At 59.2% G+C, this 109,379-nt stretch carries 101 protein-coding genes, 3 tRNA genes, 2 pseudogenes and 1 riboswitch; of the genes and pseudogenes, 49 read left to right on the forward strand and 57 right to left on the reverse strand.

Translation table 11 applies throughout. The features are described from left to right. Positions 1 to 101: 101 nt before the first annotated feature. The 3 genes from relA to cysM all read right to left on the reverse strand — a co-directional run bounded on the left by relA (position 102) and on the right by cysM (position 4,722). Positions 102 to 2,348 (reverse strand): GTP diphosphokinase, encoded by a 2,247-nt coding sequence (relA, locus tag N005_RS09845; protein ID WP_047701042.1) that lies wholly within the window; start codon positions 2,346 to 2,348, stop codon positions 102 to 104. 101 nt (positions 2,349 to 2,449) lie between these two features. Next, positions 2,450 to 3,820 carry a 23S rRNA (uracil(1939)-C(5))-methyltransferase RlmD gene (gene rlmD / locus N005_RS09850; RefSeq protein WP_047701043.1) on the reverse strand — a complete coding sequence of 457 codons (1,371 nt, stop codon included), beginning with the start codon at positions 3,818 to 3,820 and terminating at the stop codon, positions 2,450 to 2,452. Then, positions 3,820 to 4,722, reverse strand: coding sequence for a cysteine synthase CysM (gene cysM, locus N005_RS09855; RefSeq protein ID WP_047701044.1), 903 nt, complete (start codon positions 4,720 to 4,722; stop codon positions 3,820 to 3,822). Before cysM ends, rlmD begins: the two co-directional genes overlap by 1 nt. Positions 4,723 to 5,054: 332 nt before the next feature. On the opposite strand from cysM, the gene N005_RS28900 reads away from it, so the two are divergent. Further along, complete coding sequence (locus N005_RS28900; RefSeq protein WP_144402658.1) at positions 5,055 to 5,345, forward strand: helix-turn-helix domain-containing protein; 291 nt, start codon at positions 5,055 to 5,057, stop codon at positions 5,343 to 5,345. A gap of 957 nt (positions 5,346 to 6,302) precedes the next feature. After that, positions 6,303 to 6,503, forward strand: coding sequence for a response regulator transcription factor (locus N005_RS28155; protein WP_144402659.1), 201 nt, complete (start codon positions 6,303 to 6,305; stop codon positions 6,501 to 6,503). Positions 6,504 to 7,012: 509 nt separating this feature from the next. On the opposite strand, the gene N005_RS27785 is transcribed toward N005_RS28155, so the two are convergent. Next, positions 7,013 to 8,722, reverse strand: a complete 1,710-nt coding sequence (locus N005_RS27785; protein ID WP_144402660.1) for a hypothetical protein — start codon at positions 8,720 to 8,722, stop codon at positions 7,013 to 7,015. 233 nt (positions 8,723 to 8,955) lie between these two features. On the opposite strand from N005_RS27785, the gene N005_RS29965 reads away from it, so the two are divergent. After that, the gene (locus N005_RS29965) at positions 8,956 to 9,456 is read left to right on the forward strand and encodes a toxin-activating lysine-acyltransferase (protein WP_162843598.1); all 501 of its coding nucleotides are present in this window, start codon (positions 8,956 to 8,958) and stop codon (positions 9,454 to 9,456) included. A gap of 16 nt (positions 9,457 to 9,472) precedes the next feature. Here N005_RS29965 and N005_RS09865 read toward each other — a convergent pair whose 3' ends face one another. Beyond that, the gene (locus N005_RS09865; protein ID WP_047701045.1) at positions 9,473 to 9,940 is read right to left on the reverse strand and encodes a hypothetical protein; all 468 of its coding nucleotides are present in this window, start codon (positions 9,938 to 9,940) and stop codon (positions 9,473 to 9,475) included. A 768-nt stretch (positions 9,941 to 10,708) separates the two neighbouring features. Between N005_RS09865 and N005_RS09870 the strand changes: the two genes are divergently transcribed. The 3 genes and pseudogenes from N005_RS09870 (at position 10,709) to N005_RS28165 (ending at position 15,549) form a co-directional block, all read left to right on the forward strand. Further along, the gene (locus tag N005_RS09870; RefSeq protein WP_047701046.1) at positions 10,709 to 11,992 is read left to right on the forward strand and encodes an HlyD family secretion protein; all 1,284 of its coding nucleotides are present in this window, start codon (positions 10,709 to 10,711) and stop codon (positions 11,990 to 11,992) included. 11 nt (positions 11,993 to 12,003) lie between these two features. Continuing rightward, positions 12,004 to 14,140: pseudogene (locus tag N005_RS09875) on the forward strand (peptidase domain-containing ABC transporter). Further along, positions 14,137 to 15,549 (forward strand): TolC family protein, encoded by a 1,413-nt coding sequence (locus N005_RS28165; RefSeq protein ID WP_081993247.1) that lies wholly within the window; start codon positions 14,137 to 14,139, stop codon positions 15,547 to 15,549. The pseudogene N005_RS09875 and the gene N005_RS28165 overlap by 4 nt, the downstream one beginning before the upstream one ends. Before the next feature lie 113 nt (positions 15,550 to 15,662). On the opposite strand, the gene N005_RS09885 is transcribed toward N005_RS28165, so the two are convergent. Beyond that, positions 15,663 to 17,114: a sensor histidine kinase gene (locus N005_RS09885; RefSeq protein WP_052126378.1), complete on the reverse strand. Its 1,452-nt coding sequence runs from the start codon at positions 17,112 to 17,114 to the stop codon at positions 15,663 to 15,665. Continuing rightward, entirely contained in the window at positions 17,101 to 17,823 is a 723-nt protein-coding gene (locus N005_RS09890) for a response regulator transcription factor (protein ID WP_047701437.1), read from the reverse strand. Before N005_RS09890 ends, N005_RS09885 begins: the two co-directional genes overlap by 14 nt. Before the next feature lie 211 nt (positions 17,824 to 18,034). Between N005_RS09890 and N005_RS09895 the strand changes: the two genes are divergently transcribed. From N005_RS09895 to N005_RS09910, 4 genes are all read left to right on the forward strand, one after another. Continuing rightward, positions 18,035 to 20,785, forward strand: coding sequence for a response regulator (locus N005_RS09895; RefSeq protein ID WP_047701047.1), 2,751 nt, complete (start codon positions 18,035 to 18,037; stop codon positions 20,783 to 20,785). A 67-nt stretch (positions 20,786 to 20,852) separates the two neighbouring features. Then, a complete protein-coding gene (locus tag N005_RS09900; protein WP_047701048.1) occupies positions 20,853 to 21,842 on the forward strand; it encodes a 2-hydroxyacid dehydrogenase in 990 nt (329 codons plus the stop codon). A gap of 279 nt (positions 21,843 to 22,121) precedes the next feature. Beyond that, positions 22,122 to 22,556 carry a hypothetical protein gene (locus N005_RS09905; RefSeq protein WP_047701049.1) on the forward strand — a complete coding sequence of 145 codons (435 nt, stop codon included), beginning with the start codon at positions 22,122 to 22,124 and terminating at the stop codon, positions 22,554 to 22,556. Further along, positions 22,556 to 22,960 (forward strand): META domain-containing protein, encoded by a 405-nt coding sequence (locus tag N005_RS09910; RefSeq protein ID WP_047701050.1) that lies wholly within the window; start codon positions 22,556 to 22,558, stop codon positions 22,958 to 22,960. The genes N005_RS09905 and N005_RS09910 overlap by 1 nt, the downstream gene beginning before the upstream one ends. A 207-nt stretch (positions 22,961 to 23,167) precedes the next feature. Here N005_RS09910 and N005_RS09915 read toward each other — a convergent pair whose 3' ends face one another. Then, the gene (locus N005_RS09915) at positions 23,168 to 23,635 is read right to left on the reverse strand and encodes a TlpA family protein disulfide reductase (protein ID WP_047701051.1); all 468 of its coding nucleotides are present in this window, start codon (positions 23,633 to 23,635) and stop codon (positions 23,168 to 23,170) included. 89 nt (positions 23,636 to 23,724) lie between these two features. Between N005_RS09915 and arsC the strand changes: the two genes are divergently transcribed. Genes arsC through N005_RS09930 form a run of 3 tightly spaced genes read left to right on the forward strand, consistent with a single transcriptional unit; the run spans position 23,725 to position 25,098 of the window. Next, positions 23,725 to 24,078: an arsenate reductase (glutaredoxin) gene (gene arsC / locus N005_RS09920; RefSeq protein ID WP_047701052.1), complete on the forward strand. Its 354-nt coding sequence runs from the start codon at positions 23,725 to 23,727 to the stop codon at positions 24,076 to 24,078. Next, positions 24,075 to 24,680: an NAD(P)H:quinone oxidoreductase gene (gene wrbA / locus N005_RS09925; RefSeq protein ID WP_041020225.1), complete on the forward strand. Its 606-nt coding sequence runs from the start codon at positions 24,075 to 24,077 to the stop codon at positions 24,678 to 24,680. The genes arsC and wrbA overlap by 4 nt, the downstream gene beginning before the upstream one ends. Continuing rightward, on the forward strand, positions 24,673 to 25,098 hold the full coding sequence (locus N005_RS09930; RefSeq protein WP_047701053.1) for a DUF2069 domain-containing protein: 426 nt from the start codon (positions 24,673 to 24,675) through the stop codon (positions 25,096 to 25,098). The genes wrbA and N005_RS09930 overlap by 8 nt, the downstream gene beginning before the upstream one ends. A 99-nt stretch (positions 25,099 to 25,197) precedes the next feature. On the opposite strand, the gene N005_RS09935 is transcribed toward N005_RS09930, so the two are convergent. Together N005_RS09935 and ttcA are read right to left on the reverse strand one after the other, a co-directional pair. Beyond that, positions 25,198 to 25,872, reverse strand: coding sequence for a DNA-3-methyladenine glycosylase I (locus N005_RS09935; RefSeq protein WP_047701054.1), 675 nt, complete (start codon positions 25,870 to 25,872; stop codon positions 25,198 to 25,200). Positions 25,873 to 25,891: 19 nt separating this feature from the next. Next, positions 25,892 to 26,716: a tRNA 2-thiocytidine(32) synthetase TtcA gene (gene ttcA / locus N005_RS09940; protein ID WP_047701055.1), complete on the reverse strand. Its 825-nt coding sequence runs from the start codon at positions 26,714 to 26,716 to the stop codon at positions 25,892 to 25,894. 333 nt (positions 26,717 to 27,049) lie between these two features. Between ttcA and N005_RS09945 the strand changes: the two genes are divergently transcribed. After that, positions 27,050 to 27,652: a Yip1 family protein gene (locus N005_RS09945; RefSeq protein ID WP_024779754.1), complete on the forward strand. Its 603-nt coding sequence runs from the start codon at positions 27,050 to 27,052 to the stop codon at positions 27,650 to 27,652. Positions 27,653 to 27,808: 156 nt separating this feature from the next. Then, a complete protein-coding gene (locus tag N005_RS09950) occupies positions 27,809 to 28,303 on the forward strand; it encodes a SprT family zinc-dependent metalloprotease (RefSeq protein ID WP_047701056.1) in 495 nt (164 codons plus the stop codon). A gap of 118 nt (positions 28,304 to 28,421) precedes the next feature. Here N005_RS09950 and N005_RS09955 read toward each other — a convergent pair whose 3' ends face one another. Together N005_RS09955 and N005_RS09960 are read right to left on the reverse strand one after the other, a co-directional pair. Then, on the reverse strand, positions 28,422 to 29,603 hold the full coding sequence (locus tag N005_RS09955; protein ID WP_047701057.1) for a CaiB/BaiF CoA transferase family protein: 1,182 nt from the start codon (positions 29,601 to 29,603) through the stop codon (positions 28,422 to 28,424). A gap of 296 nt (positions 29,604 to 29,899) precedes the next feature. After that, a complete protein-coding gene (locus N005_RS09960) occupies positions 29,900 to 31,252 on the reverse strand; it encodes a dicarboxylate/amino acid:cation symporter (RefSeq protein ID WP_047701058.1) in 1,353 nt (450 codons plus the stop codon). A 334-nt stretch (positions 31,253 to 31,586) separates the two neighbouring features. On the opposite strand from N005_RS09960, the gene N005_RS09965 reads away from it, so the two are divergent. Then, entirely contained in the window at positions 31,587 to 32,585 is a 999-nt protein-coding gene (locus tag N005_RS09965; RefSeq protein ID WP_047701059.1) for an AraC family transcriptional regulator, read from the forward strand. A gap of 135 nt (positions 32,586 to 32,720) precedes the next feature. Here the strand turns inward: N005_RS09965 and N005_RS09970 are convergent, their stop codons facing one another. From N005_RS09970 to N005_RS09980, 3 genes are all read right to left on the reverse strand, one after another. Beyond that, positions 32,721 to 34,067 carry an ATP-binding protein gene (locus tag N005_RS09970; RefSeq protein ID WP_047701060.1) on the reverse strand — a complete coding sequence of 449 codons (1,347 nt, stop codon included), beginning with the start codon at positions 34,065 to 34,067 and terminating at the stop codon, positions 32,721 to 32,723. Beyond that, positions 34,064 to 34,741, reverse strand: coding sequence for a response regulator (locus tag N005_RS09975; protein WP_047701061.1), 678 nt, complete (start codon positions 34,739 to 34,741; stop codon positions 34,064 to 34,066). Before N005_RS09975 ends, N005_RS09970 begins: the two co-directional genes overlap by 4 nt. Positions 34,742 to 34,845: 104 nt before the next feature. Continuing rightward, on the reverse strand, positions 34,846 to 35,445 hold the full coding sequence (locus tag N005_RS09980) for an outer membrane beta-barrel protein (RefSeq protein ID WP_047701062.1): 600 nt from the start codon (positions 35,443 to 35,445) through the stop codon (positions 34,846 to 34,848). Positions 35,446 to 35,601: 156 nt separating this feature from the next. On the opposite strand from N005_RS09980, the gene N005_RS09985 reads away from it, so the two are divergent. Continuing rightward, on the forward strand, positions 35,602 to 36,393 hold the full coding sequence (locus N005_RS09985; protein ID WP_047701063.1) for a dienelactone hydrolase family protein: 792 nt from the start codon (positions 35,602 to 35,604) through the stop codon (positions 36,391 to 36,393). A 111-nt stretch (positions 36,394 to 36,504) separates the two neighbouring features. Then, positions 36,505 to 37,230 carry a 4'-phosphopantetheinyl transferase family protein gene (locus tag N005_RS09990; RefSeq protein ID WP_197678634.1) on the forward strand — a complete coding sequence of 242 codons (726 nt, stop codon included), beginning with the start codon at positions 36,505 to 36,507 and terminating at the stop codon, positions 37,228 to 37,230. A 117-nt stretch (positions 37,231 to 37,347) separates the two neighbouring features. Here the strand turns inward: N005_RS09990 and N005_RS09995 are convergent, their stop codons facing one another. Both N005_RS09995 and N005_RS10000 read right to left on the reverse strand, forming a co-directional pair. After that, a complete protein-coding gene (locus N005_RS09995) occupies positions 37,348 to 38,958 on the reverse strand; it encodes an ATP-binding protein (RefSeq protein WP_047701065.1) in 1,611 nt (536 codons plus the stop codon). After that, on the reverse strand, positions 38,955 to 39,677 hold the full coding sequence (locus N005_RS10000; protein WP_047701066.1) for a response regulator: 723 nt from the start codon (positions 39,675 to 39,677) through the stop codon (positions 38,955 to 38,957). Before N005_RS10000 ends, N005_RS09995 begins: the two co-directional genes overlap by 4 nt. Positions 39,678 to 40,567: 890 nt before the next feature. On the opposite strand from N005_RS10000, the gene N005_RS10005 reads away from it, so the two are divergent. Beyond that, on the forward strand, positions 40,568 to 43,459 hold the full coding sequence (locus N005_RS10005; protein WP_047701067.1) for a ribonucleoside-diphosphate reductase subunit alpha: 2,892 nt from the start codon (positions 40,568 to 40,570) through the stop codon (positions 43,457 to 43,459). A 266-nt stretch (positions 43,460 to 43,725) separates the two neighbouring features. Here the strand turns inward: N005_RS10005 and flgE are convergent, their stop codons facing one another. The 6 genes from flgE to N005_RS10035 form a co-directional block, all read right to left on the reverse strand. After that, positions 43,726 to 45,027, reverse strand: coding sequence for a flagellar hook protein FlgE (gene flgE / locus N005_RS10010; RefSeq protein WP_047701068.1), 1,302 nt, complete (start codon positions 45,025 to 45,027; stop codon positions 43,726 to 43,728). A gap of 29 nt (positions 45,028 to 45,056) precedes the next feature. Next, positions 45,057 to 45,779 (reverse strand): flagellar hook assembly protein FlgD, encoded by a 723-nt coding sequence (flgD, locus tag N005_RS10015; RefSeq protein WP_047701069.1) that lies wholly within the window; start codon positions 45,777 to 45,779, stop codon positions 45,057 to 45,059. Positions 45,780 to 45,794: 15 nt separating this feature from the next. Further along, positions 45,795 to 46,238, reverse strand: a complete 444-nt coding sequence (flgC, locus tag N005_RS10020; RefSeq protein WP_047701070.1) for a flagellar basal body rod protein FlgC — start codon at positions 46,236 to 46,238, stop codon at positions 45,795 to 45,797. A 3-nt stretch (positions 46,239 to 46,241) separates the two neighbouring features. Next, complete coding sequence (gene flgB, locus N005_RS10025; protein ID WP_024779770.1) at positions 46,242 to 46,649, reverse strand: flagellar basal body rod protein FlgB; 408 nt, start codon at positions 46,647 to 46,649, stop codon at positions 46,242 to 46,244. Positions 46,650 to 47,008: 359 nt separating this feature from the next. Continuing rightward, positions 47,009 to 47,836: a protein-glutamate O-methyltransferase CheR gene (cheR, locus tag N005_RS10030; RefSeq protein WP_024779771.1), complete on the reverse strand. Its 828-nt coding sequence runs from the start codon at positions 47,834 to 47,836 to the stop codon at positions 47,009 to 47,011. 54 nt (positions 47,837 to 47,890) lie between these two features. Continuing rightward, a complete protein-coding gene (locus tag N005_RS10035; RefSeq protein WP_047701071.1) occupies positions 47,891 to 48,817 on the reverse strand; it encodes a chemotaxis protein CheV in 927 nt (308 codons plus the stop codon). A 78-nt stretch (positions 48,818 to 48,895) separates the two neighbouring features. Between N005_RS10035 and flgA the strand changes: the two genes are divergently transcribed. The 4 genes from flgA (at position 48,896) to N005_RS10055 (ending at position 51,491) form a co-directional block, all read left to right on the forward strand. After that, complete coding sequence (gene flgA / locus N005_RS10040) at positions 48,896 to 49,660, forward strand: flagellar basal body P-ring formation chaperone FlgA (protein ID WP_047701072.1); 765 nt, start codon at positions 48,896 to 48,898, stop codon at positions 49,658 to 49,660. A 172-nt stretch (positions 49,661 to 49,832) separates the two neighbouring features. Continuing rightward, positions 49,833 to 50,138, forward strand: a complete 306-nt coding sequence (gene flgM, locus N005_RS10045) for a flagellar biosynthesis anti-sigma factor FlgM (RefSeq protein ID WP_024779774.1) — start codon at positions 49,833 to 49,835, stop codon at positions 50,136 to 50,138. A gap of 46 nt (positions 50,139 to 50,184) precedes the next feature. Beyond that, positions 50,185 to 50,652 carry a flagella synthesis protein FlgN gene (locus N005_RS10050; protein ID WP_047701073.1) on the forward strand — a complete coding sequence of 156 codons (468 nt, stop codon included), beginning with the start codon at positions 50,185 to 50,187 and terminating at the stop codon, positions 50,650 to 50,652. A gap of 92 nt (positions 50,653 to 50,744) precedes the next feature. Continuing rightward, positions 50,745 to 51,491, forward strand: a complete 747-nt coding sequence (locus N005_RS10055; protein WP_047701074.1) for a flagellar brake protein — start codon at positions 50,745 to 50,747, stop codon at positions 51,489 to 51,491. Between the two features lie 125 nt (positions 51,492 to 51,616). On the opposite strand, the gene N005_RS10060 is transcribed toward N005_RS10055, so the two are convergent. The 5 genes from N005_RS10060 to N005_RS10080 all read right to left on the reverse strand — a co-directional run bounded on the left by N005_RS10060 (position 51,617) and on the right by N005_RS10080 (position 58,118). Continuing rightward, a complete protein-coding gene (locus N005_RS10060) occupies positions 51,617 to 52,954 on the reverse strand; it encodes an MFS transporter (RefSeq protein ID WP_047701075.1) in 1,338 nt (445 codons plus the stop codon). Between the two features lie 69 nt (positions 52,955 to 53,023). Beyond that, complete coding sequence (locus N005_RS10065) at positions 53,024 to 54,265, reverse strand: glutamine synthetase family protein (protein WP_174245348.1); 1,242 nt, start codon at positions 54,263 to 54,265, stop codon at positions 53,024 to 53,026. Positions 54,266 to 54,607: 342 nt separating this feature from the next. Further along, entirely contained in the window at positions 54,608 to 55,300 is a 693-nt protein-coding gene (locus N005_RS10070; protein ID WP_047701077.1) for a sensor histidine kinase, read from the reverse strand. Next, positions 55,293 to 56,900 (reverse strand): tetratricopeptide repeat-containing response regulator, encoded by a 1,608-nt coding sequence (locus tag N005_RS10075; RefSeq protein ID WP_047701078.1) that lies wholly within the window; start codon positions 56,898 to 56,900, stop codon positions 55,293 to 55,295. The genes N005_RS10070 and N005_RS10075 overlap by 8 nt, the downstream gene beginning before the upstream one ends. Before the next feature lie 291 nt (positions 56,901 to 57,191). Continuing rightward, on the reverse strand, positions 57,192 to 58,118 hold the full coding sequence (locus tag N005_RS10080) for a transcriptional regulator GcvA (protein WP_047701079.1): 927 nt from the start codon (positions 58,116 to 58,118) through the stop codon (positions 57,192 to 57,194). A gap of 140 nt (positions 58,119 to 58,258) precedes the next feature. On the opposite strand from N005_RS10080, the gene N005_RS10085 reads away from it, so the two are divergent. The 6 genes from N005_RS10085 (at position 58,259) to N005_RS10110 (ending at position 64,049) form a co-directional block, all read left to right on the forward strand. Further along, positions 58,259 to 59,554 (forward strand): aminotransferase class I/II-fold pyridoxal phosphate-dependent enzyme, encoded by a 1,296-nt coding sequence (locus tag N005_RS10085; protein WP_081993248.1) that lies wholly within the window; start codon positions 58,259 to 58,261, stop codon positions 59,552 to 59,554. Between the two features lie 26 nt (positions 59,555 to 59,580). Beyond that, entirely contained in the window at positions 59,581 to 60,453 is an 873-nt protein-coding gene (locus N005_RS10090) for a TauD/TfdA dioxygenase family protein (protein WP_047701080.1), read from the forward strand. Further along, positions 60,450 to 61,484: a hydroxyacid dehydrogenase gene (locus N005_RS10095; protein WP_081993249.1), complete on the forward strand. Its 1,035-nt coding sequence runs from the start codon at positions 60,450 to 60,452 to the stop codon at positions 61,482 to 61,484. Before N005_RS10090 ends, N005_RS10095 begins: the two co-directional genes overlap by 4 nt. 15 nt (positions 61,485 to 61,499) lie before the next feature. After that, complete coding sequence (locus N005_RS10100) at positions 61,500 to 61,922, forward strand: DoxX family protein (RefSeq protein WP_047701081.1); 423 nt, start codon at positions 61,500 to 61,502, stop codon at positions 61,920 to 61,922. A 65-nt stretch (positions 61,923 to 61,987) separates the two neighbouring features. After that, positions 61,988 to 63,490 carry a UbiD family decarboxylase gene (locus N005_RS10105; RefSeq protein ID WP_052126379.1) on the forward strand — a complete coding sequence of 501 codons (1,503 nt, stop codon included), beginning with the start codon at positions 61,988 to 61,990 and terminating at the stop codon, positions 63,488 to 63,490. Continuing rightward, on the forward strand, positions 63,483 to 64,049 hold the full coding sequence (locus N005_RS10110; protein WP_047701082.1) for a UbiX family flavin prenyltransferase: 567 nt from the start codon (positions 63,483 to 63,485) through the stop codon (positions 64,047 to 64,049). The genes N005_RS10105 and N005_RS10110 overlap by 8 nt, the downstream gene beginning before the upstream one ends. Positions 64,050 to 64,219: 170 nt before the next feature. On the opposite strand, the gene N005_RS10115 is transcribed toward N005_RS10110, so the two are convergent. Further along, positions 64,220 to 65,566, reverse strand: coding sequence for an MFS transporter (locus N005_RS10115; protein WP_047701083.1), 1,347 nt, complete (start codon positions 65,564 to 65,566; stop codon positions 64,220 to 64,222). A gap of 127 nt (positions 65,567 to 65,693) precedes the next feature. Between N005_RS10115 and N005_RS10120 the strand changes: the two genes are divergently transcribed. The 4 genes from N005_RS10120 to N005_RS10135 all read left to right on the forward strand — a co-directional run bounded on the left by N005_RS10120 (position 65,694) and on the right by N005_RS10135 (position 68,216). Beyond that, on the forward strand, positions 65,694 to 66,620 hold the full coding sequence (locus N005_RS10120; RefSeq protein ID WP_174245319.1) for a LysR family transcriptional regulator: 927 nt from the start codon (positions 65,694 to 65,696) through the stop codon (positions 66,618 to 66,620). A gap of 155 nt (positions 66,621 to 66,775) precedes the next feature. Then, positions 66,776 to 67,387 (forward strand): glutathione transferase GstA, encoded by a 612-nt coding sequence (gene gstA, locus N005_RS10125; RefSeq protein WP_047701084.1) that lies wholly within the window; start codon positions 66,776 to 66,778, stop codon positions 67,385 to 67,387. A 63-nt stretch (positions 67,388 to 67,450) separates the two neighbouring features. Then, a complete protein-coding gene (locus N005_RS10130) occupies positions 67,451 to 67,822 on the forward strand; it encodes a Rid family hydrolase (protein ID WP_047701085.1) in 372 nt (123 codons plus the stop codon). Further along, positions 67,812 to 68,216: a nuclear transport factor 2 family protein gene (locus tag N005_RS10135; protein WP_047701086.1), complete on the forward strand. Its 405-nt coding sequence runs from the start codon at positions 67,812 to 67,814 to the stop codon at positions 68,214 to 68,216. The genes N005_RS10130 and N005_RS10135 overlap by 11 nt, the downstream gene beginning before the upstream one ends. 144 nt (positions 68,217 to 68,360) lie before the next feature. On the opposite strand, the gene N005_RS10140 is transcribed toward N005_RS10135, so the two are convergent. After that, positions 68,361 to 68,437: transfer RNA gene (locus tag N005_RS10140), tRNA-Arg, on the reverse strand. 530 nt (positions 68,438 to 68,967) lie between these two features. Here N005_RS10140 and N005_RS10145 point away from each other — a divergent pair. Then, positions 68,968 to 69,294 carry an Arc family DNA-binding protein gene (locus tag N005_RS10145; RefSeq protein WP_047701087.1) on the forward strand — a complete coding sequence of 109 codons (327 nt, stop codon included), beginning with the start codon at positions 68,968 to 68,970 and terminating at the stop codon, positions 69,292 to 69,294. Positions 69,295 to 69,599: 305 nt separating this feature from the next. Here N005_RS10145 and mgtE read toward each other — a convergent pair whose 3' ends face one another. Next, positions 69,600 to 71,042: a magnesium transporter gene (mgtE, locus tag N005_RS10150; RefSeq protein WP_047701088.1), complete on the reverse strand. Its 1,443-nt coding sequence runs from the start codon at positions 71,040 to 71,042 to the stop codon at positions 69,600 to 69,602. Positions 71,043 to 71,407: 365 nt separating this feature from the next. Here mgtE and N005_RS10155 point away from each other — a divergent pair, with 365 nt between their 5' ends. Further along, positions 71,408 to 71,932 carry a hypothetical protein gene (locus N005_RS10155; protein ID WP_047701089.1) on the forward strand — a complete coding sequence of 175 codons (525 nt, stop codon included), beginning with the start codon at positions 71,408 to 71,410 and terminating at the stop codon, positions 71,930 to 71,932. 19 nt (positions 71,933 to 71,951) lie between these two features. On the opposite strand, the gene N005_RS10160 is transcribed toward N005_RS10155, so the two are convergent. From N005_RS10160 to ltaE, 6 genes are all read right to left on the reverse strand, one after another. Next, positions 71,952 to 72,028: transfer RNA gene (locus tag N005_RS10160), tRNA-Arg, on the reverse strand. A gap of 108 nt (positions 72,029 to 72,136) precedes the next feature. After that, positions 72,137 to 72,227, reverse strand: a tRNA-Ser gene (locus tag N005_RS10165). 62 nt (positions 72,228 to 72,289) lie between these two features. Then, the gene (gene csrA / locus N005_RS10170; RefSeq protein WP_003178872.1) at positions 72,290 to 72,478 is read right to left on the reverse strand and encodes a carbon storage regulator CsrA; all 189 of its coding nucleotides are present in this window, start codon (positions 72,476 to 72,478) and stop codon (positions 72,290 to 72,292) included. 186 nt (positions 72,479 to 72,664) lie between these two features. Further along, a complete protein-coding gene (locus N005_RS10175; protein ID WP_047701090.1) occupies positions 72,665 to 73,906 on the reverse strand; it encodes an aspartate kinase in 1,242 nt (413 codons plus the stop codon). A gap of 87 nt (positions 73,907 to 73,993) precedes the next feature. Next, positions 73,994 to 76,615, reverse strand: a complete 2,622-nt coding sequence (gene alaS, locus N005_RS10180; protein ID WP_047701091.1) for an alanine--tRNA ligase — start codon at positions 76,613 to 76,615, stop codon at positions 73,994 to 73,996. Between the two features lie 145 nt (positions 76,616 to 76,760). Continuing rightward, the gene (ltaE, locus tag N005_RS10185; protein WP_047701092.1) at positions 76,761 to 77,765 is read right to left on the reverse strand and encodes a low-specificity L-threonine aldolase; all 1,005 of its coding nucleotides are present in this window, start codon (positions 77,763 to 77,765) and stop codon (positions 76,761 to 76,763) included. Positions 77,766 to 78,005: 240 nt separating this feature from the next. Further along, a riboswitch (FMN riboswitch) is annotated at positions 78,006 to 78,174 on the forward strand. 100 nt (positions 78,175 to 78,274) lie between these two features. Between ltaE and N005_RS10190 the strand changes: the two genes are divergently transcribed. After that, a complete protein-coding gene (locus N005_RS10190) occupies positions 78,275 to 78,781 on the forward strand; it encodes a 6,7-dimethyl-8-ribityllumazine synthase (RefSeq protein ID WP_047701093.1) in 507 nt (168 codons plus the stop codon). 120 nt (positions 78,782 to 78,901) lie between these two features. Here the strand turns inward: N005_RS10190 and astE are convergent, their stop codons facing one another. From astE to acs, 13 genes are all read right to left on the reverse strand, one after another. Continuing rightward, positions 78,902 to 79,909, reverse strand: coding sequence for a succinylglutamate desuccinylase (astE, locus tag N005_RS10195; RefSeq protein WP_047701094.1), 1,008 nt, complete (start codon positions 79,907 to 79,909; stop codon positions 78,902 to 78,904). Between the two features lie 12 nt (positions 79,910 to 79,921). Continuing rightward, complete coding sequence (locus N005_RS10200; protein ID WP_024776525.1) at positions 79,922 to 80,209, reverse strand: hypothetical protein; 288 nt, start codon at positions 80,207 to 80,209, stop codon at positions 79,922 to 79,924. 69 nt (positions 80,210 to 80,278) lie between these two features. After that, positions 80,279 to 81,625 carry an N-succinylarginine dihydrolase gene (astB, locus tag N005_RS10205; protein WP_047701095.1) on the reverse strand — a complete coding sequence of 449 codons (1,347 nt, stop codon included), beginning with the start codon at positions 81,623 to 81,625 and terminating at the stop codon, positions 80,279 to 80,281. Between the two features lie 130 nt (positions 81,626 to 81,755). Next, on the reverse strand, positions 81,756 to 83,225 hold the full coding sequence (astD, locus tag N005_RS10210; RefSeq protein WP_162843597.1) for a succinylglutamate-semialdehyde dehydrogenase: 1,470 nt from the start codon (positions 83,223 to 83,225) through the stop codon (positions 81,756 to 81,758). After that, a complete protein-coding gene (gene astA / locus N005_RS10215) occupies positions 83,222 to 84,244 on the reverse strand; it encodes an arginine N-succinyltransferase (protein WP_047701097.1) in 1,023 nt (340 codons plus the stop codon). The genes astD and astA overlap by 4 nt, the downstream gene beginning before the upstream one ends. Positions 84,245 to 84,290: 46 nt before the next feature. Then, positions 84,291 to 85,310: an arginine/ornithine succinyltransferase subunit alpha gene (gene aruF / locus N005_RS10220; protein WP_041023506.1), complete on the reverse strand. Its 1,020-nt coding sequence runs from the start codon at positions 85,308 to 85,310 to the stop codon at positions 84,291 to 84,293. A 199-nt stretch (positions 85,311 to 85,509) separates the two neighbouring features. Further along, positions 85,510 to 86,730, reverse strand: a complete 1,221-nt coding sequence (locus N005_RS10225) for an aspartate aminotransferase family protein (protein ID WP_047701098.1) — start codon at positions 86,728 to 86,730, stop codon at positions 85,510 to 85,512. Positions 86,731 to 87,106: 376 nt separating this feature from the next. Next, the gene (gene argR, locus N005_RS10230) at positions 87,107 to 88,087 is read right to left on the reverse strand and encodes a transcriptional regulator ArgR (RefSeq protein WP_047701099.1); all 981 of its coding nucleotides are present in this window, start codon (positions 88,085 to 88,087) and stop codon (positions 87,107 to 87,109) included. Between the two features lie 113 nt (positions 88,088 to 88,200). Continuing rightward, entirely contained in the window at positions 88,201 to 88,965 is a 765-nt protein-coding gene (locus tag N005_RS10235; protein WP_047701100.1) for an ABC transporter ATP-binding protein, read from the reverse strand. A 55-nt stretch (positions 88,966 to 89,020) separates the two neighbouring features. Beyond that, positions 89,021 to 89,719 carry an ABC transporter permease gene (locus N005_RS10240; RefSeq protein WP_041023510.1) on the reverse strand — a complete coding sequence of 233 codons (699 nt, stop codon included), beginning with the start codon at positions 89,717 to 89,719 and terminating at the stop codon, positions 89,021 to 89,023. Then, positions 89,716 to 90,405: an ABC transporter permease gene (locus N005_RS10245; RefSeq protein WP_025215109.1), complete on the reverse strand. Its 690-nt coding sequence runs from the start codon at positions 90,403 to 90,405 to the stop codon at positions 89,716 to 89,718. The genes N005_RS10240 and N005_RS10245 overlap by 4 nt, the downstream gene beginning before the upstream one ends. Positions 90,406 to 90,494: 89 nt before the next feature. Next, entirely contained in the window at positions 90,495 to 91,268 is a 774-nt protein-coding gene (locus N005_RS10250) for an ABC transporter substrate-binding protein (protein ID WP_047701101.1), read from the reverse strand. Positions 91,269 to 91,991: 723 nt separating this feature from the next. Continuing rightward, a complete protein-coding gene (acs, locus tag N005_RS10255; RefSeq protein WP_047701102.1) occupies positions 91,992 to 93,947 on the reverse strand; it encodes an acetate--CoA ligase in 1,956 nt (651 codons plus the stop codon). 429 nt (positions 93,948 to 94,376) lie between these two features. On the opposite strand from acs, the gene N005_RS10260 reads away from it, so the two are divergent. The 3 genes from N005_RS10260 to N005_RS10270 all read left to right on the forward strand — a co-directional run bounded on the left by N005_RS10260 (position 94,377) and on the right by N005_RS10270 (position 97,559). Continuing rightward, a complete protein-coding gene (locus N005_RS10260; RefSeq protein WP_047701103.1) occupies positions 94,377 to 94,640 on the forward strand; it encodes a DUF2790 domain-containing protein in 264 nt (87 codons plus the stop codon). Between the two features lie 485 nt (positions 94,641 to 95,125). Continuing rightward, the gene (locus N005_RS10265) at positions 95,126 to 96,373 is read left to right on the forward strand and encodes a ribonucleotide-diphosphate reductase subunit beta (RefSeq protein ID WP_024776511.1); all 1,248 of its coding nucleotides are present in this window, start codon (positions 95,126 to 95,128) and stop codon (positions 96,371 to 96,373) included. Between the two features lie 196 nt (positions 96,374 to 96,569). Next, positions 96,570 to 97,559, forward strand: coding sequence for a hypothetical protein (locus tag N005_RS10270; RefSeq protein ID WP_047701104.1), 990 nt, complete (start codon positions 96,570 to 96,572; stop codon positions 97,557 to 97,559). 48 nt (positions 97,560 to 97,607) lie between these two features. Here the strand turns inward: N005_RS10270 and N005_RS10275 are convergent. Together N005_RS10275 and N005_RS10280 are read right to left on the reverse strand one after the other, a co-directional pair. Next, positions 97,608 to 97,922: pseudogene (locus N005_RS10275) on the reverse strand (DUF6933 domain-containing protein); the annotation flags it as partial. Between the two features lie 109 nt (positions 97,923 to 98,031). Further along, positions 98,032 to 98,382 carry a hypothetical protein gene (locus N005_RS10280; RefSeq protein WP_047701105.1) on the reverse strand — a complete coding sequence of 117 codons (351 nt, stop codon included), beginning with the start codon at positions 98,380 to 98,382 and terminating at the stop codon, positions 98,032 to 98,034. A gap of 147 nt (positions 98,383 to 98,529) precedes the next feature. Between N005_RS10280 and N005_RS10285 the strand changes: the two genes are divergently transcribed. Further along, positions 98,530 to 98,847, forward strand: a complete 318-nt coding sequence (locus N005_RS10285; RefSeq protein ID WP_024779566.1) for a helix-turn-helix domain-containing protein — start codon at positions 98,530 to 98,532, stop codon at positions 98,845 to 98,847. 22 nt (positions 98,848 to 98,869) lie between these two features. Here N005_RS10285 and N005_RS10290 read toward each other — a convergent pair whose 3' ends face one another. Then, positions 98,870 to 99,928, reverse strand: a complete 1,059-nt coding sequence (locus N005_RS10290) for an MBL fold metallo-hydrolase (RefSeq protein WP_047701106.1) — start codon at positions 99,926 to 99,928, stop codon at positions 98,870 to 98,872. Between the two features lie 186 nt (positions 99,929 to 100,114). Here N005_RS10290 and N005_RS10295 point away from each other — a divergent pair, with 186 nt between their 5' ends. Further along, complete coding sequence (locus N005_RS10295) at positions 100,115 to 100,723, forward strand: TetR/AcrR family transcriptional regulator (protein WP_047701107.1); 609 nt, start codon at positions 100,115 to 100,117, stop codon at positions 100,721 to 100,723. Between the two features lie 31 nt (positions 100,724 to 100,754). On the opposite strand, the gene N005_RS10300 is transcribed toward N005_RS10295, so the two are convergent. Both N005_RS10300 and N005_RS10305 read right to left on the reverse strand, forming a co-directional pair. Next, a complete protein-coding gene (locus N005_RS10300) occupies positions 100,755 to 101,288 on the reverse strand; it encodes a DUF1003 domain-containing protein (RefSeq protein WP_047701108.1) in 534 nt (177 codons plus the stop codon). 86 nt (positions 101,289 to 101,374) lie between these two features. Next, positions 101,375 to 102,322 carry a LysR family transcriptional regulator gene (locus N005_RS10305; protein ID WP_081993250.1) on the reverse strand — a complete coding sequence of 316 codons (948 nt, stop codon included), beginning with the start codon at positions 102,320 to 102,322 and terminating at the stop codon, positions 101,375 to 101,377. Positions 102,323 to 102,336: 14 nt separating this feature from the next. Between N005_RS10305 and N005_RS10310 the strand changes: the two genes are divergently transcribed. Together N005_RS10310 and N005_RS10315 are read left to right on the forward strand one after the other, a co-directional pair. Next, positions 102,337 to 103,047, forward strand: coding sequence for a CTP synthase C-terminal region-related (seleno)protein (locus tag N005_RS10310; RefSeq protein WP_047701110.1), 711 nt, complete (start codon positions 102,337 to 102,339; stop codon positions 103,045 to 103,047). Then, on the forward strand, positions 103,044 to 103,358 hold the full coding sequence (locus N005_RS10315) for an antibiotic biosynthesis monooxygenase family protein (protein WP_047701111.1): 315 nt from the start codon (positions 103,044 to 103,046) through the stop codon (positions 103,356 to 103,358). The genes N005_RS10310 and N005_RS10315 overlap by 4 nt, the downstream gene beginning before the upstream one ends. Before the next feature lie 124 nt (positions 103,359 to 103,482). On the opposite strand, the gene N005_RS10320 is transcribed toward N005_RS10315, so the two are convergent. Beyond that, a complete protein-coding gene (locus tag N005_RS10320) occupies positions 103,483 to 103,812 on the reverse strand; it encodes a DUF2025 family protein (RefSeq protein ID WP_047701112.1) in 330 nt (109 codons plus the stop codon). A gap of 241 nt (positions 103,813 to 104,053) precedes the next feature. On the opposite strand from N005_RS10320, the gene N005_RS10325 reads away from it, so the two are divergent. From N005_RS10325 to N005_RS10345, 6 genes are all read left to right on the forward strand, one after another. Then, a complete protein-coding gene (locus N005_RS10325) occupies positions 104,054 to 105,181 on the forward strand; it encodes a glycerophosphodiester phosphodiesterase (RefSeq protein WP_047701113.1) in 1,128 nt (375 codons plus the stop codon). A gap of 226 nt (positions 105,182 to 105,407) precedes the next feature. Further along, positions 105,408 to 105,719, forward strand: coding sequence for a PepSY domain-containing protein (locus N005_RS10330; RefSeq protein WP_047701114.1), 312 nt, complete (start codon positions 105,408 to 105,410; stop codon positions 105,717 to 105,719). 160 nt (positions 105,720 to 105,879) lie between these two features. Next, positions 105,880 to 106,902, forward strand: coding sequence for a transporter (locus tag N005_RS10335; RefSeq protein ID WP_047701115.1), 1,023 nt, complete (start codon positions 105,880 to 105,882; stop codon positions 106,900 to 106,902). Positions 106,903 to 107,044: 142 nt separating this feature from the next. Continuing rightward, on the forward strand, positions 107,045 to 107,188 hold the full coding sequence (locus N005_RS29410) for a hypothetical protein (RefSeq protein WP_162843596.1): 144 nt from the start codon (positions 107,045 to 107,047) through the stop codon (positions 107,186 to 107,188). Positions 107,189 to 107,404: 216 nt separating this feature from the next. Beyond that, entirely contained in the window at positions 107,405 to 107,599 is a 195-nt protein-coding gene (locus N005_RS10340) for a hypothetical protein (RefSeq protein ID WP_047701116.1), read from the forward strand. 93 nt (positions 107,600 to 107,692) lie between these two features. Next, positions 107,693 to 108,892, forward strand: a complete 1,200-nt coding sequence (locus N005_RS10345) for an MFS transporter (protein WP_047701117.1) — start codon at positions 107,693 to 107,695, stop codon at positions 108,890 to 108,892. Here the strand turns inward: N005_RS10345 and arfB are convergent. Continuing rightward, positions 108,889 to 109,302: an alternative ribosome rescue aminoacyl-tRNA hydrolase ArfB gene (gene arfB, locus N005_RS10350; protein ID WP_041020761.1), complete on the reverse strand. Its 414-nt coding sequence runs from the start codon at positions 109,300 to 109,302 to the stop codon at positions 108,889 to 108,891. The two genes, N005_RS10345 and arfB, sit on opposite strands and share 4 nt — an antisense overlap. Positions 109,303 to 109,379: the final 77 nt, after the last annotated feature.

The raw sequence follows: 109,379 nt of genomic DNA on the forward strand, positions 1-109,379 counted from the left end.
CTGCTCGCGATGGCGGCGTGCCAGTCAACATCAACGTGACTGATTCGACGCCATCGCGAGCAGGCTCGCTCCCACATTGGACCGCGCTTAACCGTGACTCATCAACCCGGCGTCCGGTTACGCCGGGTCTCGATGATGTTCGGCAGCTGGGAAATCCGCCCAAGCAACCGCCCCAGCGCATCCAGCCCCGGAATCTCGATGGTCAGGGACATCAGCGCGGTGTTGTCTTCCTTGTTCGAGCGGGTATTGACCGCCAGCACGTTGATGCGCTCGTTCAGCAGCACCTGGGACACGTCACGCAGCAGCCCGGAACGGTCGTAGGCGCGGATGACGATGTCCACCGGGTAGGTGAGCACCGGCACCGGCCCCCAACTGACCTGGATGATCCGCTCGGGTTCGCGACCGGCCAGTTGCAACACCGAGGCGCAGTCCTGGCGGTGAATGCTCACGCCACGGCCTTGGGTGATGTAGCCGACGATCGCATCGCCTGGCAACGGCTGGCAGCAGCCGGCCATCTGGGTCATCAGGTTGCCCACGCCCTGGATCTGGATATCGCCGCGCTTGCCCGGCTTGTAGCCGGTGGCCTTGCGCGGGATCAGTTCCAGTTGTTCGTTGCCACGTTCCGGCTCCACCAGTTGCTGGGCCAGGTTGACCAGTTGCGCCAGGCGCAGATCCCCGGCCCCGAGGGCGGCGAACATGTCCTCGGCGGTTTTCATGTTGGCTTTTTCGGCCAGCTTGTCGAAATCCACCTGCGGCAGGCCCAGGCGACTGAGCTCGCGCTCGATCAGGGTCTTGCCGGCGGCGACGTTCTGGTCGCGGGCCTGCAATTTGAACCAATGGACGATTTTCGCCCGCGCCCGGGAGGTGGTGATGTAGCCCAGGTTCGGGTTCAGCCAGTCGCGGCTCGGCGTGCCGTGCTTGCTGGTGATGATCTCGACCTGTTCACCGGTTTGCAGGCTGTAGTTGAGCGGCACGATCCGCCCGTTGATCTTGGCGCCCCGGCAGTTGTGGCCGATCTCGGTGTGGACCCGGTAGGCGAAGTCCAGCGGCGTCGCGCCCTTGGGCAGGTCGATGGCGTGGCCGTCGGGGGTGAAGATGTAGACCCGGTCCGGCTCGATATCCACCCGCAGCTGTTCCGCCAGGCCACCGATGTCGCCCAGTTCCTCGTGCCATTCGAGCACTTGGCGCAGCCAGGAGATTTTCTCTTCGTAATGGTTGGACCCGGACTTGACGTCGGTGCCCTTGTATTTCCAGTGGGCACAGACGCCCAACTCGGCTTCCTCGTGCATGGCGTGGGTGCGGATCTGCACTTCCAGCACCTTGCCTTCCGGGCCGATCACGGCGGTGTGCAGCGAGCGATAGCCGTTTTCCTTGGGGTTGGCGATGTAGTCGTCGAACTCCTTCGGAATGTGCCGCCACAACGTATGGACGATCCCCAGCGCGGTGTAGCAGTCGCGCATTTCCGGGACCAGCACGCGCACGGCGCGCACGTCATAGATCTGGCTGAACTCCAGGCCCTTGCGCTGCATTTTGCGCCAGATCGAATAGATGTGCTTGGCCCGGCCGCTGATGTCGGCCTCCACGCCCGTGGCCTGCAGTTCTTCGCGCAGCTGGGTCATCACGTCGGTGATGAAGCGCTCGCGGTCCAGACGCCGCTCATGCAGCAACTTGGCGATCTGCTTGTACTGGTCGGGTTCCAGGTAACGGAAGGACAGGTCCTCCAGCTCCCATTTGATGTGACCGATGCCGAGACGGTGGGCCAGGGGCGCATAGATGTCGAACACTTCCCGGGCGACACGATTGCGTTTTTCGTCGTCGGCAGCTTTTACCGCGCGAATTGCGCAAGTCCGCTCGGCCAGTTTGATCAGCGCGACGCGCACGTCGTCGACCATGGCCACGAGCATCTTGCGCAGGTTCTCCACCTGGCCCTGGGTACCCAGGACCATGGAATGACGCGGGCTGAGGCTGGCACTGATGGCCGCCATGCGCAGCACGCCGTCGATCAGCTTGGCGACCACCGCGCCGAAGCGCTGGCTGACCACCGACAACTGGATCTGGCCTTCGCGCACGCCGCGGTACAGCACCGCGGCGACCAGCGAATCCTGGTCGAGCTTGAGGTCGGCGAGAATCTCGGCGATCTCCAGGCCCGTCTGGAAACTCGACGTGCCTTCGGACCAGAGGTTCTTCGCCGCGTTGTGTTGCTGTTCCGCCTCACGAGCGAACTCGCAGGCTTCTTTCAAGGCTTCGCGATCCAGTGCCATGTCGATACTGACCGCGTGATCGAGCCAAGCCTCGAGATTGATACTGCCGTCGGTGTTGATCGGCTGGTGTGCTCTCACCTGTACCATCTTTACTTACCTTCCCTACGACGCAGATTCAATGCGTCAACATCGCTGACCTTCGTTGCCCGTGTTTCCGCCCAGGGCTGTAGCGGATTTACACGAACGGATCAGTCGGACAAGCCATCCTGGCTCGCTTCAAATAACGCCATGGCCTCGACATGCGCCGTCTGAGGAAACATATCGAGAATCCCGGCACGTTTTAACCGGTAGCCCTGCTTGATCAATTCGACCGTGTCCCGGGCCAAAGTTGCCGGGTTGCACGATACATAAACCAACCGTTTGGCGCCCAGGGACGCCAGCTTGCGCACCACCTCGAAAGCACCGTCACGGGGTGGGTCCAAGAGTACCGCAGAAAAGCCTTCGCCGATCCATTCGGCACCCGCCAGTGGCTGGGATAAATCGGCCTGAAAAAAGGCAGTGTTATGCAAATTGTTGCTGAGGGCATTGGCCGCCGCGCGGTCCACCATGGTCTGCACGCCCTCCACGGCCACTACCTCGCGCACGCACCGGGCCAACGGCAAGGCAAAGTTGCCCAGGCCGCAGAACAGATCCAGCACCCGCTCCTCGGATCGCGGCGCCAGCCACTGCAGCGCCTGGGCGATCATCGCCTCGTTGACCCCGGCGTTCACCTGGATAAAATCCCCCGGCCGATAAGCCAGGTCCAGGTCCCAGCTGTCCAGGCGATAACCCAGGGTCAACTCAGCGTGGACCGGTTGCGGCTCACCTTCGCCGTACAGCCACAGTTGGGCGCCATGGAATGCGCAGAAATCCTTGAGAATCGTCAGGTCGGCTTCCGACAGCGGCGCCATGTGCCGCAACAATACCGCCAGGGACGAGCCAGCGAACAATTCCACATGGCCCAGCGCCTGGGGTTTGCTCAAGCGGCGGAGCATGTCCGGCAAGCGATTCATGATCGGTTGCAAAGGCTGTACCAGCACCGGGCAATCGCCGATGGCGACAATGTCCTGGCTGCCGACGGCGCGGAATCCGACCTCAAGTTTCTTCGCTTTCTGGTCCCAGCGCACCGCCACGCGGGCCCGGCGTCGGTAAGCGAACTCCGGCCCGCTTAGTGGTGCGGCCCATTCCTCCGGCACCACACCGGCAACCCGCGACAGTTGCTCGGCGAGCATGCGCTGTTTCAGGGCGAGCTGTTCGTCGTGGGGCAGATGTTGAACGCTGCAACCGCCACACCGGCCGGCATGGATGCACGGAGCGGCACGGCGCAGTTCGCTGGCCTGGAACACCCGCTCGGTGCGCGCCTCGACCACCTTGCCATGGGCACCCAGTACCCGCGCCTCGACCTCTTCGCCGGCCAGGGCGCCGATGACGAACCAGGTACGCCCGTCTACAAACGCGATGCCCCGGCCATCGTTGGCCAGGCGCTCGATGACCAGGCGCTGTTTCTTGCCGGTCGGCACTTGTGGGGCCCGGCTTCCGCCGCTGGGCTGGAAGCGCAAGCCTCTTTCATGCTTGGCCATCAGTTGGGCGCGTCGAAAATGCCGGTGGACAGGTAGCGGTCGCCGCGGTCGCAGATGATCGCGACGATCACTGCGTTTTCAACTTCCTTCGACAAACGCAGCATGCCCGCCACGGCACCGCCGGACGATACGCCGCAGAAAATGCCTTCTTCGCGGGCCAGGCGACGGGTCACGTCCTCGGCTTCGCTCTGGGCCATGTCGATGATGCGGTCCACACGGTCGGCCTGGTAGATCTTCGGCAGATACTCCTCGGGCCAGCGGCGGATGCCAGGGATCGACGCGCCTTCCATCGGTTGCAGGCCGACGATCTGTACGTTCGGGTTCTGTTCCTTCAGGTAGCGCGAAGTGCCCATGATGGTGCCGGTGGTGCCCATCGAGCTGACGAAATGGGTGATGGTGCCGTCGGTCTGGCGCCAGATCTCGGGACCGGTGGTGGTGTAGTGGGCCTCGGGGTTGTCGCCGTTGGCGAATTGGTCGAGCACCTTGCCGCGACCTTCGGCCTGCATTCGCTCGGCCAGGTCACGGGCGCCTTCCATGCCCTCGTCCTTGGTGACGAGGATCAACTCGGCACCGTAGGCGGTCATCGCCGCCTTGCGCTCGGCGCTGGAATTGTCGGGCATGATCAGGATCATCTTGTAGCCCTTGATCGCCGCCGCCATCGCCAGGGCAATCCCGGTGTTGCCGGAGGTCGCCTCGATCAGCGTGTCGCCGGGCTGGATCTGCCCGCGCAACTCGCCACGGGTGATCATCGACAGCGCCGGCCGGTCCTTGACCGAACCCGCCGGGTTGTTCCCTTCGAGCTTGAGCAAAAGCGTATTGCTGGTCGCGCCGGGCAGGCGCTGCAAACGGACCAGCGGGGTGTTGCCGACGCAATCGGCGATGGTGGGGTATTGCACAGTCATGGCGTATTCGCAATCCGGGCTGCGGGGGCGCCTATCATACCGGCAAACCCTGCCCGGCCATATCACGCAAAGTGCGGAGGTTATGGCTTAAAGGAATAAGCGAGGCATAAGCCGAGGGCACTGCTTTTGAAGTAATCCCTTTCCTACACAGCCGAGAGTTCAGATCATGCATGCATATCCGATGTAAGCACCGTCTGTCAGCATTCCTTCCGCCTGCTTGTGGGTTCGTTATTTTTTACATGGAGAGCAAGCATCCAAGGCTATCTAGCTTTGGATCGTGTTTCTTTACAGTTGTAGCGCTAAACGTACGAGCAGGATGCAAGGAAATAACGATGGTCAACGTTTGGTCGAAACAAAGAGATCTGCAGCCCAGCGCCCGGCTGGCCTGCGGGCAACGCTTGCGCAACCTATTGGAAGAGTACGACATCACCCCCTCGGCTTTTGCTGAGGTGCTGCGTATCAGTCCTCAATCCCTGACGAATTGGAGAAGGCGGGGTGTACCACGATTGCGGATGGCGCAATTGGCACGTTTGCTGAGTGTCAGTGAAGTGTGGCTGGCAACTGGAAGGGGCGAACGGACACGTGACGTACATCGGGAAGTAGAACAGGATCAAACAGGTTAGCGGATTAAGAGTGAAGCGTAGCTTCGACGAAAGTACCCTCTCAACTTGCGTCGCCTATTGGAACGCGAGTTGGCTACAGGCACCTCCGAGCTGCAATCATTTTTCTAGTTAGGGTACTCCTGCGCCAAGGCATGTGAGATCAACACTTAAAACCTTCGAAATTGTTTCGTAAGCACTTCATGAATTCTGTGCGCTCCCGACACCTTCCTGGAGCCCATTTGACATGATTTGCCCCCAACACCAAAGTCGAACAAGTCCATCTCTCCCTCCAAACCGATCGACGTTCGAAAATCCATTGACGGCGCGGGTGGGCCGGTCGAACTGAGTGTAGGTCGCCGCAGTTGATCGGAAGAAGAATTTGAATGTTCAGCGATATACCTGAAGGCTTCACGGTGAGTGCCCAGCCCATAGATGATCGAGAAACGGCCTGGAGCCTTCTGCGCGCCCATATCAAGCACTGGCGCGGGGCCACGAGCGTCAAACTACGAAATCCCGTCAATCTGGAGCTGCATATCTCAGTGTATAAATAAATGCTCTCTCTACGCTTTGACTGGGAGGAGTCGTGAAACGCCTGGTTTTTGGGACCGTTTCGCGCCCCGGCGAGAGCAAGCTCCCCTGCAATAGGGGTCCACGCTTGATGATCTACGGAGCGTTACCTGTCCCAAAGCAGCGGCAAGACGACAGGAGCGTATCCGAACGGGACGAGTTATGGACGTAGCCTGCCTGCAACCTCCTTCATATTCGCTCCATCTAACTATTACCCCCGTAACCTTCTGTAGTACTTCTTACCCTGCAAGGAACGTCATTTCCTCGCTCCATATAAAAATCTGTAGGAATACAATTTTTTATCGGATATTTCCGGCGATTAATCGAGACATCCATGAACTAGCAAATTTTCAAACACACCGATAACATCACCACCCAACAACAAAAAAAATCCAAATAAGGAACAACCAATTGAATAAGAACACTAAAGACTTAACAAAACGAGAGCATGAAGTCCTACAACTACTTTTACTAGGTGAAACAAACAAAAAAATAGCCTTAATGCTCGGCATTAGCGATTTCACAGTGCGAGAATACGTTTCTTCAATTTTACGAAAAAAAGGGGTAAAATCCAGAGTGAAGCTATTTGCAGAGAAATTTAAAAAACATTAAAGTCGTCACATATTCTTCAAACTCGCGTATCGCCCCAACGACATGGACAACACTCCTGCTTCCAAACCAATACCAAATAACCCTCAACAAAAGAGCTAGGCACCCATGAACGAACATTTAAAACATGTTTATTTTTTCAATAAAAAAATCTTCCACTCCAAACCAAACTTCCAAGCCACCCATTAAGTATAAATCATGACAAAGAACCGCTCTCGCATCCAGCGCAATCAAATAACCTCAGCCAATTTAAATATGCAGTTTTACAAGCCAACTTCAGCGAACGCCTGATCAAATGACATCACTCTAATTTATGGCTAAAGCAAGCATCTTCTCTACCCAACCAAAGTGATCCACACCTCTTAGAACATGCCAACAAGACAGAACTAAATCACAACCAGAGTCCAGCCAACTCAAAAGCTAAACGTAAAACTAAAAGATAGGAAATAAATATACCCACAATAAAAGCGTCTAAAAAAATGCAACAAAGAAGCTCACGAAAAACACATAAATTAAACCTCCTCCCAGCCGACTACATCCCATACCCCAGAATAAAAATCAATAGCTTTAAGCACTTCCGGATTTTGCGCGGCCAACCTCAGCAAACACTTCTCTGAATACAAATCCTGACCAGCTTGCCTTAGGATATAAAAACCACTTTCAAAATCGAACCAAATCTCTAATGACCGGCTTATCCAACATGGAATTCGAGCATCATCCTCATTGTAAAATTGAAGACACGCCGCACCTACAACGTCCTCAACCAAACGACCAACATCATTATTTAAGTCCTTACCGCCGCCAACAACATCATCAATTTTATCTTCAAGTCCAGCCAAAGCAGCATCTATATGATTAACCCTGACTACATTTATTGCCATGCCAGCAACCCAATTTCGAAAACTCACTCCAACCGAATCAGCTTTACAATGTAAAAAATCAAAAAAACGATCATAAGCTATAATCAGCTTTTTTAGTAGCGCCGGATTTATCTTCAAGATTAGAAGATCTGACTCTATGCCAAGCACCTTTTTTCTCAATAGAGCGATATATAATCGAAATCCCCAACACTCATACCCTTCCCACCCAGCGTCATTTGCAACAAATCTAGTTGAAAAATCATCAAAAGCCAGCAACTCTTTGACAATATCGGTAAACTCAAAAAAAACATCACTTCCAACTATATGTTTCAGCAAAATAACCGGAAACCCCATACGCATCGCACAATGCAATCTGCTTTGACAATCATACTCCTGCATAAACGCATTTAGCGCACCTTCCGCAATTTCATTTGCATCATCCAAACCAACAATCTTATGCTTGCTTAAGTAATAGCATATATTTCTAATGCTTTCGATAGCTAAAATATGCTCCCCAACAAATTGTTCATAGTCGACTCTATCAATTGGAATTAAATCAGAAAAAATTCGCACACTACTAAAGTCTATCCACGCCCCACTCAAGGTTAAGTTTGATGGAGTTACATTATAATGGATTATTTGTTTCGCTCTCGCAGCAGCAAACTGTTTTGCATAACGTCTTGCAAGTTCACAAAGACCTAAATTCAGTCGTTCATGCAACGATCCTGACAAGCACCCCTCTCGATCCAAGGGTAAGAATTCAACGAGCTTTTTTATTACAACACGAACACGCTTAGCGTCATTACTCAGCGCACCGATATGTCTCTCTCTAAAATATACCGCACTAATAAAATGCGCCGGACGTACCGCAGGCATCCTAACCAACAACCCACGAAGATACGATTTATTATTAAACTCAAACCTCAACCCCGTATCTATTACAGCGACAGACCTTACCGCTCCGTAGGGAAGCGCTATATTTATAATTTCCGACCAGAGAGTTTCGTAGATGGCAGAGTTAAGGCTCATCAAGCCATTTCCATCAGCAAAATCAGCATCTTTCGCCACTAATTGGTTTGGCCCGATTCCTTTCAGTTGAAAATCACCATCAAATCCACAGCGACCACCTCCCCCATTTCTTAAAATTCCATCACCACCGTATCTTTCGGCAAAAAAAATTTTGCCGCGCTGCTGCTTTTGCTCGCCTCCACCGCCTCCCACAACATAACTGTACCTAGAAAGAACGCCCTCTTCGTCTAGGTCAATTTTCAGGCCTTTATTAAAGAATGCGATGGAAGTACTTTCAATTCTCTCTGCCTTGAAACTCACAAAAACCTCATGCAGATCTGATAACTTTTTCATAGGTCGCTCACCAATCACTGTTCCGAACAGTACATATACCTCAACAATAAGGAGCAAAACTGATATTTTGTACCCTACACATGTAGGGGTGACCTCGACGAACATCCATGTAAACCTTCAACACCGCAGTGACGGTAGCTGAAAATCCATACCGTTCTTGCGACCTAGAGGAGACCTTGGACAGAAAGTACCAACAGCCATATATAATTCATAATGAAAGCGGAGGAAATATTGTGAAAATTCCAGCCAAACTACATACCTATTGCCGGTGTGATTACTCATCAAACAGGGCGAAACTAATAGGTTTTGCCTGCATAATCATTTGCACGAACAGTAACTATTCACTTTTTGAAATCATGAATCTGCGGCTTTGGATAGCTCCGGCTATAGACCACAAACAAATTTTATTCTTTTTCGATAAAAATGATTCACCCGTTGGGTACGTCACTTGGGCGAATTTAGCCCCAGACAGCGAAGCTAGGCTACTGAAAGATCCAAATTTTTTACTTCATGCATCTGAATGGAACGAAGGAGGTAAAACTTGGATTATTGACTTCTGCTTCCCCTCAGGGCATACAGCGGAAGCAATCAAATCTCTAAAAAAGCATTTTCAATCGCTTGGGATAGACAGGGTGTTTTGGGGTCGGCGGAACAGCGATAACTCAATCAGAAGGGTAGGAAACTTTGTTATCCCCCATCGGGAATACGCAACGCATTCGATAAATCTTAAGTAAGATGCGAACCTCTAACTCACGAATGCTGATTGCATATAGATGCCAATGTTAACAATTTGTCATAGGGTCCAATAAAGATTACCAACCCGCTTTGCGGGGTATATGTTATAGCTTCCGACTTGCAATAAAAAAAGAAGCTAAAGATTTTTTTGGACCAATACACATTAACTTTTTTCTCTGAATAACCGATGGATAGCATCGCGCATCGCAATACATCTCGCTCCACCTCAACATCCATTCTTAGCTCAGAAAGCGCTTCATCATAGTACATTTTCTTTATAACAATCGCTAAATACCCTATCAGTCCGCTTAGCACCTCCCAACCCAAAGGCCCATTCATTAGAGACATTCGACTCATAAAAATAAATACCAGCAAAATTAAAATAGAAGCTACTATAGTCCTTTCAATCAAAGCAAAAATTTTTAAAAGATCATTCGACAACTGATCTTTAAGCCTCAACCTTCTTAATATAATTTTGGTCATACTTCAATTTCTTACCCTTTCTTTTTCAACCCACTAGATATGCCTGCACTTATTCACAGTATATCTAGCATCCTGTTCCGGAAATAAGCTGTTCACTTTTGGCGGCGTCTTGGGCGCCCGGCCGGCGTTGCCATACCTCGCCATAGCCCAGCAATGACTCGTCGCGACGCCTTGACCGGACACCCAAGCCACTCGCCAAAAGAGAACGTATTTCTGAAAACAGGACACCAGTAGACAATCTAATAGTTAACCTCCCCTATTTCCGGGTACTTGGGGGAAAAAAGAGGTTCCATGAAAAGCACTTGGATTCCAAGAGTTAGCTGCGTCCTTCACAGCATTGTAAGCCGCGTCCCCTCCCAAGGCTCCCAGCCCACTCCCAACGGCCGCACCTGGCGTGCCAAGCCCGAATCGTCCCCCTATTGCTGCGCCCGCTGCCGCGCCCAAAGTGGCTCCAGCATTTCCGAAAAACGTAGAGCCCGAGTCGCCTGAGCCAGCGCCAGACACTAATAATATTTCTATACGTGACAACTTTCTCATGGAAACTTTTCCTTTCTCTAAAAATAAAAAACTAAAGCGGCATAGTGGTTACTTTCTTACTTCCTTCGAATCATTAAAAGGTGACAAAGCGCAATCCACGATAGCGATCAAATTCGATGATTTGTACCCTACACATGTAGGGGTGACCCAAACGGGCATACATGGGAATCTTTACTGCCTCGCCGCGATGCGGCCTCCTTTCAAGAGATTCCAATTTATTGTCAGCAAGGAATGCTCCCATTGATCCAAGACACGTCGCTATTCAGAGCAGAGGCTTTGGAAGCTCAGCATACGCACTGGTTGGGCAGCATCATCCTGATTCGTCCAGTCTCGTTCACCTTTCTCACAGTCTTCGCTACGACCCTTGCATCAATTGTAATTATTTTTTTCATATGGGGAAGTTACACCAAGCGAAGCACCGTAGTTGGACAGCTACTGCCCTCATCAGGACAAATTAAAATTTACGCTCCACAACAAGGGCGGGTACTTGAAAGCTTTATTCATGAGGGGCAGCACGTTAGGACTGGCACTCATCTTCTCACGTTGTCCAGTGAACACTATGGCGAAAATGCCAATCCGATCCAGGAAAGTATCAGCAACAGCCTCAAACAGAGAAAATTGTCTCTACTTGATGAACAGAAAAAAATAAAAATACTACAGATCGATGAAAGAAAAAGTCTCACAACCCACTTAAGCAGCTTAAAAAATGAATTGGAGATGTTAAACAGACAAATTTTCAGTCAACAACAGCTGATTGCCTTGGCTTCCAATGCCACCAGTCGCTATTCGGGATTAATGGAAAAGGGATATATCGCCATGGATCAGCTACAGCAGCGCCAGGCAGAGTTACTCAATCATCAGCAGAAATTAAATACCCTTGAGCGTGACCGCTCCGCGATGCGACAGCAGGTAACCGAGCGCCATAACGAACTTTCTGGCTTATCCGCTCGACATGAAAATCAACTTGCCATTGTTCATAGAGCACTATCGGAAATTGACCAAGAGCTCATTGAGAGTGAGGCGCGACGCATACTGGTTATCAAGGCTCCTCAAGAAGGTGTGGTGACTGCAATTTTCGCGGAACCCGGACAAACTACAGGTACAGCCAGATCTCTTTTAAGTATTATTCCAAATAACTCCTCATTGCAGGCCGAGCTTTATGCTCCAAGCAAATCCATTGGTTTCATCCGGGTTGGCGACAAAGTGCGCATTCGCTATCAACCCTATCCCTATCAGAAATTCGGGCAACATAACGGTACAGTTAAATCCATCTCCAAGACCTCGGTTTCTGCCGTAGAGCTTGCAAACGCGTCCGGAGAAATACCCGGGATTGGCCTGGATGGCGAACGCTATTACCGAATACGCGTCGGTCTGGACCAGCAACATGTCCTAGCCTATGGCGAATTAAGGCCGTTGCAAACCGGTATGTTAATTGAAGCGGACATAACACAAGAAACTCGCCATCTTTACGAATGGGTACTTGAGCCTCTTTATAGTTTGACGGGCAAGCTTTAGGAGAAATACCGTTGAATTATACGAATGCAATTTCACTCCATTGGAGGCGCGAGCTTCCGCTATTATTGCAAACCGAAACCGCTGAATGCGGCCTGGCATGTTTAGCCATGATACTCGGTTATCATGGCCATAATTCAAGTCTGCATGAACTCCGAAACAAATTCCAAACCACATTAAAAGGCATGACATTAAAGCATATCATTCAAATAGCCGATCAATTGAAGCTAGGAACACGCGCCGTCAGGCTCGACATGAAAGATCTTCTACAACTTAGACTACCCTGCATTCTTCACTGGAATTTTAATCACTTTGTAGTTTTGAAGTCCATACATCAAGGTCACCTTATCCTTCATGATCCAGCACGAGGCATTCGCCACATATCACTTACCGAAAGCAGTGATTTCTTTACTGGAATAGCCCTAGAGTTATGGCCAGAATTTGACTTTGAAGAAAAGAAAAAGAAGGCAAGCATCAAGCTTTCCAAAATGCTTGGAAAAGCGTCAGGTCTGTATCGATCGCTATTACAAGTACTTCTACTGGCGCTCGCGCTGGAAATATTTTCTCTCGTCAGCCCGTTTCTTCTCCAGTGGACGATCGACAATGTCCTTCTCAGCGAGGATAGCGAATTACTAAAAACCCTTATATTAGGTTTTGGGTTACTATTGCTAATGCAGCAGGGAATAACAGCCATTCGTACATGGGTGTTGATTCACATGAATACGATGATTAGTGTGCAATGGCGCACCAATGTGTTCACTCATTTATTGAGATTACCTATTCACTTTTTTGAAAGGCGACATCTAGCGGATATCGTGTCGCGTTTTAGCGCAGTGGACCATATTCAACGAACACTTACCGCCGCTTTTTTTTCCAGTATTCTTGACGGCCTGATGAGCATCGCTACATTAGCGCTGATGTTTATGTACAGTCCCACTCTAGCCTTAATTTCTCTCATCGCCATGGTGCTTTATATACTAGGCCGCTGCGTCTGGCACTCCCCTTTCCGCAGGGCAACGGAAGAACAGATAATCCACGCGGCGCGTCAGGAGGGCCACTTTTTAGAGACCGTCAGAGGTATTCGGGCGATCAAACTATTCAGACGATCCCACGAACGACGTTCCGTTTGGTTAGGCCTGTTGATCGAGCAAATTAATGCAGATATTCGTTCTCAAAAGATGCAACTTTTTTATACACAACTGAACGGTTTGCTTTTCGGCATCGAAAATCTGCTTGCGGTGTGGTTTGGCGCCAGCTTGGTCATGAGTGGGCATTTTAGTGTTGGCGTATTAATAGCCTTCACCGCTTATAAGACACAATTCGTCAGTAGGACATCAAACTTGGTAGACCTTTTTTTTGAATTGCGTGTGCTCCAACTCCATGGTGAGCGCTTAGCCGATATTGTTCTTCATCCACCGGAAGATAATCACGGAAAAATCAACTTAGTTACCCCCCCACACATGTAGCATAAATATTGAAATAAAAAATTTGAGGTACCGCTATTCCGATCAAGAGTCTTACATTATTGACAAACTGAATCTATCTATAGCAGAGGGCGAATCGATAGCCATCACGGGAGCGTCTGGCGCTGGAAAAAGTACATTACTGAATTTGATATTAGGGATTCTCCCTCCTAGCGAAGGGCAAATCAAAATTGCTGGAATAGAAGTAAGAGACATGGGCGTTAACACCCTCCGAGACATGGTCGGCACGGTGATGCAGGATGATGTCTTGTTTGCCGGCTCACTGGCGGAAAACATTTCTTTTTTCGACCAGAATGCTGATACATCCTGGATAATCCAATGCGCACAAATGGCAACGATACATAATAGTATCCAATCAATGCCTATGGGATACAACACATTGGTTGGGGATATGGGGACGGTGCTCTCAGGCGGGCAGAAACAACGCATACTCTTGGCCCGTGCACTTTATAAAAGAGCTAGAATTTTATTCCTTGATGAAGCCACCAGCCATCTTGACCTGCAATGTGAGCAGTTAGTCAACGACGCCATACGTTCACTAAAAATAACCCGCATAATTGTCGCACATCGGCCTGAGACTATCGCGTCGGCGGATCGGGTTTTCAGACTGGAATCTGGGAAACTAGAACCATGTCCCATCCAAGCGAATATGGATGCGATTAAATGACGGGCTATTCCGCCTGTACGCTGTCCATACTTGCTGCGGGCATAACATTATCAGCTATAGGTGCTGAGTTTGTTGCACCTAACCACGTTACATTCGCCTCCTCAAAGACAAGTTCCTATACGGGTCAGCCGTGCATCTTTGGAAGTACTCCAACAACATTGTCCCTACAGGAGAGCATAGAGCGAATACTTTGTAATGACCCAAAAACACGCTCGGCTTGGGTGCACGCAAAGGCGCAGGCCGCTCAAATCGGAGTCAGTCGATCCCCGTATTTTCCGAAGGTCACCGGCAGCATCGGCATGACTACGGGACGAACCGTTACTGATTATGAGCAGCGCAGTGAACTTTCCGGCGAGGGAAGCCGACGGCAGATATCCAATAGATTGCATTTCACCTGGGTATTGTTCGATTTTGGACAGAGGGAAGCCGAGCTACGAAGATCCATGCAACTCTTAGTGGCTGCTAACGCCAATCAAGATGTCGTACTGCAAAAATCTTTCGCTTCCGCAGCAGAGCTTTACTATCGAGCTCTTGCCGCTCAGCGAAGCTTGATCATCTCAACAAAAGTTACATCGTTTGCAGCAGAAAACCTTGATGCCGCAGAAGCCAGGTATCATTCCGGAGCCGCGGCACTTTCTGATTTGTTGCAAGCGAAAACCGCCTTTTCTCAAGCCAGTCTGAATCAGATTCGCGATACGGGGGCACTTCGCAATACCGTAGGGATGCTTGCACTGCGTATGGGACTCTCTCCTGAGACGCCATTCGAATTGGAGGGCAATCTTATGTCGTTACCCGATGCGCAACTCATCAAGACAATTGCCGAGCTATTTCAACAAGCCCAACAAAATCACCCTGCCTTAGTAGCTGTTAGAGCGCGGATCAAAGCCGCTGAGGCAAAAATTGATGTGAGTCGCGCCGCTGGGAAACCAACCCTTTCATTGACGGCCGATATTTCCCATACCCGAATTGATCAATCCCATATGCTTAACGGCGACAGACGCGACCGAAATAGAGCCATTGGCCTGCAATTAAACATCCCTTTGTTTGATGGTTTCAGCCAAAAATATCAGATACGTAGTGATCTCGCGCATCTTGAGATAAGCAAGGAGGAGCTTCTGGAAGAAGAGTTGAAGTTGTCGCTTGAGCTTTGGGAAAATTACCAAACCCTTAGCAGTGAGCTTCAGCGACTTAGCCATACAAACAAATTAATCACTCAATCACAGCAATCCCTTGAGGTGGTGCAAGGTCGCTATCGATCCGGGGTGGGTAGCATGGTTGAATTGTTGAGCGCTTTAAATGCCTACGCAGGTGCTGAAGATCAATATATTAATACCTTGACTACCTGGCATATCACACGGCTACGCTTTTCTGAAAATTTGGGACTGCTTGGTTTTTGGAACTCGTATTAAACAATAATTTATTGTATAGGACCAGCATACAAACGCCTTGAGCAACTGGCGGGTAACGCTGTCAAAAATTGGTGCACATTTGGGCCGCTTTGACTTCTGGAAAACAGACTGATTCAGGTTTGAGGGCTGCTGCGCAGCCCAGCGGGAGCAAGCTCCCTCGCCACAACAAGCTCCCTCGCCACAAGCATCTCGTTCGACTGGCCCTTGTCGGCGCTCTCGCCGGCTATCAACCACAGACTCAACCGCAGCCCTCTCCCCGTATTTTCCGCCCACATCCGCCCGCCCTGGCGCTGCACCGCGTTGCGCGCGATGCTCAGGCCCAGGCCGAAACCGCCATCGCCGGGACGGGAGCCATCGAGGCGGGTGAAAGGATCGAAGATGCGCCGCAGATCCTGCTCCGCCACCCCGCCGCCTTCGTCCTCCAGCCACAGATGCCAGAACGCGCCTTCGCGTCGGCCATCCAGGCGCACGATGCCATCGGGCGGTGAATGGCGGATGGCGTTGCGCAGGATATTTTCCAAGGCCTGGGCCAGGGTATTGAGGTTGCCCTGCACCCAACAGTCGGCCGCTACGGCGCAATGCAGTTGGCTGGCCGGCCAGCCGCTTTCGTAGCAGGCATTTTCCGTGAGCATTTCCCACAGTGCCTGGATCTGGATGGGTTCCCCAGGCAACGGCGCACGGTCGGTGTCGAGCCAGGCCAGTTGCAAGGTGTCTTCCACCAGCCGCTGCATGCCCTCGACCTCCCGGGCGACCCGCTCACGCAAGGGTTCGAGGGCTTGCTCGCTTTCACTGGCGACTTGCAAACGACTCAGGGGTGTGCGCAGTTCGTGGGACAGGTCGCGCAGCAGTTGCTGTTGCAGGATGACGGTCGATTGCAACCGTTCGGCCATGTGATCGAACGCACGCCCCAGTTCACCCAGTTCATCGCTCCGGTCGGTCGTACGTCGGGGCAAGCGCACGTTCAACTGATCGACGCGCCAGGCATTGGCCTGCTCGCGCAGTTGATTGAGCGGCACCACCAGCAAGCGATACAGGCCGACGCACAGCAACAAGGTGAACAGACCGGGAATCACGCCATTGGTAATCACCCGCCAGAACACCCGGTATCGCCCCGGCAGGAAACGCTCGGGCAATTCGATGACCAGGCTGCCGGCGGATGGATCATCGGGAAACGGCACCCGCAGCCACGGCCGGCCTTTACGGTGGATGGGCCAGTCGAGCCCTCGCAGAAATGTCAGGCGCTCGATTTCCTTGTCCGTCAGCGGATGCTCGCTCAGGGACTGCAAGTCCGCACCAATGACGCCGACCCAGCTGGCTTCCCGCTGCTGCATGCCCTGCAACCACCGATCGACACCGGTCTGACTGCCCCCGAGCCAGGCCTGCTCGGCCTCGGCGGCATAACGCGTGAGGGTGCCGCGGGCTTCGTCCGAGAGGAACTGGTTGCGCTGTTCCATGTAGCGTCCCCAGGACCAGCTCAGCCAGATCATCAGCAGACAGAACGCCACCAGCAGGCAAGCGAGTTTCCAGAACAACGAATGCCGCGGGGGCAGATCAGACCATTTCATCGATGGCACTCAAGACATATCCCTTGCCCCATACCGTGCGCACTTCCCGCGCGATGTAGCCGATGGCCTTGAGCTTGCGACGGATCTGGCTGACGTGCATGTCCAGGCTGCGGTCGTGGGGCGCGTAGCCACGCTGCAGGACGTGCTGATAAAGGAAGGCCTTGCTCAGCACTTCGTCGCCACTGCGATGCAGGACATCCAGCAGACGGTACTCGCTGCGGGTCAGCCCGGCCGGCTGCCCGGCAACTTGCACGTCGCAGCGTTCTTCATCGAAATCCAGCCCCTGAGCCTGATGCACCGGCAACATCGGCGTCGGACGCCGATCCAGCGCCACCCGGCGCAGGATGGCTTCGATACGCACGTGCAGCTCAGCCATGCTGAAGGGCTTGGGCAGGTAATCGTCGGCACCGAGGCGAAAACCACTGATGCGGTCGGCTTCGGCCCCCAGGGCAGACATCAGTACCACCGGGGTCGAATGGCTCTGGCGCAAACGGGTCAGCACCGCGAGGCCATCCATACCGGGCAGCAGGATATCCATGAGCACCACGTCGAAAGCCTGGCGGCAGGCAATCTCCAACCCTTCCCGGCCGTTCTGGCACCAGGTCACGTCAAACCCGCTACGACCCAGTTGTTCGTGGACGTAGGCACCCAGTACGGGATCGTCTTCAATGGAGAGGATGCGGGGATGACAAACAGAAGTGGGATTCATGAATATCTGCAAATAATTCTCAGTTTGCAGATTATTCAAGATCGCCAATCGAGAGGCAACCGCCGCGCATCGCTATCACTGCAGCCGGCAGCAGGATGCACGGCGACATGAATTTTACGGAGATTGCCCGCCTGCAAATCGCTACACTGCGCAGGTATTGCGTGCCGGATGCGCGCGAAGTCGATCGAACCGCTGGATGCAGGAGACAAGTGTGCTGAAGAAACTGGGGATCAAAGGCCGCGTGCTGTTGCTGACCTTGTTGCCGACCAGCCTGATGGCGCTGGTCCTGGGCGGCTATTTCACCTGGATGCAGCAAGCGGACCTGCATGCCCAGTTGCTGCAGCGTGGCGAGATGATCGCCGAACAGCTTGCACCGCTGGTCGCCCCGGCCATGAGTCGCCAGGACAGCGATCTGCTGGAGCGCATCGCCACCCAGTCCCTTGAACAGGCGGACGTGCGCGCCGTGACCTTCCTCGCCCCCGACCGCACGCCACTGGCCCATGCCGGCCCGACCATGCTCAACCGTGCACCGGAGGGCAACAGTGCCCAACTGCTGCAACGCACCGGCAACGATGCCACGCGCTACCTGCTGCCGGTATTCGGCAAGCATCGCAACCTCGCCGGCGAACTGATCCCCGAAGAAGCCGACCGCCTGCTGGGCTGGGTCGAGCTGGAGTTGTCCCACAGCGGCATGTTGCTGCGAGGTTACCGCAGCCTGTTTGCCAGCCTGTTGCTGATTACCGCCGGCCTCGGCCTGACCGGATTGCTGGCCCTGCGCATGGGCCGCACGATCAATCGACCGCTGAGCCAGATCAAGCTGGCCGTGGCGCAACTCAAGGATGGTCACCTGGAAACGCGCCTGCCCCCGTTGGGCAGCCAGGAGCTGGATGAGCTGGCGTCAGGCATCAACCGCATGGCCGGCACCTTGCAGAACGCCCAGGAAGAATTGCAGCACAGCATCGACCAGGCCACCGAAGACGTGCGCCAGAACCTGGAAACCATCGAGATCCAGAACATCGAGCTGGACCTGGCCCGCAAGGAGGCCCTGGAGGCCAGCCGGATCAAGTCCGAATTCCTGGCGAACATGAGCCATGAAATCCGTACGCCCCTCAATGGCATCCTCGGCTTCACGCACCTGCTGCAGAAGAGCGAACTGACCCCGCGCCAGCTCGATTACCTGGGCACCATCGAAAAGTCCGCCGACAGCCTGCTGGGCATCATCAACGAGATCCTCGATTTTTCGAAGATCGAGGCCGGCAAGCTGGTGCTCGACAGTATCCCTTTCAACCTGCGGGACCTGTTGCAGGACACCCTGACCATCCTCGCCCCAGCCGCCCATGCCAAACAGTTGGAGCTGGTGAGCCTGGTCTACCGCGACACACCGTTGTCGCTGGTGGGCGATCCGCTGCGACTCAAGCAGATCCTTACCAATCTGGTGAGCAACGCCATCAAGTTCACCCGCGAAGGCACCATCGTCGCCCGGGCCATGCTCGAAGACGAACACGAAGACAGCGTGCAATTGCGCATCAGCATCCAGGACACCGGGATCGGCCTGTCGAACCAGGACGTGCGGGCATTGTTCCAGGCCTTCAGCCAGGCCGACAATTCGCTGTCGCGGCAACCGGGCGGCACCGGCTTGGGCCTGGTGATTTCCAAGCGCCTGGTGGAACAGATGGGCGGCGAGATCGGGGTCGACAGCACACCGGGCGAAGGCTCGGAATTCTGGATCAGCCTGCGCCTGCCCAAGACCCGTGACGACGCCGAGGACCTGCCCGGCCCACCGTTGCTGGGTCGTCATGTGGCCCTGTTGGAAAACCACGACCTGGCCCGCCAGGCCTTGCAGCATCAGCTCGAAGACTGCGGCTTGCAGGTGACGCCGTTCAATACCCTGGAAAACCTGACCAATGGCGTGACCATCGCCCACCAGACCGACCAGGCCATCGACCTGGCCGTGCTGGGCATCACCAGCAACGACATGCCGCCGGAACGCCTCAACCAGCACATCTGGGACCTGGAGCACCTGGGTTGCAAGGTCCTGGTGCTGTGCCCGACCACCGAGCAGACCCTGTACCACCTCTCGGTGCCCAACCCCCACAGCCAGTTACAGGCCAAGCCGGCCTGTACCCGCAAGTTGCGCCGCTCGCTGTCCGACCTGGTCAACCCCCGTCCACCGCGCAACGAACCCAACGAACCGGTGGCCAGCCGCGCGCCCAAGGTCCTGTGCGTGGACGACAACCCGGCCAACCTGCTGCTGGTGCAAACCCTGCTCGAAGACATGGGCGCCAAGGTGCTGGCAGTGGAAAGCGGCTATGCCGCGGTCCAGGCCGTGCAGAAGGAAACCTTCGACCTGGTCCTGATGGACGTGCAGATGCCCGGCATGGATGGCCGCCAAAGCACCGAGGCCATCCGCCAGTGGGAAAGCGAGCGGCATTGCACGCCGCTGCCGATCGTCGCCCTCACCGCTCATGCCATGGCCAACGAAAAGCGCGCCCTACTGCAAAGCGGCATGGACGACTACCTGACCAAACCTATCAGCGAGCGGCAACTGGCCCAGGTGGTGCTCAAATGGACCGGGCTGGCCCTGCGCAATCAATCCCCGGAGCGAGGCTTCGACGCCCAGGGCGGCAGTGAGTTGCTGGTGCTCGATCCAGAAGAAGGCCTGCGCCTGGCCGCCGGCAAGGCCGACCTGGCGGCGGACATGCTGGCGATGCTGCTGGCCTCCCTGGAAGCCGACCGCGAAGCGATTCGCCAGGCCAGCGAGGCCAACGATCACAATGCCCTGATCGAGCGGGTTCATCGCCTGCACGGCGCCACACGCTACTGCGGCGTTCCGCAATTACGAGCCGCCTGCCAGCGCAGCGAAACCCTGCTCAAGCAACAGGATCCCAAGGCCGCGGCCGCCCTGGAAGACCTGGATCGCGCCATCGATCGCCTGGCCAGCGAGGCACGCATCAGCGCGTGATCCAGGACAACAGGCACACAAGCGATGGCGGCTAGACTGACACCCTTCAAAGTGCCAGGAGGCCGCCATGCGCGTGATTCTTTTCAACAGCCAGACCTACGATCGAGACAGTTTCACCAAGGCCCCGCGGCCCGCCGACGTTGAACTGCAATTCCAGCCCGCCCGCTTGAACCTGGACACCGTGGCCCTGGCCGAGCGGCACGATGTGGTGTGTGCCTTCATCAACGATGACCTGAGCGCCCCGGTGCTGGAACGGCTGGCGAACGGCGGAACCCGGTTGATCGCCCTGCGCTCGGCCGGCTACAACCATGTCGACCTGCCCGCCGCCAGGCGCCTGGGATTGAATATCGTCCGGGTGCCGGCCTACTCGCCCCATGCCGTGGCCGAACATGCGGTGGCATTGATCATGGCGCTCAACCGCTGCCTGCACCGCGCCTACAACCGCACCCGCGACGGCAATTTCAGCCTCCATGGCCTGACCGGATTCGACCTGGTGGGCAAGACGGTCGGGGTGATCGGCACCGGACAGATCGGCGCGACATTCGCGCGGATCATGGCCGGCTTCGGCTGCCACCTGCTGGCTTACGACCCCTATCCCAACCCTCAGGTCGAAACCCTCGGAGCCCGCTACTTGCCCCTGGCCGATCTGCTGGCGCAAGCGCAGATCATCAGCCTGCACTGCCCGCTGAACGAGCAGAGCCGGCACCTGATCAACGCCGACTCGCTGGCGACCATGCAACCCGGCGCCATGCTGATCAACACCGGGCGCGGCGGCCTGGTGGATACACCGGCCCTGATCGAGGCCTTGAAAAGCGGCCAATTGGGCTACCTGGGGTTGGACGTCTATGAGGAAGAGGCCCAGCTGTTTTTCAAGGACCGCTCCGACCAGCCCTTGCAGGACGACGTGCTGGCACGGCTGCTGACCTTCCCCAACGTGGTTGTCACCGCACACCAGGCATTCCTGACCCATGAAGCGCTGGACGCAATCGCCACGACCACCCTCGACAACATCGCGGCCTGGGCGAACGGCACGCCGCAAAACCTGGTGGACGACTAAGCCAACCGAACACAATCCCCTGTGGGAGCGAGCCTGCTCGCGATAGCGCCAGATCAGCCGGCATCGATGTCAACTGACAGACCGCTATCGCGAGCAGGCTCGCTCCCACAAGAAGAGGGGGGTGTTCGTCGCNAGGCCGTGTCAGTCGACATCTCTATCAACTGACAGACCGCTATCGCGAGCAGGCTCGCTCCCACAAGAAGAGGGGGGTGTTCGTCGCATCCGGGCCATCGCCACCCATGCCGCGTGCTAGCATGTCGCGCCTATTTTGGAGGACCCATGGCCGAGCACGATTTCCGCTACACCCTGATGAACCCGCAGCACACCCTGACCGAAGTCCGCGCATTGGCGCCGGGCCGCTATCAGGTCACCGGCAACGGCGGTTCGATCCAGGCCAACGACGTACTGCTGGTCACGCTGAAGGGCAGCAAGGATTTGTCCATGCGCCTGACCGTGGACACCGTTCGCCACCTGCTCAAGCCCATGGGTCAATGGACCGCCATGACCACCGGCCCGGTGTTCGGCGAATTGGCGATCCACACCTGGAAGGTCAATTGCGACAGTTGCGCCAAGGAACTGAGCTTCGAATTTGCCGTTGATGCCAAGCTCGGCGTCAAGGCGCAGAAGCCGGCCGCCAACGCACGCATCGCCGAGCTGGGCTGGTCCACCATGGGTGAAAAGCACCTGTGCCCGACATGCAGGGACGCCGCCTGATGAAACGTCTGGCCCTGTCCGCGTTGATCGGCATGAGCCTGCTGGGCTGTGCCGCCGAACCTGTACAGTTGCAACAGAACCGCAGCTACATCCTGGAATGGATCGGCGAACGACCATTGATGGATTACAGCCACTTGACCATCACCCTCGGTGAGGACGGCCGCGCCTACGGCAATGCCGGCTGCAATCACTGGTTCGCCCCCTATACCCTGGAAGGCCATCGCTTGAGCTTCGGCAAGATCGGCAGCACCCGCAAACGCTGCGGGCCGGCCGTGATGGAACAGGAGTCGCGATTCTTGCAGGCGCTGGAAAAGGTCGAACGCTGGGACATCTCGCCCATCGAGCAGATACGTTTCTGGCCGGCCCAGGGCAAGCCGCTGCGGTGGTGGCTGGAGGAAGGCTGATCCTCCAAACGGAATCTTGAGCCTGGCTGGGGCCTGTGGCGAGGGGATTTATCCCCGCTGGGCTGCGTAGCAGCCCCCTGCGTCTCGTCTGACACGCCACGGTGATAGCTGCATTTTTGGGGCTGCTTCGCAGCCCAGCGGGGCGGTGCGACGTTTCGCTAAATCCCCTCGCCACAACAGCCCTCACAACCTCTCCATCACAAATTGCTATTTAAGCGCCTGCAACGCCTCAAGCTTCGCCATCACCCCCGCCGCCGTCTGCTCACCCAGCAATTGCTCGCGCACCTTGCCTTCGTTGTCGATGATGTAGGTCACCGGCAACCCCTCACTGCGCGGCAGGTCGAAGATCTCGGCCGGGTCCCGGGCCAGCACGGTGAACCGGATACCCATCTTGTCGCTGGCGCTCTTGAGCTCCTCGCCCTGCACCTGATCGAAATTGACCCCGAACACACCGACGTTGCGTCCCTTGAGCTGTTCGACCAAGGCATTGAACTCCGGGATCTCGGTGCGGCACGGTGCGCACCATTCGGCCCAGTAGTTGATGACCAGCCACTGTTTGTCCAGCCGTTGCGAGGCGATCGCCTGGCCGTTCTGGTCGACGCCGTAGTCGTTTCCGCAACCGGCGAGCAACAGGATCCCCATGAATACCAATGCCGCCGTCAATCGCCTTGCCATGTGCCAATCCTTGTCTGAATGTGAACGCTGCCACGACCCATCGTGGCACAGTAGAATAGCCGCCACCTTACGCAAGATGCGACCCGCTCATGACCGATCTGACGCTTTATCACAACCCGCGCTGCTCAAAATCCCGCGGTGCGCTGGAACTGTTGGAGGCCCGGGGCCTGGCGCCCACCGTGGTCCGCTACCTGGAAACCCCGCTCGATGCAGCGCAGCTTGAACGGCTGCTGGGCAAACTCGGGATCACGGCCCGGCAACTGCTGCGCACCGGCGAGGACGAATACACCCGCCTGAACCTGGCCGACGAAAGCCTGAGCCAGGCGCAATTGATCGCCGCCATTGCCGCCCACCCGAAACTGATGGAACGGCCGATTCTCGAAACCGCCGACAAAGCCGTGATCGGCCGTCCACCGGAGAAGATCCTGGAGATCCTGCCGTGAGCACACCGTACATCCTGGTGTTGTATTACAGCCGCAGTGGCTCCACCAACGAAATGGCCCGGCAGATCGCCCGTGGCATCGAACAGGCCGGGCTGGAAGCCAGGTTGCGCACGGTGCCGGCGATTTCCACCGAATGCGAAGCGGTGGCCCCGGACATTCCCGAGCAAGGTCCGCTGTACGCCACCCTCGATGATCTGAAGAATTGCGCCGGCCTGGCCCTGGGCAGCCCGACCCGTTTCGGCAACATGGCCGCGCCGCTCAAGTACTTTCTCGACGGCACCAGCAACCTGTGGCTGACCGGTGCCCTGGTGGGCAAGCCGGCTGGGGTGTTCACCTCCACCGCGAGCCTGCATGGCGGCCAGGAAACCACCCTGTTGTCGATGATGCTGCCGCTGTTGCACCACGGCATGCTGATCACCGGCCTGCCCTACAGCGAGTCGGCCCTGATCGATACCGAGGGCGGTGGTACGCCCTACGGGCCGAGCCACCATGCCGGAAGTGACGGTAAAAGCGGCTTGAACGAACATGAAGTCGCCCTGTGCCGGGCGTTGGGTTCGCGCCTGGCGAAAACCGCACAATTGCTGGAGAGCGGCCGTGGCTAAAAAGCCGAAGATCCTTCCCTCCATCCAGTGGCTAGAGCCGCGCGTGCGTATTGCCCGCATTCTCAGCCTGCTGTGTTTTTTTGGCCTGGTGGGGGTGCTCAGCGTGTATTACCTGCTGATCGCCGACCTGCACGGCGCGCGTCCCTGGGTGATCCTGCTGATCGAATTGGTACCGCTGTTGATCCTGGCGCCCGGCATGCTCACCGGCAGCGCTCGCGGCCATTCATGGATGTGCTTCGTGGTGAACCTGTATTTCATCAAGGGCGCATTGGCGGCCTATGACCCGAACCGGCAGCTGTTCGGCGTGCTGGAAATGCTCGCGAGCGTGGCGGTGTTCTGCTCGGCGTTGGTGTATGTGCGCTGGCGGTTCCAGTTGAACCGGCGGTTGGCTGGCGAGGGCGACATCTCCGTCGCCTGACAGGCCGTCATCGCGAGCAGGCTCGCTCCCACAGGGGATTTTCGGCGTTCACAAATCCAGTGTGGGAGCGAGCCTGCTCGCGATAGGTGCGACTCGGTCTCAATGATTCACGGTATAAGCCAGCATCCTCGAAATCTGGCTCATCGGCCGGCCGCCACTCTCTTCATGCCACTGGTTGAAGGCATTCTGCACCGTCGCCAGGTCCCGCAGGCTGGTGGGGACTTTGTCGATGATGTCCTGGGCGTTGAGCGCCGCCACAACGTCGTTGCTGGTCACGAAGGTGTCCTTGCCCATCATCCGTAAAAAGTACGGAGCCGACAGGCCGCCCAGTTGATGGCCATGTTTTCTCAGGTAGGTCCACAGGCCAACGATGTCGTCCACCGGCCAGTCGGCGATCAGCGCGCCGAAGCTGCCTTTTTCATGGGCCGCGTCCAGTACCAGTTGCGCGTTGCGGGGCACGCTCTTGAGCTTGCCCAGGTGCCGGATGATCCGCGCATCCTGCATCAACCGCTCCAGGTGCTCGGCACTTATCAAGACGACTTTTTCCGGATCGAACTTGAAGAACACTTCTTCGAACGCCGGCCACTTGGCGTCTACCAGGCTGTGCTTGAGCCCGGCGCGAAAGATCCGCAGCGACATGGTCGAGAGGTAGCGGTCGTCGCCGATCTTGCGCAATTGCGCCGGGGTCTTGGGAACAGGCAGATGGGCTTCCAGTTCAGCCGCCGAACCGAAGCGGTTCAGACAGTACTCATGCAGCCACTTGTAATCGCGCATTCCCGCTCCTGGGGTCCGGTCAGAGGTTCACGACATTGACGAAGCGCGAAGCAGCGCTTTCATCGATACGCAGGTTGGTGAAATCGAACAGGTTGCGATCCGCCAGTTGCGACGGAACGACGTTCTGCAAACCGCGGAAGATGCTCTCGGTGCGGCCTGGCGTCTTGCGCTCCCACTCCTGGAGCATCTCCTTGACCACCTGGCGCTGCAGGTTCTCCTGGGAACCGCACAGGTTGCAGGGGATGATCGGGAATTGCTTGAGATCCGAATAGGCCTGGATGTCCTTCTCGCTGCAATAGGCCAGCGGACGGATCACCACGTTGCGCCCGTCATCGGCGCGCAGCTTGGGCGGCATGGCCTTGAGCGAACCGTTGAAGAACATGTTCAGGAAGAACGTCTCGACGATGTCGTCGCGGTGATGCCCCAGGGCCATCTTGGTCGCGCCGATCTCGTCGGCGAAGGTGTAGAGCGTACCGCGACGCAGGCGTGAACACAGCGAACAGGTGGTCTTGCCTTCGGGAATCAGCTCCTTGACCACCGAATAGGTGTCTTTCTCGACGATGTGGTATTCCACGCCCAATGATTCGAGGTACGCCGGCAGCACATGTTCGGGAAACCCCGGCTGCTTCTGGTCCATGTTCACCGCGACGATGTCGAACTTGATCGGCGCAACCTTCTGCAGGTGCATCAGCACATCGAGCATGGTGTAGCTGTCCTTGCCACCGGACAGGCAGACCATGACCTTGTCACCGTCTTCAATCATGTTGAAATCGGCAACCGCCTCACCGGCCAGGCGGCGCAGGCGCTTTTGCAGTTTGTTCTGGTTGACCGTGAGAGTGCCCATGACGCGAAATCCGTGAGGTGTGACGAAGGGGCGGCATTTTACGCAAAAATCCGAGGCGTGGCACCGTCTCCTGTGGCGAGGGGATTGGGATAAATCCCCATCCCCTCGCCACAGAGTTATTCGCTGGCTTCAGGACCGTACACACAGACCTATCCGCGATTAACCCGCCACCCTACAGCGCGATTTGCTCTAAGCCCCCCATCCCCCTGGGGATAACTCCTTTCTATACTGCGTCATAAGGTCGCACACATATTCAGACCTTTACTTACTTGGCCATTTGGCCCGTAGGCGCTCCGTTGGGGGGCGATGGCAATAACAAAGGAGTGACTGACTATGATCCATCATGTCGTGGGGCTCTTTACCCACCCTGATCAAGAATGGAAAGACATCCGTGGCGATCAGGAGGAAAGCATCAGCCACATGTACCTCACCCACACGCTGATCCTGGCGGCGATTCCCGCTGTGTCGGCGTTTATCGGCACGACGCAGGTAGGTTGGGTCATCGGCAATCGTGCTCCCGTGATGCTCACCCAGGAAAGCGCGCTGTGGATGACCATCATGTCCTACCTGGCCATGCTGGGCGGGGTCGCGGTCATGGGCGCATTTATCCACTGGATGGCCCGTACCTATGATGCCAACCCGAGCCTGGCCCGTTGCGTGGCGTTTGCCACCTACACCGCCACTCCCCTGTTCATTGGTGGGCTGGCAGCGCTCTATCCACACATGTGGCTGGGAATGATCGTGGGCACGGCAGCGATCTGCTACACGGTTTACCTGCTCTACGTGGGCTTGCCGACCTTCATGAATATTCCCCAGGACGAAGGCTTCCTGTTTTCCAGTTCGGTACTCGCCGTCGGCCTGGTGGTGCTGGTTGCCATCATGGCGTTCACAGTGATTGTCTGGGGGTTGGGCGTCGGCCCGGTCTATACCAACTGAAAAACCAAGGCTCTCCTATAAAAACAGGATCTGCCGACACAGGCCGCCGCAAGGCGGCCTTCCTGTAGCTGACTGAGGAAACGACCGCTGGGCACCTGAGCGATTCGCAACGGCCGATGCTTGCGGCATACTCGGGTTTCTGGAGACCCGTAAAGCATGCTCGAGCAACTCAATACCCGCGTCGAAGAGTGTTACCAACAAGCCGAATCCTTTTTCAAACGTCCTTTCAAACGCCCGGTGGTCAGCTTCAAATTGCGTGGCCAGAAAGCCGGTGTGGCGCATTTGCATGAAAACCTGCTGCGCTTCAATCCGCAGCTATACCGGGAAAATGCCGAAGACTTCCTCAAGCAGACCGTCGCCCACGAAGTCGCGCACCTGATCGCCCACCAGTTGTTTGGCGAACGCATCCAGCCCCATGGCGAAGAGTGGCAACTGATCATGCGCGGCGTGTACGAACTGCCGCCCAACCGCTGCCACACCTACGAAATCAAACGCCGCAGCGTCACCCGCTACATCTACAAATGCCCCTGCGAAGGCAGCGATTTCCCATTCTCGGCCCAACGCCATAGACTGGTGCGCCAGGGGCGGCGCTACCTGTGCCGCAGTTGTCGCGGGACGTTGGTGTTCAGCGGGGAGACGCGGATGGAGTAGCGGGATTTGTGCTGCCTGGGCCGGCCTCATCGCGAGCAGGCTCGCTCCCACATTGGATCTGTGAGCGCTACAAAACCCTGTGGGAGCGAGCCTGCTCGCGATGAGGCCCGCAAAAACACTACACAACCACCCCGGCATTCCGCAGTTGGGCAATCCGCTCAGCACTGAACCCCAACTCCCCCAATACCTGATCCGTATGCGCCCCCAACCCCGCGCCAACATGCCGAGGTTCGGGCAACCCTTCGGAGAACTTCAACGGACACGCCATCTGCGCCTGACTCGAACCATCGCCGCGGGGCACGTGGGTGACGACTTTCCTGGCCTGCAACTGCGGATGCCCGAGGGCTTCTTCCAGGTTCAACACCGGCTCGACGCAGGCATCGATATCGGCAAACAACCGGCAAAGTTCGCTGAAATCATGCTTCTCGAACTCGACTTGCAGCGCCTGCTTGAGCATCTGCTGTCGCTCGGGCTCGGGTGACAGGCCATGCACGGCCAGTTCCGGCCGGCCCAGGGCCTCACACAACGCTTGCATGAAAGCCGGCTCCAGGCTGCCCACCGACATCCAGCGACCATCCCGGGTGCGGTAATGGTCATAGAAGCTGCCGCCATTGAGCAGATGTCTTTCCCAGCCGGGTTCGACCCCACTGGCCAGGTAACCGGCGCCCGCCAGGGCGTTCAGGCTGAACACGCAATCGGCCATGCTCACATCCAGGTATTGGCCCTGCCCGCTCTGCTGGCGGGCAATCACCGCCGCCAGCAATCCGATTACGCCGTGCAGCGACCCGCCGGCGATGTCCGCCGCCTGGATGCCCAGCGGCAGCGGGCCGCTGTCGGCACGGCCGGTATGGCTGGCCAGCCCTGTCAGGGCCAGGTAGTTGATATCGTGTCCGGCGCGGTCCCGGTAGGGGCCGGTCTGGCCGTAGCCGGTGATCGACACGTAGATGAGCCGGGGATTGATCGCCTTCAACGTCTCATACCCAAGCCCCAGTCGCTCCATCACTCCGGGACGGAACTGTTCCAGCAAAATGTCGTAGTCAGCCAGCAACCGCTTGATCACCTCCAGCGCTTCCGGTTGCTTGAGGTCCAGGGCCAGGCTGCGCTTGTTGCGATTGAGGTAGGCATGGCTGGCGGAAACACCCCGGTCGTGGGGCGGCAGGACGCGTAGCAGATCCGGACGGGTCGGGGATTCGATACGCAGCACCTCGGCCCCCATGTCCGCCAGCAGCAGCGAGGCGAACGGGCCGGGTAGCAGGGTCGAGAAATCCAGAACCTTGAGCGATGCCAATGGACCTTGCATGGAGGGTCTCCGCTGGATGATGAGCAAAGACTAGGCAGGCGCTGGCGGCAAGGCAATTACCGCAGGTGTGGTTTGGGATGACCGATACGCTCACGCGTTCATCCGTGGCGAGGGAGCTTGCTCCCGCTGGACTGCGCAGCAGGCCCTCCTCGTCCTACCTGACATACCACAGTGGCGGGCGCATTGTCGGGGGCTGCTTCGCAACCCAGCGGGAGCAAGCTCCCTCGCCACAAAGGCAGTTGCGAGCTGGCATGAAAAAACCCGCCGAAGCGGGTTTTTTCATGCCAGCCTGAAGATTACTTCACAGCACCGGGAGCAGAGGTTTCAGCCGCCGCGATCTGCGCCGCCGCGATCTGCTCGTCGTCTTCACGGACGTCGGAGATGCCGCGGCCGCCGGAAGCCAGTTCGGTCTGCAACTGGTCTTCATCCAGCTCCTTGACCCACTTGGCAACCACGATGGTGGCGACAGCGTTGCCCACCAGGTTGGTCAGGGCGCGGGCTTCGGACATGAAGCGGTCGATACCCAGGATCAGTGCCAGGCCGGCCACCGGCAAGGTGCCCACGGCCGACAGGGTGGCCGCCAGTACGATGAAGCCGCTACCGGTCACGCCGGCAGCACCTTTGGACGACAGCAGCAGCACCAGCAGCAGGGTGATCTGGTGAGTGATGTCCATCGGGGTGTCGGTAGCCTGGGCGATGAACACCGCGGCCATGGTCAGGTAGATCGAAGTACCGTCGAGGTTGAACGAGTAGCCTGTCGGAATGACCAGGCCCACGACCGACTTCTTGGCACCCAGGCGTTCCATCTTGATCAGCATGCGTGGCAGGGCCGACTCCGACGAGGAAGTACCCAGCACGATCAGCAGCTCTTCACGGATGTAGCGCACCAGCTTGATGACGCTGAAACCGTGGGCACGGCAGATGGCGCCCAGCACCACCAGCACGAACACGATGCAGGTGATGTAGAAGCAGATCATCAGTTGACCCAGTTGCACCAGCGAACCGACACCATAGGCGCCGATGGTGAACGCCATGGCGCCGAAGGCACCGATGGGGGCCAGCTTCATGATCATGTTGATGATGATGAACATCACGTGGGCGAAGCGGTCGATGAAATCCAGCACCGGCTTGCCGTAGGCACCCAGGCGATGCAGGGCGAAGCCGAAGAGCACCGAGAACATCAGCACTTGCAGGATGTCGCCGTTGGCGAACGCGCCGACGATGGTGTTCGGGATCACGTTGAGGATGAAGGCGATGATGCTCTGGTCTTTACCAGCCGAAATGAAACCGGCGATCTTGCTGGTGTCCAGGGTCGACACGTCGATGTGCATGCCGTTGCCCGGTTGCACGACGTTGACCACGACCAGGCCGATCAGCAGGGCGATGGTGGAGACGATTTCAAAGTACAGCAGCGCGTAGCCGCCTGTCTTGCCGACCGATTTCATGTTCTGCATGCCGGCGATACCGCTGACCACGGTGCAGAAGATGATGGGGGCGATGACCATTTTGATCAGTTTGATGAACCCGTCACCGAACGGCTTGAGAGCCACACCGGTCTGCGGATAGAAGTGGCCGAGCAAAATACCGATGGCAATGGCAACGATCACCTGGAAATACAGGGATTTGTACAAGGGCTGACGAGTCGTCATGGCAAACCTTCCTCAAGCGTCCCGTGTGACAACATCCACCTGTCGTCCACGACACCTCAACTTTGCGAACCCTCCTGCACTGGAGGGATTTGTTTTGTCGGCTGCACAGGGGCAGACCTACGTAATGCATCGCAAAGCCCGTGCCATTTTCCAGAAAAGCCCTACAGCCGCCATGACAGACAGGTTTTGTGATTAATCACCGATTAAACGATAGCGTATAGGATGGCGGATTTCCGCCAACGGATGGGTTGCAGTTCCGGGATTTGGCGGATATCCGCCTTGTCGCGATGGGCCGCCCTGCTACCATCGCTCGCTTATCAAACGGATTGATGCCATGCGCCAACGCACGATCGCCAGTCACTTTGCCCGCGCCGCCCTGGGCGGCGCACGTCGCCAGGGGTTCGACTACCTTCCCCTGCTGCAACAGCTGGGCATCAGCCCTGAGCTGTTGGACGAGCCGCGCGCGCGCATCGCGCCGGAGCAGTTTGCCCGCCTGTTGCAATCATTGTGGCTGGCGCTGGGTGATGAATACCTTGGATTTGGCAGAGCCCCGAGCAAACCCGGGACGTTCGCCATGATGTGCCATACGCTGATCCATTGCCGGACCCTGGGCAAGGCGCTCCAACGTGGCCTGTTGTTCTATCGCCTGTTCCCCGGCGCCCCGGACCTGACGCTGGTGGCCGAAGGTGAACGGGTGCATCTGGTGCTGAACGATTCGGCCCTGTGGGACCCGGATCATTTCCTCGCCGAGAGCCTGCTGGTGGTATGGCATCGCCTCGCCAGTTGGCTGATCGGTCAGCGAATCACCCTGGAGCAGGCAAGCTTCAGCTATGCCAGGCCCGCCCATGGCGCCGAGTACGATTTGCTGTTCCCCTGTCCGCTGACGTTCGAGGCGCAACACAGCGGCCTGTTGTTCCACAGCCGCTACCTGGACATGCCGTTGCTTCAGGACGAACGAACCCTCAAGCGGTTTCTCGAACACTCCCCCGCCGATCTGCTCTCGCGCCCGGACGATGGTCACAGTCTGAGCAGCCAACTGCGTCGGTTGCTCGGCCGCGATACCGCACGCTGGCCGGATCTGGAGGCTGCCGCCGATCATCTGCACCTCAGTCCCCAGACCCTGCGCCGTCATCTGCGGGAGGAAGGCACCAGCTTCCAGGAACTCAAGGATCACCTGCGGCGGGATATCGCCATCTACCACCTGGGACGCGCGGAACTGTCGTTGCAGCAGATCGCCGAGCAGTTGGGATTCTCGGAGCCGTCGGCGTTTCACCGGGCGTTCAAGAAGTGGACGGGGCTGACGCCGGGGGCTTACAGGGAGCAGGAGAACTAAGGCTGGGGGTTTGCGGTGTACTGACTGCCGCCATCGCGAGCAGGCTCGCTCCCACAGGGCTTTGTGATCGGCACACATCCCATGTGGGAGCGAGCCTGCTCGCGATGGCGTCGGCGGCCCCACCACCCACCCCGGTCAAACCACCGGGAAAAGCACCCGGAACGCCGCGCCGCCCAGCTCCGAGTCGCCCAAGGTCAAGCGCGCACCGTAGCTTTCGATGATGTCCTTGACCACCGCCAGCCCAATCCCCTGACCCGGATGCTGGCGGTCCAGCCGCTCGCCGCGCTGGAGAATCCGCGCACGCTGGTCCGGCGGTACGCCCGGCCCGTCATCCTCGACACACAGCTCGGTCCCGCCGAGGGTCTGGTGCACGCTGACGCGCACTTCGCCCAGGCACAGCCGATAGGCATTCTCCAGCAGGTTACCGAGCATCTCCAGCAAGGCCCCCTGCTCGATCGGTACCTGGCAGTGCTCCGGCAGGTCGAAGCGGACGTTGACCCGCTTGTCGCGATAGACCTTGTCCAGGGTGTCGCACAGGCTTTGCAGCACCGGCCGCAAGCGCACCTGGTGGCGCACCAGCCCGCTCTTGCGCAGGCTGGCGCGCTGCAATTGGTAGCCGATCTGCTGGCTCATGCGCTCGATCTGGGTTTGCAGCACCCAGGCCTGCCCACGGTCTTCGGGGCGCCGGGCCATGTCTTCGCTGACCCCCTGCAACACCGCCAACGGCGTCTTCAGGCTGTGGGCCAGGTCGTCGAGGGAGTCGCGATAACGGCTGCGCTGTTCCCGCTCGCTGTACAACAGTCGGTTGAGGGAGCCGGTCAGGCGCAGCAGTTCCCGGGGATGCTCGGTACTGAGGCTCTCCCGGGTGCCGCCTTCGATTTCATCCAGTTCCTGGCTCAGCCGGCGCAACGCCCGCAGCCCCCAGGTCAGACCGATCCACAACAGCGCCAGCAACACCGCCAGCGCCGCTCCGAACCCCAGGTAGAGTTTGTCCCGCAGGCCCTGCAGGGTGACTTCGTAATCGCGCACCGGTTGCAAGGTAACGACACTGAACGCCGCATCCTGGCCGGCGAGCAACTTGATCTCGACGTCATAGACAAAGAATTCCTCGCCGCTCTGCTCGCGGATGCGGGCAAACTCGTTGCCCTGGCCGTCATAGCGAGGTGTGTAGTTGATGTTTTCTTCACGGGTCGCTTTCGACCGCCAGACCAGCCGCCCGTCGCGATCATAGATGTAGCCCAGCAGGCGAGCGTCGGCGAGATTGAAGCGCTCGTCGGGCAACTGTGCAGGCATCTTCAGGCGATTGTTTTCCACCCGGGCGGCGGAAATCAGCGTGGTCACATCCGAGGCCAGGCGTTGCTGGATGGATTCCTGCAACGCCAGGCTGAACGCGCCCTGCATGGCGGGCAGCAGCGCCAGCATGAACAACACAGCCAGGATCGTGGCCGCCAACATCAACCGCAGCCGCAGGGAACGAATCACTGGCAGCGCTCGTTGAACAGGTAACCCAGGCCACGCACGGTGTCGATCGGCTTGAAGCCGGAGGGGCCTTCGAGTTTACGGCGCAGGCGCCCGACCAGGACTTCGATGACATTGGGGTCGCGCTCGTCGTCATCGGGATACAGCTGCTCCATCAACCGGTCCTTGGCCACCACCTGCTGGTGATGGCGCATGAGGTATTCGAGGATGCGGTATTCGTAGGCCGTCAGCGCCAGGGGTTCCTCGTCGAGGGAAGCTTGCTTGCGGTTGAGGTCCAACAGCAACGGGCCGGCGACGATGGTCGACTGGGTAAACCCGCTGGAGCGGCGCAACAGGGCATTCAGCCTGGCCTCCAGTTCCTCAAGCTGGAACGGCTTGACCACGTAGTCATCGGCCCCGGCGGCCAGGCCTTCGACCTTGTCCTGCCAATTGCCGCGGGCAGTGAGGATCAGGATCGGAAAGGTCTTGTCCTGGGCACGCAGCCGGCGGATCAGCTCAAGGCCGCTGATCCCGGGCAGGCCAAGGTCGATCACCGCCAGGTCATGGTTGAATTCCGTAACCTGGTACAGCGCCTCCTCGGCATTGGCGACGGCCTGGACCACATGACCGCTGTCGGTGAGACGGGTTTGCAGGTGATGGCGCAACAGCGCTTCGTCTTCGACGACCAGTAACTTCATGGAGCCCTTCTCCAGGCAAATCAGATAATCCAGTGCTGTGCAGTGCAACGAAAGCCGCCGGATCGGCCCTGTGTGGGAGCGAGCCTGCTCCCACAAGGAACCGCTTAGAACGTGTAGTTGGCGGACAGGTAGGTCTGGGCGCTGCTGGTCAGGTCCAGCGAGCCCACCTTGTCGCCGCCGTGGGGGCTCATTTCGGTGCTGGCGTTGCTGCGCAGGTAACGGTAACCCAGTTCCACCGAGGTGTTCTGCGAAATTTGTTGCAGCACGCCGCCCTGCAGGCCTGCCGTGAAACCGATGTCGCTGTCGCGACTGAAACCTGGGGAATCCTGGGTCACCTTGGTCAGGCCCGCCGTCGCACCGCCGAACAGCTTGGTGCTGCCAGTGACCGGGTAGAACAGGTCGTAGCTGCCCAGCAGGTTTTCCTGGCGCAACTTGATGCCGTTATGGGTTCCCGAAACGTTGTCGTAGGTCGCGTAGTAGCGACCCTGGTCGTTCTGCTTGCCCAGGCGTAGGCCATAGGTGGTGTCCTTGCCAATCACGCCATCGGCGTTCGGATTGTTCAGCGCCTGGTCCAGGGCACTGGATTTCTTGACCTTGTCGCTGGTCTGGCCGAGGGTCAGGCTGGCGAAGTTGTCATCGGCGTGGGCCATGGCGCTGGCACCCAGCACAGTGAAAGCCAGCAGCAGTTTCTTCATGTGTGTCATGTTCAGGTTCCTTTGAAACGTGGGTGGTGTGTGAGGTCGTGATCACGTTAACCAGCGGTCCCTGAACACCCCTTGAACGTTCTCTGAACCTGCGCTGAACGAATCGGCTAGAGTGTCCTGTCTCGTGCGAACCATTTCTTTCAAGGAGATTTCCCCATGCGCAGGTTGCTCGCTGTTGTACTTCTGGCCTTGAGCGGCGCGGGCCACGCCGCCGTCCAGACCCAGGAGATGCCCTACACCAGTGCCGACGGCACGAAGCTGATCGGCTATTACGCCTACGACGATGCGATCAAGGGCCCGCGCCCGGGTGTGGTGGTGGTGCATGAATGGTGGGGGCTGAACGACTACGCCAAGCGCCGCGCCCGCGACCTCGCCGGCCTGGGCTACAGCGCCCTGGCCATCGACATGTACGGCGATGGCAAGAACACCGAGCATCCCAAGGACGCCATGGCGTTCATGCAAGCGGCGCTCAAGGACGGCAAGGCCGCCAGCGCGCGATTCCAGGCCGGGCTCGACCTGTTGAAGAAACAGCCCCAGACCGATCCCGACAAACTCGCCGCCATCGGCTACTGCTTCGGCGGCAAAGTAGTGCTGGATGCCGCTCGCCAGGGCGTTCCGCTGGCCGGCGTGGTGAGCTTCCACGGCGCCCTGGTGACCAACACCCCGGCCACCCCCGGCAGCGTCAAGGCGAAGATACTGGTCGAGCACGGCGCGCTGGACAGCATGGTCACCGAGGATAACGTCACCGCGTTCAAGGGCGAGATGGACAAGGCCGGCGCCGACTACAAGTTCGTCAGCCTGGAAGGCGCCAAGCACGGCTTCAGCAACCCCGATGCCGACCGCCTGAGCCATGGCGAACATGGCGGGCCGGACATCGGCTACAACAAGGCGGCCGATGAGCAGTCGTGGACGGATATGCAGAAGTTCTTCAAGAAGATCTTTGGTTGATCACTGAAGCTATCTGTGGCGAGGGGATTCATGCCCTCGCCACAACAATGTTCACAACTCCCCGGCATCACCCACTACCCAGCATCAAACCAACCCGGCAAAATGCCCGGCATGAACCGACTCCCTGCCCTGCCCGCCTGCTGCTCGCCTCTGGATGAAGATTGGCTGCTGCCTGACGCCCTGCCCGATACAATCCTGCTGAGCACCGGCTTCGATCCGCTGTTGTTTGTCGGCGAAGACTTCCCGAACAGTGCCATCGAGCCGCCCGCCAGCATCCAGCGTTCGGTGGCCAAGCGTCAGGCCGAATTCCTTGCCGGACGGATCTGCGCCCGCGCAGCCCTTTATCAGTTGAACGGCCAGCATTGCGTCCCGGCGATCGGCGACGACCGTGCCCCCATCTGGCCGGCCCATGTCAGCGGGTCGATCACCCACAGCACCGGTCGGGCGGCGGCCATCGTCGCTCGCAAGGACCGTTGGCAAGGGCTGGGGATGGACCTGGAGAACCTGCTCGACCCGGAGCGCGCCGAGCGGCTGGCGAGTGAAATCCTCACCCCGCCGGAACTGCAACGCATGGCCACCACCCGGCGAGATGACCGGGCCTTGCTGGTGACGTTGACCTTTTCGGTGAAAGAAAGCCTGTTCAAGGCGCTGTACCCGATCGTCGGGCAACGCTTCTATTTCGAGCATGCCGAGATGCTGGAATGGACCCACGACGGCCAGGTGCGACTGCGCTTGCTGACGGACCTGTCGGCCGAATGGCGCCATGGCAGTGAATTGCAGGCGCGGTTCGGGGTGAAGGATGGGCAGTTGTTGAGTCTGGTGGGCGTCAAGGCCTGAGGCTTTTGTATCGCTTTTGAAGGCCCCATCGCGAGCAGGCTCGCTCCCACAGGAGGAATGCGTTCCCATGTGGGAGCGAGCCTGCTCGCGATGAGAACAATCCAGTCGCTACATCCCTCAACCCCTGTCCTGATGCCTCGGCCAACTCAAGCTGAAACACGCCCCACCCAGGCTCTTGCTCTTTGCGATCAACGCCCGGCCGCCATGCCAGTAAATGATCCGTCGCACGATCGACAACCCCAGCCCATGGCCGCCCGAAGCACGGGCACGGCTGTCGTCCAGGCGCAGGAAGGGTTTGAACACCCGCTCCCAGGCCGCCTCCGGCACGCCAGGCCCGTCATCCTCGACGTCCACCCGGCAACGCAGTTGCCCCACCTGGTAGCTGAGGGTCACCCGGGACCTGGCATGGCGCATGGCATTGCTCACCAGGTTCTGCAAGGCGCGATGCAGGAAGCGTGGCTCGGCCTCGACCCAGGCACCGTCGCAATCGGCGGCAGACAGGCACAGGCCGCGTTCGACCGTGACCCCGACGCGCAACGGGCCCAACTCGTCGATCACCTGATTGACCAGCGCATCCAGGTCCACCCGCTGGAAATTCAGCGCCGGTGAGCCTTGCTCCAGTCGTGCATAGGTCAGCATCTCGTCTACCAACCGATCCAGGTCTTCGATGTCATGGTCCATGCCCGCCAGGTATTTTTCCCGGGCCTGGGGGGTGGCAGCGCTGCCAAGCATTTCCAGGCCGAAGCGCAGGCGCGCCACCGGGGTACGCAATTCGTGGGAAACCGCCCGCACCAGCTCACGCTGGATCGCCAACAGTTGTTGCAAGTGCTCGGCCATGCCGTTGAACGCGGCGGCCAACCGCCCGACCGAATCGGCACCGCGGGCCGGCACGCGGGTTTCCAGGCTGCCCTGGGCGATCTGGGTAGCGGCGGCCTCCAGGCCACTCAGGCGCCGTTCCAACTGACGCACCAACAGGTAGACGATCAACCCGATCAGGCTCAAGCCCAACGCCGCGATCAGTACCAGCCATTCGGGCGGGTAAGGGTTCATCTGGTACAGCGGGCCGATTTCCAAGACCCATGGCGTGCCCACCATCCCGGCGAACACCCGGATCGAATCGCCGCCCTTGCCCAGGGCCATCACCGTATCGCCCTCGGACACGCGACGGCGCTGGTCTTCGTCCATGTCCGCCTGCTCGGCGGTCATCAACCGCAGATCGAAACCGAAACCTTTTTCTTCCATGATCTGCGCAAGCCGCCGGGGTTGCTCGCCCACCGGGTAGCGAACCAACTCATCCGCCAGCAGGTAGATAGTCGCCCGGGCCAATTGCTCGCTGATCTGCTGGACTTCCCCTACCAACATCAATTGCTCGCCATCGCTGACCAGTCGATAGACCTTCGCCGCATGGGGCCCGGTCTGTTCGACCAGCGCCTGGCCACGCAGCACGCGGGTGCGCTGTCCCAGGTCCAGGTCGGTCTGGGCGAAGGTCTGCAACCCCAGGGGAATGCCCAGCAGCCGCTCCCACAGCAGCAACGCCCGGTGACGCTCGGTGTCGTTCATCGGCCGCAGGTTCTCGGCCATCAGGGAAAATGTGCCGTGGGCCAGGCGCTCGCGGTACTGCTCGCTGCGGGTCTGGTTGAGCAGGTGCAGGGCCAGCACTCCGAGCACCGCCACCAGCACCAGCGCCGCGCACATGCCGCCATAGATGCGCAGGAAAATCGAGTTCACGGTGCCGGGTCTACACAGGCTTCAGGCACGAACAGGTAGCCTTTGCTGCGGATGGTCTTGATCAGCCGTGGATGGTCCGGGTCATCGCCGATCTTGGGCCGTATGCGCGAGATGCGCACGTCGATGGAACGGTCCTGGCCGTCATAACCGATGCCGCGCAAGGCGGTGAAGATTTCCTCCCGGGACAGGATGCGCCCGGCGTTGGACACCAGCAGCCACAGGAGGTCGAATTCGGCGCTGGTGAGCTCGATGCCGTTGCCCTGCAACCAGGCCTCGCGCAAGGCGTCGTCCACCACCAGCGGGCCGAATTGCAGGCGCCGCGGCTTCTGGGGGGTCGGCTCCACCGGCTCGCTGCGCCGCAACAGGGCCTGGATGCGCGCCAGCAGTACCCGCGGGCGCACCGGCTTGCAGACGTAGTCGTCGGCGCCCAGGTCCAGGCCCTGGATCTGGTCGGCGTCGTCGGTGCGGGCCGTGAGCATCAGGATCGGCCCATCGTACTGTGCGCGGACCTTGCGGCAGATGCTCAGGCCATCTTCGCCGGGCAGCATCAGGTCGAGGATCACCAGGTCCGGCTGCTCGGCGATGATCCGCTGCACCGCTGCCGCGCCATCTCCTTCGATGGCGACACGCAGCCCGTTGCTTTCCAGGTAGTCACGGGTCAGCTCGGCCAGACGCTGGTCATCCTCGACAATCAGTAGCTGCCAGGCTTCTTGTTCCACTTGGGGCCTCGTGTTGCTGTGAATATAGAAAGAAGGAACGCCGCACTCACCCTGTGGCGAGGGGATTTATCCCCGCGGGGCTGCGAAGCAGCCCCAAATCAGTCACTTAGCTGTATCAGGCGGAACACAGGGGGCCGCTTCGCGACCCAACGGGGATAAATCCCCTCGCCACAGGGCATGCAGGTTCGCCCATCGATGCAGATGTCCTTCTTTTTGTCATGTCAAAAGAGGATAACCCTGTCCCACACACCGGCCGATTGTATAAACGGCGGCCCGGCAGAAAACAAGCGGACAAATGCGTTCGGTCGGGCGGGATTTGTGTGGTAACGTCCGCGCCCGCAAAAACCGGCAGGCTGTTTTCGACGCCTCGAAAACGATGAAAAAACGCCCGCTCCAGCAAGGTCGCGGCCTACAGCGCAGTTCGTTGTTTCGCACACAAATTACGCACAGGTTTATCCACAGGTAGTACGTTGCATTCATCCCCCAAAACGCATTATCTTGTAGCCCGCTGCGAAAAAACCCCTACATGTAGGGGTTGAAGCCAAAAACCAAACACAAGTCGGACCGAGAATTCAAGCGCTTTTTCGTGCCTCTTTCCACTTGAACAGCGTGTTTTCCCAAGACCAGACCGCCCCTGCGGATGGCCACTGTTTCAAGGGTCGAAAACGACCGAAACGGTACGGGTGTTGCAGTCCATTGCTGCTACCCCTGCAACCCGGTTTCGAGCCCAGGCTCGCAAACCATGAACTTCGGATGGAAGCAGCCCCACGGGCCTGCTTCCTACTGTCCCGAAGTTGTTATACCCGGCGCCAGTCGGTTGTAGTGCTTCAGGACGGAACGGTGGGCACCGTGATGGTGCCCAAACAAACATAGAGAACGTGGAGACACCCATGCACACCGACACAACTCGCGAGAACCCGCAGGGCACCGCGCCGCTGGCCGCCGATTCGACCCCGGATCTGGCCGCCACCGCGCCTGGTCAACTGCGCGTGATCAAGCGTAACGGCACTGTCGTTCCTTACACCGATGACAAGATCACCGTCGCCATCACCAAAGCGTTCCTCGCAGTTGAAGGTGGCACCGCAGCCGCTTCGTCGCGCATCCACGACACCGTGGCCCGCCTGACCGAACAGGTCACCGCGACCTTCAAGCGTCGCATGCCGTCGGGCGGCACCATCCACATCGAAGAAATCCAGGACCAGGTCGAACTGGCCCTGATGCGTGCCGGCGAGCAAAAGGTCGCGCGTGACTACGTGATCTACCGCGACTCCCGTGCCAAGGAACGCGCCACCCGTAGCCCGGCCGACGCACCGGTCCAGGCCCACCCGTCGATCCGCATCGCCCGCGCCGATGGCAGCCTGGCGCCGCTGGACATGGGCCGCCTGAGCACCATCGTCACCGAGGCCTGCGAAGGCCTGGAAGAGGTCGATGGCGACCTGATCCAGCGCGAAACCCTGAAGAACCTCTACGACGGCGTCGCGCTCAAGGACGTCAACACCGCCCTGGTGATGACCGCGCGGACCCTGGTGGAACGCGAGCCGAACTACTCCTTCGTGACCGCCCGCCTGCTGATGGACACCCTGCGTGCCGAAGGCCTGGGCTTCCTGGAAGTCGCCGAGAGCGCGACTCACCACGAAATGGCCGACCTGTACGCCAAGGCTCTGCCGGCCTACATCGCCAAGGGTATCGAATTCGAATTGCTGAACCCGGTCCTGGCTTCCTTCGACCTGGAAAAACTCGGCAAGGCAATCAACCACGAGCGCGACCAGCAGTTCACCTACTTGGGCCTGCAAACCCTGTACGACCGTTACTTCATCCACAAGGACGGCATCCGCTTCGAACTGCCGCAGATCTTCTTCATGCGCGTGGCCATGGGCCTGGCCATCGAAGAGAAGCAGAAAGAAGAGCGTGCCATCGAGTTCTACAACCTGCTGTCGTCCTTCGACTACATGGCGTCGACCCCGACCCTGTTCAACGCCGGTACCCTGCGTCCACAGTTGTCGAGCTGCTACCTGACCACCGTGCCGGACGACCTGTCGGGCATCTACGGCGCGATCCACGACAACGCCATGCTGTCGAAATTCGCCGGCGGCCTGGGCAACGACTGGACGCCGGTTCGTGCGCTGGGCTCGTACATCAAGGGCACCAACGGTAAATCCCAGGGCGTCGTGCCGTTCCTCAAGGTGGTCAACGACACCGCTGTCGCGGTCAACCAGGGCGGCAAGCGCAAAGGCGCGGTCTGTGCCTACCTGGAAACCTGGCACATGGACATTGAAGAGTTCATCGAGCTGCGCAAGAACACCGGTGACGATCGTCGTCGTACCCACGACATGAACACCGCCAACTGGATCCCCGACCTGTTCATGAAGCGTGTCTTCGACGACGGCAAGTGGACCCTGTTCTCGCCATCCGAAGTGCCGGACCTGCATGACCTGACCGGCAAGGCCTTCGAAGAGCGCTACGAGTACTACGAAGCCCTGACCGAGTACAACAAGATCAAGCTGTTCAAGGTCGTCCAGGCCAAGGACCTGTGGCGCAAGATGCTCTCGATGCTGTTCGAGACCGGCCACCCATGGCTGACCTTCAAGGACCCGTGCAACCTGCGCAGCCCGCAGCAGCACGTCGGCGTGGTCCACAGCTCGAACCTGTGCACCGAGATCACCCTGAACACCAACAAGGACGAGATCGCCGTCTGCAACCTGGGCTCGATCAACCTGCCGAACCACATCGTCGACGGCAAGCTGGACACCGCCAAGCTGCAACGCACCGTGAACACCGCCGTGCGCATGCTCGACAACGTGATCGACATCAACTACTACTCGGTGCCACAGGCGAAGAACTCCAACTTCAAGCACCGTCCGGTCGGCCTCGGCATCATGGGCTTCCAGGACGCGCTGTACCTGCAGCACATCCCGTACGGTTCCGACGCCGCGGTCGAGTTCGCCGACAAGTCCATGGAAGCGGTCAGCTACTACGCGATCCAGGCCTCCTGCGACCTGGCCGACGAGCGTGGCGCCTATGAGACGTTCCAGGGCTCGCTGTGGTCCAAGGGCATCCTGCCGCTGGACTCGCAACAGATCCTGATCGCGTCCCGTGGCGAGAAGTACATCGACGTCGACCTGACCGAGTCCCTGGACTGGGCACCGGTTCGCGCCCGTGTACAGAAAGGTATCCGCAACTCCAACATCATGGCCATCGCACCGACCGCCACCATCGCCAACATCACCGGCGTGTCGCAGTCGATCGAACCGACCTACCAGAACCTGTACGTGAAATCGAACCTGTCCGGCGAATTCACCGTGATCAACCCGTACCTGGTCCGCGACCTCAAGGCCCGCGGCCTGTGGGACTCGGTCATGATCAACGACCTGAAGTACTACGACGGTTCGGTACAGCAGATCGAGCGCATCCCGCAGGAGCTCAAGGAACTCTACGCGACCGCGTTCGAAGTGGACACCCGCTGGATCGTCGACGCTGCCAGCCGTCGCCAGAAGTGGATCGACCAGGCTCAGTCGCTGAACCTGTACATCGCCGGCGCCTCGGGCAAGAAGCTGGACGTGACCTACCGCATGGCCTGGTACCGTGGCCTGAAAACCACCTACTACCTCCGTGCCCTGGCCGCCACCAGCACCGAGAAGTCGACCATCAACACCGGCAAGCTGAACGCTGTTTCCAGCGGCGGCAACCACGGTGACGACTCGGTCCTGGCTGCTCCAGCCGGTCCGGCGCCAGTGCCAAAAGCCTGCGCGATCGACGAGCCGGATTGCGAAGCTTGCCAATAAGCTGAGCGGGTGGGCGCTGAAAGGCGTCTGCTGAAAAGAAGCCCCCGATAGACTGCTGGTTTATCGGGGGTTTTCTTTTGTCTGGAGGAAAGTGGTGGCCGGGCTGGCCCCATCGCGAGCGGGCTCGCTCCCACAGGGGAACGCATTTCAATGTGGGAGCGAACCTGCTCGCGATGAGGCAAGTCCGGACACCACAAAACACCCGCCCAAAAAGAAGCCCCTCTTGCGAGGGGCTCCTTGTACAACATTCAAGCAACCATCGAGAATCAAGCCATCTGGATGATGGTCTGCATGATCGTGCTCTGGGTAGAGATGGTCTTGGCGTTTGCCTGGTAGTTGCTCTGGGCCTTGATCAGCTCGACCAGTTCGTTGGTCAGGTTAACGTTGGACTCTTCCAGGGCGTTGGAAACGATCGAACCCAAGGTACCGGTGGTTGGCGCATCGTAGGCCGGAATCCCCGAATCGAAGGTTTCCTTCCAGCTGGTGCCACCTACCGGTTGCAGGCCTTGCTCGTTGGTGAAGCTGGCGAGGGCGAGCTGACCGATCGGCTTGGTCTGGTTGTTGCTGAAGTTGGCCAGCAGGACACCGGAGCCATCGATGGTCAGGTTGGTGATCTGACCAGTGGCGTAGCCATTCTGGACCGGGAGCGAACGCGCGGTGTCGGCGTTGAACTGGGTGGTGTTGGTCAGGGACAGGGTGATCGTCGACGAACCGGCGCCGTTGGGGGCCCATACGCCGTTGGTCACGGTACCGGGCACCCAGCCACTCAACACCAGATCATTGCTGATGATCGGCGCCGGCACCGCTGGAGTACTGACCTGAGTCAGCTTGCCACTCGAGTCGAAGGTCATGGTCGACGGCACCGCAAGGGTGGCGGCGGCGGTTGGCGAACTGCCATCCAGGTTACGACCGTCGATCAGGGTGTAGACATTCCAGGTATTGGAACCCGTCTTGACCATGTACTGGTCCATGGAATGCTGGTTGCCCTGAGTGTCGTACACCGGCGTAGTGAACTGCTTGGTGAAGGTCGAAGTATCGGCCGGGTTGAACGCCGCAGTGATCGCCGTCGCCGTCGAGTTCAGGTTGATGGTCGACGAAACCAGGCTGGTTGCTTGCGGCGGCAGGTTGGAAGTGTCGATACGCAGGTCGGTCAGGATCCCGTTCTGGATCTTGCCGTTCGCATCCACGCCATAACCCTGCAGCTTCGAAGTGCCGTCACTGTTGGTGATATAGCCTTCCTTGTCGGTCTTGAACGTACCGGCACGGGTGTAGCTCAGGGAACCGTCGTTGCTCAGGACGAAGAAGCCCTGGCCCTGGATACCCATGTCCAGCACGTTGCCGGTGTTGTTGACGTCGCCCTGGCCGAACTGTTGGGAAACGTTGGACAGGCGCACGCCGTTGCCGACGGTCTTGCTGCCCGAACCCAGCTTGGTAGCCGAGTAGACGTCTTCGAATTCCGCGCGGGACGATTTGAAGCCGGTGGTTGCCACGTTGGCGATGTTGTTACCGGTGACGTCCAGCTGTTTGTTGGCAGCATAGAGACCGCTAAGGCCGATGTTGAAAGACATATTCCACTCCTTTGCCGGGTTAGTCGGCTCTACATACCAATAGTTTGTACTTTGGACAGGGCGATGCTGCCCAGCCCGGCGAGGTTGAGCATCAGCTCTCCCCCTGTCTGGCTGATCGTCACGCTGCTGACGGTTGCCGGCAGGTTGGTGATCAGCGAGGTGGCCTTGCCGTCGATGGTGGTCGAAGCCGCGAAGGTATAAGTACCCGCCTCGACCGTGGTGCCCGCGTCGTTCTTGCCATCCCAGATAAAGGCAGAGTTACCGGCCTTCTGGCTGCCCAAGTCGATGGTGCGAACCGTCTTGCCGTCCTTGTCGACGATCTTGACCGCAACGGACGAGACCGCCGAGGGCACCACCACCGTGCCGTTGAGGCTCTTGGAGGTATCGACCACCGCCTTGTCGCCAGGGGCAATGACTGAACGTCCCACCAGCGACGAGGCCTGCAAGGCCTGGGACGAGTTGTAGTTGCTGGCCAGCCCGCTCACGGTATCGTTGAGGGTGGTGATGCCTTCCAGGCTGCTGAACTGTGCCAACTGGGCAACGAACTCACCATTGTCCTGAGGCGACAGCGGATCCTGGTTTTTCAGCTGGGTGACGAGCAGTTGCAGGAACGCATCCTTGCCCAGCTCCTTTTTACCGGTCGCAGCCCCTGTCATCGAAGACAGGCCGTCGGAGGTGTTATTGGTCTTGACCGAGGAGTTGGCCAGAATCTCGTTGAGGCTCAAACCGCTGGTGGTGTTGGTAACGCTCATGTGACTCGCCCCTTATCACTGACCCAGGGTCAGGACCTTCTGCATCATGGTTTTGGCGGTGTTCATCATTTCGGCGTTGGTCTGGAACGAACGACTGGCGGAAATCATGTCGGCCATTTCTTCGACGACGTTGACGTTCGGGTAATAGACATAGCCCTTGGCGTCGGCAGCCGGATGGTTCGGCTCGTAGCGCGCTTCGAGGTTGCTCTGGTCTTCGACCACGCCCATTACCTGCACGCCCTGCCCGGCCGCGTCCTGCTCCTGGAACAGCGAGCCACTGCCATTCGCCTGGCCGCCCTGGAACATGGTGGCGAACACCGGGTGACGGGCGCGGTAGGTCTGGTCGATGCTCGACGAAACGGTCTCGGCGTTGGCGATGTTACTGGCGACAGTGTTCAGGCGAGTGGTCTGGGCACTCATGGCACTGCCGGCGATGTTGAATACGCTCGCAATCGACATGGCTTATTCTCCGCGCAGGGCCGAGATCAGCCCTTTGAATTTGCTGTTGAGCAGGGTGAAGCTGGCCTGGAAGTTCACGGAGTTCTCCGCGTAGTTGGACTGTTCCAGTTGAGCGTCCACGGTGTTCTGGTCGATCGAAGGTTGCATCGGCGTGCGATACATCAGCGACTCGTCACCATTGCCCAGGCCTTCGGCCTCGATATGACGGCTGTTGGTCATGTTCAGGGCGAAAGAACCGTTCTTGGTCTTCTCGTTCTGCTCGGCGAGCACTTTGGAGAAGTCCAGGTCCCGGGCCTTATAGTTCGGGGTGTCGGCGTTGGCGATATTGTTGGCCAGGACTTCGGCACGCTGGGCGCGGAAGCTCAGGGCCTGTTCGTGGATACCGAGCGCTTTATCGAAGCTGATGCTCATGTCGGAAACCTTTGGGTGACCAGAATGTACGTGCGATGGATATAGCAAGCGTCGTGCCACTTTCAAAAACCCCGTAAACCGGGGCTTTGCGGGCATCGGCAAGGCGGCAATGCCAGAAAAGCGGCAACCGTTTTCCGCCGGCTGCCGCTTTTCTGCCGCTCTCAAGGTCAATGAAGGGCAATTGTGGGAGCGAGCCCTGCTCGCGATAGCGGTGTGACAGTCAATATGGATAGCGCCTGTTGGACCGCTATCGCGAGCAGGCTCGCTCCCACAGGGGGGTAGTGAAGATTGGCTGGAGAATCGGCATAAAAAAACGGGAGCCTTCCAGAGACTCCCGTTTTTTTGACGACCCGGACGCATCACTTCGCCTGGTAGATGATCCCCGGGCTGCACTGGATCATCTGGTAATGATCCGGCAAACCGTTCAGCGCTTCGGACGCACCGAGGAACAGGTAGCCGCCCGGCTTCAGGGTGCCGTGGATACGCAGCAGGATGTCCTTCTTCACTTCGGCGGAGAAGTAGATCAGTACATTGCGGCAGAACACGATGTCGAATTTGCCCAGGCTGGCATAGCTGTCCAGCAGGTTGAACGAGCGGAATTCCACCCGGCTCTTGATCGGCGCCTTGACCACCCAGCGCCCCGGCCCTTTCGGATCGAAGTAGCGTTGCAGGCGATCAGGCGACAGGCCGCGGCCGATGGCCAGGCTGTCGTACTCACCCGTCTTGCAGTTGTTGAGCATGGTCCCGGACAGGTCCGTGGCAACGATCTGCACGCCCCCCTTCAGCTGGCCGATATTGGTCCGCTCGAACTCGTCGATGGACATCGACAGCGAATAGGGTTCCTGGCCCGACGAACAAGCGGCCGACCAGATCCGCAGGCGCTGGCCCGGGCTGGCCTTGATGGCCGCCGGCAGCACTTTGTTCTTCAATACTTCGAACGGATAGGTATCGCGAAACCACAGGGTTTCATTGGTGGTCATGGCATCCACCACCATTTCGCGCAAACCGCTGCGCGGCTGGGTCTGGATACGCTGCACCAGCTCGCCCAACGATTTGAGGCCCTGTTGCTCCATCAATTTGTTGAGACGGCTCGACACCAGATATTGCTTGTTTTCACCAAGCAATATGCCACAGGCTTTTTCCAGGAAGACCCGGAACTGTTCGAAATCCAAATTACCCGTAGACAAGTTACCGCCTCTTTCCATTGTATTGATTTGCCGGGCGCGCAATGCGCCCGACCTTTATTCAGCAGCCTTGATCCGCTCGACCACCCGGGAAGCCAGGTCATCGGGGCGGAACTTGGCGAGAAAATCATCGGCACCGACCTTCTTGACCATCGCCTGGTTGAAGACGCCTGACAGGGAGGTGTGCAAGATGATGTGCAGCTTCTGCATACGCGGATCGCTGCGGACTTCCGACGTCAGGGTATACCCGTCCATCTCCGGCATCTCGATGTCGGAGATCATCATCAGGAACTCCTCTTCCGGTTTCTTGCCCTCGTCGACCAGGTTACGCAGGTAGTCCAGCGCCTGCCGTCCATCGTTCAGCGCAACCACTTCGACACCGATCGTCTGCAGACAACGGGTCACCTGCTTACGTGCCACCGACGAATCGTCCACCGTCAGCACCCGCAGCGAAATCGCCTTGTGCTGGGTTTCGGCGTCCACCACACCCTGGGAGATGGTTTCCGTGGTCGGCGCCACTTCGGCGAGGATCTTCTCCACGTCGATGATTTCCACCAACTGGCCGTCGACTCGGGTCACCGCCGTCAGGTAGTGATCGCGGCCGGTGCCCTTGGGCGGTGGATGGATCTCTTCCCAGTTCATATTGACGATGCGTTCCACCGAGCGCACCAGGAAACCCTGGGTCTTGGTGTTGTACTCGGTGATGATCACAAACGGATTGCTCTGATCCAGCAGCCGACCGGAACCGGTGGCCATCGCCAGATCGAGAATCGGAATGGTCGCTCCCCGGATGTTCGCCACACCGCACACGACGGGACTGGATTTGGGCATCAAGGTCAGCTTGGGGCATTGCAGCACCTCGCGCACCTTGAATACGTTGATCCCATATAACTGCTGGCCATCGAGACGGAACAACAACAGCTCCAGGCGATTCTGACCGACCAGCTGCGTGCGCTGGTTTACCGAATCCATCACTCCCGCCATGCCCTGACTCCTACCTAACGCTAATGTGTCCGACGCGCATTCATCACTAAACGGCACGGGGCTTGCTATTCAACCGGCATGAACGCACAAACGACATTTTCTCGACGCCTGACCACTCATTGCCGCCTCTGGCTCGGTGTGCTGCTGGCTGCCTGCCTGTTCGCCTCGGGGGGACGCGCCCTTGCCGATGCTCCGGTTACCTTGCCTGATCTCCTTATCGGCGTCACTCAGGGCTTTCTTGAATTCACCGTAGAAGACTATCTGGCTTCCAGTCAAACCGAAGGTCGCTACGAAATCGAAGTCAACCAGATCGACCCGCGCTTGCGCATGCCAATGTGCGACAAGGAATTGACTGCCTCCCTGGAAAGCCCTGCCAGGCCCCTGGGACGGGTCACGGTAAAGGTCCGTTGCGACAGCGCGGCGCCCTGGACGGTGTTCGTGCCGGCCCAGGTACGCCTGTTTCGAGAAATCGTTACCACCACCCGCCCTTTGAAACGGGCCGGAATCGTCGAACCCCAGGACGTGACGCTGCGTGAACGGGATGTCAGCCAGATCAACCAGGGGTTCCTGACCTCCGTCGATCAGGCCATCGGACAGAAACTTGTCCGACCAATGGTAGCCGACCAGATCGTGACCCTCTTGCACCTGGAACAGGCCGAAGTCGTCCGCAAAGGTGACCAGGTGGTGATCACGGCCCGCAGCGGCACCCTGGCCGTGCGGATGCCCGGCGAAGCCCTGTCCAATGGCGGCATGAACGAACAGATTCGAGTGAAGAACCTCAATTCCCAACGCGTCATCAAGGCGCAAGTGATGGCCCCAGGCCAGGTGGAAGTGGCTATGTAGCGATCCGGTAGAGACGGGTAGAAAGCTGGCGCTTGACCCTGCTGTTCCCTAGACTGTGCCTTACGCAAGGCAAGCGCAGACGTGCGCACGCTCATTGAATAAATGGGCCTAAAGTTTTTTTGGGGATGGCCGAAAACATGGCAAGCGTCCAAATACCCAGAGGTTTTTTACCATGGTCATCGATTTCAATCGTTTAAACAGCTCTTCACCATTGACAGGCACTACGCGCACCAGCGCCAGCAAGGAAACCGAAAAATCCTCGCCGGCCGAGCAAGCCACCACTGTCAAGAACGGGGAGTCGGTACACCTCAGTGATGAGGCTCAGCAGTTGCAGAAGGTCACTGACAAGCTGCGCGATCAACCTGTCGTCGACAACGCCCGCGTGGCCGAGTTGAAAGCAGCCATCGCCGATGGCAGCTATAAAGTCGACAGCAACCGTGTAGCCAGCAAACTGCTCAACTTCGAAGCCCAGCGCTAGGCCGCCGCCTGCGCAGGCTTTTGGACGCTAAGACCCAAGGCCAGCCATGCACGACACTCATTTATTGCAACTGATCATCGACGACTTTGTTCCAGCGCAACAATTGCTGGAGCTGCTGCAGACCGAATCCCTGGCGCTGCACGGTCGCGACATGCCCTTGCTGGAAAATATCCTGGCACAGAAACAGGCATTGATCATTCTGCTCGATCAGCATGGCCGCAAACGCAGCGAGATTCTCGCCAGCCTCAACCTGCCCGCCAACAACGATGGCCTCGAGCAACTGGCCAGCCAATCGACGATCGGCGATCAGTTGTTGTCCCAAAGCGCTGTGCTCAACGATCTGCTTGCCCAGTGCCAGGCGGCCAACGCCCGCAACGGCCAGTCGATCCAACTCCAGCAAGCCGCTACCGCCAACCAGTTGCGCATCCTCAATGGCGGTGAAATCCCGACGCTTTACGATGCTCGCGGTTCGACCGCCAAGATGGTCAAGCACCGCCCGCTCAGCCAGGCATGAAACGAACCATGCCTGCGCTCTATCAACCCGCGATAGATGCTGGCAAAATGCTGGCTATTCGTAGTCGTATTTTGCTTGGAGATTGACCCACCGTGTTCAATGCCTCAAACGCGGATGATGCTCCGCAACCGCCAAAGGTCCTTACCACGCCTCTGGAAATCTCCGGCAACTTGCGGATGCTGCAGGATAGCCACGATCCATTGATCATCACCTTCCACGAACGCACCCAGCGCTTCCAGAGCTACCTGGTCGACGTCGATCGCGAGAAGAACACCATCGCCCTGGATGAAATGATCCCTCGCGACGGGGAGCGTTTCCTGCTCGCGGGCGAGCCGTTCCGGGTCGAGGGTTTCCATGATGGCGTGCGCATCGCGTGGGAAGGCAAGGGTCCGCTGACAATCAATGAGTCCCACGATGGCCGCTGCTACCGTGGCGCCTTGCCCGACGAAGTGGTCTATCACCAACGTCGCAATGCCTTCCGCGCCGCCCTGAAGCTGGCGCAACTGGTGAATATCGAACTGGATGGCGACAAGCTCAAATCAGCTGTGAACGGCAAGCTGCTGGATATCTCCGCCACCGGCTGCAAGCTGCGCTTCGATGGCGACATCACCGAACGCCTGCAATTGGGTCAGGTTTACGAACGTTTCACCGCCGCCCTGCCCTTTGGCAACATGACGGCACCGGTCGAACTGCGCTACCTGCATTTCGAAGAACGCATCAACACCACCTTCGCCGGCGTGCGCTTCCACAATATCAGTGGCCTGGTGCAGCGTCAGGTCGAGCGTTTCGTCTATCAGTTGCAGCGCGAAGCGCGGCGCTTCGATAAAGACGATATCTGATCTTCAGTCCCGGATATTTCTGCGCCCGGACTGACCTCATCGCGAGCAGGCTCGCTCCCACAGGGACTTGCGGTGTTACCGTCCCATGTGGGAGCGAGCCTGCTCGCGATTGACGGCACCACGGCCTATCTGGCTTGAGGCTCCTCAGCGTCAGCCCCTTCGGTGACCGGTTCTGCAACCGGCTCGACCTCCGGATTCGGGGTCACCTGCATCTGCTCTTGCACCACCTGCTCATCGACCCTCGGGTCGAGACACGCCACCAGCGGCGAACTGGACATGCTGTCGGGCATCGCCACGTGATGCAACGGTGCGTCATCGACCTGATGCAGGTTGGTCACCGCTTTCGGCCGTATGCGCCACACCAGTACCAATGCAAAGAAGGTGAAGAAGGCGTACAGCATGTGGCTGCCGAACGACTTCATCAGCACCCCGGCCACCAGCGGGCCAATACTCGCACCCACGCCGTAGGTCACCAGCAGCATCGCTGTCAGCGACACCCGGCGATCCGCTTCGACGTGGTCGTTGGAAAACGCCACCGCCAGCGGGTACAAGCAGAATTGCATCAGCGAACAGAAGAACCCCGCGACGAACAGTACCTCCAACGGCACCGTCGACAGGATCGCCAATGGCGACGCGAAGACTGCCAGGCACAATGCAAAGCAACGGATCAGTAGCGCCCGGTCGTAACGGTCGGACAGCCAGCCCAACGGCCACTGCACCAGTAGACCGGCAAAGATGCAGCTGCCCATGAACAGGCCCACCTGTTCGGTCGACAGCCCTTGCTGAGAGGCATACAGCGGCGCCAGGCCATAGAACGAGCCGACGATCAGCCCGGAGCCCAACACTGTGCTCAACGACTGCGGCACGCGCTTGATGAAGAACCGCGGCTCCATGGGTGCCGGACGCAACGGCGCAGGGTGGATCCGTCGGGTCAACGCCACCGGCACCAGGCACAGGGCAAAACACAACGCCACCAGCATCAGCAGCTCCAGCCCCAGGGCCGGGTGGATCACCAGGATCAGTTGACCCAGCACCATCCCCAGGTACGAGGCGATCATGTAGCCGCTGAACACCACCCCACGCTGCTTGGCATCGGCCTGTTCGTTGAGCCAGCTCTCGATGACCATGTACTGGCACATCATGCCGAGGCCGACGATCACCCGCAGTACCACCCAAGCCGGCAACCAGCTCACCAGGCCGTGGCCCAGCACGGCCGCACCGACGATCCCGGCACAAGCCGAATAGGCACGAATATGCCCGACGCGGGCAATCAGCCGATGGCCGATCTTGCCGCCCAGTACCAGGCCGAAATAGTTGGCGGCCATCAGCGCACCGACCCACAGGCTGTCCACATGCTCGGCAGCCAGGCGCAAGGCCAGGTAGGTACTCAAAAGCCCCGAACCGATAAGCATCATCAGCGAGGCGAAATAAAGCGCTCGAAAAGGTTTCCAGACTTGGCGCATCGGCGTTCCGAGCGGCTCCTTGAGATAAGTAGGGGCTGCCTGTGAAGACAGCCCGAATGCGACGTTTCGTTAGGCCTGGGCTGCCAGCACACGCCGCTCCCAGGGCGTGATTTCATCAAAGTAGCTGGTCAGTTCCAGGGTTTTCGTCGCGATGTAGCCTTCGATGAACTCTGTACCGAACAGTTCCTTCGCCAGAAGGCTACGTTTCAGACGCTCCAGGGCAGCGTGCAGGGTACATGGTAACGACAGATTATCCGGCACCTGGAATTCGCCCTGTATCGCAGCGCTCGGCTCCAGGCCATTTTCAATGCCATGAAGGCCAGCCGCCAGGCTGGCGGCAATCGCCAGGTAGGGATTGGCATCCGCCCCGGGCAAGCGATTCTCGACCCGCCGGGCCACTGGCGAACTGGCCGGAATCCGTAACCCGGCCGAGCGATTGTCGTGGGACCAGCAGGCATTGTTCGGCGAGGCGAACGGATGACACAGGCGCTGGTAGGAATTGACGTTCGGCGCGAACAGCGCCGTGAAGTCCGCCATGCCCGCCTGCTGCCCACCGATGAAGTGCCGGAACGCTGCCGTCGGCTCGCCGGCCTCGTCGCTGAACACATTACGACCGCTGTCCAGCTCGACGACACTCTGGTGAATGTGCATCGAGCTGCCCGGCGTATGGGCCAGCGGCTTGGCCATGCATACCACGGTCAGGCCGTGCTTGAGAGCGACTTCCTTGAGCAGGTGCTTGAACAGGAAGGTCTGGTCGGCCAGCAGCAGCGCATCGCCATGCAGCAGATTGATCTCGAACTGGCTCACGCCCATTTCATGCATGAAGGTATCGCGCGGCAGCCCCAGGGTCGCCATGCATTCGTAGACATCGTTGAAGAATGGGCGCAGGCCATTGTTGGAACTGACACTGAACGCCGAGTGGCCGTCTTCACGACGCCCATCCAGGCCCATCGGCGGCTGGAATGGCTGGGTCGGATCCGGGTTGGGGGCAAAAACGAAGAATTCCAGCTCGGTTGCCACCACCGGCGCCAGGCCCCGAGCAGCGTACCGGGCGATCACAGCCTTGAGCTGGCCACGCGTCGAGAGCCGGGAGCTTTCACCCGTCAGTTCGTCGGCATCGCAGATGGCCAGGGCGCGGGGGTGCGAGCTCCAGGGCAGGCGGTGGATCTGCTTCGGGTCGACCACCAACGCCAGGTCGCCATCGTCACTGCCATAGAAACGCGATGGCGGATAACCGCCCATGATGCATTGCAGCAGCACGCCCCGGGCCATCTGCAACCGCCGCCCCTCCAGGAAACCCGCGGCGGTCATCACCTTGCCCCGCGGTACGCCATTGAGGTCCGGCGTGACACATTCAATCTCATCAATGCCCGTCAGTCGCTGTGCGATTGAACATTGGCCATCGGTCGTCATGACGCATTCCTTGTTATGTGCGAGCCGCGAACGGCAACCCGTACAAAATAGGCTTCAGCTGTTCGGAATATCAAGCACTCGGGGACAATAAACATCGAGCCTGGGCACACCCCTGTGGGAGCGAGCCTGCTCGCGATGGCGGCGGGTCAGCTCATACCGGATTGACTGATACGCCGCTATCGCGAGCAGGCTCGCTCCCACAAGGATCAAGGCTGCCAGGGCCACCTGCGTGGAACAGGCTCAGGGCAGATAAATCCTGAACACGCCGCCCCCCAGCACACCGCCGTTGGCAATTTCGGTCCGCCCGCACACGCCGCCGCGCTGGTGCAGCCCGGCGATCCGCGCGGCGAAGTACAGGCCCAGCCCGGTGCTGCCGCTGCTGTGGTTGATACCCTGAACATAGTCGGCCTGACGCTCGATCATTTCGGGTGGGTAGCCTGGGCCGTCATCGTTGATGGTGAGCACCAACTGCCCGGCTTCATCGCTCGCACTGATCAACAGCGTCTGGCGGGCGTGGCGAATGGCGTTGTTGATGCAGTTGTCGAGCACCGAAGCGATCAGCTCACGGTCGAAAAAGCCCAGTGGGCTCAACGGGTCGACTTCATACGTGACCATGATCCCACGACTGCGGAACACCTCCTGGTGGCCGGCCAACTGCGCCTCGATGAAATCGTCCAGCTCGTGGTAGGCCGGGTGCAGCGGCAACTGGTTGACGCCGAGCTTGTACAGCCCCAGCAGTTGCACCATCAAGCCGTTGAGGTGGGCGAATTCGAACTCCATCACGCCCTGCTCGGAGGTCTGCTGCGCCTCTTCAGGCAAGCGCTCGAGCCACTGCGCATGAGCCTGCATGAGCAAGGTCAGGGAGTTCTTCATGTCGTGCACGGTCGACGCGATCACCGTGGAAAAATCGAGTGCCTGTTCGCTGTCATTCATCGCCAAATGCCTTGCTTCGCAGTTTCTGATAGCGCGCAAAACGCGCATCGGTGTCGGGCATCATGCCCACCAGTTTCAGGCAGGCGCGACATTCCTCCAGCAGCTCCGACTCCACACTGGTATCGGTGCCATGCAGCAGGGATTGCGCCATGTTCAGGGCAATACTGATGTTCTTCGGTTGCATCTTCAGCGCCCGGCGGAACAACTCCCGTGCCTCGGGCAATGCGCCGGTCTTGTAGACCCGCACGCCTTCGCGGTTCAGCTCGGCGGCGGCATTGCCTTGATTTAGGATGTTCGGGTCGTCGGTGAGCTTGGCAATGCCTTGCATTACCGCCGGGTCATCCCCGTAGATTTCCGCGCAGTTCTTGAGCATCGACTCGCCGGCGCTGGTCTGGCCGAGCATTTGCAATTGCTTGGCCACCAACAGCGCGGCCTCGGCACTCATGAATTGCTCCATGCCATCGAGGCGCTGCAAGGCCTGCTCGGTGAGTTTTTCCGCGGTCTCGGCATCGTTCAACAACAGGCTCGTGGCTTTCATCAGTCGCGCCCGGACCTGCAGTCCCGGGTCGTTGAGGTTTTCCTTCGCCACCGCACTGAGGGTCGTGTTGATCTCCAGCCGGGTCCGGGTGTCGAGGCCCTTTTCGCTGCCCTTGCTGATCAGTGCATGGGCCAGGCCGAGGTTGCTTTCCGGATCTTTGAAACGCGACTGCGCACCCTGCCCGACCGCCTGGCGGTAGGCCCTGGAGGCAGTGTCGTAGTCTTCGTTGGTCATCGCCAACTTGCCCAGCAACGATTGCCGGCGCACCGCCAGCGGCGACAGGCGAACCGCTTCCTCCAGCACTTCCTGCGCCTGTTTCGTGTCGCCTTCGGCCACCAGGACATCGGCCATGCCGTCATACAAGGCAGGCATCATCGGAAAGGCCTTGAGGGCCTTTTCATAGACAGCCTTGGCCTGCGCCACCTGACCGCGCTTGAACATCAATTTGCCCAGGCCCGCATAGGCCCAAGGCAACGGACGATCGGCCAGGATGGTGTTGTACAGGCGCTCCAGGGCTTCGTTCTGGTTCAGGTCCCGCAGCGCATCGGCCCGATAACGCAGGCACAACGGCCCGTAGCGCGGATCCTGCTTGCACAGGGCGATGCAGGCATTGAGCACTTCCAGCGGCTTGCCACGATCCAGCGCCTGGAGAATCGGCTTGAGCAGGGTCTTGCGCTGTTCCAGCCGCTCCAACCGCTGGGCCAGGCCGGAGCGGTTGAAAGGCTTGGTCAGGTACGCATCGGGCTCATGCTCCAGGGCACTGAGGACCATGGCCTGGCTGGTCTCGGCAGTCACCATGAGGAACACGCTTTCATGGCTGATGAGCTTCTCGATCATCAGGTCTTCCAGCACCTGCTGACCGTTCTTGCGGCCGTCGCCCAAGTGATAGTCCTGCAGGATGAAGTCATAGCGCTTCTGCGAACACATGCGCAGCGCCACTTCGCCGGTATCGGCGGTGTCCACGTCCTTGACGCCCAACTCACGCAACATGGAGCGGATCGAGCTGCGGAAATCCGAGAAATCATCGACGATCAGAAAACTTTTTTGGTGGTACGCCAGCATCGAGGATGTCCAGGCAAGTAAAAAGGTGCACCCAATGGCAAACAGCGAACATGCGGTCCTGCAACCCTTGGGCGCGCAGATGATAGCCACAAGCCATTATCGAGCAAGAGATTTCCGAACCTCTTGTCCTGGCTGTGCCGTGGCGCACATTGCGAACCGTTCCGGCACACACGGGTGCGGGAGAAAACCGGGCTCATCAGGCTATCGGCTGACATTGGCTTTCCGTTAAGCGGATCGCACGCAAGAGATCAGAAGGTTGTTGCCCAGACGCAGGTGTCCGGGACAGGCAGCTCATCTGAAGATGTCAGGAGCCGAGGTCGATTCAGCGCTCTGCACCAGATCGATCAACCAGGTTCGGAATGCCACGACTTTTTTCGAATTGGCAATTTCCAGGGGCGTCACCAGATAGAAGCCCAGATCGGACTTCAACTTGAGGTTGAACGGCGCTACCAGTCTTCCAGCTTTCAGATCGTCATCGACGTAGGTAGAGCGACCGATACACACCCCTAGTCCGTCGATGGCAGCCTGCACCGCCATCATTGCCAGATCGAACGTCAACCGCGTGCCTTCGGCGAGCTTCTTCGGTTGCCCGGCCGCGCTCAGCCACATGTTCCAGTCGTTACTGGTCATGCCACTGACCTGCAACAACGTGTGATTGACCAGATCGACCGGGCTTTTCAAGGCTTTGGATCCCGTCAGCAGCTTGGGACTGCATACAGGAAATATCTCATCGGACATGAGCCAGTCCGCCCGCAAGCCCTTCCAGTCGCCAAAACCGTAGCGGATCGCGGCGTCGATGCCACCCTTGCGGAAGTCGACCAGCTCGGTTGATGCAGTGACCCGCACGTCAATATTGGGAAATGCGTCCTGGAAGGACGCCAGGCGTGGCAGCAGCCACTTGGATGCCAGGGAAACCAGCGTGCTGATGGTCAATGCGCTGTTGTTGGTCGACTCGAGCAACATTTCCGTGGAATAGCGCAACTCATGAAATGCCGAGCGAATACCTGGCAAATAAGCATGGCCTTCCGTAGTCAATGCCAGACCGTCCTTGAGCCGCAGGAACAGACGAACGCCCAGCTCATCTTCAAGTCGGCGGATCTGATGGCTGATGGCCGTCTGCGTGACATTGAGCTCTTCGGCGGCCTTGGTAAAACTCATATGGCGGGCAGCAGATTCAAACGCTTTCAATCCATTGAGAGAGGGAATTCTGGCGACCATAAGGCTGCGTAATGCTCATGAGATTTTGTCATAAGGTAGCATCGAAGAAGTCCTTTGCAAAATGTTTCAGTGGTCGCAGATCCTAGCGCCGTTCTCAAGCCACACCGGTTTGAAAACAACCACTCAAAGGATGAGATCGCATGAAAAGTACCGTTGAACTCAACAACAGCCCGGACGGAAAAGCCCCACAACTCAAAGCTCGCAATGCATCGAGAATGGCCGAAATCAGCCGTCCGCATTTCGACGCAGCATATGAAAAGGGTTTGATGGGGGTTTCCTGCCGAGTGCTCGACAACCGCCGCGTAGAAATTGCCACCACCGGCAAGGAAGTTATCGACTACACCCGCTGCGGTTACCTCAACCTGGACGCCCATCCCAAAGTGCTCGCCGCCGCCAAGGCCTCGATGGATGAAATCCAGTCAACGCACTTCTCGGTAGCCCGTACACGTCTTTCCGCCGAGCCGCTGGTGCGACTGGAACAGACCCTGGCCAAGCTGTTCGATGTAAACGGCGTGGTGGTATTCCCGACTGTGGCCGCCGCCAACATGGGCGCCCTGCCACTGTTGGCAGCGGGCCTGTTCACCAATGGCGAGAAACCGCTGATCGCTTTCGACCGTTTCGCCCATGTGACCCTGCAATACCACATCCCGGTTCTGCGCGAAGAAACCGATGTGATCGTCATCGAGCACAATGACCTCGAACACTTGGAGCGCCTGTGCCAGGGCGGCCGCAAGGTTGCCTACGTAGGCGACGGCGCCTATTCGATGGGGGGCGCGGCACCGGTTCGCGAGCTGCGTGCCCTGCAGGACAAGTACGGTCTGTTCGTGTATCTGGACGACGCCCATGGCATTTCAGTGGTCGGCCAGCACGGTGAAGGCTTCGTCCGTTCGCAACTGGACGGTCTGGACGAAAACACCATCGTCGCCGCGTCCCTGGGTAAAGGCTATGGCGCTGCGGGCGGTCTGTTGATGCTTGGCACCCGGCACATCGAAAACGCTATCCGTCGCTATGCACCTACCTACGGCTTCTCCTGCGCGCCAAACATGGCCGCCGTAGGCGCTGCGCTGGCATCGGCACAAATCCATGCCTCGCCGGAACTGCACAAACTGCAACGCTCACTGCGCAACAACATGAAGCTGTTTGACAACCTGATTCCGACCGAAACCAGCGGCAGCGAATTGCCGATCCGAATCGTACGCATCGGTAATGAAGAAGAAGCCATCGCCAAGGGTGAGTACCTGTTGCAACAAGGTCACTACACCTCTGTCGTGTTCTTCCCGACCGTACCGCGGGGCCAGGCAGCATTGCGCATGTCGATCACCTCGGCGCATAACCCGGCCGACATCCTCGATCTGAGCCTGATGCTCAAAAGCAGCGATTCGAATCGGGATATCGCTCCTGCCGCGGATCAACTCCAGCCTGCTCTGGCCGTTTGACTCACGTCGTACAGGAGACGCTCAACATGAAGCGAACGGATCTGGCGCAGACCTTCGTCACGGCGGTGACGGAGTTCGATATCAACACGGCTTCCCTGGAGGAGATTCGTACCATTCAGGAACTGGTATACGAACGCAAAGTGGTGGCGCTGAAAAACCAGACACTGACCCGCGAGGGCTATCAACAGTTCGCAGCGTGCTTCGGGGAACTCGAACAGTTCAAGCTCAAGAATTACCACGACCCGGCGTATCCGAACATTCTGGTGATCAACAACCGCAATGGCGGTGGCGCGGTGGGTGCGCGCAAGCTCGGTAACATGTGGCACAGCGACTCCAGCTACCTGGCCGAGCCACTGCCGCTGACCATGTTGCATGCGCAACAGATTCCCGAGGCAGGTGGCGATACGTTGTTCGTGGACATGCAGTCGGTCTACGACGATCTGCCAAAGGATCTGTACGAGCGAGTCAAAAATCGTCAGGCGGTCCATGACGTGCGCTGGACCTACAAAGTCAAGGAAGACGATCTAGGGGAATCGATCCAGGAAATCTTCACTCGCCTGGAGCAGACATTCCCGGCCAGCACTCACCCAACGGTTGCCATACATCCGCGCACACAAGGTGAAAGCCTGTACGTCAACCCGGGCTACACCACACGCATCAGCGGTTATTCGCAAGAGCAAAGCCGGGCGTTGCTGGATGAACTGTTTGCGTTCGCCCTGACGCCGGAACGGATTTTCAACTACCAATGGGAACCCAACGACCTGTTGATCTGGGATAACCGCTCGGTGCTGCACTGCGCTACCGAGCTGCCGCGGGATGCCCAACGGGTCATGTTCCGCATCGGAGTCAATGACGGCGAGTTCTTTGCCCGGGACGCGTTTCAGGAGAATGTCGCATGAGCAAGAAGCGCGTACTGATCGCCCATATCCTGGGTGCCGAAGGCAAACAAATGCTGCGCGAGCGTGGCGACATCGAAGTGGTGGAGTTCCCTAACACAATAGAACAGGATCAGTTCCGGGCCCTGCTCGAAAGTTTCGATGCAGTGCACGCTGTGATTCTCGGCCTGACCCGGTTCGGTCCCGACGAGTTGCAACGCGCCCCGGGATTGCAGGTGGTGTCGCGCATCGGCGTCGGATTCGACGCAGTCGATATCCCGGCGATGACCGAGGCCGCGATTCCGGTGATGGTCTGCGCCAACGCCAACCACCGAGCAGTGGCGGAACATACGCTGGGCTTCATGCTGTCCCTGGCGAAACGCACCGAGGCGCTAACACGGCTGGTACGCAACGGCGATTGGCATCAGCGCTACGACTACCTGCCTGGCGAACTGGAAGGCCGCGAAGCGTTGCTCGTTGGTTGCGGTCGGATCGGCGCCCGTGTTGCCACGCTTCTCATGGCGCTGGGGATGCGAGTCAAGGTGTACGACCCGTACCTCGATCCACGGCAGTTGCCTCACGGAGTGGAACCGGTTGCCGTGCTGGAAAACGGCCTGGCGAGTGCCGATTACGTCAGTCTGCACTGCCCGAAGACCGTCGAGACAATCGGCTTGCTATCCGCCGAACGCATAGCCCTGATGAAACCCCAGGCGTACGTGATCAATACCGCGCGGGGCGGCATCGTCGACGAGCAGGCGCTCTATCAGGCACTGGTCGAAAAACGCATCGCCGGCGCCGCGCTGGACGTGTTCCTGCCAGAACCGCCGCCACACGGCAGTGGCCTGCCCAGCCTCGACAACGTGATCTGTTCGCCGCACCTGGCCGGGGTCTCCCGCGAGGCAGTCAGCCGCATGGCAAAACTGGCCGCCGGGAACGTACTCGATATTTTCGACGCTGAGCCAAACCACGAAAACGCGGTGAACCCACAGGTGTTCGACCGAGCGTTCCACATGGCCGAAGCCGTCTGCGCCGACGCCATCCCTTACCCAATCTGACTTGTGAGCAATGGAATGTACTTACGCTATCAGCTGTTCGACGACCAACGCGACGCGATGATTCTCATCGCACGGATCATGATTCTGATCCTGTATGGCTACTTCGGCTTCACCTACGTCACCGACCACGGCAGCTTCGTGACCTACCTGAAATCGGTGGATGCGCCGATTCCCGAGTTCACCGCGATCGTTGCCACCATTGTTGAGTTCTTCGGCGGACTGGCCTTGCTGTTCGGCTTCTGGACCCGTCCCATTGCCGCGATCTTCGTGCTGTACACCATCGGCACCGGAATCATCGGCCATGCGTTCTGGAACACCACCAATCCGGTCGATCATCACACGCTGTTCGTGCACTTTTTCAAGAACGTGAGCATTGCCGGCGGTTTCCTTTTCCTCTGCCTGTTGGGGCCTGGAAAGTACTCGATCGACAAACGTTGATCTTCTGGCGGCGGACGCAGAAATGCGTCCGCCGTTTTTCTATTCAGTCCCTGCGGATACCCAAGATGAACGAATTGATTGAACCGGTCGCCGACCTTCGAGATTGGCTGGCACGGGCCGAGAAGATCGGTGAACTGCAGACGGTCTCGCAAGCCGTCGACCCGATTGAAGAAATGAGCGCCATTACCTATCTGGTGGCCCGCCAAGCCGCCTCACCCGCGGTGCTCTTCGACCAGCCGGACTCGCCGCTGGAACTGCGACATTTGTGGAACATCTTCGGCCCAAGCGTGGCGCGCACCGCGATCACCCTCGAAGAGGCACCGGATACACCGACCATGGAGCTGATCCGGCGTACCAAAGACAAGCTCAAACACAGCATCGCCCCGCTTGAGATCTCGGCGCAAGCCGCGCCGATCTACCAGAACACCCTCACCGGTAATGACATCGATCTCACCCGCCTGCCGATCCCCAAACACTGGCCAAGGGACGGCGGCGCTTATGCCGGTACGGCGGATGCCGTGTTCACTCGCGATCTGGAATCCGGCTACCTGAACGTCGGCACCTATCGAATGATGATTCAGGGGCCCCGCGAGGTCGGCCTATCGTTGGCACCGGGCAAGGATGCCCTGCGCCACATCCACCAGGCTTGGGCCAGGGGCGAGGCTCTGCCCGTCGCGGCAGCCTGGGGCATCGATCCATTGATGATGGTGGTGGGGTCGCAATCATTGCCGCCAGGCGTCAGCGAGTACGATTTTGCCGGCGGTATCAAAGGCAAGCCCGTTGAAGTGGTGCGCGCGAAAAACTCCGACCTGCTGATTCCCGCTGCTGCGGAGATTGTCATCGAAGGGCTCATTCGCCCGGGCTCGACCCGTGAAGAAGGACCTTTTGGCGAGTTTACCGGCTACTACGGCTACAAGGACATCGATTGCCCGTTGATCGAAGTCACCGCCCTGCATTACCGCACCCGACCGATCCTGACCAACGCGCTGATGGCCGATTTTCCCTCGAACGAGCAAAGCGCGTTTTTCTCCACCATCCGCTCTGCCAAGATCTGGAACGACCTCGACAAGCTCGGCATCCAGGGCATCAAGGGCGTGTACTGCCCGCCCGCTGCCGCCGGGGCCTTCGGCATGATCGTTATCAGTCTCGAACAGAAATACGCCGGGCATGCCGCCCAAGCCCTGGCCCTCGCCAGCCAGGTGCCCGGAGGCGCCTATATCAGCAAATGGATCATCGCGGTGGATGAGGATGTCGATCCCACCGACCTGAACCAAGTGCTGTGGGCCATGGCGACGCGCGCCACGCCCAGCGATGACATCGACATTCTGCGCAACACCCGCGGCTCGCCGCTGGATCCGGCGCAGAATCCGCCAGAGAAACGTTTCTTCGGCTCCAAGGCCTTGATCAACGCCTGCAAGGATTACCGCAACATCCGCAACTTCCCGACCCGAACCCTGTTGCGTCAATCGGTCTATGAAAGCGTGCGCGAACGTTGGAGCGATCTGGGCCTGCCAGGCGAAGCGCCGCCGGTCAGCGCATTCGACAACGCGGTGGACGCTCATGAATAGCCATGAACGACGCATCGTGGTCGGCATCAGCGGTGCCAGCGGGGTGATTTACGGCGTGCGCACCCTGATGCTGCTGCGCGACCTGGGCATCGCCACCCACTTGATCATGACCAAGTCGGCCCAAGTCACTCTGGCCCATGAACTCGACTTGAAAGTGGCTGATGTCAAAGCCCTTGCCAGTGTCGTGCACGACCCGGCGGATATCGGCGCATCGATCTCCAGCGGGTCGTTCAAGACCTTGGGCATGGTAGTGACCCCCTGCTCGATCAAGAGTCTCTCGGAGATTTCCAGCGGAATCACCGGCAGCCTACTCAGCCGCGCCGCCGATGTGACGCTCAAGGAACGCCGGCCATTGATTCTGATGGTGCGCGAAACACCGTTGCATCTGGGACACCTGCGCAGCATGACCCAGGTCTGTGAGATGGGCGGCATCGTGATGCCGCCAGTACCTGCGTTTTATGCCCGGCCGCGATCGATCGAAGAAATGGTCGACCATACGGTTGGCCGAATGCTCGATCTGCTGGGACTGGACACCGGGACGGTACGTCGCTGGGGTTGAGCGTCACCGTAGGCAACATCCTCGACAAGCGCGCTTCGGCGCCTTGCCGAATCGCTCTTTCACAATCTGGACCCACCTGACAACAACGTTGCGTCGCCTGCCTGTCCGTAGGGCAGGCCACACGACCCTTCACCCATTGAAACACTCACCGGCCAGCTTCGACGCGCCGGTCAGCATTCACTCACTACATCGACTGCGTCGGTGTACAGCCGCAGCACGGTCAGCAAAGCGGCAGCAAGAAACGACAGGGCAATGATCGACAAGGCAGCGGTGGCGCGCCCCGGTCCTTCGAGCGAAGCACCGAGCAAGGCAATACCGACCACCCCGCCACATTGACGCGCGGCATTGAGTACCCCGGATCCGACGCCGACCTTGCCGCTCGGCACACTCGCCAGGCAAGCTCCAACGATGACCGGCAAGGTCGCACCACCCAGACCGATCAAGAGCCCGCCGAATACCAGGCTGATGCGATCCATTCCGTACAGCACCAGCAATGCCGCGCCAAGCGCGCCACAAAGCATGCCGGCGGCACCGACCGAACGGGCACCGAAGGCATTGGACAAACGTCCCGAGAGACTCGCCATCACACCGGTCGCAATCGTCATTGGAATCATTGCGAGACCGATCTCCACTGGCGTCCGTCCCTGTCCCTGCAGGGCGAATGGCAACACGAACAGACTGCCGTAGTACGCCAGGGTTTGCAGGAACCCGGCACCGATGGCGGCAGAAAAGGTTCTGGACTCGAACAGACTCAGCGGCAGCATCGGCTCATGCTGCGTCTGCTGCGAATAAATGAACGCCGTGCCCGAAACCAGCGCCACCAGCAACATCATGATGACCCAAGCATTGCTCCAGCCCCAAACCGGCCCTTCAATCAGGGCGAAGATCAACGACAACAGCGCCAGCGTCGAAAACAGCTGCCCCGCCCAGTCAATCGAGCGCGGCTGGATGGCAAGGCGACTGTTACGGGCCGCGCAACAGCCCAAGGCGATCAGACAGAACGGTACGTTCAGATAAAAAATCGAGCGCCAATCGACCATCTCCACCAGCATGCCGCCCAATAACGGTCCGCTCACCAGTGCGAGTGCCGAGATCCCACCCCACAAAGCCACAGCCTTGGCCCGCGCCTTGGGGTCGGGATACGCCTCGACCAGCAAAGCCATGGAGCTGGGCAGCATCAGCGCCGCACCGATACCTTGAATGGCCCGCGCGGTAATCAGCTCGACAACGCCCTGGGCCAAGCCGCAAGCCACCGAAGCACTGATAAAGACCCATAGGGCAAACAGAAACACTTTTCTGGCCCCCAGCCGATCACTCAATGCGCCGGCGGACAACAACAGGCTGGCAAACACCAGGGTGTAGGCACCGGCGATCCATTGCAGCCGATCCATGCCCGCCGCCAGATCATGCCCGATGCTCGGCAGCGCTACGTTCAGCGCAGTGACATCCAGCGCGACCATGAACGAACTCAAGGCCACACTCACCAGAACTGGAACCGCCGAGACGGGGCCGGCCATCAGATCCTTTGATAGGGTTTTGCCCACTTTCCAACACCTCACTGTGTAATCAGGGGCGATCCTGAGGCAGTGCAGGCACTTCGTAAAATTAAATCTCTACTCGCCAAACATAAGAGGAACTACTGAAATGATGAACCTGATGCATTGGCGCCTGCTGGTCGCCGTGGCCGACGCCGAAAATGTTTCCCGTGCCGCCGAGCGTTATGGCATTACCCAGTCAGGCGCCAGCCAAGCCCTGACGCAGATGGAGGAAGCGCTGGGGGTGAAAGTGTTCGTGCGCGACCGCCGCCAGACTACCGCGACTGCCATCGGGCAACAGATCATCGATCGCGCACGTCGTATGCTCAGCGAATTCGAATCGATCCAAAACCTGGTGGATGCATCACGCGGCTGCCATTTGGGCCGAATCAAACTTGCCAGTTTTCCTTCCGTATTCGCCAACCTGCTGCCACCGCTGTTGCAGAGTTTCAGCCGCCTGCACCCAGGCATCGAAATTGTCTCGCTCGAGGGCACTGACGAGGAAGTCGAGCAATGGCTGGCCAACAACAGCATCGACCTGGGCGTCGTGATGAATCCCTGCCCGTCCCGTGGCGCGCTGTTGCTGGGCCGTGACTCCTGGGTAGCAGCAGTTCCCGCAAATCATGACTTGGCCCGCAGATCCTCTGCCAGCACCGTCGCGCTCAAGGACTTGGTGAACGAGCCCTTCATCCTTGCGACCGGCGGCTGCCATCTCAATGGCCAATCGCTGGTCGAGCGCGAAGGACTCATGCTCAAGGATATAAAAATCACCGTGCGCGACTGGACGACAGCGTTTGCGTTGATCAGTGAAGGAATGGGCATCTCGATCGTACCGGCCTCGACACTGCCGGTTGATCGTCGGGGCATGCGGGTCTTCGAATTGAGCAAACCGATCTATCGCGAGTTCGGCCTGGTCTGCTCATCGGCCGGCGAACGCATGCCTTCTGCCCAAGCGTTTCTCAATGAAATCCGCAAATCGACCCTTGGCAGCGACATCCCGATGACGGTTCGCAGTACTGAAGCGAAAGTAGCCTGAACCTACATAAGGGCACCTAATGATGGGCGCATAAGATCGTAATTTTACCGATCGATGACATGACACCAATATGTCTGGAACGAGGTTCACAGCCGTTTCAGGCCTGAAATGGCAACACGCTCGGACACACGCTACCCGCTTACAAGGAGATACCCATGAAACTGTACTTTGCCCCCATGACCTGCTCACTGTCGCCACACATCGTGCTGCGTGAACTGGGCTTGTCTTTCGAATTGATCCGAGTCAACAACAAGACCAAAGCCACCGCCGACGGTCATGACTTCCGCGACATCAACCCAAAGGGTTACGTGGCCGCACTGGTGCTGAATAACGGCCAGGTGCTGACCGAAGGTCCGGCCATCGTTCAATACCTGGCGGATCAGGTTCCGGGCAATTCCCTGGCGCCGGCCAATGGCACCTGGGAACGTACCCGCCTGCAGGAACTGCTGAACTTCATCACTTCGGAAATCCACGGTGGCAGCGCGCCGCTGTTCAATGCCGATATTCCTGAACCCACCAAAGAAATTTTCCGGCAGAAGCTGTTCAAGCGTCTGGATTACCTGAACAAGGGCCTGGTGAACAAAGACTATCTGCTGGGCGACTTCGGCCTGGCCGATGCCTACCTGTTCACCGTGCTCAAGTGGCTTCCATTCTTCAACATCGATATCAAGAACTGGCCGGAACTGGCGTCATTCATGAATCGCATCGAAGCACGTCCAAGCGTGCGGGCCGCCATTGCCGCGGAAGAGGCAACGCAACCGGTTTAATCATGGACGGCGGAGGCCGGTCGACGCTGGCTTCTGCCTCACTTCAGCCTGGAAGAAGACCCTATGCAAACGATTGAACGCGTCCCGAGCGGCCACGCAGGGCGCAGCCGTTCCTGCGCCTACGCCAACACCGTTTATACCGTGGCAACCTCTGCGGACACCTCACTGGACATCGCTGGCCAGACCCATCACGCCCTCGCCGCGTTGAAAGCCAGTCTCGAAGGCCTGGGCTCCGACGTTTCTCGCATGCTGTCGGCACAAGTGTTGCTGGCGGACATGGGCACCAAAGCCATAGTCGATGAAATCTGGGCCCGCTGGATCGGCGACAACCCGCAGCATTGGCCCCAGCGCGCCTGCTATGGCGTCGATCTGGGCGGCAAATTGCTGATCGAAATCATCGTCACGGCGGCGCGAGGAGCGGCTGATGACGCATAACGATCAGATCGACCTGATAATCCGAACCTGCGAAGCACAGCGCACCGCGGCCATGCTTGGCGGTCACCTGGATATCTTCAGCTACCTGTTCCACCCGGACCTGGTCTACATCCATGCCAGCGGTGTGGTAGACGATCTCAAGAGCTATCTTGAGAAATGCCGCTCTCGAGAGTTCATCTATCACACCCTCAACCATCAAATCGATAAAGTGACCCGAGTGGGTGAACTGGCGATCGCGTTTGGTGAGATGGACACCGTCGTTACCTCCTCAGGCGTACGAAAACACCTCCATAACCGAACGCTTACGGCGTGGCAAAAAACCGATGAGCAATGGCAACTGCTGGTCTATCAGGCAACGCCGCTCCAGCCAGCCGTGGTGCTCGAAACAACGTGAGCGACTCAGTGCACGTCTTCGTTCAGTCGCATAACGCAAAAAGCCCTGCATGCATATCCGGCGTGCAGGGCTGTTTCTTTGGGGGGCGAATTGGAAGTGTACCGATACCGACGAACGGTTCGAGAGGTTACGCCAACCTTTATATGGTGTCCCAGGGCAGGTTCGAACTGCCAACCTTCCCCTTAGGAGGGGGATGCTCTATCCAATTGAGCTACTGAGACACAGGTCGACCACGAGAAACGCGGTGCGATGGACGGCGTGCATGTTAACGGCCAGCCTGGCGTTTGTCATGTCGTCCGTAGGCTTTTTAAGTGTAGGCAGATGCTGCAGCCCATGGCCCCTCAGCCCGTTGACACGGATAAACGGGACGCCGCTCATCCGCCCCCATCTGCCACCGCTAGTAAATCGGCAAATTGCCACTATCCTATACAGTACAAGGACAGCAGCGGTCTTTGCTGCCGTTTCGGTTATCCGCCGGACGGTATGGCACATAGACACGATGCGATGGTCATAGCATGCGGACCTGCTGATTTTTCAAACCAGTCCGCATTTTTTGATGAAGGGTAATGGCAGAACGCCTTTACGCGGATCAATATTTGTCACAGAATTGGCGCCAATGATCTGGCAATTTTGAGGCATGATGCGGGCCTCTTAACAATTCAGGTTGAACATTTGGCTACGGTGCTTGTCCTATCGACATCCTGCGGCCAATCCCGAGAACCGCTCCCCTGAACTAACCGGTTAAATAAATATGCGCCCAATGACAAAGGCAATTTATTCCAGCCGTACGGCTGACAAGTTCGTCGTACGTCTGCCAGACGGAATGCGGGAACGCATTGCCGAGGTGGCTCGCAATCATCATCGCAGCATGAACTCTGAAATCATCGCGCGCCTCGAGCAAAGCCTTATCCAGGAAGGCGCGTTGGGTGAAGAACTGAGCATGCGCCTGGACAGCCCGGAGCTGTCATTGCATGAACGCGAACTGCTTCAACGCTTCCGACAACTCTCCCACCGCCAGCAGAACGCCCTCGTTTCGCTGATTGCCCACGATGCAGAGATGGCCGCAGACGCGTCCTGATCACACAGCAACACCCAAAGCCAGCCTTGCGCTGGCTTTTTTTTGCCTGGGATTTGGGCTCGACTTGTATTTTCGAGCCCCAAAAAACCGTCAGACAGGCGTAATGCCGTTGTGGCGAGGGGATTTATCCCCGCTGGGCTGCGCAGTAGCCCCAAAGTAGTCGACTCGCTCTGCCTGATGCACCGAGTAGTCTGATTTTAGGTCTGCTGCGCACCCCAGCGGGATAAATCCCCTCGCCACAATGAGCTGGGCAAGCCTTAAGTGGACAGCGTTACATCAGATAAGCGGTTTTTTTGACCTGCGACTCAGAGCAGGAAGATGGTCGCCAGTCCGAGGAAAATAAAGAACCCGCCGCTGTCGGTCATGGCGGTAATCATCACGCTCGCACCCATGGCCGGGTCACGCCCCAACCGGGCGAGGGTCATGGGGATCAACACGCCCATCAATGCCGCCAACAGCAAGTTGAGGGTCATCGCGGCCGTCATGACCACCCCCAATGACCAACTGCCATAAAGCAGATACGCCACCACACCGATCACACCACCCCAAAGCACGCCATTGATCAGGGCCACCGCCAGCTCCTTGCGCATCAATCGCGAGGTATTGCCGGTGCTGACCTGATCCAGCGCCATGGCGCGAACGATCATGGTGATGGTCTGGTTACCGGAGTTGCCGCCAATCCCGGCAACGATGGGCATCAGCGCCGCAAGCGCCACCAACCGCTCGATGGAACCTTCGAATAAACCAATGACCCGGGAAGCGACAAACGCCGTGATCAGATTGATCGCCAGCCAGGCCCAACGGTTGCGCAGGGATTTCCAGACCGAGGCAAAGATGTCTTCCTCTTCACGCAGACCGGCCATGTTGAGGACTTCGCTCTCGCTTTCCTCACGAATCAGGTCGACCATTTCATCGATGGTCAGACGGCCGATCAGCTTGCCGTTCTTGTCGACCACCGGGGCGGAAATCAAGTCATACCGCTCGAACGCCTGGGCCGCATCATAGGCGTCTTCGTCCGGATGAAAACTTACCGGATCGCTGGCCATGACCTCGGAAACCTGCTTTTCCGGGTCGTTGACCAGCAATCGCTTGATCGGCAGCACACCCTTGAGCACGCCGTCGTAGTCGACCACGAAGAGCTTGTCGGTATGCCCCGGCAGCTCCTTGAGACGACGCAGGTAGCGCAATACCACTTCAAGGCTGACATCCTCACGGATCGTCACCATCTCGAAGTCCATCAACGCACCGACCTGTTCCTCGTCATAGGACAACGCCGAGCGCACGCGCTCACGCTGCTGGCCGTCGAGGGCTTCCATCAGTTCGTGGACAACGTCCCGTGGCAGTTCGGGCGCCAGGTCGGCGAGTTCGTCGGCGTCCATTTCCTTGGCCGCCGCCAGCAACTCGTGATCATCCATGTCGGCGATCAGGGTTTCACGAACCGAGTCGGACACTTCGAGCAGGATGTCACCGTCGCGATCAGCCTTGACCAGCTGCCAGACCGTCAGACGCTCTTCCAGCGGCAGAGCTTCAAGGATGTAGGCGACGTCGGCGGAGTGCAGGTCATCGAGCTTGCGCTGCAACTCGACGAGGTTCTGCCGGTGCACCAGGTTCTCGACCCGGTCATGATGTGGGCCTTCCTGGCGATGCGTCAGGTCCTCCACGACCCGCTGGCGATGCAGCAGCTCAACGACTTGCGCGAGACGGTCCTGAAGGCTTTCCTGCGTTTTCTTTACTTCAATTTCGGTCATAGGCGAACTCCACTCCCAGCAGTGGGGCACGCCGGAAGGATCAATCAGTCAATTCATGATTGGTGAAACGAGGTTTTGAGTAACTACTGGGTAAGTCCATGGAAGTATTCCAAAGCCCCGGCGGGGCTGACGGGCGCAATCATACACCGCTTGGCGTTTTAAAACGTTAAAAAATCATGGCAAGAACAAGCGCTTGCGAGACAAACCTGAACGCAGGCTGAACCTGTGGAATTACGACGATTTATCCTGAAAAGAAAACACACCACCCGGCAAAAATGGAGCGGCTACCCTGAGGTCAGTCAGCTGCTCCCACAGGTAATGAATGCATCAACTCCCACCTTTTCATCCGCCAGGAAGGCGCTCGAATGCCGCTCAATCGCCATGTTTTTCTGCTCGTCACCCTGTGCTGCCTGCCTTCGCTGGCCGCCGAACACACCGTTCATCGCTGCGAAAATAGCGCAGGACATATCACCTTCACCACCTTGAGCTGCAGGACGGAAGAGAGCCTGTCTTTGCAGCGAATCCATCCGTACAGCCCTGGCACAATCGCCCCCGCCGGAGAATCGCTGCTGCCCGAAGCCGAGCACCGACAAACATCCGGCAACAAAACCAGGCGCAGGGAACCGACGGTCGTTGGCCTGCTCGAAGAGCGCTGTGGAAATCTACTGACCGCCGGGCAGCGGCGTGATGCGATCATGGACAGGCGCATCGTCACGGGCATGAGCCAGCAGGACGTGGAAAGCGCCCTCGGCAAACCGGACTCGATCAAGATCCGCAATTCGAGCATCCGCTACACCTATAAAGAGAAGAACGGCCGCAGCGCAGAGGTCGTGTTCGATGAGAAAGGCTGTGTAAAAGGAAAATCGCAGGCAACAAAAAGCCCGCGTTAAACGCGGGCTTCTTGATATATGGTGCACTCGACAGGATTCGAACCTGTGACCGCTCGGTTCGTAGCCGAGTACTCTATCCAGCTGAGCTACGAGTGCATGTGTTGCCGCGCATTATAGGTCGTCGAATCTTTTTGTAAAGCGCTTTTTTCCAGTAATTTCAACAACTTACTGAACAAGCCAGATGACAACGCACTACATGAATAATGGCGGAGAACGGGGGATTCGAACCCCCGACACCCTTTTGAGGTGTACTCCCTTAGCAGGGGAGCGCCTTCGGCCACTCGGCCAGCTCTCCGCAACACGGGGCGTATATTAACCACCTTCATCCCCGTTTGCAAACATAAAAATCGATAAAAATTAATGGCTTGGTTCGTCGTCCTTCTCTTTCTTGATACGCAGGTAAATTTCCTCCCGGTGCACCGCGACCTCTTTCGGGGCGTTGACGCCAATACGCACTTGGTTTCCTTTGACGCCGAGCACGGTCACGGTGATTTCGCCATCGCCAATAATCAGGCTCTCTGCGCACCGACGAGTCAGAATCAGCATACCTTTCTCCTCACGCAATTCAGTTCAGGGACTACAAGTCTGCAAAACAAGGGCGTCGGACCTGCAACCACAACGGTCGCAGCCTACAGGCCTCAGTATTGACCAGCGCGAGCAAAAGAACAGTTTTGAGACGCGCCATTCGAAAAAACAAAGGGCGCGGTAAAACCGCGCCCTCGGGACAACGCCTTATTCGCCCTGTCGGGCGGCTGCGTCGAGTTCGAAAGCCGTGTGCAGGGCACGCACGGCCAGTTCCAGGTATTTCTCTTCGATCACCACGGAAACCTTGATTTCCGAAGTCGAGATCATCTGGATATTGATGCTTTCCTTGGCCAGGGATTCGAACATGCGGCTGGCCACGCCTGCGTGGGAGCGCATGCCGACGCCGACGATCGACACCTTGGCGATCTTGGTGTCCCCCACCACTTCCCGGGCACCGATCTCGGCTGCGGTCTTCTTCAGCACGGCTTCGGCGGCCTGGTAGTCGTTGCGGTGCACAGTGAAGGTGAAGTCGGTGGTGTTATCGTGCGCGACGTTCTGCACGATCATGTCGACTTCGATGTTCGCGGCACTGATCGGGCCGAGAATCTTGAAGGCCACGCCGGGGGTGTCTGGCACGCCACGGATGGTCAGCTTGGCTTCATCGCGGTTGAAGGCGATGCCGGAAATGATCGGCTGTTCCATGGATTCCTCTTCATCAATAGTAATGAGGGTGCCCGGACCCTCTTTGAAGCTGTGCAGGACGCGCAGCGGAACATTGTACTTGCCAGCGAATTCGACCGCCCGGATCTGCAACACCTTCGAGCCGAGACTGGCCATTTCCAGCATCTCTTCGAAGGTGATCTTGTCCAGGCGCTGAGCCACGGGAACCACTCGCGGGTCGGTGGTGTAGACGCCATCCACATCGGTGTAGATCTGGCATTCGTCAGCCTTGAGGGCTGCCGCCAGCGCAACACCGGTGGTGTCGGAACCGCCACGACCGAGGGTGGTGATGTTGCCGTGCTCGTCCACGCCCTGGAAACCGGCGACCACTACGACGCGACCAGCCTTCAGGTCAGCGCGAATCTTCTGATCGTCGATCTGCAGGATACGCGCCTTGTTGTGCGCGCTGTCCGTCAGGATACGCACCTGGTTGCCGGTGTAGGACACCGCCGGCACGCCACGCTTCATCAGCGCCATGGCCAGCAAGGCGATAGTCACCTGCTCGCCGGTGGACACGATCACATCCAGTTCACGGGGAACCGGCTGCTGCTCGCCGCTGATTTGCTTGGCCAGATCGATCAGACGGTTGGTTTCGCCGCTCATTGCCGACAGCACAACCACCAGGTCATCGCCCGCATCACGGAATTTCTTAACCTTGTCGGCGACTTGTTCGATTCTCTCGACAGTGCCGACCGAGGTGCCTCCAAATTTCTGTACGATCAAAGCCATTTCAAAGCCGCCTCTGCCCATGAAGGGCGCCCAATAGTTACTACGGCGGTCGGGCCCGCGACTAGACCGCGAGCCCGAAGCACCGCCTTAAATACCCTGCTCTACAAATGCAACGGTCTGGGCCAGTGCCGCGTCCAGTGCGCCAACGTCGGTACCGCCGCCTTGCGCCATGTCCGGACGACCACCGCCCTTGCCGCCCACTGCCGCAGCGGCCTGCTTCATCAAATCACCGGCTTTGAGTTGGCCGGTCAGGTCCTTGGTCACGCCTGCGACGAGAACGACCTTTTCCTCATGGACACTGCCGAGCAGGATCACTGCGCGGCCGAGTTTGTTTTTCAGCTGATCGACCAGCCCCAGCAGGGCCTTGCCATCCTGACCGTCCAGACGCACGGCCAGCACTTTCACACCCTTGACGTCCACGGCCTGGGCCGACAGATCGTCGCCCGCGGCGCTGGCAGCCTTGGCCTGCAGTTGCTCGAGTTGTTTCTCCAGCAGGCGGTTGCGCTCCAGCACTGCCGACAGCTTGTCGATCAGGTTGTCACGGCTGCCCTTGATCAGGCTCGCCGCTTCCTTGAGTTGTTCTTCGGCGGCGTTGAGGTACGCCAGCGCCGCGGCACCGGTGACCGCTTCGATACGCCGCACGCCGGAGGCCACCCCGCCCTCACTGATGATCTTCAGCAGGCCGATGTCGCCGGTCCGGTTGGCGTGGATGCCACCGCACAGCTCCACCGAGAAATCGCCCATGCTCAGCACGCGCACGCTGTCGCCGTACTTCTCGCCGAACAACGCCATCGCGCCTTTCTTCTTGGCGGTGTCGATGTCGGTTTCTTCGGTTTCTACCGGGGAGTTCTTGCGAATCTCGGCGTTGACGATATCTTCCAGGGCCTTCAGTTGCTCTGGCTTGATGGCTTCGAAGTGACTGAAGTCAAAGCGCAGGCGCTGGCTATCGACCAACGATCCCTTCTGCTGGACATGCTCGCCCAACACCTGGCGCAACGCGGCGTGCAACAAGTGCGTGGCAGAGTGGTTCAGCGATGTGGCGTGGCGCACTTCGGCGTCGACATGGGCGGACACCGGGGCAGCGACCATCAGGCTGCCCGAAGCCAGCACGCCGTGGTGCAGGAATGCACCGCCGGTCTTGGTGGTGTCGCGCACGTCGAAGCGCGAGCTACCGGCCTGCAGGTAACCGCTGTCACCGATCTGGCCGCCGGACTCGGCGTAGAACGGGGTCGTGTCGAGCACGATCACGCCTTCCTGGCCTTCGCTCAGGATGTCGACCGACTGGCCGTCCTTATAGATAGCCACGATCTTGGCCGAACCGGTGGTGCCGGCGTAACCGGTGAACTCGGTGGCCACGTCAACCTTGACCAGGCTGTTGTAGTCCATGCCGAAGGCGCTGGCGGAGCGTGCACGCACCCGCTGGGCTTCCATCTCGCGCTCGAAGCCTTCTTCGTCGAGGGTCAGGTTGCGTTCGCGGGCGATGTCGCCGGTCAGGTCCATCGGGAAACCATAGGTGTCGTACAGCTTGAACACCACGTCGCCCGGCACCACGTTGCCCTTGAGTTCGGCCAGGTCCTGCTCGAGGATCTTCAGGCCCTGCTCCAGGGTCTTGGCGAACTGCTCTTCTTCGGCCTTGAGCACACGCTCGATGTGCGCCTGCTGGGATTTCAGTTCCGGGAAGGCCTCGCCCATCTCGGCCACCAGGGCCGCGACGATCTGATAGAAGAAGCTGCCCTTGGCGCCCAGCTTGTTGCCATGACGGCAGGCGCGACGGATGATCCGGCGCAGCACGTAACCACGGCCTTCGTTGGACGGCAACACGCCGTCGGCAATCAGGAAGCCGCAGGAACGGATATGGTCGGCTACCACTTTCAGCGAGGCCTGGTTGTCGTTGGTGCAACCGATGGCCTTGGCCGAGGCGTTCAGCAGGCTCTGGAACAGGTCGATTTCATAGTTGGAGTGGACGTGCTGCAGCACCGCACTGATCCGCTCCAGACCCATGCCGGTGTCGACCGACGGCGCCGGCAGCGGATGCAACACGCCATCGGCGGTGCGGTTGAACTGCATGAAGACGTTGTTCCAGATCTCGATGTAACGGTCGCCGTCTTCTTCCGGCGAGCCGGGTGGACCGCCCCAGATGTCGGCGCCGTGATCGTAGAAGATCTCGGTGCAAGGGCCGCACGGGCCGGTATCGCCCATGGTCCAGAAGTTGTCGGAGGCGTAAGGCGCGCCCTTGTTGTCACCGATGCGCACCATGCGCTCGGCCGGGACACCGACCTCTTTGGTCCAGATGTCATAGGCTTCGTCATCGGTGGCGTAGACCGTTACCCAGAGTTTCTCCTTGGGCAGGTTCAGCCACTTGTCGGAGGTCAGGAAGGTCCAGGCGAAGGTGATGGCGTCGCGCTTGAAATAGTCGCCGAAGCTGAAGTTACCCAGCATTTCGAAGAACGTGTGGTGACGAGCGGTATAACCGACGTTTTCCAGGTCGTTGTGCTTGCCGCCGGCACGCACGCACTTCTGGCTGCTCACCGCACGGGTGTAGGCACGTTTCTCCTGGCCCAGGAAGCAGTCCTTGAACTGGTTCATCCCCGCGTTGGTGAACAGCAGGGTCGGGTCATTGCCTGGGATCAAAGAGCTGGAGGCTACTCGGGTGTGGCCTTGCTCTTCGAAGAAGCGAAGGAAGGCTTCACGGATTTCTGCGCTTTTCATTAGGTTCTTCCACGGAGGCTGCGGCCAAAGGCCTGTGCAAAACGTCAACAGACGAAGCAACGGCAAAGGGCCGCATTATATCGGCCCTGCGCTTGGGGTACAGCGTGTTATGCGATAGAAACTGTCAATTGGGTCGCTTGGGCGATCAGTTGCCGGAAAATTCGACGAAAGTGGCAATCACCCGGTCGATTTGCGCAGCGCTGACGTCCAGGTGCGTCACCATCCGCAGGCGCGGTGCGGCAATGAGCTTGATGCCCCGCTCGGCGGCAAATGCCTTGAGCGCCTCGGCCCGTTCGCCCATGTGCACATAAACCATGTTGGTCTGCACCGGCTCGACCTCATAACCCGCCGCCTGCAACCCTTCGGCAAGGCGCCGGGCATTGGCATGGTCGTCGGCCAGGCGCTGGACCTGATGATCGAGGGCATACAGCCCCGCTGCGGCCAGGATCCCGGCCTGGCGCATACCGCCGCCAACCATCTTGCGCAACCGGCGCGCCTTGTCGATCAAGCCGACGCTGCCGCACAGGACCGAACCGACCGGCGCCCCCAGGCCTTTGGACAGGCACACCGACACCGAATCGAAATGCTGGGTGATCTCCCGCGCGTCGACATCGAGCTTGACCGCCGCGTTGTACAAGCGGGCGCCGTCCAGGTGCAGCGCCAAGCTGTGCTCCTGGGTGAAGCGCCGAGCGCGGGCCAGGTACTCCAATGGCAGCACCTTGCCTTGCATGGTGTTTTCCAGGGCCAGCAGGCGGGTGCGGGCAAAGTGGAAGTCATCAGGCTTGATCGCCGCGGCGACTTGCGCCAGGTCCAGGGAACCGTCCGCCTGCACCTCCAGGGGCTGGGGCTGGATCGAACCGAGCACCGCCGCGCCGCCGCCTTCGTATTTGTAGGTGTGGGCCTGCTGGCCGACGATGTACTCATCGCCACGCTCACAATGAGCCATCAACCCCAGCAGGTTGCTCATGGTGCCACTGGGCACGAACAGCCCCGCCGCGAACCCCAGGCGCCCGGCGAGTTCGGCTTCGAGCCGATTGACAGTCGGGTCCTCGCCGTACACGTCATCGCCGGTCGGCGCGCCGGCCATGACATCCAGCATGGCGGCGGAAGGTTGGGTGACCGTGTCGCTGCGAAGATCGATAACGCTCATGAATCTGGCCTCGGGTGCTGGTGGAAGGAATTCCCTTTCGAAGGGTAATTACTGCGGTCATGGCGATGAATAATCAAGACCGCCAGAAGGAAAAGACACACCCTGTGGGAGCGAGCCTGCTCGCGATAGCGGTGGTTCAGCTTGCAGCGATGCTGGATGTACGACCGCCATCGCGAGCAGGCTCGCCCCCACAGGAGGTTATGTGTTAAAAATCCTGCGCCGCCACATAGCGTAGCGGCAAAACGTTCTCAGGGCGGGGTGTAATTCCCCACCGGCGGTAATTGCACGCAAGGTGCATAGCCCGCGAGCGCTTGGCGATGCACGGCTTATTACAGTGCGGCGGCAAGGTCAGCAGACCCGGTGTGATCCCGGGGCCGACGGTCATAGTCCGGATGAAGAGAGAACGGGATCGGCACCCAAGGACCGCTTGCGACTATCTGTGCGCAGCGCATCCTCGACTCCCCTTCGATTCATGACGCCCTGTTTTTCACACAAACAGGAACCAGAACATGCAACCCACTGCAATCGACAGCAAAATCAAACATCCGGGCGAACGCGTTGCGTTCATCCAGGCCTGCTGGCACAAGGAAATTGTCGACCAGAGCCGTCACGGCTTCGTCGCGGAAATGCTCAACCAGGGCTACCAGGAAAGTGATATCGACTTCTTCGAAGTCGGTGGCGCCTTCGAGATCCCGCTGCATGCCAAGCTGCTGGCCAAATCCGGCCGTTACGCCGGCATCGCCGCCGCCGGCCTGGTGGTGGATGGCGGCATCTACCGGCATGAGTTCGTCGCCCAATCGGTGATCAGCGGCCTGATGCAGGTGCAGCTGGAAACCGAGGTACCGGTGTTCTCGGTGGTGCTCACGCCGCACCACTTCCATGCTGGGGAAGAGCACCAGAAGTTCTTTTTCGAGCACTTCGTGCACAAGGGCCAGGAAGCGGCGAAGACCTGCGCCGATACGCTGCACAAGACCCGGGCGTTGCGTCGTAGCGAACAGCGCGCCTTAGCCGTCTAAACACCGAACCCAATGTGGGAGCGAGCCTGCTCGCGATGACGGAGTGTCAGTCACTGTCAATGTTGACTGATGCTCCGCTATCGCGAGCAGGCTCGCTCCCACAAAGGTTCGGCGTTGGATTCAGGCCAGGTTTTCATCCGTGGCCGGCACAATCAGGATGCCCGCCCGCAAGCCATTCTTCACCTTGGGGTTGGGGAAGATGATCCGCGCACCCTCTTCTTCGATCACCCAACGGGTCTGGGCGATGTCTTCGGCCAGCACATAGCCTTTTCCCAGCTCCGAAAAGTTTTCGATGTCCGCCGGCAGGTTCAGGCGGAAGCTGTCGCTGTGCTTGATGATTTCCCGAGCCACGCTGAACAGTTGCAGGCCATCCAGCCCTTCGTCCAGCTCAGGCTCGTTGCCTTCGATGATCTGCTTCAGGCGGGTTTCCAGCAGGCTGACGTTGACGCCTTCGTTCTCCCCGAACGGCCGGGCCTTGCCCAGTTCCAGGGTAAAGGATTCGGCGCCGAGCTGGTCGTAGGTATAGGCACTGAACACGATGGACGGCTTGTTCTGCAGCAACACCGCTTCCATGCCCGCCGCACGCAGGCGGGCCAATTCACGACGTGAGTGCTGGCGACCTTCCTTCCAGGGGTACAGGGCGAACTGTTCGATCTTCGAGCCGCGGATGGCCGTGTGCAGGTCGTAATGCAAGCGACTGCGCTCTGGCCGGTTGAAGAAGCTGGCAGCCAGCCGCTCCAGCTCGCACGCCCGCAGCGCTTCCGGGCCGCCGCTCAGTTCATGACGGCCATTGAACAGCCGGTTGACGTCCTGCTCGACGAAACGCTCACCGCGGCGGATGGCCTCGGGATTGCCGAACAGGAACAGAATGCGTGCCCGAGGCTTCACGTCACCACGGGCGATGTCATGCAGCAGCCGGTCGAGCAATTCGATTGGCGCGGTTTCGTTACCGTGGATCCCCGCCGACAACAGCAGGTCCAGGCCATTATCCCGGGCTTCGGGCGGCTTGACCTCCAGCGCGCCCTCGCTCAACCAGCGCATCCGCACGCCTTCGACAGTCAGTTGAGTCTTCTCCGCCGGTTCACGGCCGGCGAGGGTCAGTTCAAGCAGTTTGCCGAGGGCGAGCATAGCGCGGTTTCCTTAATGGTCGTGGCCGCAATCCGGCCCATGGACATGGTCATCGTCGCCGAGATCGGCCGGTTCCATTTCCAACTGCAGGCTGACCAAGTTGGTTGCCAACGGGCGCAACAACAGGTTGGCATATTCCTCATCCCCTTCCTCGACGTCCACGCCGATCAGCAGCTGACCGCGGCCGTCCTGCTGGATCCACAACTCCTTGCCCTGCCACATCACCGCCACGCGGGTGCAAGAGGTTTCCAACTGGGTGCCGTCGGTGTCTTCAAGAATCAGCTGCAGTGCATCGCTCATGTTTTTACGTTCTCGTCTGGAGATAAGGCCACGCGCCCTGCTTTGACTGTAGTCAGGTCGCGCGCGCTTTCAATTGATCTGGAAAGGATAAACCGCGCCAAGTTTAAGGATTTGTGTCAGTTCATCCAGTGCCGACCGGCATTCGAGCAGCAATTGCGGGTCCGCCAGGTCGCTTTCGGTCATACGGTCGCGGTAATGCCGCTCGACCCATTGGGTCAGCGAATCGTACAACGGCGCCGTCATGATAACCCCTGGATTGACGGCCGCCAGTTCGGGTTCATTGAGGGCCACGCGCAGCCTCAGGCAAGCCGGGCCGCCACCGTTCTGCATGCTCTGCTTGAGGTCGAAGACCTTTACTTCGCGAATCACCCCGCCAGAGCCCGTCAGGCCTTGCAGGTATTGCCAGACACGCGGGTTGCTGCGGCACTCCTCCGGCACGATCAACAGCATCGAGCCGTCGGGACGCGACAGCAGCTGGCTATTGAACAGGTAGGAACGTACCGCGTCATCGACGCTAACCGCCGAACGCGGCACACACACAGACTGAAAAGTCCCACCGACCTTGGCGAGTTTGCCGCTCAGTTCGGCGAGCATCTTGTCGGTCTCGAGAAACGCGTCCTCGTGATAGAACAACACCTCGCCATTGCCGACCGCGATCACGTCGTTGTGAAACACGCCCTGGTCGATCACCGACGGGTTCTGTTGGGCGTACACCACGCCCTCTTCCCGCAGGCCATGCAAACGGGCGACCGCGCGGGACGCTTCGAGGGTCTGGCGGGCCGGGTATTTCTGCGGCGCCGGGTACCGGGTGTCGAAAGCACTGCGACCGAACACGAAGAACTCGACGCCCGCCTCACCGTAGCTCCGGCAGAAACGGGTGTGGTTGGCCGCCCCTTCGTCGCCGAACTGCGCCACCGCCGGCAACGCGGAGTGATGGGCAAAGTGCTGTTGATCGGCAAACATCGCCCCCAGTACGCGACTGGTGGTCGGATGCTCGATGCTGCGATGGTATTTGCAGTTCAGGTTGGCGGCGGTGAAATGCACGCGGCCATCCGCGGTATCGGCGCTTGGGCTGACGGTGGCGGCGTTGGCCACCCACATGCTGGAGGCCGAGCAACTGGCGACCAGCAGTGGCATCGCTTCTTTCGCGGCCTGCTGGATGACCTCGGCGTCGCTGCCGGCAAAGCCCAACCGGCGCAGGGCAGCCACGTCGGGGCGCTCCTGTGGCGCCAGTACACCCTGCTGGAAGCCCATGTCCATCAGCGCTTTCATTTTCGCCAGGCCCTGCAATGCTGCTTCCTTTGGATTGGAGCACGCCTGGCTGTTGCTCTGGGACGCGACGTTGCCGTACGAGAGCCCGCCGTAGTTATGGGTCGGCCCCACTAGACCGTCAAAGTTGACTTCAAAGGATTTCATCAGCGAGGCTCCACGAGGATCTGTTTTTTATAGGCATCAAGTAACAACGGCGGCGCTGCTATCGCGAGCGGGCTCGCTCCCACAGGGTTTTGCGCAACCCTTGTGGGAGCAAGCCTGCTCGCGATTGGCGCTACGCCATTCTCACGCCGGGAGTCAGGGCAGCCGGCATGACAAGGCTCGGCGTCTCCAGGGACGCCACCGGGTACGCGCAATAGTCGGCCGCGTAATAGGCGCTGGCGCGATGGTTGCCCGAGGCGCCGACGCCGCCGAACGGCGCGCTGCTGGCAGCGCCGGTCAACTGCTTGTTCCAGTTGACGATACCGGCACGGCTTTGCAGCCAGAACTGCTGATAGCGCTCCTGGGAGTCGGACAACAAGCCGGCGGCCAGGCCGTACTGGGTGTTGTTGGCCTCGGCGATGGCCGCCGGGAAATCCGCGTAGCGGATCACTTGCAGCAGTGGCCCGAACAGCTCTTCATCAGGACGTTCGGCCACCGCCGTCACATCGAGGATCCCTGGCGTCAGCAATGCGGCCTGAGGCTGTGGCTGAGTCATCGCCAACAGCGCCACGGCGCCGAGGCCCAGCAGATGATTCTGCGCGTCCATCAAGGCTTTCGCCGCACCCAGGGAAACCACCGAGCCCATGAACGGCGCCGGTTGCTGGTCGAACGCGCCGACGTCGATAGTCGAGCTGACCGCCACCAGGCGCGCCAGCAGGGCATCGCCCCACGCCCCTTCCGGCACCAGCAATCGGCGTGCGCAGGTGCAGCGCTGGCCAGCGGAAATGAATGCCGATTGGATGATGGTGTAGACCGCCGCATCGACGTCCTCCACCTCGTCCACCACCAGCGGATTGTTACCGCCCATTTCCAGCGCCAGGATCTTGTCCGGGCGACCGGAGAACTGCTGATGCAACAGATTGCCGGTGCGGCTGGAGCCAGTGAAGAACAGCCCGTCGATGCCCGGATTGGCTGCCAGGGCGATACCGGTTTCCCGCGCACCTTGCAGCAGGTTCAGCACACCCGCCGGCAAACCGGCTTCGACCCAGCACTTGACCGTCAGCTCGGCGACTTTCGGGGTCAGCTCGCTCGGCTTGAACAACACGCAGTTACCCGCCAGCAGCGCCGGCACGATGTGGCCGTTGGGCAAGTGACCGGGGAAGTTGTAAGGGCCGAATACCGCCACCACCCCGTGCGGCTTGTGCCGCAGCACCGCGGTGGCGTCGCCCAGGGGGCCGCTCTTCTCGCCGGTCCGCTCGCGGTAGCTCTGCACCGAGATGGCGACCTTGTTGATCATGCTGGTGACTTCGGTGGCCGCTTCCCACAACGGCTTGCCGGTTTCCTCGCCGATGCAGTGGGCCAGTTCGTCAGCATGGCTCTTCAGCGCCGCGGCAAAGGCTTCCAGCACCTGGATACGTTCATCCAGCGAGCGTCGGGCCCAGTCCGGGAACGCCTGGCGCGCAGCCTGCACCGCCGATTCGACCTGCGCCGCCGTGGCGCCCTTGCCCGACCACAGCACTTGCTGGGTCACCGGGTTCAACGACTCGAACATGTCGCCCTGGCCTTCCAGCCAGCTTCCCGCGATATACAGCGAGTTCATCATTTCGACTCCCGAGCAGACAACGCAACGGCGCGCACTTGATCGCCGGCGTTGAGTTGAAGGCGTTTGGCGGTCAGCGGATCGACCACCAGGGTGCCCGAGGCGAAGCGCGCCGGCGCTGCCGTGATGCGGCAATCCAGGCACTTGCGGTTATGGATGAGGAACGGCGTGGCGTCGTCGCCCGGCGTACCGATGGCCAGCACCAGGGCCTGGCTGTCACGGACAGCACGGATCTTGGCGGTTTCGCACTCCACGGCCGGGCCGGCATCGAAGATGTCGACGTAGCCTTGATAGTTGAAGCCTTCGCTCTTGAGCATCGACAAGGCCGGCTCGGTGTCCGGATGAACCTGGGCGATCACGGCGCGGGCATCCTCGGACAGGAAACAGGTGTACAGCGGGAACTTGGGCATCAGTTCGGCGATGAACGCCTTGTTGCCGACCCCGGTCAGGTAATCGGCCTGGCTGAATTCCATTTTGAAGAAGTGCCGGCCCAGGCTCTCCCAGAAAGGCGAACGGCCGGTGTCGTCGGACATGCCGCGCATCTCGGCGATGATCTTGTTGCCGAACAGCTGCGGATATTCGGCGATGAACAGCAGCCGCGCCTTGGCCAGCATGCGGCCGTTGAGGCCATTGCGGTAATCGGCATGCAGGAACAGCGAGCACAGCTCGGAATTGCCGGTCAGGTCGTTGGCCAGGAACAGCGTCGGGATTTCCCGGTAGATGTTCAGTTCCTGGGAAGCGCTCACCGTCAGGCCAACGCGGAAGTTGTACCAGGGCTCACGCAGGCCCACGGCCCCGGCGATGGCGGAGATGCCCACCACCTGGCCGTCATCGTTTTCGAGCACGAACAGGTAGTCCGCATCGCCACGCCCGGCTTCGCCGCGAAAGGTCTTCTCGGCCCAGCCAACCCGATGGGCCAGGCGCTCTTCGTTGGCCGGCAAGGTGGTCAGGCCGGTGCCGGTGCTGCGGGCCAGGGCGATCAGAGCGGGTAAATCGCTGCTGCGTACGGGACGAACGATCATGCTTTCTCCTCAGACGGGCCGCTCATGCCACCCGCGAAACTCAGACTTAAACCGCCACCAGGCGCACGCTGGCGCCTTCGCCAACGCCCAGTGCCTCGGCCGCTTCCATGTCCAGGGTCACCGGTTTACCCGGCGCGTAATCGAGCTCGAGCAACACGGCGCGGTAATCCTGCAACTGCGCATTGGCCACCAGGTATTGCCGGCCGGCACCCTTGACCGGTTCGCCGAGTTTGACCGGCACCACGCGGCTCTGGGCAATCGAGCGAATCCCCGAGACGCGGGCATGCAGGGTCGGGCCGCCGTCGAAGATGTCGATGTAATGATCGGTCTCGAAGCCTTCGCGCATCAGGATGTCGAAGGTGATCTGCGCACGCGGATGAACCTGTCCCATGGCTTCCTGGGCGGCGTCCGGCAGCAGTGGCACGTAGATCGGGTAATGCGGCATCAACTCGGCCAGGAAGGTGCGGCTTTTCAGCCCGCACAGCCGCTCGGCGGCAGCGTAGTTGAGGTCAAAGAAATTGCGACCGATGGCGTCCCAGAACGGCGAATCGCCATTTTCATCGCTGTAGCCGACGATCTCGGTCACCACCGAATCGGCGAACCGCTCCGGATGGCTGGCGACGAACAGCAGGCGCCCGCGGGAATTGAGTTCTGCCCATGGGGTGCCCACCAGGTCGCGGACCACATAGAAACTGGTCAGCAGGCTGTTGCCGGTCAGGTCGTGGCATTGGGAGAGCACGTGGATCTTGTTGTGGATCTTCAGCTCACGGGAGGCATGGACGAACGTCTCGTTGCGAAAGCTGTAGAACGGTTCGGAATAACCGGCCGATGCGACGATGGCCGAACAGCCCACCAGTTTGCCGGTGGCCGTGTCTTCAAGGACGAAGAAATAGCTTTCTTCACCGTTGAAACTGACTTCGGCGGCAAACGAGGCTTCGCTCGCGGCGATCTTGTCGCTCAAGCGTTCCACGTCATCCGGCAAGGAAGTGACACCGATCGGACTGTCCGCAGCCAGACGCTGTACCTCGCCCAGATCCGCCATTTGCGCGGGGCGCATCACCAGCATGGTGTCACTCCTTAACTTGAAATAAAGGGTTCGACCATCAGGTCGAGACTCAGAGAAAAAATACTGCTTTATGTGGGAGCGAGCCTGCTCGCGATGCAGACGACTCGGTCTGTCCAGTGGAGCGAGGTGATCCCCATCGCGAGCAGGCTCGCTCCCACAAAAGCCCGCCCCCAAATGGGGCCGGTCAAGCCTGAAAGAATCAGGCTTGGCTCAACTTCGCCGCGGCCTTCTCGAAACGGTCCAGGCCGGCGTCGATATCGGCGTCTTCCACCACCAGGCTCGGGGCGAAACGGATCACATCCGGACCGGCCTGCAGGATCATCAGGCCTTCCTGTTCGGCGGCGTTGAAGATGTCCTTGGCCTTGCCTTTCCAGGCGTCGTTCAGCACGCAGCCGAGCAACAGGCCCAGGCCTCGCACTTGGGAAAACAGGCCGTACTTCTCGCCGATCTGCTCCAGGCGGGTCTTGAACTTGTCATGCTTGGCCTTGACGCCGCCGAGCACTTCAGGGGTGTTGACCACATCGATCACCGCCTCGGCCACCGCGCACGCCAGCGGGTTGCCGCCGTAAGTGGTGCCGTGGGTACCGACGACCAGGTGCTTGGCCAGCGCTTCGGTGGTGAGCATCGCCGCGATCGGGAAACCACCGCCCAGGCTCTTGGCGCTGGTGAGGATGTCCGGGACCACGCCGTAATGCATGTAGGCGAACAGTTCGCCGCTGCGGCCCATGCCGGTCTGCACTTCGTCGAACACCAGCAGCGCATTGTGCGCATCGCACAGGTCGCGGGCGCCTTGCAGGTAGGCTTGCTCGGCCGGCAGCACGCCGCCTTCGCCCTGGATCGGCTCCAGCACCACGGCGCAGGTCTTGTCCGAAATGGCCGCTTTCAAGGCCGCCAGGTCGTTATAGGGAACATGGGTGATACCGGTGATCTTCGGACCGAAACCATCGGAATATTTCGACTGCCCACCGACGTTGACGGTGAACAGCGTGCGGCCGTGGAAACTGTTGAGCGCGGCGATGATTTCGTACTTTTCAGTGCCGAAACGATCGAACGCAACACGACGGGCCAGCTTGAAGGCGGCCTCGTTGGCTTCGGCACCGGAGTTGCAGAAGAACGCGCGTTCGGCGAATGTCGCGTCGACCAGTTTATGAGCCAGGCGCAGCGCCGGTTCGTTGGTGAATACATTGGAGACGTGCCACAGCTTGTTGGCCTGCTCGGTGAGCGCGCCAACCAGCGCCGGGTGGGCGTGGCCCAACACGTTGACTGCAATACCACCGGCGAAATCGATCAACTCGCGGCCGGACTGATCCCACACGCGGGAACCGGCGCCACGCACGGGAATGAAGGCAGCAGGCGCATAGTTGGGGACCATTACCTGGTCGAAATCGGCGCGTTGTACCGCGGCTTGCTCAACGGACATCGGAGTCTCCTGAAGAGAAACACTCGCCTGGAAATGGCGAGCTTGGTGAGGATTGTAAGGACAGTTTTCAGCCCGGCCTTGCCGCCAAGCGACAACTTCTTATAGCGCCAAACCCCGTTTTCATTGGGTTTATGGCAATGCGACAAATAGCGTCGCAAAGGCGCAGTTTAAACGTTGTCGGGGGACTTGAGGCGGCGGCATCTACATTTCCATTGCCGGGCACAGATCACCTGTGGGAGCGAGCCTGCTCGCGATAGCGCAATGTCAGTCGACATCGATGCCAACTGTGCCGACGCCATCGCGAGCAGGCTCGCTCCCACAGCTGTGTTGTATAGATCGCCTTATTCGCGCGCCCTGCCCTCTGGCGGGAGACGCCCTAGCCCCGCTCGGCCGGTACCGACGACAATTCGAACGGGCTGCTGCTGCGTCGCTGGTTGCGATCTTCCCGCGGCGTGGCGCCGAAGAAGTTGCGGTAGGCGCTGGAGAAGTGTGGTCCCGAGGAGAACCCACAGGACAAGCCGATCTGGATGATGGATTTGCTGGTCTGCATCAACATCTGCCGAGCCTTGTTCAGGCGCAGCTCCAGGTAATACTGGCTCGGCACGCGGTTGAGGTATTGCTTGAAGATCCGCTCCAGTTGCCGGCGGGATACGCACACATGCTGGGCGATTTCGTCGGTGGTCAGCGGTTCTTCGATGTTGGCCTCCATCAGCAGCACCGCCTGGGTGAGCTTCGGATGGCTGGAACCGAGGCGGTTCTGCAACGGGATGCGCTGGCGTTCGCCACCCTCACGGATGCGCTCGACCACCAGCTCTTCCGACACTGCACCGGCCAGTTCCGCGCCGTGGTCCCGTGACAGCACCGCCAGCAGCAGGTCGAGCACCGACATGCCACCGCAGGCGGTCAAGCGGTCGCGATCCCAATCGAACAAATGACTGGTGGCGATGACCTTGGGGAAGCGCTCGGAGAAATCATCCTGCCAGCGCCAATGCACCGCGGCGCGGTAACCGTCGAGCAAGCCCAATTGAGCCAGGGGATAGACCCCGGCCGACAAGCCACCGATCACACAACCGGCACGCACCAGTTGCTTGAGTGCGCTGCTCAGGTTGGAGGCCAATGCAGCCGGGGGTTCATCGGCCAGCAGGAACAGCTTCTGGAGCCCTTCAAGCTTGCCCGCCCAGGGCTCGCCGGGTAACTGCCAGGCGCCCTCGCCCGCCGGCTCGGCCTGCAGGAACGACAGTTCGTAGACCACTTCCGGGTGCACCCGCTGAGCGACACGCAAGGCCTCCTCAGCCAGCGCCAGCGTCAAGGCTTTAGTGCTGGGCCAAATCAGGAAACCAATTCGATGGGCAGTCATGGCGGGCGATCCGAAACGAAAACAGTGTTAAAGCCAAAAGCGGCTGCAACCAAATTAGACCATCTGGCACGTGGTGCGCAGCATGACCCAAATCAGGTGCGTAACGGGAGCAATTACTTGAGGCTGCCCGAAAGAAATTGTTGCAGACGCTCCGATTGCGGATTGACCAGCACTTCGCGCGGGTTGCCGCTTTCTTCGACGATGCCTTTGTGCAGGAACACCAGCTGGTTCGACACCTCGCGGGCAAAGCCCATTTCGTGGGTCACCACCACCATGGTCCGGCCTTCCAGGGCCAGGGCCTGCATCACCTTGAGCACGTCGCCCACCAGTTCCGGGTCGAGGGCCGACGTCGGTTCGTCGAACAACATGACTTCCGGCTCCATCGCCAGCGCCCGGGCAATCGCCACGCGCTGCTGCTCGCCACCGGACATGTGGCCCGGATAAGCGTCCTTGCGATGAGCCACGCCCACTTTGTTCAGGTAATGCTCAGCCTTCTCGCGAGCCTCGGCCTTGGCAACACCCAGCACATGCACTGGCGCTTCCATGATGTTTTCCAGCGCGGTCATGTGGGACCACAGGTTGAAATGCTGGAACACCATCGACAGCCGCGAACGCATGCGCTGCAACTGCTTGGGGTCCGCGGCCTTCAACGCGCCATCCTTGCTGGCCACCAGCTTCAGCTCTTCGTTGTTGAGCAGGATCTTGCCGGCATGGGGTTGCTCGAGCAGGTTGATGCAACGCAGGAAGGTACTTTTACCGGAGCCACTGGAGCCGATGATGCTGATCACATCGCCGGCGGCGGCCTTCAGGGACACGCCCTTGAGCACTTCGTGACTGCCATAGCGTTTATGCAGGTCTTGGACTTCGAGCTTGTACATGCGGTCGTTCTCACAAAACGTCAGTCGTTGGGCAGTCGATCGGATCGACGCGTTATCAGTGCTTGCGCGGGGCCAGGTAACTCAGCCAGCGACGCTCGGCCAGTTTGAACAGGCGCACCAGGATGAAGGTCAGGCACAGGTAGAACACGCCGGCCGTGATGTAAGCCTCGAACGGCAGGTAATACTGGGCATTCACCGTGCGCGCGGCACCGGTGATGTCGATCAGGGTCACGATGGAGGCCAGGCTGGTGGTCTGCAGCATCATGATCACTTCGTTGCTGTATTGCGGCAGCGCCCGGCGCAGGGCCGACGGCAACAGGATCCGGCGATACAGCGTGAAGCGCGACATGCCCATGGCTTTGGCCGCCTCGATCTCGCCATTGGGCGTGGCCCGCAGGCTGCCGGCGATGATTTCGGCGGTGTAGGCGCTGGTGTTGATGGCGAAGGCGAGACAGGCACAGAACGTCGCACTGGACAGCCACGGCCAGAGGAAGCTTTCACGCACGAACTCGAACTGCGCCAACCCGTAGTAGATCAGGAACAGTTGCACCAGCATCGGCGTGCCGCGAATCACGTAGGTGTAGAGCCAGGCCGTCATGTTCACGACCGGCTGCTTGGACACCCGCATCAACCCCAGGGGCAGCGCCGCCAGCAGGCCGAAGAACAGCGACAGCGCCAGCAACTTCAGGGTGGTCAGCAGGCCGCCAAAGTACAGCGGCAAAGCTTCATAGATGACGTTGTAGTCGAAGATCATAGATCAGCCGCCCTTACGCCTACCGAGTAGCGCTTCTCAAGGTGACGCAATGCCAGCAACGAGACACTGGTGATCACCAGGTACATCGCCGCCACTGCCAGGAAGAAGGTGAAAGGCTCACGGGTGGCATCCGCCGCCTGCTTGGCCTTGAACATCATGTCTTGCAGGCCCACCACCGAAATCAACGCGGTCGCCTTGGTCAGCACCAGCCAGTTGTTGGTGAAGCCCGGGATCGCCAGGCGAATCATCTGCGGCACCAGCACCCGGAAGAACACCTGGAACCCGCTCATGCCATACGCCATGCCCGCCTCGGCCTGTCCCTTGGGGATCGCCATGAACGCACCGCGAAAGGTTTCCGACAGGTAGGCACCGAAGATGAAGCCGAGGGTGCCGATACCGGCTGCCAGGGGATTGAGGTCGATGTAGTCGTCATAACCGAGCATCGGCGCCACCCGGTTGAGCAGGTCCTGGCCGCCGTAGAAAATCAGCAGGATCAGCACCAGGTCAGGAATACCGCGGATGACCGTGGAGTACAGGTCACCCAGCCACGCCAGCCAGCGCACCGGCGAGAGGCGCAACGCGACACCGATCAACCCCAGGACGATGGCCAGGGCCATGGACGACAAGGCGAGCTGAAGCGTCAACCATGCGCCATCGAGGATGACAGCCCCGTAGCCTTTCAACATGATTCAGGTCCTCGAAAGTGGGATGTAAAAATGGCGCAAACCGCAGGGAGCCTGTTGCTTGCGCCATTTCGCACGAGTGGCGGGCGGTGTTACTTGCCGTAGATGTCGAAGGCGAAGTACTTGTCCTGGATCTGCTTGTATTTACCGTTCTCGCGAATAGCGGCGATGGCGCCATTGATCTTGTCTTTCAGGGCATCGCCCTTGCGCACCGCGATCCCTACGCCGTCGCCGAAATATTTGACGTCGGTGAAGGCCGGACCGACGAAAGCAAAGCCTTTGCCGGCATCGGTCTTCAGGAAGCCGTCATCCAACAGCGTAGCGTCTGCCACGGTACCGTCGAGGCGACCGGCGGAGACATCCAGGTAGATTTCGTTCTGCGAACCGTATGGTTTGATCTCGGCACCCAACGGGGCGAGGACTTCACGGGCAAAACGCTCATGGATCGAACCGCGCTGCACGCCGATGTTCTTGCCTTTGAGTTCGGTCAGGCCATCGCTGACCTGGGTACCGGCCTTCATCACCAGACGCGCCGGGGTGTTGTAGTACTTGTTGGTGAAGTCCACCGACTTCTTGCGATCTTCAGTGATCGACATGGAGGACAGGATCGCGTCGATCTTGCGCACCTTGAGCGCCGGGATCAGGCCGTCGAACTCTTGCTCGACCCACACGCACTTGACCTTCATCTCTTCGCACAGCGCATTGCCGATGTCGTAGTCGAAACCGACGATGCTGCCGTCCGGGGCTTTCGAGGCAAACGGAGGGTAAGCCGCTTCGATACCGATCTTCAGGGGCTTTTCATCGGCGAATGTCGGCAGGGACAGCACGGACAGTGCCAGGGCGCCAAGCAGCACAAGTTTCTTCATCTTGGGACTCCATCGGTAAAGGGCAAAACGGCAGAGTGAGCAACAGCCCAATATGCGAATGAGTGAAACGAACGTAGGTGCTGCGTCCTAGGAAACGGGCGTTTTTTATCAACGCAGGCCACGACGAGCGAGTGATCGGCATTCTAACGACAGGCCCGAAGCCGATATTTCTTCAATGCGACAACAAATTACAGAAGCATCGAGAAAGCAGTTCGAGCACATTGACAGCCCTGCAAATTCATGCAAGAGCGAAAGAAAGGAAACCAATACACATTGCAAATTGCGGGCCCATTATTCGCAAACCCTTCTAATCCGGCAAGCACAGCGTGTCGGCTTATTTTAACGAGAAGCTGCGAATGCCCTGAACCGGGACTCGACGTTTCCCATCGCCTCGGTACGGTGCCTTTGGTTACACATTTCTAAACATCGGTAACGTTGCGAAAGGTCTGATGTTGAACGTCGATATTTATTCGCAGACACCATGAGGCGAACACCAACCCTGTGGCGAGGGGATTTATCCCCGCTGGGCTGCGCAGCAGCCCCAAGACAGTTGACTCAATCTGTCTGGCACACCGAGGTGTCAGGGTTTAGGGCCGCTTCGCGCCCCAGCGGGGATAAATCCCCTCGCCACAGAGGCATCCTCACCTCATGAGAATGCGTCACACATAAAAAAGCCCCGCCCGGCAATTGCCGGGCGGGGCTCTCAGGTGACACGAACCGTCGTCAGGCGACGTTCATGGTCTTGTGCGTCTCGATCAGATGCGCCACCACACCTGGGTCGGCCAGCGTGGAGATATCACCCAACCCGTCGTATTCCGCCGTGGCGATCTTGCGCAGGATGCGGCGCATGATCTTGCCGGAACGGGTCTTCGGCAAACCGGGTGCCCACTGGATGACATCCGGCGAAGCAATCGGGCCGATCTCCTTGCGTACCCAGTTTTTCAGTTCCAGGCGCAGGGCTTCGCTGGTTTCTTCACCGGCGTTGAGGGTGACATAGACGTAGATACCCTGCCCCTTGATGTCATGCGGCACACCGACCACCGCCGCTTCGGCGACTTTCGGGTGGGCGACCATGGCGCTTTCGATCTCGGCCGTACCCATGCGGTGGCCGGACACGTTGAGCACGTCATCCACCCGACCGGTGATCCAGTAGTAGCCATCGGCATCGCGACGCGCACCGTCGCCGGTGAAATACATGCCGCTGAAGGTCTTGAAGTAGGTGTCGACGAAACGGTCATGGTCGCCGTACAGCGTCCGCGCCTGGCCTGGCCACGAATCGAGGATCACCAGGTTGCCTTCGGCCGCGCCTTCAATCAGGTTGCCGAGGTTGTCCACCAGGGCCGGCACCACGCCGAAGAACGGACGCGTGGCCGAACCCGGTTTCAGCGCCGTGGCACCTGGCAGCGGGCTGATCAGCACGCCACCGGTTTCGGTCTGCCACCAGGTGTCGACGATCGGGCAACGCTCCTTGCCGACGTTCTTGTAGTACCAGTCCCAGGCTTCCGGGTTGATTGGCTCACCCACCGAGCCCAGCAGGCGCAGGCTGCTGCCATCGGCGCCTTCGACGGCCGCGGTGCCCGAGGCCATCATCGCGCGGATAGCGGTCGGCGCGGTGTAGAGGATATTGACCTTGTGCTTGTCGATGACCTGGGCCACCCGGGTGATGTCCGGGTAGTTCGGCACGCCTTCGAACAGCAAGGTGGTCGCGCCGTTCGCCAGTGGACCGTAGACGATGTAACTGTGGCCGGTGACCCAGCCAACGTCGGCGGTGCACCAGTAGATCTCGCCCGGCTTGTAGTCGAACACGCGCTCATGGGTCATGGCCGCGTACAGCAGGTAGCCGGCCGTGGTGTGTTGCACGCCCTTTGGCTTGCCGGTGGAACCGGAGGTGTAGAGGATGAACAGCGCTTCTTCAGCGCCCATTTCCTTCGGCGCGCAAACGGTGCCAGCGACTTTCATCAGGTCTTCGTACCAGATGTCGCGGTGCTGGTTCCACTTGATGTTGCCCGCGGTGCGCTTGCACACGATGACTTTCTGGATGCTGCTGGTTTCCGGGTTGGTCAGCGCGTCGTCGACGTTGGCCTTGAGCGGGATCTTCTTGCCGGCACGAACGCCTTCGTCGGCGGTGATCACCACTTTGGATTTGCAGTCGATGATGCGACCGGCCAGTGCTTCAGGCGAGAACCCACCGAACACCACCGAGTGGATCGCGCCGATGCGGGTACAGGCCAGCATGGCGACCACGGCCTCGGGGATCATCGGCATATAGATCGTCACCACGTCGCCGCGATGCACGTCCTGGCCGCGCAGGGCGTTGGCGAACTTGCAGACTTCTTCGTGCAGTTCACGGTAAGTGATCTTGCGACTCTCGGCCGGGTCATCGCCTTCCCAGATAATCGCGACCTGATCGCCACGCTCGGCCAGGTGACGGTCGAGGCAGTTATAGGAAACGTTCAAGGTGCCGTCGGCAAACCACTTGATATCGACATGGTGATCGTCGAAGGACGTCTGCTTCACCGTAGTGAACGGCTTGATCCAGTCGAGGCGCTTGGCCTGCTCGCGCCAGAAACCATCCGGGTTGACCACCGACTGTTGGTACATGGCCTTGTAGGTCGCCTCGTCAGTCAGCGTACTGGCTGCTACCTCGGGACGAACGGGATACAGAGAAGCCGCACTCATGTTTCTTACCTCGGTGACATAGTTGTTTTTGTATGGTCCCGTTGTAGCCCGGGGCGGGCCTATAGAACCATTCGACGATGGTAGTAACAAGTCCCTACAAAATGTCGGTACAAACGTGCAAGACCCTAATCACAACCCATTCCCCATGTGGGAGCGAGCCTGCTCGCGATGACGCCAGCCAATCCAGAACAGAGCCAACAGAAGTTCTCGGCTCCTGACGATTATTACCAAATCAACCAAAAGTCTTTATCAAAACCCGGTCTGTTTGCATCAACTCCCGCTCCCTAGAATCCATCTCGCCAACCGGCAAACACGATTGACGCAACACAGCCCCCACGAAGGCCGTTAATCAAACTTCCAATACTTGCTCCACACGCAACCCCAAAAAGGTTGCGTGACCCCACTCGACCTCAAGAAAGGTGAAATCAGATGAAAGCTTTATGGGTTCTGGTCCTCGGCAGCCTTTGCGCTACGGCGATGGCAGACGAGGCCCCGACCGATGTCCCTCGGCAAAAACCCGCCATCGAGGAGTACACCTACTCCACCCACCTGGACATTGCCAAAATCATTTACATGAGCGCAGTCCCGAACGTCTGCGAAGTGGTCCCGGCAAAAATGGAATACGAAGACTCCAAAGGCCAACGCCACATCCTGCGCTACAGCGTCATGGGCAACGGCTGTTCCAACGGCTGATCATTACCGCTATTTTCAGGGCCCGATTTTGATCGGGCCTGGTTGTGTCTGGCGACGTCGAAAACCCTCCCTAAACACAACATGTAGTGTAAAAACGCAAAAATAGGTCGTTTTTTGATCAAAAAATCACGCCGCACGATTCATGCAAAAAAAATCTATAACCGCCAAAGCCTTGTAAACCCTCGCTCCAACGCGAATACGCCCCCCACCGCGCCCTCCGTGGGCGATTTCGCCGCACCACGTAGGCAAAAAAGTCCTTATAATGCCGCCTTAAACGGGCCTGCAATATTCCCTTACAGGGGATCAAGCCAGTCTGAAGCCCACGCAAAGGCCCCTCGCCTTTTCGCGTTCACCGCCGCTTCAGCATGACCCGTACATTTTTCTGTTTATTGCCTGCGTCAGCTGCAAGAAACGATTTTCCAAGATCCACCGCCGCCAGCAGGCCTTCACCAGGCTTCTGGCCCTCACGCAGGAGACGACACGTCATGCTGAGCTGGGACGAATTCGACAAAGAAGACGGCGAAGTCGCTGTAAAAGGCGCCAACGCCGGCCACGCTTCTGAAGCCAACATGGACCGCCTCGACAGCGCCGGCGGTGCCGCCGCACTCGAAGCCCGCGCCGTGACGGCCAGCGACTCGGCCGCGATCATTCGCGCCAAGGCCGCCCTCGACAAACTCGACGTCGCCGAAGGCCTCGCCGAACTCGAAGGCGCCTCCGCCCGTGTCGCCGTCGATGAAAAGCGCATGATCAACTGCCGCGCCGACCTCAACCAGCTCGTACCCTTCAAATACGACTGGGCCTGGCAGAAGTACCTGGACGGCTGCGCAAACCACTGGATGCCGCAAGAAGTCAACATGACCGCCGACATCGCCCTCTGGAAAAACCCGGAAGGCCTGACCGACGACGAACGCCGCATCGTGATGCGCAACCTGGGCTTCTTCTCCACCGCCGACTCCCTGGTCGCCAACAACCTGGTCCTGGCCGTATACCGCCTGATCACCAACCCGGAATGCCGCCAGTACATTCTGCGCCAAGCCTTCGAAGAGGCGATCCACACCCACGCCTACCAGTACTGCATCGAATCCCTGGCCATGGATGAAGGCGAAATCTTCAACATGTACCACGAGATCCCATCGGTCGCGAAAAAAGCCGCCTGGGGCTTGAAGTACACCCGTTCGATCTCCGATCCGAAGTTCGAAACCGGCACCCCGGAAACCGACAAAGAGCTGCTGCGCAACCTGATCGCCTACTACTGCGTCCTGGAAGGCATCTTCTTCTATTGCGGCTTCACCCAGATCCTCTCCATGGGCCGCCGCAACAAGATGACCGGCGTCGCCGAGCAGTTCCAATACATCCTGCGCGACGAATCCATGCACCTGAACTTCGGCATCGACGTGATCAACCAGATCAAGATCGAAAACCCACACCTGTGGGATGCCGAGATGAAGGAAGAAGCGACCCAGATGATCCTGCAGGGTACGCAGCTGGAAATCGAATATGCCCGCGACACCATGCCTCGCGGGGTACTGGGCATGAACGCGGCGATGATGGAAGACTATCTGAAGTTCATCGCTAACCGTCGTCTGTCGCAGATTGGGTTGAAAGAAGAGTATCCAGGCACGACTAACCCGTTCCCTTGGATGAGCGAGATCATGGACTTGAAGAAAGAGAAGAACTTCTTTGAGACGCGGGTGATTGAGTATCAAACCGGTGGTGCGCTTAGCTGGGATTGATGTCGAGAGAAAAATCCCAAGCTGGCCTGTCAGCTAACGCTTAACTAAAACCCCGTGAAAACGGGGTTTTTGCATTCTGCCCTACACGCACTGGCCACTGGTGGGTGGATAGCCGCGATTTCGAATTGAAAACAATCAGTGCAACCCGCCTCACCTCCCGCTATTAATACCCTCCCCACTCAAGGACCCGAGCCCCATGAAATTCGACCTCGCCTACTGCCGCAGCCTCGACGACAAGCTGTCGATCTATGACGTGCGCGATCTGAATTTCGACGAGACGATGGACTTCGATTCCGCGAGGGAACATTTCCAGTGCCCCAACGATGCCTGTCGGGCGGCGTTCGATGCAGCGAATGTGTTGGGGACGTTCAATGCCAAGAATGTGAATTACGTGCGCACGCCGCACTTCAAGAACATTCCCAGCACACGGCATGTCGAGGGTTGTCCTTATGCCAGCCTGAAAACCCCGACAACTGGCCTGGAGACGGACGCTGCGGAAGCGGATGACGGTCGGGAGGAACACTTTCCTTCGGAGCTGTTACTGACCCGGCGTGAGTATGTGCGCAAGCCTTCCAGCCCGGCGGTGGTGGCGGACGTGATACGCGATGAGCGAGCGCCTTCAGCCGCCAATCTTGTCGAGCGCCAGAGCCGTGATTCAGCGCCGGACAAGACCAGTGTCTTCGCCCATCCGGTGGAGTGCTTCGTGTCGAACTTCGCCGACAAGGACCTGCTCAAGCGCATGCCGCTGAAGATTGGCGAGCACACGGCGCCCTATGCTTCATTCTTCAAGAAGATTGAATACCTGCTGGACAACAAGGGGCTTATCTACTGGGGCAAGATCAAGAAGATCGAGGATTATCACAGCGCCAGTTTTCGCGTCGACTTCGAGCAAAAGGTCTGGGTCAAGTTACCGGGCGAGGCGAAGAAGCGGCCCTATTCGGTCAACGTTTACCTGAGCAAGAAGTTGATCGATCAGTACCGCAAGCGCAAAGCGTTCCTGGAAGAGATCAAGCATGCCGCCGAGAGCGAGCGGGATCTGTACTGCTTCTTCTATGGCGTGACGCCGGAGCTGAAACAGGTGCCGAGCAAGAAAAACCCCGAACAGACGTTCGGGGTGTTCAGTGCTCAGATTGAGAATCTGGACCATTTCATCATTCGTGAAGCGCCGGGGTTGGCCGATAACTAGTCTCGTCTTGCGCTGACAGCAACCCTACAGGTGTTAGCGGTTTTCTTCTCATAGTGCATCTTGGGCAAGTTGCCGCTCAAACGCCCACATTTCCCGTTTCACTTCCATGCGTCGTTCACGGGCGTTATGGAGGCTGGGCTCATCCAGTCCGCCATAACGCCGCAACCAGTGAATAATCATTTCCTCGCCTGGAAAGTAATAGTCCTTGTGCCCCTTGCTGCCTCTCGGGGTGTTGTTCATATCACCATCAAAGCGGCCTGCGGAGAACTCATCAGAAGGCAACGTTCCCCACTCGGCGGCACAATCCTCGAAAACCCAGGAGATTTCATTGATGTGCTTTTGCGCACCGCGATGGCCGTGACGTTGGCTTCTCCACGGGAGTGATTTTTTTGCCTTTGTGCACGCGGTAAAGCGGTTACAAGCCGCTTCGGTGCGATTGAAGATCAACATGGTGTTCTCTGCTCGAAAAAGACTATGCGTCTGTGACCCATTCGATTTCATAGGGCTGACGAACAGCGTCGGAAATCCCTTCTCGTAACTCGTCGCTCAGAACCATCAGCTCCTGATCGCTCAGCAGGTCATAGGCGACCATCAGCCTCAAAGATAGGGAAACTTCTCTGCGTCGACGTCCGTTGAAGGCCATCGCCAGGTCCTTGTCTCGACTGCGTATGAGGCCATACAGCGTTGCGTATCGAGCGTGGGCCGATAAAGTTTCGTTCTGAGCGATCGTCTGGGCATCAGCAAGAACCCCTTGGCAGAAGCGGTCCAATGCCAGCTCGTAAAGCTCATTGTAATTTTTCCAGTCACTGTCGGAAATCGGCATACCACCCTCCTTCGCTAGACACCAGGGTACACCGAGCGCTTGGCTGGGGCAGGCCACTGGTCACCCATCAAAAAATGAGATTGATCCGGCTTCAAAACAACTGTACAAAAACACAGTATTTTTGAATCCACTGCTTTGGAGAATCCCATGGCCTCTCTCGCAATCAAAACCACCCTGGAACGCATCGCTGTCTATCAATTCACCCCTGCCCACAGCGCACAGGCCCGCGCCATGCTGGGCTGGAGCGTCGAGGAACTATCCCGGCAGTCCGGGGTTTCGGTCAAGGCTATCCGGCGCTTCGAAGCGGGAGGCGAGTTGCTCGATGTGACGCGCCTGGCGCTGGCGTTCTGCCTTGAAGCCGAAGGCCTGGTGTTCTTCCCCGGCTTTGCACCGGGGCGTGGCATGAACATCAAGGGTGCCACGCCGGATCCGGCGGGGCGGCCCGACTACGCGATGATCGAATAGCGAGATCGTTGCATCACGGGTATCAGGCCGCGCCTGCCGGGTTCTGATAGGCCGAGGCTTCCACATCCAGCCACCAGGCATGGCCGCGATGTGGATGGGTCAGGGTGAAGGCTTCGCCCATCTGCGGTGTGGTGATGGGCACGTTGCGTTCCCAGGCCAGGGCCAGGATGCGGTCGAAGGGTTCGAACCAGGCATGCATCGCCAGGTCGAACGTGCCATTGTGAATCGGCAGTAGCCAACGGCCCCTGAGGTCGATATGAGCCTGGAGGGTCTGCTCCGGCTGCATGTGGACATGGGGCCAATCGACGTTATAGGCGCCGGTTTCCATCAGCGTGAGGTCAAAGGGGCCGTATCGCTCGCCGATGCGTTTGAAACCGTCGAAATATCCGGTGTCGCCGCTGAAGAAGATCCGCGTGCCGCCATCGATCATCACCCATGACGCCCATAGCGTGCTGTTGCCATCGAACAGGCCGCGGCCGGAAAAATGCTGCGATGGCGTGGCAATGAATTCGATGCCATCCACTTCGGTACCTTGCCACCAATCCAGCTGACGTACCTTGCTGGCCTCGATGCCCCATTTGACCAGGGTGTCACCCACGCCAAGGGGCGTCAGGAAGTGCCGGGTCTTGTCGGCAAGCTTGAGGATGGCCTGGTGGTCGAGGTGGTCGTAATGGTCATGGGAAAGGATCACCGCCTCAATCGGCGGCAGGTCGTCCAGGCTGATGGGCGGCTGATGGAAACGCTTGGGGCCGGCCCATTGCACGGGCGATGCACGGTCGGAGAAAACCGGGTCGGTGATCCAGAATTTGTCGCGCAGCTTGAGCAGAACCGTTGAATGGCCGAGACGGAACACACTCTGGTTCGGTGCTGCCAGCAGCTCGGCACGTGTCAGCGGTTGAACGTTGATGGCGCCGGCCGGCCGAGTGGTGCGCGGCTTGTGAAGGAGCATGTTCCAGATGATGCGCAGCATCTGGCCGAACCCTTCTCGCGGGGTATGGGCGTGATTGCGATACTTCCCTTGTTCGTGTCGGGAGGCAGGGTTGGCAGCCGTGCTGTCGGTCGAGGAAGCGGGAATGCTCATGGTGCGATAACTCCAAGGACGTCGCCGAAAGTGCGCTTCGCCGTTGCGGGACATGGCTGGCTACGAGGTTTACGCTCAGCCGCTCACACTAAATCTACACCACTCGGTGTAGTTTCTAGATTGCATGAATCCTGGGAGTAAGTAAACTGCTGAGTGTAATCCACCCTTCTCTACCGACGAATGCCCATGACCGTACCGCAACGCCTTACCGAACGAAAACGCGAAGCCATTCTCCAGGCCGCGATTGCCGAGTTTCGCAGCAGCGGTTTCGAGATCACCAGCATGGATAAGATCGCGGCGACCGCCGGTGTGTCGAAGCGTACGGTGTACAACCACTTTCCCAGCAAGGAAGAATTGTTCGCTGAAATCCTGAATCGGCTATGGAACAGCATTACCGCCGAGCAGGAGATGGCGTACAACCCGTTGGAGCCTTTGCGTGAGCAATTGCGTCGGTTACTGCAAGCCAAGTTGCAGCTGATGTCAGACGACAACTTCCTCGATCTGGCGCGTATCGCCATCGCCGCAACCATACATTCTCCCGAGCGGGCCCAGAATATGGTTTCGCGTATGGGCCAACGTGAAGAAGGCCTCACCACCTGGATTCGCCAAGCCCAGGTCGATGGCCGACTGAAGCCCGTGGAGCCGGCATTTGCTGCCCAGCAAATGCACGGGTTGATCAAGACGTTCGCCTTCTGGCCACAGATCTCCATGGGTCAGCCGAGCCTGACCCTGGATGAGCAAGCGCAGGTGATCGAGTCGGCCCTCGACATGTTTCTGGTTCGCTATCAGGCTTGAGTGCTCACCGCCGGAGTCGCGGCACGGAGGGTCATTGCGCCGGGGGCGTGCTCACGAATTTCTGGTGCATTTCGGTGGTCAGGCTGTCGATACGCTCGGTCAATGCCTTGGTCATTTCTGTCAGGCGGGTGTTCTGTTCCAGCAGTTCGAGCAATTGCGCCGTATTGTGCGCGGCCTGGGCCTGACGCTCGGTGTTGGCAATGGCCAGGGCTTCGCGATGTTGCGCATCGGCTTCCGCCTGGGCTTTATCCCGAGCGGCCTGGCGGGTTTGCGCCAGCAGGATCAGTGGGGCGGCGTAGGCCGACTGCAGACTGAACGCCAGGTTGAGCAAGATGAACGGGTAAGCATCGAAGTGCACGACGCCCGACAGGTTCAAGCCTACCCAGACCAGCACGATCAGGGTTTGTGCGCCAAGAAACATCGGCGTGCCAAAAAAACGCGCGAACGCCTCCGCTCGCAACGCAAAGCGATCATTCCCGAAGGTGGGTCCCAGGTGCGCGTGCGGCCGATGAAAACGCAAGTGGTCAACGGACGCTGCGGGGGTGGATTGGTAGGGGCTCGCCATGATGTTCTCCGCTTGTGGCTGGTGCTAAAGGCACTATAACTATTAAGCGATCATCATCTATCCCAGCGCGCTCCGCTCGTGAAACATCAGCGCTGTCGCAGACTACGCCCCAACTCGTCGAACAATGTCACCACCGAACGCAACGCGCGGCAGTCTGGCCGTGTCAGCAGCCAGAGCGCCGTGTCATAGCCCTCCAGCGGTTCGCCGAAGGGAGTCAATCCCTGGTCTTCACCGATCAGAAAGTCCGGCAGCGCCGCGACGCCCAGACCGGCTCGCGCCAATTCGGCGACTGAAAGCATGCTGTTGCAGCGATAGGCTGGCATCACTCCGGGGAGAAGTTGTCGGCGCCAGGCCACGGTGGGGTGATCGGGGAGGAAGTCGTCCGGTGCGATCCAGGTCAGGGACGCCAAATCATCCAGATTCGCGCCAGCCAGGTAAATCGGACTTGCGCAGACTCGGTAGACGACATCGCCCAGGTGCCGCCCCACCAGATGCTCCGGCGGTGTGCGAGTCAGGCGCAAAGCAATATCGGCATCGCGACGACTCAGGTTGGCGAAGTCGTTCGAAGTGCTCAACTCGAGGGTCAATGCCGGATAGGCCGGCATGAACCGCGCTAGCGCCGGCAGCAGCAACGCTTGCAGGACCGAGTCGGTGCAGGTCAAGCGCACGGTGCCAGTGACCACCTCACCGCCCTGCTCCACACCGATCCGTGCCGCCTCCAGGGCCTGCTCGGCGCGCTCGGCCTGTTCGGACAGCGTCTGGGCCAGGCTCGTGGGCAAATACCCGGCACGGCTTTTTTCGAACAAGGGTTGGCCCAGGGCTGCCTCGAGCCGGCGTACCGAGCGGAACACCGTAGACACATCCACGTCCAGCAGCCGCGCAGCCCGAGCCAGCGAGCCGCCACGGACCAACGCCAGGATCAGGGAGAGATCGGAATACTCCAGACGATAGTGCACTGATGCATTGAACACTTGGATAGACGCCAATATTGAGTGCGTGAACGCCAATCTATAGTGGCGACCAGCAATCAACAAGCGGGGAGCCCTCCATGAAAATCCAGCGTCCTTTGCACATCGCCCTGATCGGCGACCACGACCCGCAGATAACGGCCCATCGGGCCATTCCCATTGCACTTGAGCTGGCCAGCAGGCCGGCCGGCCATGGCGTCAGCTTTCAATGGTTGGCGACGGATCTGATCACTGACGCTACCCCTCTGGCCGATTTCGACGGCATCTGGTGCGTACCCGGCAGCCCCTACCGAAACGAAAATGGCGCCTTGCACGCTATTCGCTTTGCCCGCGAACAGCGTCGCCCTTTCCTCGGCACCTGCGGTGGTTTTCAGCACGCCGTGCTGGAATACGCGCGCCACGTGATGGGCTGGACCGATGCCGCCCACGGCGAAACCTCTCCAGAAGCGGAAAGGGCACTGCTGACGCCGCTGAGCTGTGCCTTGGTCGAAACCATCGACAGCCTTCAGCTTGTTGCGGGGTCGTTGATTGCCGAGGCCTATGGCCGCCAGACCGTGCTCGAAGGTTATCGCTGTCGCTTTGGGGTCAATCCAGCATTTGAGCGGGATTTGCTGGGCAACCGCCTGCATGCCGTAGCCCGGGATTCGGCCGGCGAATTGCGGGCCGTGGAGCTGCGGGATCATCCATTCTTCGTCGCGACCCTGTTCCAACCCGAACGCGCCGCGCTGGAAGATCGTGTGTCACCGCTGGTCAGGGCCTTTGTCGAAGCGTGTACGAGGGAGATGCCATGAGCGGTCAGTATTACGCCGTGATTTTCACTTCCCTGCGTACCGAAGGAGATCAGGGGTATGCCGAGGCTGCCGAACGCATGGTGACGCTGGCGAAAGAACAGCCAGGATTTCTCGGCATCGAATCGGCCCGGGGCGAAGAAGGCCTGGGTATTACCGTATCGTATTGGAGCAGCGAGGCGGCGATTCTGGCCTGGAAACAGCACCCCGAACACAGCGCAATCCGCGAGCGTGGCCGTTCTACCTGGTATGCCTATTGCCATACACGGGTGTGCAAGGTCGAACGGGATTACGCGTTCCGACGCCAGTCCTGACATCCATCGCCAATCCCCTGTGGAGCGAGCCCGCTCGCGATAGCGGTGGGTCTACTGGCATCCATGCCGACTGTACCGACGCCATCGCGAGCAGGCTCGCTACCACTTGATCTGCGGTGAGGGATCAGCCCTCCACTACCAACTGCCGCATTGCCACGATTTCCGGCAGGTCGCTGCGCGCCATGTACACCCGCAGAGGTTCGGTGAGGTTGAGGCGATCATCGATGTTCTGGTCCAGCAGCAGTTGGATCCGCTCGCGCTTGAGGGTCATGGTGCTGTCCGTGGCAGCAACCCAGACGAATTCGCAAGTGGGGATGATGCCGTCGTCAGCCACGTCCATGCCGAAGGCGTCTTCGCTGAAGCGCACGATGTATTGGCCGGTCTTGCGGTTCAGGCCGACAAAGCCCTTGAGTTGGTCGGCGGCCTGGCAGATGAAGGTTGAAGTGGTGCGCATGGTAAACCTCATGGATGCGTCCCGCAGGACGTCTGATCGATGGTTTACACGCAGGGCAGGCGACTGTTGCTTCAGGTTTCCCTCTGCCGGGGAAACTGCTGCGGCCAAGGGTACTGCAAACCTGCCTGCAAAGGCGTGGGAAAAATCTGTTTCCCGGAGGTTTATGTGAGTTTGGCGATAGCGCTCAGAGCGTTCAGTTGTTAAAAGATAGGTTTTGCACAACGACGAAAGGATCTCGAGCATGCCCGTCACCTTTACCCGTAGCGTGTTGATGTTGAGCCTGTTGCTCGGCTTCGGTCAGACACAGGCCGCCGAGGCGCCGAACCCCAAGGCCTTGGCCACCCGCCAGGGTATCCCCCACCCGGCGGTAATCGCCCACCGTGGTGCCTCGTTCGATGCACCGGAATCCACCGCCGCCTCCTACAAGCTGGCCCGCGACCTCGGCGCCGATTACCTGGAACTGGACCTGCAACGCAGCAAGGACGGCGTGCTGTTCGTCCTGCACGATGACAGCCTGCTGCGCACCACGGACGTTGCGGCCAAGTTCCCCGAGCGCAAGGACAGCAGCGCCAACGCCTTCACCATGGCCGAGCTCAAGACCCTCGATGCTGGCAGCTGGTTCAACACTGCCTACCCGGACCGCGCGCGTCCCGGGTTCGCGGGGCTGAAGATCCTGACCCTCGATGAAGTCATCGACATCGCCGAGGGCAATCCGCAGCACAAACCGGGGCTGTACATCGAAACCAAGGAGCCGAAGCTGTTCCCCGGTATCGAACGCGACCTGAAGGATAAACTGCAGGATCGCGGCTGGCTGAGTCCGGCCGGGTCCAAGTTGGCCAAAAGCGCTACCGGCGTAGGCCAGGGCAAAGGCAAAGTGGTGTTGCAGACCTTCGAAAAGAGCAGTCTCGAACTGCTGCACAAGGAAATGCCGAAGGTACCGAAGGTCCTGTTGCTGTGGGTGGGTGAAGGCAACATCGAGCCCAAGTCCAAGGTGACATTTGCCGAGTCCGGTGAAACCGACAAGGCCGCCTACTACGCCAAGCAGCAACCCAAGGACCGCGCCGAGTTCGAGAAATGGGTCCAGTACGCCAAGGCCCAGGGCGCCATCGGCACCGGACCGTCAGCCGCACTGACCCATGGCGGTAGCCAGAGCTATGCGGATCTGGTGCAGCCTTGGATGAACCAGTACACCCACGATCAGGGTTTGCTGGTGCATGTCTACACTGTGGATGAGCCGGTGGACTTCAAGAAAGTGATGGAGGCCGGCGTGGATGGCATTTTCACCAACCGGGCCAGTGAATTGCTCAAGTACTTCAAGCGTCCCGAAACAGGCAGTGTGACGCAGTTGCTGGAAAAGAACGGTTATTGATCAACTGTGGGAGCAACGCTTGCTCGCGACGAACGATAATGCGGTTGTACTGAAACCGCACTGCCCACATCGCGAGCAAGCTTTGCTCCCACAGACTTTCCACAGTTCTTGTCCCAACAAACCTTACTTCAGCAGTCCCGCGCAAAGGTTTTTTCGAATTAAGGGTGAATTAAGTTGCCACAGTTAATCTGATCCCACTTAAACGACACACCCAAGGAAAGACCTTATGAAAACTTTGACTGCCCTGTTCACCGCCGCTGCCCTGACCCTGACTGCTGGCCTGGCCCAAGCGGATAATGATGTTCGGCCTGACCAGGTTCCTCAGCTGGTCAAGGAAGGCAAGATCAAGCCGGACCAAGAGCTGAAGCAAATCGTCGAGAAGTTGCACCCAGGAGCAACCGTCGGCCTCGCTGATCTGGAACAGCGCTTTAATGGTTACGAATATGAAGTTGAAGTACGTTATCCCGACGGCAGAAAGTTTGACGTTGAACTCGACGCAGCCACCGGCAAAGTCCTGAAAAACGAAGTGGATGACTGATAAAAAAGAGCCGCGCAACCCTCAGGTTGCGCGGTTTTTATTGTGCTTATAAAAAGGCCCCCGCATCACGCAACTGTCACAAAACCATCAAGATTCCTTGCCATGATCTCGCCCAAGTGAACCTGTAGCCACCACAGGCACTTCCCGCCAGCGAGACTTCATGAATCACAGCATCGACCAAAGTCACCGCGACCCGGACCTGTTCGGCCTGCTCTACGGGTTTCGTTTCCGTCCCGGCGAGCGCGGACGGGAAATCGATTCGGCCCAGGCCCTGCAAAGCCTGCAACAACCACAAGACAACGATGAATTCCTCTGGCTGCACCTGAACCTGGCTCACGCCGCCTGCGAGCGCAGGATGAAAAGTCAGCTGGCCTTGCCCCAGGAGTTTTTCGAAGCCTTGCACGAAGGTTCGCGTTCGACCCGCATCGAGCATGTGGACTCGGCGCTGCTGGCCGTGGTGAACGACGTCGTGTTCAACCTCAATAATATGATCTCCTCGGACGTCTCGACCTTGTGGGTCTGCGTCCACAGCCGACTGATTGTCAGCGCACGGCTACACCCCTTGCACTCGGTCGACAAGCTGCGCTCATCGGTCAAGGCCGGCGAATGCTTTCGCTCGCCATTGGAATTGCTCGTCCATCTGCTGCGCGACCAGGGCGAAGTGCTGACCCAGATCGTGCGCAAGACCAGCCTCAGCGTCGACCAGATCGAAGACCAGTTGCTCTCCTCGCGCCTGTCCACCAACCGCGCCGAGCTGGGCGCCCAACGCCGGGTACTGGTGCGCCTGCAACGCCTGCTGGCGCTGGAGCCGGGCTCGTTGCTGCGCCTGCTCAACCGGCCGCCACAGTGGCTGCAGAAAGAAGACGTCAAGGAGCTGCGCAAATCCACCGAAGAGTTCGCGCTGATCATCAACGACCTCACCGCGCTGGGCGAACGGATCAAGCTGTTGCAGGAAGAAATCGCCGCCAACCTCAATGAACAGACCAACCGCACCTTGTTCACCCTGACGATGGTCACGGTACTGGCCTTGCCTATCAACATCATCGCCGGTTTCTTTGGCATGAACGTCGGCGGCGTGCCGCTCGCCAGTGATCCCGAGGGCTTCTGGATTCTTGTGGCGCTGGTGGCGACCTTTACGCTGATCGCCGGACGCTGGGCATTTCGCAAGCAAAAAGACCATTGAGACTGACCTGTCTAGACAATCCCATTTGTCGGTGCACCGGGATTTAAAAGTCTTTTTGTCATCTCTCCTGGGGTATCCTGCCCGGGCTTTATGAAAGCGAGGATCTACCAGATCTACCAACAGACTTTGCGAGGAGCGCGATATGCACGAGATTCCTAATCTCCCCTTCCCAAGCCTGCACGACACTGAGCAGACGACCACGCTACAGGCCGGAGGGCAACCAGACGCCCGGCAACCCGAGCCCAAAGAAGCCACTGAACGCCGCCAGGCCGACAGCGAAGACTGATCCACTCGCACCACCAGACCGTGTGGAAAGCGCAGGCTCTGGACGAAAAGCCTTGATACTCGTTCATGCTGCGTTGAAAACAGCCTCGGAATGCTCATGTACTCCAGTACACTGCGCTTCCTCGGCTGTTTTCGCCTTGCCTGACCTTCGTCTCAAGACTTTTCGTACAGAGCCTAAGATGCGCTTTCCCCACTGCCTGAACCTCGAGCCCCTACCATGACCGATGACACCTCCCCCTTCAGCGAGGCCCAAGCCAATGTGCTGATCGGCACCACTGAAAAAATGGTCGAGATCTGGATGCGCCTTTCGCCAGAGAAACAAGCCACGCTGCTGGCCCGTTTCGGCACCGAGGAAAATGCCCTCGCCGCGCTGGTCACCACACACTTGGTCGCCGGGCAAAACGACGGCTGACGGGCAAATAGTTTTACTTTCCCACGCCTCATTTCTACGCGCGCCGTTATCATAAGCAGCCTATCTATCCAGCTGCTCCGTGGACCTTTTCCCATGTCAGATTCCCAGCGCCCCTTGGCGGTCACGCTGCAAGTCGTATCCATCGTCCTCTTCACCTTCATCGGCTATTTGAATATCGGCATTCCCCTGGCCGTGCTGCCCGGGTTCGTCCATGGCGAATTGGGTTTTGGCGCCGTGATCGCCGGGCTGGTGATCAGCGTCCAGTACCTGGCCACCCTTCTCAGCCGCCCTTACGCAGGCAAGATCATCGACAACCTGGGCAGCAAGCGCGCCGTCATCTTCGGCCTCGCCGGGTGTGGGTTGAGCGGCGTGTTCATGCTCGCGTCCGCCTGGACCCATGACCTGCCGACCCTGAGCCTGATCAGCCTGCTGATCGGGCGCCTGGTGCTGGGCAGCGCGGAAAGCCTGGTGGGCTCAGGCTCGATTGGCTGGGGCATCGGCCGGGTCGGCGCCGCGAATACGGCCAAGGTGATTTCCTGGAACGGCATCGCCAGTTACGGCGCGCTGGCGATTGGCGCGCCGCTGGGGGTGTGGCTGGTCAAGTCCCTGGGGCTGTGGAGCATGGGCGTCAGCATCATCCTGCTGGCCGTGCTGGGGGTGGCGCTGGCCTGGCCGAAAACCGCCGCGCCCGTGGTTGCCGGCGAACGTCTACCGTTCATGCATGTACTGGGGCGCGTCCTGCCCCATGGCAGCGGCCTGGCCCTGGGTTCCATCGGTTTCGGCACCATCGCCACGTTCATTACTTTGTACTACGCGACCCAACATTGGGACAACGCGGTGCTGTGCCTGAGCCTGTTCGGTGCCTGTTTCATCGGGGCACGCCTACTGTTCGGCAATCTGATCAACCGCCTGGGAGGCTTTCGGGTAGCGATTGCCTGCCTGTCAGTGGAAACCCTTGGCTTGTTGCTCCTATGGCTGGCACCCGATGCGCAGTGGGCACTGGCGGGTGCGGCGTTGAGTGGCTTCGGTTTTTCGCTGGTATTTCCGGCACTGGGTGTCGAGGCCGTCAACCTGGTACCGGCATCCAGCCGTGGGGCGGCGGTGGGCGCTTATTCGCTGTTCATTGATTTGTCGCTGGGGATCACCGGACCATTGGCCGGCGCGATTGCGGCAGGGTTTGGCTTTGCCTCGATCTTCCTGTTCGCGGCCTTGGCAGCGCTCGGCGGCCTGGCGTTGAGCATCTACCTCTACCGGCAGGCGCCGAGGTATCGCGAGGAACGGGATAGAAGCTAGAAATCCACCTTGCCACGGCCGGCCTTGATCGAGCCACGCTTGCTCTTGGATTCGAGGCGACGCGTCTTCGAACCCAGGGTCGGTTTGGTCGGGCGGCGCTTTTTCTCGACCTTGGTGGCACTGAGGATCAGCTCGGCCAGGCGCTCCAGTGCATCGGCCCGGTTCTGTTCCTGTGTCCGGTACTGCTGGGCCTTGATGATCAACACGCCGTCGCTGGTGATGCGGCTGTCACGCAGGGCCAGCAGCCGCTCCTTGTAGAACTCGGGCAGCGACGAAGCAGGGATGTCGAAGCGCAGGTGCACGGCGCTGGAGACCTTGTTGACGTTCTGCCCCCCGGCGCCCTGGGCGCGGATGGCCGTCAGCTCGATCTCGGCATCGGGAATGTGCACGTTGTTGGAAATCGCCAGCATGGAAAGCGTCCGGTATCAGGCCCCACAGGATACCCCGAATCCCACAGGTAACGCTTAACCCTGTGGGAGCGAGCCTG

The sequence above is a fragment of the Pseudomonas mediterranea CFBP 5447 genome, from assembly GCF_000774145.1.
Taxonomy (GTDB): Bacteria; Pseudomonadota; Gammaproteobacteria; order Pseudomonadales; family Pseudomonadaceae; genus Aquipseudomonas; species Aquipseudomonas mediterranea.

What these genes read in the sequence shown, in the direction of transcription:
- relA (WP_047701042.1), bottom strand. Translation starts at nt 2,348, where the DNA reads ATGGTACAGGTGAGAGCACACCAGCCGATCAACACCGACGGCAGTATC.
- rlmD (WP_047701043.1), bottom strand. Translation starts at nt 3,820, where the DNA reads ATGGCCAAGCATGAAAGAGGCTTGCGCTTCCAGCCCAGCGGCGGAAGC.
- cysM (WP_047701044.1), bottom strand. Translation starts at nt 4,722, where the DNA reads ATGACTGTGCAATACCCCACCATCGCCGATTGCGTCGGCAACACCCCG.
- N005_RS28900 (WP_144402658.1), top strand. Translation starts at nt 5,055, where the DNA reads ATGGTCAACGTTTGGTCGAAACAAAGAGATCTGCAGCCCAGCGCCCGG.
- N005_RS27785 (WP_144402660.1), bottom strand. Translation starts at nt 8,722, where the DNA reads ATGAAAAAGTTATCAGATCTGCATGAGGTTTTTGTGAGTTTCAAGGCA.
- N005_RS09865 (WP_047701045.1), bottom strand. Translation starts at nt 9,940, where the DNA reads ATGACCAAAATTATATTAAGAAGGTTGAGGCTTAAAGATCAGTTGTCG.
- N005_RS09870 (WP_047701046.1), top strand. Translation starts at nt 10,709, where the DNA reads ATGCTCCCATTGATCCAAGACACGTCGCTATTCAGAGCAGAGGCTTTG.
- N005_RS28165 (WP_081993247.1), top strand. Translation starts at nt 14,137, where the DNA reads ATGACGGGCTATTCCGCCTGTACGCTGTCCATACTTGCTGCGGGCATA.
- N005_RS09885 (WP_052126378.1), bottom strand. Translation starts at nt 17,114, where the DNA reads ATGAAATGGTCTGATCTGCCCCCGCGGCATTCGTTGTTCTGGAAACTC.
- N005_RS09890 (WP_047701437.1), bottom strand. Translation starts at nt 17,823, where the DNA reads ATGAATCCCACTTCTGTTTGTCATCCCCGCATCCTCTCCATTGAAGAC.
- N005_RS09900 (WP_047701048.1), top strand. Translation starts at nt 20,853, where the DNA reads ATGCGCGTGATTCTTTTCAACAGCCAGACCTACGATCGAGACAGTTTC.
- N005_RS09905 (WP_047701049.1), top strand. Translation starts at nt 22,122, where the DNA reads ATGGCCGAGCACGATTTCCGCTACACCCTGATGAACCCGCAGCACACC.
- N005_RS09910 (WP_047701050.1), top strand. Translation starts at nt 22,556, where the DNA reads ATGAAACGTCTGGCCCTGTCCGCGTTGATCGGCATGAGCCTGCTGGGC.
- N005_RS09915 (WP_047701051.1), bottom strand. Translation starts at nt 23,635, where the DNA reads ATGGCAAGGCGATTGACGGCGGCATTGGTATTCATGGGGATCCTGTTG.
- arsC (WP_047701052.1), top strand. Translation starts at nt 23,725, where the DNA reads ATGACCGATCTGACGCTTTATCACAACCCGCGCTGCTCAAAATCCCGC.
- N005_RS09935 (WP_047701054.1), bottom strand. Translation starts at nt 25,872, where the DNA reads ATGCGCGATTACAAGTGGCTGCATGAGTACTGTCTGAACCGCTTCGGT.
- ttcA (WP_047701055.1), bottom strand. Translation starts at nt 26,716, where the DNA reads ATGGGCACTCTCACGGTCAACCAGAACAAACTGCAAAAGCGCCTGCGC.
- N005_RS09945 (WP_024779754.1), top strand. Translation starts at nt 27,050, where the DNA reads ATGATCCATCATGTCGTGGGGCTCTTTACCCACCCTGATCAAGAATGG.
- N005_RS09950 (WP_047701056.1), top strand. Translation starts at nt 27,809, where the DNA reads ATGCTCGAGCAACTCAATACCCGCGTCGAAGAGTGTTACCAACAAGCC.
- N005_RS09955 (WP_047701057.1), bottom strand. Translation starts at nt 29,603, where the DNA reads ATGCAAGGTCCATTGGCATCGCTCAAGGTTCTGGATTTCTCGACCCTG.
- N005_RS09960 (WP_047701058.1), bottom strand. Translation starts at nt 31,252, where the DNA reads ATGACGACTCGTCAGCCCTTGTACAAATCCCTGTATTTCCAGGTGATC.
- N005_RS09965 (WP_047701059.1), top strand. Translation starts at nt 31,587, where the DNA reads ATGCGCCAACGCACGATCGCCAGTCACTTTGCCCGCGCCGCCCTGGGC.
- N005_RS09975 (WP_047701061.1), bottom strand. Translation starts at nt 34,741, where the DNA reads ATGAAGTTACTGGTCGTCGAAGACGAAGCGCTGTTGCGCCATCACCTG.
- N005_RS09980 (WP_047701062.1), bottom strand. Translation starts at nt 35,445, where the DNA reads ATGACACACATGAAGAAACTGCTGCTGGCTTTCACTGTGCTGGGTGCC.
- N005_RS09985 (WP_047701063.1), top strand. Translation starts at nt 35,602, where the DNA reads ATGCGCAGGTTGCTCGCTGTTGTACTTCTGGCCTTGAGCGGCGCGGGC.
- N005_RS09990 (WP_197678634.1), top strand. Translation starts at nt 36,505, where the DNA reads ATGAACCGACTCCCTGCCCTGCCCGCCTGCTGCTCGCCTCTGGATGAA.
- N005_RS10005 (WP_047701067.1), top strand. Translation starts at nt 40,568, where the DNA reads ATGCACACCGACACAACTCGCGAGAACCCGCAGGGCACCGCGCCGCTG.
- flgE (WP_047701068.1), bottom strand. Translation starts at nt 45,027, where the DNA reads ATGTCTTTCAACATCGGCCTTAGCGGTCTCTATGCTGCCAACAAACAG.
- flgD (WP_047701069.1), bottom strand. Translation starts at nt 45,779, where the DNA reads ATGAGCGTTACCAACACCACCAGCGGTTTGAGCCTCAACGAGATTCTG.
- flgC (WP_047701070.1), bottom strand. Translation starts at nt 46,238, where the DNA reads ATGTCGATTGCGAGCGTATTCAACATCGCCGGCAGTGCCATGAGTGCC.
- flgB (WP_024779770.1), bottom strand. Translation starts at nt 46,649, where the DNA reads ATGAGCATCAGCTTCGATAAAGCGCTCGGTATCCACGAACAGGCCCTG.
- N005_RS10035 (WP_047701071.1), bottom strand. Translation starts at nt 48,817, where the DNA reads ATGGCGGGAGTGATGGATTCGGTAAACCAGCGCACGCAGCTGGTCGGT.
- flgA (WP_047701072.1), top strand. Translation starts at nt 48,896, where the DNA reads ATGAACGCACAAACGACATTTTCTCGACGCCTGACCACTCATTGCCGC.
- flgM (WP_024779774.1), top strand. Translation starts at nt 49,833, where the DNA reads ATGGTCATCGATTTCAATCGTTTAAACAGCTCTTCACCATTGACAGGC.
- N005_RS10050 (WP_047701073.1), top strand. Translation starts at nt 50,185, where the DNA reads ATGCACGACACTCATTTATTGCAACTGATCATCGACGACTTTGTTCCA.
- N005_RS10060 (WP_047701075.1), bottom strand. Translation starts at nt 52,954, where the DNA reads ATGCGCCAAGTCTGGAAACCTTTTCGAGCGCTTTATTTCGCCTCGCTG.
- N005_RS10065 (WP_174245348.1), bottom strand. Translation starts at nt 54,265, where the DNA reads ATGACCGCCGCGGGTTTCCTGGAGGGGCGGCGGTTGCAGATGGCCCGG.
- N005_RS10070 (WP_047701077.1), bottom strand. Translation starts at nt 55,300, where the DNA reads ATGAATGACAGCGAACAGGCACTCGATTTTTCCACGGTGATCGCGTCG.
- N005_RS10075 (WP_047701078.1), bottom strand. Translation starts at nt 56,900, where the DNA reads ATGCTGGCGTACCACCAAAAAAGTTTTCTGATCGTCGATGATTTCTCG.
- N005_RS10080 (WP_047701079.1), bottom strand. Translation starts at nt 58,118, where the DNA reads ATGGTCGCCAGAATTCCCTCTCTCAATGGATTGAAAGCGTTTGAATCT.
- N005_RS10085 (WP_081993248.1), top strand. Translation starts at nt 58,259, where the DNA reads ATGAAAAGTACCGTTGAACTCAACAACAGCCCGGACGGAAAAGCCCCA.
- N005_RS10090 (WP_047701080.1), top strand. Translation starts at nt 59,581, where the DNA reads ATGAAGCGAACGGATCTGGCGCAGACCTTCGTCACGGCGGTGACGGAG.
- N005_RS10095 (WP_081993249.1), top strand. Translation starts at nt 60,450, where the DNA reads ATGAGCAAGAAGCGCGTACTGATCGCCCATATCCTGGGTGCCGAAGGC.
- N005_RS10100 (WP_047701081.1), top strand. Translation starts at nt 61,500, where the DNA reads ATGTACTTACGCTATCAGCTGTTCGACGACCAACGCGACGCGATGATT.
- N005_RS10105 (WP_052126379.1), top strand. Translation starts at nt 61,988, where the DNA reads ATGAACGAATTGATTGAACCGGTCGCCGACCTTCGAGATTGGCTGGCA.
- N005_RS10110 (WP_047701082.1), top strand. Translation starts at nt 63,483, where the DNA reads ATGAATAGCCATGAACGACGCATCGTGGTCGGCATCAGCGGTGCCAGC.
- N005_RS10115 (WP_047701083.1), bottom strand. Translation starts at nt 65,566, where the DNA reads ATGGCCGGCCCCGTCTCGGCGGTTCCAGTTCTGGTGAGTGTGGCCTTG.
- N005_RS10120 (WP_174245319.1), top strand. Translation starts at nt 65,694, where the DNA reads ATGATGAACCTGATGCATTGGCGCCTGCTGGTCGCCGTGGCCGACGCC.
- gstA (WP_047701084.1), top strand. Translation starts at nt 66,776, where the DNA reads ATGAAACTGTACTTTGCCCCCATGACCTGCTCACTGTCGCCACACATC.
- N005_RS10130 (WP_047701085.1), top strand. Translation starts at nt 67,451, where the DNA reads ATGCAAACGATTGAACGCGTCCCGAGCGGCCACGCAGGGCGCAGCCGT.
- N005_RS10135 (WP_047701086.1), top strand. Translation starts at nt 67,812, where the DNA reads ATGACGCATAACGATCAGATCGACCTGATAATCCGAACCTGCGAAGCA.
- N005_RS10145 (WP_047701087.1), top strand. Translation starts at nt 68,968, where the DNA reads ATGCGCCCAATGACAAAGGCAATTTATTCCAGCCGTACGGCTGACAAG.
- mgtE (WP_047701088.1), bottom strand. Translation starts at nt 71,042, where the DNA reads ATGACCGAAATTGAAGTAAAGAAAACGCAGGAAAGCCTTCAGGACCGT.
- N005_RS10155 (WP_047701089.1), top strand. Translation starts at nt 71,408, where the DNA reads ATGCCGCTCAATCGCCATGTTTTTCTGCTCGTCACCCTGTGCTGCCTG.
- csrA (WP_003178872.1), bottom strand. Translation starts at nt 72,478, where the DNA reads ATGCTGATTCTGACTCGTCGGTGCGCAGAGAGCCTGATTATTGGCGAT.
- N005_RS10175 (WP_047701090.1), bottom strand. Translation starts at nt 73,906, where the DNA reads ATGGCTTTGATCGTACAGAAATTTGGAGGCACCTCGGTCGGCACTGTC.
- alaS (WP_047701091.1), bottom strand. Translation starts at nt 76,615, where the DNA reads ATGAAAAGCGCAGAAATCCGTGAAGCCTTCCTTCGCTTCTTCGAAGAG.
- ltaE (WP_047701092.1), bottom strand. Translation starts at nt 77,765, where the DNA reads ATGAGCGTTATCGATCTTCGCAGCGACACGGTCACCCAACCTTCCGCC.
- N005_RS10190 (WP_047701093.1), top strand. Translation starts at nt 78,275, where the DNA reads ATGCAACCCACTGCAATCGACAGCAAAATCAAACATCCGGGCGAACGC.
- astE (WP_047701094.1), bottom strand. Translation starts at nt 79,909, where the DNA reads ATGCTCGCCCTCGGCAAACTGCTTGAACTGACCCTCGCCGGCCGTGAA.
- N005_RS10200 (WP_024776525.1), bottom strand. Translation starts at nt 80,209, where the DNA reads ATGAGCGATGCACTGCAGCTGATTCTTGAAGACACCGACGGCACCCAG.
- astB (WP_047701095.1), bottom strand. Translation starts at nt 81,625, where the DNA reads ATGAAATCCTTTGAAGTCAACTTTGACGGTCTAGTGGGGCCGACCCAT.
- astD (WP_162843597.1), bottom strand. Translation starts at nt 83,225, where the DNA reads ATGATGAACTCGCTGTATATCGCGGGAAGCTGGCTGGAAGGCCAGGGC.
- astA (WP_047701097.1), bottom strand. Translation starts at nt 84,244, where the DNA reads ATGATCGTTCGTCCCGTACGCAGCAGCGATTTACCCGCTCTGATCGCC.
- aruF (WP_041023506.1), bottom strand. Translation starts at nt 85,310, where the DNA reads ATGCTGGTGATGCGCCCCGCGCAAATGGCGGATCTGGGCGAGGTACAG.
- N005_RS10225 (WP_047701098.1), bottom strand. Translation starts at nt 86,730, where the DNA reads ATGTCCGTTGAGCAAGCCGCGGTACAACGCGCCGATTTCGACCAGGTA.
- argR (WP_047701099.1), bottom strand. Translation starts at nt 88,087, where the DNA reads ATGACTGCCCATCGAATTGGTTTCCTGATTTGGCCCAGCACTAAAGCC.
- N005_RS10235 (WP_047701100.1), bottom strand. Translation starts at nt 88,965, where the DNA reads ATGTACAAGCTCGAAGTCCAAGACCTGCATAAACGCTATGGCAGTCAC.
- N005_RS10240 (WP_041023510.1), bottom strand. Translation starts at nt 89,719, where the DNA reads ATGATCTTCGACTACAACGTCATCTATGAAGCTTTGCCGCTGTACTTT.
- N005_RS10245 (WP_025215109.1), bottom strand. Translation starts at nt 90,405, where the DNA reads ATGTTGAAAGGCTACGGGGCTGTCATCCTCGATGGCGCATGGTTGACG.
- N005_RS10250 (WP_047701101.1), bottom strand. Translation starts at nt 91,268, where the DNA reads ATGAAGAAACTTGTGCTGCTTGGCGCCCTGGCACTGTCCGTGCTGTCC.
- acs (WP_047701102.1), bottom strand. Translation starts at nt 93,947, where the DNA reads ATGAGTGCGGCTTCTCTGTATCCCGTTCGTCCCGAGGTAGCAGCCAGT.
- N005_RS10260 (WP_047701103.1), top strand. Translation starts at nt 94,377, where the DNA reads ATGAAAGCTTTATGGGTTCTGGTCCTCGGCAGCCTTTGCGCTACGGCG.
- N005_RS10265 (WP_024776511.1), top strand. Translation starts at nt 95,126, where the DNA reads ATGCTGAGCTGGGACGAATTCGACAAAGAAGACGGCGAAGTCGCTGTA.
- N005_RS10270 (WP_047701104.1), top strand. Translation starts at nt 96,570, where the DNA reads ATGAAATTCGACCTCGCCTACTGCCGCAGCCTCGACGACAAGCTGTCG.
- N005_RS10280 (WP_047701105.1), bottom strand. Translation starts at nt 98,382, where the DNA reads ATGCCGATTTCCGACAGTGACTGGAAAAATTACAATGAGCTTTACGAG.
- N005_RS10285 (WP_024779566.1), top strand. Translation starts at nt 98,530, where the DNA reads ATGGCCTCTCTCGCAATCAAAACCACCCTGGAACGCATCGCTGTCTAT.
- N005_RS10290 (WP_047701106.1), bottom strand. Translation starts at nt 99,928, where the DNA reads ATGAGCATTCCCGCTTCCTCGACCGACAGCACGGCTGCCAACCCTGCC.
- N005_RS10295 (WP_047701107.1), top strand. Translation starts at nt 100,115, where the DNA reads ATGACCGTACCGCAACGCCTTACCGAACGAAAACGCGAAGCCATTCTC.
- N005_RS10300 (WP_047701108.1), bottom strand. Translation starts at nt 101,288, where the DNA reads ATGGCGAGCCCCTACCAATCCACCCCCGCAGCGTCCGTTGACCACTTG.
- N005_RS10310 (WP_047701110.1), top strand. Translation starts at nt 102,337, where the DNA reads ATGAAAATCCAGCGTCCTTTGCACATCGCCCTGATCGGCGACCACGAC.
- N005_RS10315 (WP_047701111.1), top strand. Translation starts at nt 103,044, where the DNA reads ATGAGCGGTCAGTATTACGCCGTGATTTTCACTTCCCTGCGTACCGAA.
- N005_RS10320 (WP_047701112.1), bottom strand. Translation starts at nt 103,812, where the DNA reads ATGCGCACCACTTCAACCTTCATCTGCCAGGCCGCCGACCAACTCAAG.
- N005_RS10325 (WP_047701113.1), top strand. Translation starts at nt 104,054, where the DNA reads ATGCCCGTCACCTTTACCCGTAGCGTGTTGATGTTGAGCCTGTTGCTC.
- N005_RS10330 (WP_047701114.1), top strand. Translation starts at nt 105,408, where the DNA reads ATGAAAACTTTGACTGCCCTGTTCACCGCCGCTGCCCTGACCCTGACT.
- N005_RS10335 (WP_047701115.1), top strand. Translation starts at nt 105,880, where the DNA reads ATGAATCACAGCATCGACCAAAGTCACCGCGACCCGGACCTGTTCGGC.
- N005_RS29410 (WP_162843596.1), top strand. Translation starts at nt 107,045, where the DNA reads ATGCACGAGATTCCTAATCTCCCCTTCCCAAGCCTGCACGACACTGAG.
- N005_RS10340 (WP_047701116.1), top strand. Translation starts at nt 107,405, where the DNA reads ATGACCGATGACACCTCCCCCTTCAGCGAGGCCCAAGCCAATGTGCTG.
- N005_RS10345 (WP_047701117.1), top strand. Translation starts at nt 107,693, where the DNA reads ATGTCAGATTCCCAGCGCCCCTTGGCGGTCACGCTGCAAGTCGTATCC.
- arfB (WP_041020761.1), bottom strand. Translation starts at nt 109,302, where the DNA reads ATGCTGGCGATTTCCAACAACGTGCACATTCCCGATGCCGAGATCGAG.